Genomic DNA, 112,019 nt, shown 5'->3' with positions numbered 1-112,019 from the left:
GGAGCGGGATAGTTAGACGTACCAAACCACCCCGGGCTCACCAAGCAGCCCGGGGCCTACTTGCTCGGGTCAAGACCACCTGAGACGGTGCTTCTGGTCGCGGCTCACATCGTGCGCTGCACCGTTGCGGCATGCAGGCCTTTCGGTCCTTGCGAGACCTCGAACTGCACCTTCTGCCCCTCCTTCAAGGTCTTGTACCCGTCCATCTCGATCGACGAGAAATGCACGAAGACATCCTCGTCGCGACCATCAGGTTTGACGAAGCCGTAGCCCTTGGCATTGTTAAACCACTTGACGACACCTGTAAGCATCGCAGACTCCTCCACTACTTCAATCGATCTTCGGTTGGTTGTTCAGCTTGTTGTTCTATTCGAGACCCGGCCGCGCTGCCGCGACACTGGGCTGCCGACCCGCCTTCTCCGCCCAGATGAACGGATCGTGACTCCGAAGTATAGTTGTCCATTGCGATCGGTCAATCTTGCCGACCGAACCGCCTGACGCGGGGCAAACAACGAAACTCGATGTCAACCGAGCCCCTAAGGAGTGGCCTGAGACCGAGAGAGGACGATCTCAGAGCAACGTTTGGAGCGTAGACGTCGAGGGCTGGGGGCTGTATTTTTCCTCCATGATCCCTACACATGGTGAAGGTTCGCTCAGCCTGATTGATCATGCTCCTCGTGCCAGACGGATCTGCCGAATGCTACCGAAGCAACGACGCTAATCGAGACCGATGTTCTACCGTTTAGAAAACGCCCGACTCATTGATGCAAGCTACGGCGGCACACGCATCCGCTGCGCCAGCCAAGAGGAAGGCGCAGACGATTCTGGCCTATCGGTCGAAGAGGCCAAACCGGCACTGAAGCGTCCGCCGCTGTTCAAGGTGTTGCTCGTCAACGACGACTACACGCCGATGGAGTTCGTCGTTCATGTCCTGGAGACCTTCTTCGCGATGACACCCGAGAAAGCGACTCAGGTCATGCTGCACGTCCACACGCGTGGGGTCGGCGTCTGTGGCGTCTTCACCCGCGATATCGCCGAAACCAAGGTCTCACAGGTCAACGACTTCTCACGCCAGAACCATCACCCGCTGCTGTGCACGATGGAGGAGGCGTGAGAGAAGACCGTGCCATCAACCGCCAAGGCAGCGGGCTCAGGGACCGGTTGGGTCCCGCTCGCCAGGTCGCACGCTCGAGTCGCAGCGATCGACCGACGCATAGCGAATTCGAACAACCGAGGCCGACCTGCGCGAGCGATCGCACTGGTCTGCCCGCGCTTGACACCTTTGTTATCGATACGTCCCGGGGTCACTATCCATGCTAAGCAAAGAGCTTGAATTCACGCTGAACCAGGCGTTCAAGGAGGCGCGGGCGAAGCGGCACGAGTACATGACGGTTGAGCATCTGCTGCTTTGCCTGATCGACAACCCGACCGCGGCTAAGGTCCTTCGCGCCTGCGCCGCCGACAACGATAAGCTCCGCAGTGACGTCACGACCTTCATCGAGGAGACGACACCGCTGATCGCGGAGAGCGACGAGCGCGAGACCCAGCCCACGCTCGGCTTCCAGCGCGTGCTACAGCGGGCGGTCTTCCACGTGCAGTCCGCCGGGAAGAAGGAGGTCACCGGCGCCAACGTCCTGGTCGCCCTGTTCAGCGAGCAAGACAGCCAAGCGGTCTATCTGCTCAATCAGCAGGATGTCTCCAGGCTCGATGTCGTCAACTACATCTCGCACGGGATCTCCAAGGTGCCGGGCGAAGACCAGGACGATGAGGCCCAGGCCGATCCTGATGAGGCGCGCAGCGAGGAGAAGGAATCGCCCAGCGCCCTCGAGAACTTCGCGACGAACCTCAACGAGATGGCGCGCCAGGGACGAATCGACCCGCTGATCGGCCGCGCCAACGAGGTCGAGCGCACCGCGCAGATCCTCTGTCGCCGACGCAAGAACAACCCGCTGTTGGTCGGCGAGGCCGGCGTCGGCAAGACCGCGATCGCCGAGGGCTTGGCGAAGAAGATCGTCGACGGCGCCGTGCCCGAGATCCTCGGCGAGTCCGTGATCTACGCGCTCGACCTCGGCTCGCTGGTCGCCGGCACCAAGTACCGGGGCGATTTCGAGAAGCGCCTGAAGGCGGTGCTGGCCGAGCTCAAGCGCAAACCGCATGCGATCCTGTTCATCGACGAGATCCATACCATCATCGGTGCCGGCGCGGCCTCGGGCGGCGTGATGGACGCGTCCAACCTGATCAAGCCGGTCCTCGCCTCGGGCGAGCTGCGCTGCATCGGCTCGACCACCTATCAGGAGTTCCGCGGCATCTTCGAGAAGGATCGCGCGCTCGCACGCCGCTTCCAGAAGATCGACATCAACGAGCCGACGGTCGAGGAGACCATCGAGATCCTCAAGGGGCTGAAGGCCAGGTTCGAGGCACACCATCAGGTCAGCTACACCAACCCGGCGCTGCGCGCCGCAGCGGAGCTCTCGGCCAAGTACATCAACGATCGGCATCTACCGGACAAGGCGATCGACGTGATCGACGAGGCCGGCGCCAATGTGCAGCTGCGCCCGGCCGCGAAGCGCAAGAAGCGCATCGACGTCAACGACGTCGAGGCCATCGTCGCCAAGATCGCCCGCATCCCGACCAAGAAGGTCTCGAGCTCGGACACCGAGTCGCTGCGCAACCTCGACCGTGACCTCAAGATGGTCGTCTACGGCCAGGACGAGGCCATCGACGCCCTGACCTCGGCGATCCGGATGAACCGCTCGGGTCTCGGCACCGAGGAGAAGCCGATCGGGTCCTTCCTGTTCACCGGCCCGACCGGCGTCGGCAAGACCGAGGTGACCCGCCAGCTCGCCCGCATTATGGGACTCGAGCTGATCCGCTTCGACATGTCCGAGTACATGGAGCGCCATACCGTCTCGCGGCTGATCGGCGCTCCGCCCGGCTACGTCGGCTTCGATCAGGGCGGCCTGCTGACCGAGGAGGTCACCAAGCATCCGCATTCGGTGCTACTGCTCGACGAGATCGAGAAGGCGCATCCCGATGTCTTCAACCTGCTGCTCCAGGTGATGGACCACGGCAGTCTGACCGACAACAACGGCCGTAAGGCCGACTTCCGCAACGTCGTGCTGGTGATGACCACCAACGCCGGCGCCGAGGAGGCCAGCCGTCGTTCGATCGGCTTCACCGAGCAGGACCACTCGACCGACGCGATGGAGGCGCTGAAGAAATACTTCACGCCCGAGTTCCGCAACCGCCTCGACGCGACCGTCCAGTTCGGGGCGCTCGACAGCAAGACGATCACCAGCGTGGTCGATAAGTTCCTGTTCGAGCTCGAAGCCCAGCTCGCGGACAAGAAGGTCGCCCTGGTGGTCGAGCCCGATGCACGCGCCTGGCTCGCCGAGAAGGGCTATGACCCGAAGATGGGCGCGCGGCCGATGGCGCGGGTGGTCAAGGACGCGATCAAGAAGCCGCTCGCCAGTGAGCTGCTATTCGGCGAGCTCAGCGGTGGCGGCACCGTGGTCGTGAAGGTCGGAGAGGATGACGAGCTGACCTTCAGCTTTGAAATCGAGAAGGCCCCTGCCTAGCGGCACACTCGTTGTGTCACGGTAACGATCGTGACACCCCTGACGCGCGGTGCTCAATGGGCTCAGCGGAATGGCAGCCGCTGCAGCCCTCTCCGCCCCCCGGGGCCGACGCCGGAGATCGGAGCTGTCCCGCTCGCACCGTTAAGCTCGGGTTGTCATGACCTGTTAGCCGCGTCTATACGGGCCGAGCGTCAGCGGACGCGATAGGTGATGCGCCCCTTGGTCAGGTCGTAAGGGGTCAGCTCAACGGTAACCTTATCGCCCGTCAGGATACGAATGTAGTGCTTGCGCATCTTGCCCGAGATGTGGGCGGTCACAGTGTGACCATTCTCGAGCTCGACACGGAACACGGTATTCGGCAGGGTCTCAACGACCACGCCTTCCATTTGAATAACGTCTTCTTTTGCCATGAATGTGGTGTCAGGTTAGTCATGTGGCGCGCGGACGCTGCGTTCTACGCACCGACCAGGCCGCTTCGGCGGGTCGCCACGATAAAACCACAGAAGTATATCACAGGCAGCTGCACAGACCGATGGGAGCACAGCCTACTTCAGTCGCTCTCGGCTCACTTGCAGAAGCGAATCGGCTCGCCGCGCTCGAACCGCAGCCAGTCCCGGCCATCCCAAGCCTCGATAGGCCGAAAGCGATCCTTGTAGGCCATCTTCGGACTCTCCTCGATCCAGTAACCGAGGTAGAGGTGGCGCAGTCCGAGCCGCGCCGCCTCGCGCGCCTGGGTCAGCACCGCATAGGTGCCGGGGCCGCGCTCCGAAAGCTCCGGATCGAAAAAGGTGTAGAGTGCCGAGAGCCCATCGGAGAAGATATCCGTGACCGCGACGGACATCAGCCGCTCACCGAGATAGGCCTCGATGAACCAGGTCTGCCCGCCCCACGGGCTTAGTAGGAAACGCATGTAGGTTTCGATCGATACATCCTCTGCCATGTCGCCGTCGCCATGACGCGCGAGGATGTACCGCTCGTACAGCTGATAATGGGCCGGCTGTAGCTGCGCCGGTTTGAACGCGATCCGCACCTCGCCATCGTTACGCGACGCATTGCGCCGTTGCGAGCGGCTCAAGCGCAGGTCGGCTACCGGCACGCGCACCGGGATGCAGCGCTGGCAGCCACGGCAGGCAGGGCGATAGAAATGCATCCCGCTGCGACGAAAACCGATCTGCTGCAGCCATTGTGCGCGCTCGCGGTCGATGCGCGCCATCGGGTCCACGAACAGGGTCCGCGCACGCAGCCCATCGAGATAGGAGCAATCATGCTCTCCGGTCAGGTAGAGCTGCAGATGTCCCGGAAGATTGCGGTTCGCGTTCATAACCGGATCGTCTCCAACCTTAGCTGACGCTCTCGATGACTCGTCTCGCCGAGCATCTGCCGCTAGGCCACTGCGGCCCGCAACCCTGGATAGTGCAATCGTCCGTCGTTCCAGCTGCCGCAACAGAAAGGACGATCGCGTAGTTCCGCGAGACGTGAGAGAAAACGCTCGCGCGGCATCGACTCGGCACCCATGCGCTGCATATGCTCGGTCAGCACCTGGCAATCGATCAACTCGACTCCCAGATCGATCAGATGCTCGCAGAGGTGAACTAGGGCGATCTTGGACGCATTGTCCGTTCGGCTGAACATGGACTCGCCAAAGAATACGCCCCCGATTGCGACGCCATAGAGTCCTCCGACCAAGCGCCCCTGCTGCCAGGCCTCCACCGAGTGCGCGATCCCATGTACGTGCAATGCGCAATAGGCATCGATCATCTCCGGTAGAAGCCAAGTGCCGTCGCCAGATAGCCGCGGACCGGCACAGGCTCGGATCACCGCCGGAAAGTCACGGTCCATGGTCACTGCGAATCGGCGCTGTTTGAGCAGTTTGCGCAGACTGCGTGAGCGGTGCAACCGTTTCGGGATCAGGACAGTCCGCGGATCAGGCGACCACCAGAGGATCGGATCACCTTCACCATACCAGGGGAAGATCCCATTGCGGTACGCATTGATCAAGCGCCCGGTACTCAGATCGCCACCCACTGCCAGCAGCCCGTCCGGCTCGCGCAGGGCCTCAGACGGATCGGGAAAGGCCCCGCTGGGATCATTCGGCGCCAGCAGATAGGGCATCGACATGGCTGACCGAAGCATCATCCCCGAGCGCGCGCGGACGACGCGTCCGAGCGCTCGGCAGCCTTCGATGTCACCGGATCGGCCTGACGGTAGGGACTCCGGGCCGCCATCTCGCCGATGTATTCCTCAACCGCATCGATCTCATGCGCAAGGAAATGGCTGATCGGCTCGCGAAAAGCGGGTTCTGCAAGCCAATGGGTCGACCAGGTGCGGGTCGGCATAAAGCCGCGAGCGACCTTGTGCTCGCCCTGCGCCCCGGGCTCGAAGCGCTGTAGTCCTTGCTCGATGCAGTGCTCGAGACCTTGATAGTAGCAGGCCTCGAAATGCAGGCTATGGAACTCCTTCGAACAGCCCCAGTGACGGCCGTAAAGGCTGCGAGCGCCAACCAGACAGAATGCCGCCGCCACGATCTCGCCCCCGTGCTCAGCCAGCACCAACAATGTGCTCTCGCCCATGGTCTCGCCAATCTCGCGGAAAAACGACAGCGACAGTGTCGGAATGCCGCCGCGCTTATCGAACGTATCCTCGTAGAGCCGGTGAAACACCGCCCACTCGGCATCGCTTGCCGCATTGCCGGGCACCCGCCGGATGCGCACGCCGGCCTCGGTCACACGCCGCCGCTCGCGCTTGATCTTCTTGCGCTTTTCGGCACTGAAGCTCGCCAGCAGTGCATCGAAGTCGGCATACCCCTGGTTGGTCCAATGGAACTGGCAGCCCAGACGGGCCATCAGTCCAGCCTCGCGCATCCAATCGACCTCCTCCTCGCTACTGAACAGCCAGTGCACACCCGAGACGTCGAGCTCATTGGCCACCTTAACCGAGCCGCGCACCAAGGCCGAGGCCAGTTCGGCCCGATTCGGCGCATCGCCGGTCAGGACGCGCTGGCCGGTTGCCGGGGTATAGGGGGAAGCGATCACAAGCTTTGGATAGTAGCGCAGACCAGCGCGCTGATACGCATCGGCCCAAGCCCAATCGAAGACGAATTCCCCATAGGAGTTGAACTTGAGGTACGCGGGCGCAGCGGCAACCAACTGTTCATCTTGATCATAGAGCGCAAGATGGCGCGGCAGCCAGCCGAAACGCTCTCCGACACAGCCGTGCCGTTCCATCGCCAGCAGGAAGGCATGGCATAGATGAGGAAGGTCATCGCCGGCAAGCGCATCCCAGGCCGTGCCAGGGATCTCTGCGATCGACGGATGAACGCGAAGCTGATACATCACTCAGCGAGAAGTCGAATGGGCCTCCCCGAAGCATGGGGGCCACGCAGCCGACCGCCAAGTCAGCCGCTTGAGCACGACATCACTCAGTCCGTGCGATCTCATCCGTTCCACGCACGCTTAGGCGGCGGGCCACTTGATGCACTGTCCACCGCTGGCCCACTGCTGGCCCACTGCTGGCCCACTGCTGGCCCACTGCTGGCCCACTGCTGGACTCAGGGTCCGGCCCCTGAGCGTCGGGCGCAATGGCCGCTCAGATTAAAGCGGCCACCACCGGATCAACTGGAGCAAGAACGCCAGTGCCGCCAAGGCACAGCCAATCGTCATCAGTGCGTGCCGACCAGTCCAGCCCTGACGAAGCCCGTGCAGGACTCCCGCCGCGACGCCGACGCTGTTCAAGATGAGCCCGAACTCACTAAAGATGAGCAGTGCCAGCAGCGGCACCATCAGCGCGGCATCCTGCCCCTCCGCGGCCGGCTTTCCGGCGATCCAGAGCACACCGAGCAGCGGTACCGAAAGGGTCAGAGCAAGCGCTGGAACCTGATGTCGCTTCATCGGCACTGCCCACACGGGCGATGTCGGCCGCGCCACATTCCGAGGCAATACCTCTGGATAGCCCCTGCATAGGCCACCGGGACCGCCTCAGGCATCAAGGCCGTCGAGATACTTTTCGGCATCCAGCGCCGCCATGCAGCCGCTCCCAGCCGAAGTGATGGCCTGCCGGTAGACATGATCCATCACGTCTCCCGCCGCAAAGACACCCGGCACCGATGCGGCGGTGGCATTGCCTTCGGTACCCGACTGGACTCTGATATAGCCGTTGGACATCTCGAGCTGACCCTCGAAGATACCGGTATTCGGCTTATGGCCGATCGCGATGAAAACACCCTGGAGCTCGACCTCCTCGGTGGTACCGTCCTGCACGTTCTTGATCCGCATTCCGGTGACGCCGGTCGCGTCCCCAAGCACCTCGTCGAGCACGTGATTCCACGCAATCCGGACGTTGCCCGACTCGGCCTTCTCAAACAAGCGATCCTGCAGGATCTTCTCGGCACGCAGCGCATCACGGCGGTGCACCAGCGTGACCTCGGAGGCGATGTTCGACAGGTAGAGCGCCTCCTCGACCGCGGTGTTGCCGCCACCGATCACGGCGACCTTCTGGTTCTTGTAGAAGAATCCGTCGCAGGTCGCGCAGGCCGAGACGCCGCGCCCCCGGAAAGTCTGCTCCGACTCCAGCCCGAGATACTGCGCGCTGGCACCCGTCGCGATCACCAGGGCATCGCAGGTGTAGGTGGCCGAATCCCCATTCAGGACAAAGGGGCGCTGATCCAACGCGACCTTGTTGACGTGATCGAACAGGACCTCGGCTCCGACCTGTTCGGCGTGCCGCCGCATCCGATCCATCAGGTCCGGCCCCTGCAGATTGTCTGGATCGCCAGGCCAGTTTTCGACATCAGTCGTCGTCATCAACTGCCCGCCCTGCTCGAGTCCGGTCACCAGAACCGGCGCCAGGTTGGCCCGCGCCGCGTAGACCGCGGCCGTGTAGCCGGCTGGCCCCGAGCCCAGGATCAGCAGCCGGCAGTGCTTCGTATCACCCATCAGAAACCACTCCAATCATCGGGATGAGGCCGCGTCAACTCACCGAGCGAGGCGTGCCCATCGAAAACCTGATGGTACGCAGACGCCCGAATCGGGTAAAGCCGCATCGGCGCCCATCAACCATCGAAACACGACGAAGTTCCGCCGCTAAGGCTATAATCTTCCAAACCTTCGGAGGAACCTATGGAACAAGCGACTCGACTCGGCCATCCCCGTCTCAGCGACTATCTGGAGCGCGCTTGGCGCGAGGGAGCTCTCTGGGCATTGGTCATCGTCGCGCTCTACCTGGTGCTAGCGTTGGCCAGTTATTCCCCGGATGATCCTGGCTGGTCCTTCGCGGCTCAGGATACCGCGGTTCAGAATGCGGGCGGGCGGCTCGGCGCCTGGTTCGCCGATCTCGCTCTGTTCTTGGTCGGTGGCTTCGCCTATCTGATCCCGATCGCATTGGTCTGGAGTGCCTACCTCCTCTTTCGTGAGCATGAGTCCGAGCCCGAGACCAAACTCTACTGGCTGGTGCTGCGCTGGATCGGGCTCGCCTTCACGATCGTGGCGGGGGCCGGTCTGGCCAGTCTGCAATTCGCCGGCAGCTTCGGTGAGCTGCCGAACGGGCTCGGAGGCGGTCTCGGTCTGTTGGTCGCGACGCTCGTCGATCACGCCTTTGGGCTTGCCGGTGGCTCCCTGGTGCTGCTCGGCGTCCTGCTGATCGGGCTGTCGCTGTTTACCGGCCTCTCACCACTGCTGATCGTCGACGGCATCGGCGACCTCACGCTCATGCTACTGCGACTACCGCCCCGCCTGATCCACCATCTCAAGGCCCAATACCTCCAACGCGATAGAGGATTTGACGACCAGGATTGGGAATACCCGCAAGATCGATCTCAAGGACGAGCGCAGAGCTCCTCGGAACCGGATCAAGAGGTGGGAGACTGGCTCACATACGATGATATCGGTCTGCCTGAAACCCCGAGGACGCACGATCTGAGCGCTTGGACGCCAAGCCACGTCGACTCCGGCGTCAACGCTGTCTCGGCCGGCAATTATCTTGAAGCGCCTGCCCCTGGCGAGCTCGACCCAAGACGGCTCGGCATCGAGTCGGACCCGGCCGCTACGCCCGAGCCTGGCCACGCGGCATCCTTCAGCACCTCTCCGGCCGTGCCCAATCCGACCGCGCCCAATCCGACCGCGCCCGATCCGACCGCGCCCGATCCGGGCGAGTCCGAACAGCCACCGGTAGCGCACGAGCAGAACGCAGCCCATCAGGCTACGGCACGCACCGAAGGACCATCTCCAGCCGCCGTCGAGCCGGTCTGGGCCGATGCCCCCGCCGCGGCGCGGACCAAGCCAACATCCGCGCATCCGGCAACAACAACCGCTCATCGGTCCACCGCAGGCACGGCGCCGAGCGAACGCCCACCGCTCGATCTGCTCGACCCGCCGCGGCGCAGCGGCAATGCGGTCACCCCCGAGCAGCTCGAGACCATGTCGCGCGAGCTCGAGGCACGCCTAGCCGAGTTCGGTGTCGTCGCCGAGGTGGTCGAGGTCCATCCCGGGCCGGTCGTCGCCCTGTTCGAGCTCGAGCTTGCTCCGGGTGTGAAGGTCAGCAAGATCACTGGACTCAGCAAAGATATCGCCCGCGCCCTTTCGAAGATCAGCGTGCGCGTGGTCGAGGTGATCCCGGGCAAGTCGGTGATCGGCCTCGAGGTCCCGAACAATCAGCGCGAGATGGTCACCCTGAGCGAGATCCTCGGCTCGCGTACCTATCAGGAGGCGAAATCGCCGCTGACCATCGGCATGGGCACCAACATCTCCGGCGAGCCGGTGGTGGCCGATCTCGCCCGGATGCCGCATGCGCTGATCGCCGGCACCACCGGCTCGGGCAAGTCGGTCGCGATCAACGCGATGATCCTCAGCCTGGTCTACAAGGCGCCGCCGGAGGATGTGCGTCTGATCATGGTCGACCCGAAGATGCTTGAGCTCTCGGTCTACGAGGGTATCCCGCATCTGCTCACCCCGGTGGTCACCGACATGAAGGAGGCGGCCAACGCGCTGCGCTGGTGCGTCGGCGAGATGGAGCGCCGCTACAAGCTGATGGCCTCGCTCGGGGTGCGCAACCTCGCCGGCTACAACCGCAAGGTCCAGGACGCGATCGCTGCCGGCCAGCCGATCACGGACCCGAGCTATGCCGCCATCGTCAATGCCGCGATCGCCGAGGGTGAAGAACCGCCCGAGGTCCCGATCCTCGAGAAGCTGCCGACCATCGTCGTCATCATCGACGAGCTCGCCGACATGATGATGGTGGTCGGCAAGAAGGTCGAGGAGCTGATCGCCCGGCTGGCGCAGAAGGCGCGCGCGTCGGGCATCCATCTGCTGCTCGCGACCCAGCGCCCCTCGGTGGATGTGCTCACCGGCCTGATCAAGGCCAATATCCCGACGCGGATGGCGTTCAAGGTCTCGGCCCGGGTCGACTCGCGCACCGTGCTCGACCAGATGGGCGCCGAGCACCTGCTCGGCCACGGCGACATGCTCTACCTGCCGCCCGGCGGCAGCATCTCGCAGCGGGTGCATGGCGCCTTCGTCGACGATCACGAGGTCCATCGCGTAGTCGACTTCCTGAAGCAGCAGGGCGAGCCGGACTACATCGAGACCATCCTGCAGGAGCCATCCGAGCACCTGCCGGGGATCGATCCGGAACCAAAAGGCGGCGGCGATGTCGAGGATCAGGACCCACTGTTCGACGAGGCCGTCCAGATCGTCGTCGAGAGTCGACGCGCCTCGATCTCAGGCGTCCAGCGGCGCCTCAAGATCGGCTACAACCGCGCTGCCCGGATGATCGAGGAAATGGAGCGAATCGGTATCGTCGGCTCCGCCGAGAGCAATGGCAACCGCGAGGTGCTCGCCCCTCCGCCACCGCAGGATTGATCAACGCATGAACACCCCCAGCAAACGCTGTCGCCTCAGCCGCCCACACCTCGCCGTCCCAACAACCGCGAGCGCCACCTCATCGCCCGTTCTGGCGCCGGCCTCGGATCAGCTCGCGATCGGCCCGGAGGATGCCCCCGCTGCGCCCGCCGCCAGGGTTGCCAGTCGCCCTCGAACTGCGGACAAGCAGCCGCCAACGCGGCGCCAGAGCTGGGGGAGCTATGCCCTTATCGCATTGGTCACCCTTTGTCTCTGGACACCGCTCGCGCTCGCCGACGGCATCGCCGAGCTCAAGGACTATCTGAGCGGCCTTAACAGCCTCAGCGCCGACTTTCGGCAGATCACATTGAGCAATGACGGCAGCCAGATGCTGGAATCCACCGGCACCTTCTACCTGCTGCGGCCAGACCGGTTCCGTTGGGACTACGACAGCCCGACCGAGCAGGAGATCGTCGCCGACGGCCAACGCATCTATGTCCATGACAAGGAGCTCGAGCAGGTTACCCACAGCAGCCAGAAGAAGATCCTCGATGGCACCCCGGCCCAGCTCCTAGCGAGCGAGCAGCCGGTCGAGGACTATTTCGAGCTGCGCAACCTCGACGAGGGCGACGACCGCACCTGGGTCGAGCTGATCCCGAAGACCGAAGACACTGAGGTCGCCAAGCTGCGCATCGCGTTCATCGACGACCAGCTCGACACCCTGCTGATGGAAGACCGCTTCGGCCAGCTCACCCGCTTCATCTTCACCAATCTTGAGCGCAACCCGCAGCTCGACTATGCGATGTTCCGCTTCGAGCAGCCGGCCGGCAGCGACTTCTTGCAGGTGGACTGATACCGGATACGCCAACGCGATTCCGGACGAAGGATAGTCAGTTTTCCAATAGTCAGAGGCGTATTGGTCTGCGGATTTCGCAGGAAGTGGGTGCGATCGGCTGATCAGATCGACGGCGCCACGTTGCGTGTGGCCATCTGCTGCACCTGCTGGGTCAAACGCGCCACCTCACCCTGATCGAAGCCGAGGCGCTTGGCCGCGTGCTGAATGGACCGCAGCTCCGAGCGCGACAGGTCGCCGTCGGCCAGCGCGAGGCGGATCAGGTTCTCGAGCTGCTCTTCGGTGGCATTGAGGCTCGGCGGGCCACCGGCCCCGAGCGCCTTCGCCCTGCCCAACATCTCGCGGAAACGGGCATCGTTCCAACCCTGCTGACGCGACCAGCGGCGCAGGAAGTCCTCTTCCTTGGGGTCGAGGTGATCATCGGAGAAGACCAGCTTGGCCAGCTCGATGAACTCCAGCTCTTTCATCGAGAGCGTTTGCAGCTTCGGGCCGTACTGGGTTTCCAGGTCCCGGTAGACCGCCTTTTGGGTCTTCTGCTTGCGCTTGTTCAGCGCGAACAGGCCAGCGACGATCAGCACGGCGATCGCCGCGAGGACGAGCGGATTGGCGTAGAGGTAACCACCCAGCATCGTCACCAGGATCAGCGGCAGCGCAAACACCAGTGAGAGCAAGAACGAGCCTGATCGGGCCAGACCGCCAATCAGGGGCACCGAGTACAGGAACCCGAGCATCGCGCTAAAGAGCAGATTGAAGCCGATGATGACGGCGCCAGAAGCCGCGGCGCGCACGATCCACTTCAGCCGGCTGATATGGGCAGCCATGGTGGCGAGCGCCGTCTCCCGCTCGCCGGCCACGATGTGGTGCAGCACCCCGGTGTCCTGGATAAGGGTGTTGAGCATGCCCGTGCGAGCCTGCGAGGTATCTGCCACACCGCGGCCCGACTCCGCCTTGCCGAAATAGGTCGCGGTCGATGGCACTGGAATCCCGGTGTAACGGACCCGTTCATCGCCAAGGTTGTCGGATTCGCCTTTCGATAGGTAGAGGTAATCGTCTCGGCGCTGCAGTGCCGCCTCGGTGATCTGCAAGTCGGCGGTGGGTATCCTGACTGCATCGTCGACGAGCTCGATCTGAGACCCGTCGACAGTCAGCCCGCCGACCTGATACCGGGCAGGACTAAAGGTGCGCGACGAGAGCTGCTGCGTGATGCCACTGTTGCGGGAATTGCTCTCGAGACGACTCATCCAGCGCCGCGACCAGGTCACGCGATCATCGGAGTCCGTGTCCTTCTCCCAGGCATCGATCTCGGCGCTACGCTGCACCTCCAGGTAACCGGTGAAGGCGTCGACGTATTGGCCGGGCAGCGTCAGCTGCGGGTCCATACCGCCGGTGTAGGAGAAACGCTGCCCTGGCACCAGCGCTTGCACCGACTCGACGGGCTGCGTCTTCTTCGCCGCTTGGTGATAGTCGAAGCGGTTCTCGTTCTTCCAGATCGCCCCCAGGGCGATGAACACGATGGCCGGACCGACAACGAAGCCGGCCCAGCGGTTCTTGCGCTCGCTTTCCATTGCTTGATGATACTCGCTAGGCGGGTATCGCGGGAGACGCGCGTCGACCGGATCGACCGGCCGCGCGCATCCTCAATCGGCTCAGCCGAAATCGTGCTCGATGATCGCCATCACGCGACGGCAGATCTCGCGGCCGTAATCGGTCCAGAGCCCCTGCCCCTATGCACACCTCTCTCGCTTGCCAGACGTAACGTCACAAGCCACACTCTGCCGCGTGATCCAGAGTTTCAGGCACAAGGGCCTCGAGCGCTTCTTCAGCACGGGGAAGCAGTCAGGCATTCAAGCCCAGCATGCCAAGCGGCTGCGCTTGATTCTTGGCCGGCTGAATGCCTCCGCCAGCCCCTCTGATATGGACCTGCCGGGCTTGCACCTACACCAGCTCTCAGGCGACCGACAAGGAACCTGGTCGGTCAAGGTGAGCGGCAACTGGCGGGTCACATTCAGGTTTTCCGGAACGCACGCCGAAGTGGTCGATTACGAAGACTATCACTGAGCGAAGATCATGCAGATGCACAACCCGCCGCATCCGGGTGAAATCCTCCGAGAACTCTGTCTCGACCCGCTCGGCCTATCCGTCACCGATACGGCCAAGGCCCTCGGTGTCAGTCGCAAGACACTCTCCGGCATTCTTGACGGCAAGGCCGGCATCAGCCCCGAGATGGCTGTCCGCCTATCGATCGCTTTCGACACCTCTGCAGAAAGCTGGTTGAACCAGCAAATGCAATACGACCTTTGGCAGGCAGAGCAACACCGCAACGAATTGAAGGTCGAGCGGCTTTCGGCGGCATAATCAATAGACCTGCATCAGCCGAGCGATATCGTAACCAGCAGTGAGCGCGCTCGGCTCATGCCGACGTAGGTATTGGTAATACATCTTCGGCGTAGCGATAACGCCGCGCGAGCTGCGGCCAGCCGGCGCGGCCCTCGGATGCTGACCCGGCTCAGCCGAAATCGTGCTCGATGATCGCCATCACGCGACGGCAGATCTCGCGGCCGTAATCGGTCCAGAGCCCCTGCCCCCAATAGCGATAGCAGCTCGTCTGCGAGGCCATCAGATGGAACAGCGCATTGCGATAGCGCGGATCATCGCTCGCCGTGCCCGGCTTCAGCACCTGCTCGTAGAACGCCGAGCTCGCCTCCTCCATCGGGCCGAGGACGTTGTCATAGCCCTTGACCCAGGACAGGTCGTTGGTCCAGCTGGCACCGTCGACATGGAACTGATGGTCGGACTGCTTGAGCTCCTCGATCACCTTGGTCAGCTTCTCGGGCCCGTCGCCCGGCTGCATCTGCTCCCAGATCTTGCCCTGCTGAACGGGACGGATCTCGGTGAATTCGCTCGCCTTGATCCCCATCGCGAATAGCTGTTCGAGATACTCGCTGCCGTTCATCAGCGGGGTGTCCGAGCCCGAGGCGCCGCGCACCGCCTCGAAGAACTTGTCCGGGAACTCGTTCATCATCACGCCGCCGTTCTCGCCGTCGGCGATCTGGGTCACCAGCGGCGGCACCTGCTTGCCGGCGAGCTCCCAGCGCTGCAGGCCCTGCGCCTCGTACCAGGGCTGCATCTGCGCCACCAGCTTGGTGTCCGAGCCCTGGGTCTTGACCAGCGCGATGATGCTCGCGGTCTCGCCCTTGGAGTTGGTGCAGACGAGGCGGTGCGGCAGGTGCGGACGCTGTGGATGCCAGCCGTTCTCGGTCTGCTCGACGCTATGCTCCTGTACCAGCACCCATTGATAGCCGCAGTCGTTGAGGGTCTTGACGAACTCGTAGGCGACGTCCGGATGGTTCGGCAGCGCCATCTCCGACGGCGAGAAGCCGCGCACGCGCTCGAGCGCCTCGGTCCCGAACAGGGCCGCGAAGTGGTGTTGGAAGGCCTGGACGTGGAGCCGATAGTCTTGGACCGGCGTCGAGGGCGCGACCGCATGGCCCCAGGGCATCCCGAGCCATTCGACGGCCCAGTTGTAGTCGGGGTTCATCGTCATGTCCTGGAGCGCGTCGAGCACATGGCCCTCGCCCATCTGGCGCAAACCATAGAGCAGCGTGCCTGAGTACTCGAGCATCACCCGCGGCGACTTGCCCTCGTGGATCAGCTGCGGGATGAACTCACCCATGCGCTTGTAGCACCAGACAAAGGCCGGCGCATTGTGGTTATCGCCGATGTCCTGGTGCTCCATCATGTACTGCAGGTTGCTGATGATCGCGGCGGTCTGCAGGTCGTCGCCGCCGGCCGGGATCAGCGGTTGGTGCTGGTGCAGCGCGACCGCGCAGGCGGCGCGGATGTTGTTGAAGTCGACGGCGCCTGGGGATTGGGCGAGCGGCTTCGCTTTGCCTGACTGGATGGCTTGGTCGATCGTCGCTTCACTGCCGCAGATGTTCGGGAGTCCGTCGGTGAGTTCTGGGAGGTTGGCCATGGGTTGATCTCCTGCGAGATTGTCAGTGTCTTGGTTGGGTGGAACGGGAGGCTTCGGGTCGAGACTGAAAAGCATGATCCGTACCGCGCAAGCGGTGAGTGCCGGGCAGCGCCGGTTGTGCGCTGGGCTCGGTCAGCTGGCGTCAACCGCATCCTTCATCTGGAATGCGTCATTCAGCCGGATAATGGTGACAGGGGCATGACGCTTTTCGCTCTGGTCAGGGTTGCGTGGTCTCTGGGCATGGTGCGGGAAAGCGGCTGCTCGTGCTCGGCTCTAGTGGGCAAGTTCGGCTCTGGAAGGCGAAACAAATCGGAGTGGCACCGAAGGTCAAGCGCTCGTGCTGGGTTCCGGGGGTCGTGCAGCGCCCGCCGGGGGACGCCATGAATACGATCCCTGTAGGCTCGGCGATCGCCGTCCTGGCGATCGACGCCCCCGGCGGGCGCTGCACGACCCCCTTGCGTCGGTGGCACATCGGATGCTCCCGTTGGCGTGTTATTCGATGCGGCGCCATGGCTAAGGGTGCGCCATCCGAGTGCAATCGAGCGGAAATCCCGAGACCGACGGTCGCTGCCCCCAATGGCCGTCGGGTAGGAGCCCGCTTGCGGGCGACGGTATCCCGGCAGGCGGCTTTGACTCGGGATGGCGCCAATGGCCGTCGGGTATGAGCCTGCTTGTGGGCGATCTTCGCAGCCGCAAGCGCGACCGGGTCGCCCGCAAGCGGGCTCCTACCGAGAGCACGGTTGCGCAACCAAGCAGAAAACGCTCGAGTCCAGCTGAAACGATTCACGCTGCTCGCTGCATTGCTGAAACGGTTCACGCTGCTCGCTGCATTCTAGTCGCGAGCCTTTGATGACTGGCTCGATGGCGGTGGCGGGTTGCGCATCAGGTCAGCGTCGAGTTGGTCGAGGACCCCCTCGGCGCGGTCGAGATCGGCATCGGCACGATGACACCAGGCCTCGCCCCAGAAGATATTGCAGCTGGTCTCGGCCCGAAGCAGATGCCAATGTGCGTCCTCGAGCCGAGGCTCGAGTGATTCCGGCAGGGGCCGATCCAAGACCTCAGTGGTTCCCGCTTCCGTGTCCCCGGAATTGTCGGCCCCGATTGCGGCAACGGCAGCAGCGGCGACACCGGCATCCGTTTCGGCGTCCGGCCGTTCGGGCACAGTCTGGGCGGCGTCGCCGACACTGGCATCAGGATTCGGGATGCGGGACGCCGCTGCGGTATACGAAGACGGCTTATCCGCCGGCAGCGCCCGCGGTCGTGGAACCGCTGTTGAGTCGGCCGTGCCAGGATGGCGCTCGGCCTGTTCGAGGCGCTCCAGCCATTGGAGCAGACGCGCGCTGACGGCCCCGTAGCGCGCGATGACCTCGCGCTGGGTATTGGAGCCGGTCCACTGCGTGAAGCCCGTACCATGATGCCAACCGGTATTCCAGGCGCCGGTCGCGACCCGCACCTCGCCGCGCGCGCCGTAGGTGTTCAGGTAGTCGTGGATGAAGGTGGGCCGCAGCTCGGCATCGCCGGCGCGAATGCGCTCCAGCAACGGCAGGTAGAAGGCCGACCAGTAATTGGCCCCTGCGGTGACGTTGCGAAACCAGCCGCCGTTCTCGCCGTCGGTCGCGGTGGTGACCAGCGGCGGGAAGTCGCACCAGCGGGTGCGCTCGGCGACCTCGTTGACGAACCAGTCCACGTCCATCCCGGACTCCTGCGCGTCGGAGAGCTCGCGGTCGCGGACCACGACGATGATCTCGTCGTCGCCGTAGCGGGCGATATGCGGCCGGTAGCGTAGCTCTTGCCAGCTCATCGCGTCGACGGGCTCGATGTGCTCGCTGTCGACCAGGACATAGCGATAGCCGAAGCGCCGCAGCAGCGGGATCAGCTCCATCGCGAAGCCCATCTCGGGCGGCCAGAACCCCTCGAAGCGCGAGCGCCAGAATAGATGGCGGGCGATGCCCTGCCAGCGCCGCAGATGCTCGGGCCTGTCCGCGGCCGGGATCAGCGGTAGAACGGGATGATAATAGCCGGTCCCCAGTACCTCGAACAGCCGCTGATTCTGTAGGAACCAGAGCAGCTTGCCGCAATCGACGATGCCATAGACCCGGGCCTGGAAATCGGGGTTCGAGAGGGTCTCGAGCAGGGTACCGGAGAGCGAGAGATGCACCCGCGCCAGGTCCTCCTGGCCCCAGAGGCTGCGCGGCATCCGGTCGAGCGCGAACAGGATCTCCTTCGCCTCCCAGCTCTGCTCGCTGAGCAGTTGCTCGAGGTTGCCGGGCGGCTGATGAAGGTTCAGGACCAGGGCGTGATGGGCATGCATCGACAGATCATTCTCCGGCGTGGCAGGACAGCCCCTCGATCATAGCGGATCGGGCACCGGGTTCACTGTCTCGGGTTACCTGGGTGGCTTGATCTTCGCTGGCAGACACGCGACATTGAGGCTGATCGAGCGCGCAGTGTCCGCGCATCTTTGACAGGCGGCTCAACGCCTGACCGCCACTGGTGCCTACAGCCTGTCCGCATTCCAACACTGCTGTTGAGCAGATCGTCCTAAGGATACAGTCACAACAGGACCTGATCGCCCCCATGCCGCATGTCATCGTCGACCCCGAGTCCAAGTCGCTCGCCGAGCGCTTTGCACTGATCAAGGCCCCGAGCCAACGCCGCGCCCGGTTCCCAGAGGGCTGCGTCACCGTGGTCGAGAGCGAGGAGCAGGCGCGCGCCGGACGCGACGAGCAGAAGAAGCTGCAGCCAGCCATCGTCTACGGGCCCTCTTCCTCGTCGGAAGGTCAACGCCTCTACTACCTGGTCCGCTGGCTCTGACCCCGATGGTTGATACTGGATCAGCGAACCGGCGCGATGACCGGACACCGGTGCTCGCGGTCGCCGGCATTGGCAAGTCCTACGCCGAAGGCAAACAGCGGCGGACCGTGCTGGCCGATATCGGCTTCGAGGTCGCGCGCGGCGAATGCGTGGCGCTGGTCGGCCAGAGCGGCTCGGGCAAGTCGACCTTGCTCAACCTGCTCGCCGGCATCGACAAGCCCGATACCGGCGATGTCGAGATCATGGGCCGCAGCATCGCCGCGATGGGCGAGCCCGAGCTGACCCTGCTGCGGCGCGAGCACATCGGCTTCATCTACCAGTTCTTCAACCTGATCCCGACCCTGACCGTGGCCGAGAACCTGGCGCTGCCGCTCGAGCTGAACCGCATCCCGAGCGCGGTGCGCCGCCAGCGCATCGGCGACTGGCTGGCGAAGGTCGGGCTCGACGGCCGTGAGGGCGCCTTTCCGGACGAGCTCTCCGGTGGCGAGCAGCAGCGGGTCGCAATCGCCCGCGCGATCATCCACGAGCCGGCGTTGGTGCTGGCCGACGAGCCGACCGGCAACCTCGACGGGCGCACCGGCAACGTGGTGCTGCAGTTGCTCGCGCACCTGTTCCGCGACCAGGGTCGCACGCTGATCCTGGTCACCCACAGCCGCGCGGTCTCCGAGGTCGCCGACCGCATCCTCGCGCTCGACAACGGCCGCCTGACGCACGACACCGAAGCATTGTCGTGGTGATCTCCTTGACCAGCGAGCGCCCGACGAAGAACCGCGCAGATCGCCTTGTCGAGCCCGCCGTGACCGGGTGGCTCGCGAACAGGGCCGGACGCGCCGCAAACGGCATCGCCCGATCCCGGGAATCAGCCGCAGGCCGCGGCAGACCGCTGAGGCGCAAAGGCCATCCGCCGTTCGCATCCGCTCCGTATCCTGACGGCCGAGGCGACGCATGCTGACCGCCGCGCTGATCAACGCCAGCCGGCGCTACCTCGCGCGCCATCGCTGGCAGACCTGGCTGTCGGTCGCCGGGATCGCGCTCGGCGTCGCGGTGGTGATCGCGGTCGACCTCGCCAATGAGAGCGCCAAGCGCGGCTTTCGGCTCTCGGTCGAGCAGGTCACCGGCACCGCCACCCACCAGATCGTCGCCGCCAGCGGCAGTATCCCCGAGCAGCTCTATGCAACCCTGCGCCTGGAGCAGCGCCTGAATGCCGCCTCCCCGGCGATCGACGCGCCGGTGCGCATCGGCGGGCGCAGCTTCACCTTGCTCGGGCTCGACCCGCTCGCCGCCGCGCCCTTGCGCCCCGACCTGGGCCGCAGCCTCATCAGTGCCGCTGAGGCGGGCATCGCCGCGCCGGACCCTTCCGTGTCGGACCCTGCCGCAGCGGACGCCGCCCGCGCCGCCGATGCGAGCATGCACGCGGACGCCGCCGATCCGGGCATGAACGCGAGCGCCGCCGCGCGTGGGCTGCTGCGCCTGCTGCGCGACCCGGCCAGCTTCGCCCTCAGCGCCGACGACGCCAACGTCCTAGGGCTCACCGTGGGCGATCCGGTCGAGGTCGACCTCGGCGCCGACAGCGCCCGCATGACCCTGGTCGCGCTGATCCCGGAGCAGGTCGGGCTCAGCGGGCTCGCGCTGACCGATATCGCGACCGCGCAGGAGGTCCTCGGCCGCCTCGGCGAGATCGAGCGCATTGACCTGATCCTGACCGACGCCGAGGCCGCGCGCGTCGCCGCCGCGCTACCGCCCGGTCTGCGGCTCGAGCCCTCGGCCCAGCGCACCAACGCGTTGACCCAGATGACCCGCGCCTTCCATACCAATCTCACCGCGATGAGTCTGCTCGCGATGCTGGTCGGCGCCTTCATCGTCTACAACACCATGACCTTCGCGGTGCTCCAGCGCCGCCCGCTGCTCGGCACGCTGCGCATGCTCGGCACCACCCGCAGTCAGCTGTTCGCACTGATCCTCACCGAGACCCTGGCGCTGGCGGCGATCGGCGCCCTGCTCGGCGTCCTGCTCGGCATCGCCGTCGGTGCCGGCCTGGTGCAACTGGTCACCCGCACCATCAACGACATCTACTTTCAGCTCAACGTGCGCACGCTGCACCTGGATCCCTGGTCGCTCAGCAAAGGGATCGGGCTCGGCCTCGGCGTCACCCTGCTCGCGGCCCTCGGCCCGGCGCTCGAGGCTGCCCGCTCGCAGCCGCGAGACGTCGTCCGCCGCACCCGGATCGAAGGCCAAACCCGCCGGCTGCTGCCCTGGCTCGCGAGCGCCGGCGTCCTGCTGATCGTCATCGGCATGGGCCTGATCGCGCTCTCGGCCCGTTCGATGAGCATCGGCTTCCTGGCCCTGTTCCTAGTCATCCTCGGCACCGCGCTGCTGATGCCGCTTGGCGTCCATGGCTTCGCAACCCTGACCACCCCGCTGTTCGGCCGCCTGTTCGGCATCCAGGGCCGGCTCGCCGCGCGCGGTATCACCGCCTCGATCACCCGCTCCGGTCTCGCCGTCGCCGCCCTCGCGGTCGCGGTCTCGGCCACGATGGGCGTCAGCATCATGATCGGCAGCTTCCGCACCAGTGTCTCGGACTGGCTCGCGAACACCCTGACCAGCGACCTCTACATCTCCGGCGAGGCCAGCGGCAGCGCCGGCCGCGGCCAGACCTTGCCGCCTGGGCTGGCCGATGACCTGCTCGCGCTCCCCGAGGTCGTTGCCGTCAGCCAGGGCCGCAGGAGCCGCGTCCAGGCCCGCGGCGGCACGACCCATGTCCTCGCGCTCGAGTCCAGCACCGGCCAGCCGCGCGGCTTCGACTTCGCAGGCCCCACCGCCGACGACCTCTGGCCGCGCTGGCACGCCGGCGAGCTGGTCCTGGTCTCGCAGCCCTATGCCTACCGCCAGCAGCTCGCGGTCGGCGACCGCATCGCATTGTTCACCACCGACGGCTGGCAAGACTTCGAGGTTGGCGGCATCTTTCGGGACTACGGCAGTGACAGCGGCACTTTGATCCTGCCGCGCCCGCTCTACGCCGAGCGCTGGGACGACCCCGCCATCTCCTCGTTGGGCCTGGTCCTGACCGAGGCCGCCGAGATCGACAGCGTCCGGCAGCAGGTCGACGCCCTGCTCGCCGCCCACGACATCGCCGCCAGCGTCCAGACCAACCGCGCCATCCGCGAGCTGTCGCTGACCATCTTCGACCGCACCTTCACCATCACCAAGGTGCTGCGCCTGCTCGCCATCGGCGTCGCCTTCGTCGGCATCCTCAGCGCCCTGATGGCGCTCGAGCTCGAGCGCGCCCGCGACTACGCCGTGCTGCGCGCCACCGGCATGACCCGCGGCCAGCTGCGTGCGCTGATCCTGATCCAGACCTCGGCGATGGGCATCGCCGCCGGCCTGCTCGCGATCCCGCTCGGCCTGGCCATGGGCGACCTGCTGATCAGCGTCATCAACCTGCGCTCGTTCGGCTGGACCATGCCGATGCAGGTCGAGGCCCAGACCTTGGTCTCCGGCGTCCTCCTCGCCTGGCTCGCCGCCGTCCTCGCCGGCCTCTACCCGGCCATGCGCGCCGCCAGAGCCGTCCCAGCCCGGGCCCTCAGGGAGGAATAGCTCAATAAGGTTCGATTGACCAGAAAGGTCGTGTATTCTGTGAGCCAAACGGGGCCGCAACTCCAACGACACCAACACCGCATCAGGCCCTTTTGATCGACTGACACTCAGCAGTATCGGAGGCGAAAGCAACCATGGCTGAAGACAAAAGGGTCGTCACCAAGAAGACCAAGGCAAAGGCCGAAGCGGCTGACGCCAAACCGGTCACCAAGAAGACCAGCAGCAAGAAGACCGCGGCCAAGAAGACCAGCACCAAGACCGCGAGCGCCGCGCCGGCGAGCAAGAAGAAGGTGACCAAGAAGGCCACAGCGACCGGTGCAGCGGCAGCGGCGAGCACGACTGCTAGCTCCGCCCCTGTTACCAAGAAGACCGCCACGAAAAAGGCAGCGGCCGCCAAGACGACAGCAGCCAAGGCCCCAGCCGCCGCCAAGGCCCCAGAGCCGCCCTTGGCAGCCGATGCCCCAGCCACGCCGCCGACCAAGCCGCTCGAGGAGCGCCCGGTCAGCCTGGCGCCAGTGACCGAGGTCACGCCCGAAGAGCGGCTGCGGATGATCGAAGAGGCCGCCTTCTACCGCGCCGAGAAACGCGGCTTCGCGCCCGGCCACGAAGCCGAGGACTGGGCTGCAGCCGAGGCCGAGATCGACGCGCACCTGCGCACGCGCTAGCGCTATTAGCGACGATGGATTACCTCAGCACACCGGATCAGACCAACGCGGACCCGGCCAGCTTTCGCGTCCGCGCAATGGATGAGGGCCTGGACCGAGACCAGCTCCATCCCGACCCCATCCTGCAGTTCCAGCGCTGGTACGAGGAGACCATCGCGACCCGGCTGCCCGAGCCGAATGCGATGGCGCTGTCGACCGTCGACGCCGCGGGTCAGCCGTCGCTGCGCACCGTGCTGCTCAAGCTCTACGACGCGCATGGCTTCGTCTTCTTCACCAACTATCAGAGCACCAAGGCGCGTCAGATCGAGGCCAACAACCGCGTCGCCCTGCTCTTCCCCTGGGTCGCGCTCGCCCGCCAGGTGACCGTTCTCGGCACCGCCGAGCGCATCCCGACCGCCGAATCCCTGCGCTACTTCATCACCCGCGGCCGCGGCAGCCAGCTCGGCGCCTGGACCTCGCCGCAGAGTCAAGTGATCCGCTCGCGCTCGCTGCTGGAGCAGAAGTTCGCCGAGATCAAGCAACGCTTCGGCAGCGGCGAGATCCCATTGCCCGACTTCTGGGGCGGCTACCGGGTGATTCCGAGCAGCATCGAGTTCTGGCAAGGCCGCGACAATCGCCTGCATGATCGCTTCGTCTATCGTCGCGAGGCGCCTGAGGCGGACTGGACGATCGAGCGCCTCGCGCCCTGATCGGCAGGTTCGAGAAGCCAGGCCCCGTCATGACCATGAGACGCCGAAGCGCGCGCCATGCAGGGGCATGACGATCACCCCCGAGCCGACGCCGGAGCAGATCACTGGCCTCATCTTGGCCGGTGGCGCCGGGCGCCGCATGGGGGGAGCCGACAAGGGGCTGATCGAGATCGCCGGCAAACCGCTGGTGCAATGGGTCGCCGACGCGCTGCGGCCACAGACCACATCATTGCTGATCAGCGCCAATCGCAACCTGGAACACTACCGCGCCCTCGGCTACCCGCTCGTCACCGATCGGCTCGCCGATTTCCAAGGACCGCTCGCCGGCATCGCCGCCGCCCTCGAGCGCGCGCCGACGCCCTGGCTCTTGTGCTCGCCCTGCGACACGCCGCTGCTACCGAGTGATCTCGGCGCCCGCCTGGCGACGGCCGTCATCGAGCAGCAGACGCAGATCGCCATCGCCGCCGACGCGCACCGCCGGCATCCGCTGCATGCGCTGATCCCATGCGCCGCGCGCGACGAGCTCCAAGACTATCTCGCCCGGGGCGGCCGCAGCGTCTTCGGCTGGCTCGAGCACCATACGGTTGCGATCACGCGCTGCGACGACCCTCCGAGCGCCTTCAGCAACCTCAACCGGCCCGAGCAGGCCGCAACGATTCGTTCGCAGTTACAGCGGCGCAGCGCGCGCCGGTAATGCGCCCGCATTGGGGGCGTATACTATCTGCTGTAGTTTGCCCGGTACCGGCGATGCCTGGGTTGGGAGCTACAACCTCGGGCCCATCCACGATACCGATAGGCGCATCGTCGGCGCCGTCGTGACCGCTCGTGACATCACCGAGCGGCGGCCCGCCGAGGAGCAACCGCAGGAGCGCAATCTCGACGAGGACACGAGAGACACCGGCAGCGCGGCCGATCGGCCCCTGGGCACGGCAGGCTAATCCGCTTCCTCTCGGCAGGCGATCCGCCCGGACTCCTCGCCGAGCTTCTCCAGCGAGAAGAACGGGCTCATCTCTCGCGCCCAGTCGGCAGCGAGCTTGCTCGATGCCTTGGCCTGCTCAGCAGAATCGAACACGCTCACGGTTACGATACCCGGTAGTCCGTCGCCACCGAGCCCGGTGACGATTACGGAATAGCTGACGAAGCCGTCGAGGGTTTTGATGCGCGGCATGAAGGTGGTACTCACCTTCTCGCGTACGACGTCTGGCGTTCCCTTGACGAGCTGATAGCGGCGAATCGAGCCGTACAAGTCTGGACGCTCCTGGGCAAGGTTCTGGGGACATTCAAATAAAGATAGTCGATTCCTCGCCGGCCACAAGGCAGTCGGCAGCCGTAGGAGCGACTCCCCTGACCCGCCGGTGAGATGCTGAGCCCAGCCTCTAGGAAGCGGCGCACGATCGGTCGCATACCCGGCTTGGGGACTGGTACTGGTAGCCGAGGTCCTCGCTGGACCAGGCCGGCGGTGCGAACGCACTCAGCAGCGCTGCGATCAACAGGACCCGGGCGAAGGCGGCAGGTGCGGGGGACTCGCAAGCGCGAGCGCTTTCGCGCCTCGAAACCGGACGCTGACGCAGAAGTGGTTCTCGCAGGTATCCTTGTTGCTGATCCGGCATGTCATGGAGCCCAAGCCTTGACTGATCTCGTCGCCGACGCACGGCGTTTTGCCACCGAGGCCCATCAGCGCATCGATCAACGCCGCAAGTACAGCAACCAGCCCTATCAAGAGCACCTCAAGGCAGTCGCCGAGCAGGTCGCGAGCGTCACTGACGACGCCGAGATGATCGCTGCGGCCTGGCTGCATGACACCGTCGAGGACACACCCGCCACCTTCGGTGATATCGAGCGCGCCTTCGGGCGCAGCGTCCGCGATCTGGTCGCGCAGCTCACCGACGTCAGCAAGCCAAGTGACGGCAACCGCAGCGAGCGCAAGGCCATCGACCGGCATCACCTCGCACAGGCCTCGGCGCGCGCCAAGACCGTCAAGCTCGCCGACCTGATCGATAACTGCACCGACATCTGTCGCCACGATCCCGGCTTCGCGCGCGTCTACCTGCGCGAGGCCGCCGCGCTGCTCGATGTGCTGGGCGAGGGCGACGAACGGCTGTTCCGGCGGGCACAGCAGGCGTTGGCCAACTGCGCCCGTCGGCTCGGCCTGCCAGCACCGCCGCAGAGCGTCGCCGAGGACGCGCGTCAACCCCTGCGCAGCGAGCTCAGTCTGTCGCAGCGCCGAGCGCTGCGCCTCTTCACCGAGGCTTTCACCGCCAGCGAGATCGCCCAGCCACTGCGTTCGTTCGACATCGAACGCGGCATGGACGTGCTGCAGACCCTTGCGAGCGCCGATGACCTCGAGGTCGCCGGCCTGCGCCGCGATGGTGTCTGCATCGGCTATCTGAGCGCGGGCCAGCAGGCGCATCGCGCTCCTGAAGACCTGCTACGCGCCTTCGCGCCGGCGCAACGCGTGCGCCGCGACGCGCCACTGTCCGAGGTCGTGCACGTGCTCACCCACTACGATTTCTGCTTCGTCACCGCCATGGGCGACGTCGCCGGTGTCATCACCCGCGGCGACATGCAGCAACCGGTGGTACGGATGTGGCTGTTCGGCATCGTCACGCTGATGGAGATCGAGTTGCTGGAGCGCATCCGCTCGCGCTGGCCTGATGGCAGCTGGACCGAACGCCTTCCCGCCGGACGGCTGGACAAGGCCCAGGCCCTGCTCGCCGAGCGCCGGCGACGTGGTCAGCACGTGGACCTGGCCGACTGTCTTCAGTTTGGCGACAAGGCCCGTGTCCTGCTGAGCGACGAAGAACAACGCCTCGCCTTCGGGTTGCCCACCAAAGGCGCGGCCAAGCGGGTGATGAGTGATCTCGAATCGCTGCGCAACAACCTCGCCCATGCCCAGGATATCGTCACTTACGACTGGCCGCAGATCGCGCGCCTGGCACGCAATATCGAAGAGCGGCTCAAGCAGCAGGAAAGGGACTGATGGCCCAGAGTTGCCAGTCGAGATCTTGGTTGCGGAAGGACAGGTGCTCGCATTCCACCTTTTCTGTCTCAGCATCCTCGCGCTGCTGCTCTGCGGCTGCGGCGAGCCGGAGGCCGCCACGCCATTGCTGCGTTGGTATGTGTTCGATGAACCCTCAGGCGCGTTCGAACAGGCCGTCGCCGACTGCTCCGCAGCTGCCGAGGGCCGCTATCAGATTACGCTCGTCCCAGCCATCGCCCTGCTCTACCTCAGAGGCTTCGGCGTGACGATCCTGCACCGGGAAGACCGCTGATGACCCGCGGCCAGCACAGCGACCGACTCGAGCAACTGGTCTGGGGCGCCGGCAGCGTCCTGGTCATCGGCTACGCGCTGGTGCCGGTAGGGTGAAGGGTGAAGGGTGAAGGGTGAAGGGTGAAGGGTGAAGGGTGAAGGCTAGCGAGAGTGTTACCGATTATTGACGAGCCAACAACGCCGACGTTTGAGGGGCGGGGTCGGGTGATGCCCGGCGGGGGCGTCGATCGCCAGGACGGCGATCGCCGAGCCTACAGGGACCGTATTCACGGCGTCCCCCGCCGGGCATTGCGCGACCCCGCCCCAACGACGCCCTATCGCCTCCTACCGGCCCCCAAGCAACGCAATCGGATTCATCGGGTGAGGCAGGCAAAACCCTATAGCGATACCGAGGCCGAGCGGATCACCGGCAGGAATACATCGATGCGGTGGGTCGTGCCACAAACCGTGACAGAAATGAAAAGGCCGGCATAGAGCCGGCCTAAATCTTTGATTTGGAGCGGGAAACGAGACTCGAACTCGCGACCCCAACCTTGGCAAGGATTCTCGGTCACAGCAGCGCACAGTGATACACCGAGAACAGTAGCACAACATTACACGGATTTGTTCAGAACCTCACCCAGGAACGGGTCGAAGACAGCGCGATGACCAGCACCTCCCTGTCGAGACGACCATCACCTTCATCTCGAAGAGCACCTCCCTGTCGAGACGACCATCTCCTTCGGCAGCCCTTCACTCCGCAGCCGTGCGGAAAGACCCAAGTCTATGATTTACAAGATAACGCAGATTTGCGTTACCCCTCGCGCGCGCGGAGAGACCTCCATGCCGGTAAGAATGGAACCGAAAGTTCCGCGCGACCCCTCGCGCGCGCGGAGAGACCTTACCGAGTCCTGTCCGTGGGACATGTGTCCCCCGCGACCCCTCGCGCGCGCGGAGAGACCGGGGTTATCGAATTACCTCCAACGGATAAAATCCGCGACCCCTCGCGCGCGCGGAGAGACCGTTGGCGCGGGCTTGGTCGTGCCCGATGTCGGGCGCGACCCCTCGCGCGCGCGGAGAGACCTCGAGATAGGGGGTCTACTGGACCTCCCCCTTTAGGTCGCCGCTCGCGCTGCGCCCTAAGCAACATCGGGGCCATGCCGGGACGATCGGGCCTGCCTATGGGTACGTTTCATGCTTTGGATTCTCTAACCCATTGACGAAGCTAACCCGCCAAAATCCATGCCCGATAGGTGCTGCCTATCATTCTGGTCGGTCCCGCGGTGGTTGACATCAGCGAGGGGTAGCAGGGGCGCGACCAGGGCGGGGGTGATAAGACATCGGCTTGATTTCTAGCCGATCGTTGCCCCTTCGCGCGGGCGGTGGTGCGTTCTGGTGGCTCAAGTGTGAGCCGCGAAATGTCCGTTACCGGGTAACAGCCCATCATCGCCATCGTTACGCGGTAACGGGCAAAGCTAGCACTAGAGTGCTAAAGGGTCGCATTTGAAACGCGACCCCTCGCGCGCGCGGAGAAACCATGGTCCAAATCTGGACCATGCTGATTTGCAGGGCGCCCCTCACTCCGCGCGCATGCGGAGTGACCCGATTCAAAATCGGGATTCGAATCCCGAATTGCCCTCACTCCGCGCGCATGCGGAGTGACCAGGATTCTCGGTATTCACCAGCCGCCAGCGCGCCAGGCCCGTAGCGCTTTGCTGAGGTTGCGGCTCGATGGCGCCCGGCCGCAGGTGTCCATCAGGGCTTGCCTGATGGCCTTGTTCGGCTTGCCCTCATCGGCCATCCGGACGGCCATCTGTCGCGCCTCGCTCGGGTAGTCAGGACGCGGTACGGTCGCGTTACCGGGTAACGGTCTCTTGCCTTCGCTGTTACGCGGTAACAGCCCGTCATCCTCATCGTTACGCGGTAACGGACTGTCATCGTTGTTACCGGGTAACGCTTCGGCCGTCAAGGTCTGGTCGTGATACTGGTCTTGCTGCTCAGGCGTCAGCCCACGGGTGATGTGGGCCTGTGCATCCAGGATCAGCCGCTCGAGGGTCGCGCGCTGGCTGGTGCCGTGGAAGGACGCCAGCCGCCCGAGGGCCGTCTTGGCTTGCAGGGAGAGGATGATGCTCAGCCGCTCGCCTGATCCGTCAACGGCCTTCAGGTGCCGCTGTCGGTAGTGCCGCTGCCGTTCTGCGTTGGTCATGGCCATGATAGGGCCTCACTTCGTTACCGAGTAACGGTCAGTGTAGGCCGTTACACGGTAACGGGCAAGGCCAATTCAAATCTGAATCGGCCTCTCGCCGTAACAGCCCATCATCGCCATCGTTACGCGGTAACGGTCAATAAGTGAGGATTTCTCACTTGTGGCCGTTCGGTCGCACACGAAAAAGCCCACCAGGGCGAACCGTGGCGGGCGTGGGGTCCCGGCTGCTTACTTACCCTCGGCCGGGGCGGGGGATGACCTGCGGTAAGCTCGCGTCAGTTGCTGGATTCGACCGGACTGACAGCTCGGTTGAAACCCCTAGCCCAGCTCAGGTGCACGCGCGGCGCGCGTATTCGGTCTAGTACTTGAACGCGGCGGCCCAGTCGACGCTGGCGGGCTCGTTGTCGCCGTCGCCGTCGGGGGTGATGGGCGGGTTGCCGAGGGCGGCCATGTGCTTCTCGAACTCGCTCGGGCCGCGTGGGCGGTCGGACGGTGCGCCCGGTGCCGGCAGACGGGCGAGGATGCGCGCGGCGCTCTCGACGCTGATATGCGGGTCGGCGATCAGCTCCAAGGCGGTCTGGGTGCGCGGGTCGCTGGCCTCGAGGGCGGCAAGGATGCCAAGGATGCGCTCGCGCTCGGCTTGAGCGCTGGGCTCGGGTTGCGGCGCAGGCGGCGGGGTCTGCCGGGTCGCGCTCGGGGCGATCAGGGCGGCGATGCGCTCAGGATGCAAGGGCTCGCCCTGGGTGCGCAGCTGCGCCTGGGCATCAGCGAGGGCACCCTTCGCGAACGCGAGCGCCTGGGCCTGTCCCTCGGGGAGGCGTTCCAAGGTCGGGGTCAGGTGATCGGCATAGCCCGCGTCGATGATCTGCTGGCCGTACAAGTAGGTCTCGGCGGCCACCTCGGTGGCGATGGCCTCGGGCGGGCGGCCGGTGCGCTGGCTGTAGGCGTCGACCATCATGGCCTCGACGGCCTCCAGGTGTGAGGCGGCATCACTGAAGGCGCGCGCGTCGCCGATCATCATCGCGGCCGGGCTGTGGACCATCCAGACGCCGTTGGCGGGAACATGCATCTCGTGGGCAACGCAGGCGATGTAGGTCGCAGCCGAGGCGCAGAGTCCATCCACGCGGGCGGTGATGCGATGGCCCGCGCGGCGGTGGGCGGCGAGCAGGTTGTGAATACCCAGGGCCTCGTAGACCGAGCCGCCGGGCGAGTGGATGTGCAGTTCCACATCCTCGGCGCCAGCCAGGGCGCTGCGCACGCTGGCGGTGGTGACCTCCAGGCCGATGACGCCATCAATCGGGATCGTCTTCATGGGTCAACCTCAGTCTGGGAGTACCTTGGCGCTCAGGCTGGCATTCGGGACCACAGGCACGATCAGCGGCGCGCTCTGGGTCATCAGGTAGCGCACGCTCGGGTCATGATCCGTCCAGCTCTTGGCGGCGAACGGTTGCGCGATGAAGCTCAGGTCATGATCGCGGATGGCCCCGAACGCGCGCGTGCCGTTCAGCGCCGGGGCGGCGAGAATGACGTGGTTGGTCGGGACGATCAGCGATTCCTCGCCGGTGTCGGGGTCGACGTACCAGTCGACATGCACGTAGATCGGCAGGCCGTCGAGCTCGCCCATGTAACTGGCGCCCGGCGCGGCGAGATCGGGGCCGCCTTGCAGGCGGGTTCCCTCCAAGCGGCGGGTCTCCAGGCGCTCTTTCACGTCATCATGCTTGATCAATGCCTGATACGCGGCAAGGCCCATAACCGCGTCGCTGGGGCGCTGCCCGCAGGCTTGCAGGAGGCGCATGCTCCAGTCGGTGAGATCGTTGGTCGGGGTGCTGCTGAGCCAATCGCCGGTAGCGCTGATGTCGATGCTGTGCTCGGCTTTGCGGCCGAAGTCCACCACATGGGTCGGGTACTGATCGCCGGAGACGGTCACTTGCCCGTCGAGCAGGGCCTCGGCGGCCATCAGCTCCAGGCGCTGGTGCAGCATGTCGACATGTTCGGCCGCCAGCGCAGCGACCAGATCGCGGGCGCGGGTGCCAGGGTGGAAGCCTCCGCCGATGGTCTCGCCGGCCTGACGCTTGAGCGGGCGTTTCGGGTCGATGGGGGTCTTGATCTTGATGTAGGCCGGCGAGAAGGTGTTGGTGCGAAAGCCTTGATCGGTGACCACCTTACCGGCGACCAGTGGCGAGACGAACGGGGCGACCTTGCGCGCGCCGTCGCGGATGTCGAAGACAATCTCCTCGGCGGGGCTGGTCTGGACGCTCGGGAACCAGAGATCGAGCAGGAAACTCGAGGGGCGCGGGATGTTCTCGATCAGCCGCGCCAGGGATTGGGTGTCGTACATGATGGGGCTCCTTACGCGGCGGCGATCAATTGGATGCTGAGATCGCGCAGCGCGGCGGTGACGGTGGCGGCGTCAAGGCTGTCATCGTGATAGCAGGCGCCGGCGATGAAGTCGCCACGGGTGTACGTCATGGCCTCCTGATCGGCAGCGCTGGCGTCGATGTCCTGGGCCAGGATGGCGACCGGGTTGGCGCGGCCGTCGCTGATCGGGCTGCCGGCCAGATCGTTGGCGCTGGCGAGGTAGTGCTTGCCGTTGCTCGATTTGCCGAGGATGGCGCCGGCGGTGAGGGTCTGCCCGCTGGCGATGGTGACCTTCTCGGAGAGCAACAGATGGGCGTTGCCGTGTACCAGGTGCTGCGGCACGAAGGTGGTGCTCGTGATGGCGGCGTGATCGCTCATGTGGGGGTTCCATCGATAAAGAGGTTACGGATGCGCGCGAGTTCGTCCTCGAGCTCGGGGATGGTCTTGTCCAGTTCCTCGAGGCGACGCTCGCGGTCGACGGGGGTGGATGGCCAGTCGCGCGCGTTCTTGCCGAGCGCTTGTTTGATCTGGTCTCCCAGCAGGAAGCAGAGGGCATCGGCATCCGGCCCCGCGAACAGACGCAGCGCGGGCGCATGGGGCGCGCCAAAGGCTTGGAGCTTGTCGGCGAGACGGCGGCGGTAGCGCGCGGCGGCGTCGTCGACCAGGGCGCGCGCGTCGCGCAGGACGGCCTCGCGCGGGCGGTGGGCGCGGCGCAGTAGCTCGCGCTCTTGCATCCGGTCGACCAGCTCAGCGGAGAGCCGGGCGACGCGGGCGGCGATGTCGTCGGTGGGGTCGGTGGGGTCGGTGGTGTCCATGCTGGGCTCTCGGTGGGGTGATGGCGATCAGCATGGGCGCGCGCATCAAGCGTCGATAGGGGGTATTTCACGCGGCGGGCGGCCGCAGGATGCGCGCGAGCTGGTCGGTCGACTCCGGCAGCGGCGCAAAGGTCGCGGCGGCATCAACCGCGCAATCGAGCGGCGTTTGCGCGGCGCGGCCTGGGACACGGCGACGGCGGCGCCGGACGGCGGCACGCACCTCGGCGGTGGTGAAGCCGTGACGCTGGGCCTGCTCGCGCAGCGTCTTGTCGCGCTGCGCGAGGCGCCAATCGCGGGCGGGATGGGGGCGGCCTCGGGCGCGCAGCCCAAGCGCCTGGTCGAGCGTGAGGGTCGCGCTGTCGAGGTAGACCTTCTGCCCGGCGAGCAGCCAGTCGCGGACGGGCGCGGGCAGCGGCTCAGAGGGGGCGGCGAGGAGATGGCGGAACAGCGCGAACAGGTGTTGGCGGGCGGTGTCGGTGTCGGTGTCGGTGGTCATGGGGCGGGCTTGCGATTGGCGGCGATGATCTGGCGGATTCGGCTTTCGGAGAGATCGAAGTCTCGCGCGATCTCGGCGAGGAATCGGCCGCCGCGCCAAGCGGCGACGATGGCCGCGTTGCGCTCGGCTTTGGGCGCGGCGTGGATATAGACGGTCTCCCCGCCGAGGCGGGCCTGTATGGCTGCCCAGACCGCGGCAACCAGCGCGTCGATCTGCTCGGGCGCGAGGCCCTGGGCCTCCGCGGCGGTGCGGAGAGCCGTATCGATCACCGAGCGAAGGTCGCTCATTATCAATAGGCGGTCGGGACGGGGGACTCGTCGCCGCAGTTCATCGCGTCCATGACCCGCTGACATTCTGCCGCCGCGGCAGGGTCGCCAGCGCGGGCGCGGTCGATCAGGGCCAGGAGCTCGGCGTCGCCGGCCTCGCTCGCGTCATCGGCCATGAAGTCGAGTCGGGTGGTGGTGGGGCTATTGGCCTGACTCATAGATAAAACTCTATTGACTAACCGTAATCGATAGATCGTGTATACAGGCAAAAAACGCGGTGCGAACTACCCGCGTCGTCGAGCGCGAAGAAGGACCCGTAATCAATGACTTAGGGATCAACGGCGGGCGAAGAATCACCCTCCGCCGCGGCCAAAGCGTTGGCGACGGCCCGCATGTCATCGACCGTCGCGGCCGGGTGATATCGGATCGCCAGACGGCCGTCGATCAGGTCGAGCTCTCGAACAGCCCACTCGAGCCCGCATGCGCGCAGACGTTTTGTCGCGAGAGCGATATCGGTCACGAAGCGGCGCGGGGGCGCCGGAGCTCCAAGCGGGTCGGAGTGCTTGCGGCGGGGCTTGAAGCGCTGGCACGTCGTTGTTCGGCCCGGCTCGGTGACCGGTCGCTTTCGGGCGACCGGACAGAGCACGTCGGCTGGGTCATGGAATCGGCAATCCCGGCAGTTCACCCGCGGGCGGCCTTGGTCGCGGCGTGTCTTCATGCTTCGGCAACCTCCGCTGATGAGCGCAGCCAGGCGACGCGCTGCACGGGATCTTGATCGGCGAGCTCGAGCACTTCGGCGCGCACTGCCAGGTCACGCTCGCCGATGCGATCCAGCCAAGCCGTGATCCGCTGCACCTCGTGGGGGTGCAGCGGCCGGTGCTCAGGAATGGCCGCAAGGAGATCGGCCTTGTGCTCGCGGATAAACGCGAGCTGGTCATCGCTCAGCGGCCGCTCGGACTCGACCACCAGGCGGCCGGTGCGGTGGACGAGCTGGACGCCCGCGCGGCGCATGCGCTCAAGCATCGCATCCAAATCACATGACATAGCGGTGGGTCTCCTCGGTGTGATCCGGATCGTCGGGATTTTTTTCTGACGAAACTTCGTCGCAACCCATTCGGTTCATTCTTTTCAATGGCTTATCCCACTCGAGCCCACTCGCAACCCGCTCGGTTACGAATGGGTTGGCGGCCAGGCGGATACCGCGAAGCATCATCGATCGGTGGACAGGGTGTCGCTGCTCAGTGACAGGGCGGCCAAGCTCCTGAGCAATGTCCTTGACGGTCTCGCGGAACTTCACGATGGAGACAGGGCGATCTCGGCCTGTCTCGATGCAATAGGCACGGTAGTTCGGGTAGGCCCAGTCGTGAGCGTGCTTGAACGTGGGGCGGCCTTGCTCGTCTTGTCCGAGCGAACCGATCTGCAAGTAGGCGTCAGGATCGGCAACCGTGCAGTTGATCAGCCAATCCGCAACGGGATTGCCGGCAGCCATACCGAGGAGGTTCTCCTTGCGCACCGACTCGGGTAGCTGCTCGAAGCGCTGGCGGATCGCGCGCTCGTCGAGCTGCAACAGCCAGTTGATCAGCCCGGGGATCTCCGCATGCAGGACACCAGCCTCGCCGCCGCGGGCTTGCCAGTCCGCGCGCTCGGCTTCGGTGGCGGTGGTTGGGAAGCGCACGGTCACGCGGCGGCGCTCGAGCCCGGAGGTCGCATCGGTCGATTGCACATCCTCGTTGGTCGCGAGCAGCGTCAGCCCGTCGAAGACGAAGGTTCCGGTCTGCTGCTGATGCTTGCGCTCGAGAGGCAGCGCGTCGCCGCCAGTCATGCTCTTGAGCATGTTCAACGCACCACCATGGCGCCCGGCCTCATTGATCATGCACAGCCGTTTGCCGTAGAGCTTGGCGGTCTCGAAGCGGTTGCCCTCGAGGTCGCGCAGCGTCGAGATCGCCACGTTCGCATCGCCAACCAGCGCGGCAGCGAGCCGCTGAAAGGTGCCCTTGCCAGTGCCGCCGCGGCCGATCAGGACCAGGAACTTCTGTAGCGGAATCCCACGCACCAGGGCAGCGAGCCAGGCGCGCAGTAACTCGACCGTCTCGCCATCGTGGTCGGTCGCGCGCAGCAGCCAGGCGTGGATGCTGGGACAGGTGGCCTTGGGGTCGTAGTCGTGCGGCAAGCACCAGTCGAGCGCGTGGCTCGGGGTTGGCGCGTAGAGCTCACCGGTCGCCAGGTCGAGCAGCCCATTGCGGAACGGGACGACACCCTCGGGGCGCGCAGGGCGTGCGAGCAGATCGAGACGCTGCACGAGCTGGGTGATGCCGGACAGGTAGCTGAGTCGATAACCGTGCTCGCCGCAACCGATGCGTACCGCATGCGCGAGCAGGGTATCGGCCGGAGACGGCTGAATGTGCGTCTGCCAGTGCGATTCCTGCCAGGTCAGCCAGCAGCCCGCATCAGCATCCCAGGCGAGCTCATCGCGCAAGGCATCGGCCACGACGACGGCCGCGAGGCTATCGATCTTGCGGCGTTGCTTGGTCTGGCCCTTGTCGTCTACGAACTCATCGACCAGCGAACCCCACTCCATCCGAGCGGGTTGCGAGTGGGTTTCGAGCGGGTTTCGAGTGGGTTGAACCCCCGTAGCGAATGAACCGAATGGGTTGCTAGCACTATTATTCTGAAATTCTTCCTGGTGCAATCCGGAAGCCTTCCGTTTTGCCCCAGGATCATCGGTTCCATCCTCGCGGAGGAAGCGGCGCAGATCGGCGATCGTGCGGTCTCGGCAGTGGGCGTGCTGGCACACATAGGCGCCGCCGGAATAGCCGCCGGTATGCGGTGGGTAGTAGATCGAGCTGGTCGGGGTCGAGGGTGTCGTGTGCTCATCAGACCAGGGGCAGCGCACGAACAGGCCGCCGTCGGGCTTCCAGTCCAGCGCCAGGCCGCGGTCTCCCAGGGCGCGCGCGATCGGATCTGAGCCGAGATCGGGCTTGTCCCGTGCTTCACGTGAAGCCCCCTGAGGGGGGAAGGCGGCCGCGATCTGCTCGGGGGTGTACGGAAGACGCGGGTCTTCGTCGATGATCCGGACCAGGTGCGGCGCCGCCGGGTCCTTGACGTGCCAGAAGCCCGGCAGGCGCATCACCCGCGCGGGATCAGTGGGGGCTGGGTCGCTGCCGAGCGCGGCCACGATCGCTTGTTGCTGAGGGGAGAAGGCGGCGACGGGGAGACCGTCCACGGTCCAGTAGACGTGCCGACGGCCCGGTGAGGTCTCGACCGTGATGACGGGATCGAGGGGGAAGCGGGCCGGCGCGGGCTCGGTCTTCGGGGGGTCAAAATCCGCGAAGCAAGCACGAATACGCTGGACGTTGCGATTGGTGCGGCGGGCGCCGAGTACCGCGTTGATCGTCACGAAGACACCCGCGCCCCGGTTGTTCAGGCGCGTCAGGGTTTCGGTGTGCTCCTCGAGCGATCCGTGCAGGGCGCGCGCGAGCCCCTTACGCTGGGCTTCGTTGTCGAAGGTCTCGGGCTTGGGGTCGGCAAAGGTCTGGAAGTGGAAGGTCTCCGCCTCGGGGTCGAGCAGCTCGAGGAAGCGGCGGGCTTGGGCGAGATCGGGCTCGCGTTTGGGCGTGGTGGGTCGGGTCAAGATGGTCGATCTCCGGTTGATCGACCGCCAGGTCGGGCGGCGCTGGCACGCGCGGCTTGGTGCAAAAGGAAGGGGTTTCCTTTTGCACCAAGCATGATCCACGATGCGGTATCATTGCAGGTGCCGGTGCCGAGACCGTGAGGCGGTCAAGGCTTTACCGATGCGGTGCGGTCAACACCGCATCGGACGGTTGGTTATCCATTTCAGCCCGGTCGATCTCATCCATCGGCCGGGCTTTCCTTTTCTGGGGGCCGTGCCAGCGCTCGCGCTGGCGGGCTTCGCGGCGGTCGCGGCGGCGGTGGCTCATTGGGCATCGCCCTCTGGGGCAACACGATTCGCGGCGCGCCGGATGCGCTCGCGGATCAGCTGCGCCAAGAGCTCCTCGGGGGTCTGCTGCGCCGCCGCGGCGGCGTGGTCGAGGATGGTGTACTCGTCGCGCGTGAGCGGCACGGTCACGCGGTGTACCCCGGCGGGACCGTCATCGACCAGGTCGTCATCAACAGATTCGATGATGGACCAAGTGATGCGCTTCAGCTCCGAGGTCAGGTGCTCAAGGGCCGCGAGTAGTCCATAGCGCTGGTCGAGGTCGTCCTCGGCTTGGGCCGCGAAGGCGGCGGCATGGGCGCCGGAAGCGAGGTCATAGAGGGTCTGCGCCTGAAGTGGGGTCATGACTGGGCCTCCTATGCCGCCGCGCGGCGCGCTTCATCGCGCAGGATCTCGAGCACCACGGCCCCGAGATGCGGCCCGGCGAGACTCCCGGCGGGGCCGCGGCGCGGGATGAACTGACCGCTGTCGACAAGGCGATCGTGATGCTTCCGAACAAACCACTCGAAGGCCGCGAAGGTCGGGAAGACGCTCCCGGCGTCGTCGGCGACCCAAGCACGCCAGGGCTTGAAGTCTTCGATGCGGTCGGTGGGATGGGGATGGTCGGACATGGATGTACCCTCGTCGTCGTTACCGGTTATCGCCGCCACGGCGATAAGGGAACGATAACGGGCGCGCGCCAAGCGCGAAGGAGCAGACCGGGAGCGATGGGTCATCCCTCCCGCTTGGCTATTCACCCCTGCCCTTTCGGCGCTTGGCGAGGTAGTGCCGCGCGGCGGTCTCGGTGATCTGCTCCCGTTGCACGTCCGTGTACCCCAGGCGCCCGGCGACCGACCAGGCGGTTTTGTGCAGCAGGCGCCGGCCGCAGCGCTGCCCTTGGGTGCGCAGCTCTTCCTCGGCGAGCGCGAACACGTCATCGGTCGCTATTTGGCGCTTGACGATGAACGTGACGCGGCGCTCGAGATCGGCCCGCTGGCGCCGCCGCAGCGCGTGCGCCTGGTTGAGTCGTTCCGCGGTGGCCTCCGCCGTGCGCGCGACCAGTTCGACGTTCAGCCAGAGGGCCGCCAATGGGGCGGTCTGCGGGTCGCCGGCGAGCAGGCGCGCTTGAAGCGCGGGCGGCGCGGCGGCGAAGGCGCGTCGCAGCCGATCAGCCAGGCGTCGCGTCCAGCGCAGCGTTCGGCGCGTGGCAGCGCGCCGCTTGGCGAGGTGGATCTTCACGCGCACGACGGTGCGCTGGCAGGGGGTGAGCGCGTCCAGCGGCCCGGGGGTCTCCATCAGCCGAACACCTTTTCGACGACCGCGCGCTTATCCTCGGTGCTGTGGTGCATGTAGCGCCCGCTTGCGCTGAGGGTCTGATGCCCGAGGATGGCCATGATCTGCGCCTGTCCGATGCCCGCTTGCGCGAGCGCCGAGCCGCAGCCGTGGCGCAGTTGGTGGAAGTTGCGTCCGGGCAGCCCGGCCTCGGTGCAGACGCGATCCCACAGGCGGCGGAAGTGGTACGCGCGTCCGGTGCGCCCGGCGAACACCAGCTCATCGGGCTTGCCGCGCGGCAGTTGCTCGAGCTCGGCGACGGCGCGCGCCGAGAGGGCCGCGACCAGCGGGCGGCCGTTCTTGGTCTTGGTCACCGTGGCGGTTGCCTGCTCGAGGTCGAGATCACGCCAGCGCAGTGCCATCAGGTTGCCGGCGCGAAACCCGGTGTGGAAGGCGAGGATGATCAGCGCCGGCAACCGTTGCCAACGCTTGTCGAGCACGCGCGCGACCTTGACCAGGCGCTCGACTTCTTCCGGGCGCAGATAGCGCTCCGGGTTCGGCGGCTCGGGGCTTTTCTCGATGCCCTTGGTGGGCGGCACATGCGCGCGCGGCAGCAGGCGCAACCGCCGCGCATAGCGATAGAGGCTGCCGAGCTGGGTGATGTAGCGGTTGAGGGTCGCGCCCGAGAGGGGCTGACCGGCGGCTTCGGTGGGATGGCCGCGGCGCGGGCGCAGCCGGCCGCGCTCGGCGAGCCCGATCACGGCGCGGTCCACGTCATCGGGGGAGATATCGGCCAGCTCGATCGGGCCGAATTGCTCGCGCCAGAACGCGAGCCGCGCGAGGGTGGCCTTGTCGAACTCGCGCGACGCCACATAGGCGTCGATCAGGGCGTCAAGGGTCGCCATCGGGATTTGCCTCCGGGTGCAAAATGATCAGAACCGTTGCTGATCACCGTGGCGGCGCATAACCGGAGTCAAATCAAGAATTTGGAGCGGGAAACGAGACTCGAACTCGCGACCCCAACCTTGGCAAGGTTGTGCTCTACCAACTGAGCTATTCCCGCTAAGAGCTAATTAGTGTACCAGCCCGGTTCCTGATGTCAACCCTGCGTAACGCGCCAGACGCCATGCTTGAAGAGACCCTATCGGTAGGCCGATTGACGCGCGCAAGGTTCTGATCGAATGCCCGTCGAAGCCATTCTGTTAGGGCTCTCAAGTACTGCCAGGCGGCCGAGTACAGCGTGGCGCGCCCAGATGCCATCCGTACCCCCCCGGTCAGAGCCGACCGTCCACATCGGCTTTCGGTAGCGCCGATTTGACGTCGTAGAGCAGCGCATCAGGCGTTCCCCACTCACGCAGCACCGCCGCACCCTGATCGATGAACTCGCGATGGGCGACTGCGAGGATAAGTCCTTGATAGGTCCCGGCCGCCGGCGGCTCGGCAAGTAGCTCAAGGCCGTATTCCTCAAGGGCCTCGGACCGATCGACCCAGGGGTCGTAGCAGTCGACCTCGAGACTGTAGGCACGCAACGCGGCGATGATGTCGACGACACGGGTGTTGCGCAGGTCTGGGCAGTTCTCTTTGAAGCTCAGGCCAAGCACCAGGATTCGGCTCTGAGGAATCGGATGACCTTTGGCCAGCAGCTGTTTCACGAAGGACTCGGCGACGTGGTCACCCATACAGTCGTTGATGCGCCGCCCGGCGAGGATCACCTCGGGGTGGTGGCCGATCGCAGCCGCCTTATGGGTCAGGTAGTAAGGGTCGACGCTGATGCAGTGGCCGCCGACCAGGCCGGGGCGAAACGGCAGGAAGTTCCACTTGCTGCCGGCCGCCTCCAACACCTCCAGCGTATCAATGCCGAGCCGGTTGAAGATCAACGCCAGCTCGTTGACCAGAGCGATGTTGAGATCGCGCTGGGTGTTCTCGATGACCTTGGCGGCTTCGGCAACCCGGATGCTGCTCGCCTGATGGGTGCCGGCGGTGATGATGCTGCGATAGAGGCTGTCCACGAACTCGGCCACCTCGGGCGTCGAGCCGCTGGTGACCTTCTTGATGCTCGGGAGCCGATGCGCTTTATCGCCGGGGTTGATCCGCTCCGGCGAGTAGCCGCAATAGAAGCCCTCCGATGCCTCAGACGAGTGGGAACCGTTGAGATAGCACAGACCGGATTCGCGCTCGAGGACCGGAACGCAGTCCTCCTCCGTGCAGCCTGGGTAGACGGTCGACTCATAGATCACGAGATCGCCAGGCGCAAGGGCCTTGCCGACGGTCTCTGAGGCCTTGAGCAAGGGCGTCAGATCAGGACGCTTATGGACATCGACCGGCGTCGGCACCGTGACGATAAAGATGCGACAGGCGGCAAGCGCCTCGGGATCGCTGGAGAACCGAAGCTGCGAGGCAGCCTTGAGCTCCTCGGGCTCGACCTCGCGCGTACTGTCTCGCCCAGCCTCGAGCTCCGCGATACGTCGGGGATTGATGTCGAAGCCGAGCACTGGCCGATGGCGACCGAATTCAACTGCGAGCGGTAAGCCAACGTAACCAAGACCGATGACGCCAATCAGCGCATCGGGAGCCGTCAGATGGGTAATGGACATGTGTAGCGATCCCAGGCCGGTCCCAAGCGGGTCGTTTTCAAGACAACGTTCTCAAAATAGGGCGCCCGCACTCACCGAGTGGCTTCGAGGCGCATCTCACACCCAGGATTCTACCTTAGCTTGATACAGGCAATGGCATGCGTGCATGGTCGCTGACCGGACCTCAAGCGAGCTGGCAATCTCTACCCAAGGCGCTTGAATGATCAATCAACAAGCGCCCGCGCAATGCGCTCCTGCTCGGCCAAGCCAAGATGCGGGTGCATCGGCAAGCTCATGATATGAGCGGAAACGGCCGCTGCGATCGGTGTGCACTCGGGGCAGCAGTGGTGCGCATAGGCCGGCTGCTGATTCATCGGCATCGGATAGTGGACAGCTGTCGGGATACCTTCAGCCTTGAGCCTAGCCTGCATCGCATCGCGGTCCTCGACGAGCAGACTGTATTGAGCAAAGACGCTCGTGCGATCTTCGCCCGGCCAAGGCAGCAGCCGATAGGCGCGATCGAAAGGCGCCAGCGGATCGCCGGTGAGCACTGCGTTGCTGGGGCTGCCTTGCCTGCTTGCCAATGGCCCCGCTTCCGGTCGAGACCCTTGCCGGCCGTTCGGCGACTGCGGCCGTGAGCCGTCGTCAACGCTGGAGGTTTGAGTGCCGACTCTCTGCTGCGCCGCCGCGGCTCGCGAACGCGACGGACCCGTCTCGGAGCTCAAGAGCTGATGGTAGCGCCAAGCGACGGCCTGGCGTTGAGCGATATCCTGGTCGAACCGCTCGAGATTGGCCAGCACCACGGCGCACTGCAGGCTATCCATCCGGCCGCCGATGCCGACGCGCCCATGCACATAGCGCGCGCTCTGGCCATGGACGCGGATCTCGCGGCAGGCCTGGGCGATGGCGTCGTCACTGGTAAAGATCGCCCCGCCATCACCGTAGCCGCCCAGCGGCTTGCTTGGGAAGAAGCTCGTGCAGCCGATCATGCTCAAGGCGCCGCTCTTGCGGCCTTTGTATTCGGCGCCGAAGCTTTGGGCAGCGTCTTCGATGACCGGAATGTTGCCGTGCCGCGCGGCGACCGCATTGATCGCATCCATCTCCGCCGGCTGACCATAGAGGCTCACTGGCATGATCGCCTTGGTGTTGTCGGTGATCTTGGCCTCGAGCAGGCGGACGTCCAGGTTGCAGGTATCGGGTTCGATATCGACGAAGACCGGCGTGGCCCCAACCAGCACGATGACCTCGACCGTGGCGACAAAGGTGAACGGCGTTGTGATGACCTCGTCGCCAGGGCCGATGCCGAGCGCCATCAGGCTGATCAGCAGCGCATCGGTGCCGCTGGCGGCGGTGACGCAGTGCCTGGCGCCGGTATAGGTTGCGAGGCGCTCCTCGAGCTCGCGTACCTCGGGGCCGAGGATGTATTGACCGTGGCGCAGGACACTTTCGAGATTGCGCTCGAGCTGCGGACGCAACAGGGCCTGTTGCGTAGCCAGATCGATGAACGGGATCGCTGCGCCGCGCTCGGCAGGCGAACGCTCCTCCTGTTGCAGCCATTGCAGCGCTTGGGCGGGCGTCTTACAGGTGACCTCGTCGACGGCGTCGAAACGCCTGTCCTCGGTGACGATGCAGGCCGCCTGACCGCCCAAGCTCCGCGCGGCGGCGGCGATCTGGGCATCCTCGAAATCGCGCGCGCGCGCGTACAGCTCGGCCTGCTCGAAGCCATGCGCCGTCAGCACCGAGACGCGCTGCAGCAGCAGCGTCATGAGTCGCGACACGACAGCGGCAGCATCCTCCGGCTTCAAGCCCCGGCGCTTGAAGGCCTGACGGGCGACAGAGTCAAGCGTTGCCAGCGAGGTCGCTGCGACCCAAAGCGCGGCGCGACCGCTTTGCTCGGCAGCGAATAGTGCCTCGGTGCTCGCTGCGGACCCCGTGTTCAGCCACAGATCAACGACGCTGTTGACGTCCAGGATCAGATGCTTAGCCACGGTCGAGATGCTTCGCTTCGAGGTGCGCATGCCACACTGCCTTGGCCTCTGGCGCCGAGAGCGGCTCGCGAGGCGTGAGCTGGTCCGCATAGGGCGCGAGGATGGCATCGATCGCCTCCCGCAGCGATCCTGGTGAAGCCGCAGCCGCGGGCCTCACCGTCGAGGCGGCTGGTCGCTGCTCGGCTGGCGGCGGCTCGGCTGGCGGCGACGCGAAGGCGCGCGACGCCGGCGCCGAGGCGACGAGCTGATCGTCGGGGATCTCGATGATCACGCGCACCGGCCCCGGCTTGAGCTGAACGGGCTGGGCGAATTCCAGTCTTCCGTCTTCGTAGAAGGCTTCGATTTGCATCGTGTCTGCAACCGGTTGAATCAGGGAAAGAGGCGCTCGAGACCAGCGACGACGGACCCGGTGCGGTCAGACACAGCGCCACCGGGATCGCCCCGCGTTCGAGATCAGCCTGAGCTGCCACGCAGGCTCGGCCAGGCCGCGCGCAGGTAGAGGATCATCGACCAGAGCGTGAGCAAGGCGGCGAGGTAGAGCAGCACCAAGGCGAGCCACTCGATCGGCACGCCGAGGAGCGGACCGCCCAGGATGAGCATCACGATCGAGGTCATCTGCAATGCCGTCTTGACCTTGCCCGTCATCGAGACCGCCACCTTGGCGCGGGCGCCGATCTCGGCCATCCATTCGCGCAACGCCGAGACGGTGATCTCGCGGCCGATGATCACTGCCGCAGGCAACGCCAGCAGCACGCTCGCTTCGGCCTGGACCAACAGCACCAGCGCGATCGCGACCATCAGCTTGTCGGCGACCGGATCGAGGAAGGCTCCGAGCGGCGAGGTCTGTTCCCAGCGCCGAGCGAGGTAGCCATCGAGCCAATCGGTCAGCGCGGCCAGGGTGAAGATCAGCGCGCAGACCAGCCGTGCCCAGGGCACCGGCAGGTAGAAGATCACCACGAACACCGGGATCAGGATGATCCGGACGAACGTCAAGATGTTCGGGATGTTCCACATCGGTGTCTGACTGCTCACTGACTTCCACCACAGACTCGCTCGATTAAGACGCGCCGCGTCAGGGTGACTTGATCAACGACCCTTGTCACCGCGATTTGTCGGTCACCGGCTCGCATCGCGCCCTCACACCTCCGCCATCAAAGCCCCGATCTTATCGGCATCGGGCTGCTCGATCACGCCGCGCTCGGTGACGATCACATCGACGAGCTCGGCTGGGGTGACATCGAAGACCGGGTTGTGCGCTTCAACCGCATCCGGGCCGACGCGGTTCCCCCCACAGCTCAAGACCTCGTCAGCGCCACGCTCCTCGATCGGGATATCGGCGCCTTGACCGACCTTCAGATCGATCGTCGAGGTGGGCGCCGCGACCATGAAGCGCACGCCGTGGTGACGCGCAAGCACCGCTAGCATGTAGGTGCCGATCTTATTGCAGACGTCGCCATTGGCGGCGATCCGATCCGAGCCGACGATGACCCAGCCGATGCCCCCGCGCGCCATCAGGCTGGCGGCGACATTGTCCGCCTGCACCGTCACCGGGATATCCGATTGCTGCAGCTCCCATGCGGTCAGGCGCGAGCCCTGCAGCCAGGGCCGGGTCTCGTCGGCATAGACGCGGCCGATCTTGCCGGCGGCATGGGCGCTGCGCACGACGCCGAGCGCGGTGCCATAGCCTCCGGTGGCCAGCGCACCGGCGTTGCAATGCGTGATCACGTCGGTGGGTGTCTCGATCAATGCCGCCCCTAGCTCGCCCATGCGCTGATTCGCCGCCACATCGTCGCGGTGGATGCGCTGGGCTTCGGTCAGCAACGCCGGTACCGGGTCCAGCTGATCGAGCACGGCAAGCCGTCTCCGCATCCGCTCGAGCGCCCAGAACAGATTGATCGCGGTCGGCCGCGCGGCAGCGAGCAGCTCGAGGTCCTGATCAACCCCTGCCCGCCAGTTGGTGGGCTCCTGCTGAAAGTGGTCGCGCGCCGAGAGCACGACACCGTAGGCTGCGGTCACCCCGATGGCTGGCGCCCCACGCACGACCATGTCCTTGATCGCGCGCGCCGTTTCGGCAGCGCTCGCGCAGAGAAGAAAGCGCGTCTCCGCCGGGAGCGCGCGCTGATCGAGCAAGAAGAGATTGTCATCGTGCCAGACGATGGCGTTGTCCGGATGCGCGACGAGTGAGGCTGACGTTTCCATGGCGCGGACCCTTGTGGCAAAGTTAGGCCGCATTCTTGGCCTTTTTATCCCCCGGCTCAAGGGGTATCGGCCGAACCGGCAGAGGATGATCGTCGATGCACACTGAACTGCTCATTCACGCCGACTGGGTCCTACCGGTCGATACCGCGGACAGCACCCTAGAGCATCACAGTCTGTGCGTGGACCGCGGACGCATCAGCGCCCTGATGCCGCGTGCCGAGGCCGAGCAGCAGGTCGAGGCGCTGCGCATCGTCGACCTACCCGGCCATGCGCTGATCCCAGGGCTGATCAACGCGCACACCCACGCGGCGATGACGTTGCTGCGCGGGCTCGCCGACGACCTGCCGCTGATGACCTGGCTGCACGAGCACATCTGGCCGGCCGAGGGGCGCTGGGTCGATACCGAGTTCGTCGCCGACGGCACCCGCCTAGCGGTGCTCGAGATGCTGCGCGGTGGCATCACTTGCTTCAACGATATGTACTTCTATCCGGAGGTGACCGCTCGGATTACCGCCGAGGCCGGGATGCGTGCGCTTGCCGGGATGATCGTGGTCGACTTCCCGACCCGCTACGCGCAGGACGCCGACGACTATTTTCGCCGTGGACTTGAGCTGAATCAGCAGTATCGCGACCATCCGCTGGTGCGCACCGGGTTCGCACCGCATTCGACCTACGCCGTCTCCGAGGAGCCCCTGGCGCGGGTGCGCACGCTGAGCGACGAGCTCGAGGTGCAGGTCCACACCCACCTCCACGAGACCCGTGATGAGGTCGTGCAATCGTTGCGGACGCACGGCGAGCGGCCGCTCGCGCGGTTGGATCGGCTCGGGCTGCTCGGACCGAGCCTGATCGCGGTGCACATGACCCAACTCGAGGACGACGAGATCGCACGCGTCGCCGAGACCGGGACCCACGTGATCCACTGCCCGGAGTCGAACATGAAGCTCGCCAGCGGCTTCTGCCCTGTCGCGCGGTTGCTCGACGCCGGCGTCAATGTTGCGCTTGGCACCGACGGGGCTGCCAGCAACAACGACCTCAACCTGCTCGCCGAGATGCGCACCGCGGCGCTGCTCGCGAAGGGTGTCGCCGGCTCGGCGGCCGCGGTTCCCGCCGAGACCGCGCTGCGCATGGCCACGCTGAACGGCGCCAAGGCGCTCGGGATCGATGACGAGACCGGCTCGCTCGAGCTCGGCAAGGCCGCCGATATTGTCGCGTTGGATCTGCGCAATCCGCATACGCAGCCGCTCTACCATGCCTGCTCGCAGATGGTCTACGCGGCCAGCAGCAATCAGGTTTCGCAGGTCTGGATCGCCGGCCAGCAGGTAATCCGCGACCACGAGCCGGTCACGCTATCGGCGCCCGCCATCCTCGAGGCCGCGCAAGGCTGGCGCTGGCGCATCGACCAATGACGAACATCGTCCCGTGACGACGATCAACGCGCGCCGTATCCACCCCTGTCCGCCCTGTCGTCACCGCGAATCAAGCAGGATGCATCGTCCGGGGCGGCACCTTGCCATCAGCGCTTGCCATGAGCGTTAGAGCACTCAACGACCTTCAGCGACACCCAACGGCCGCATGAGCAATCCCAACCACGCCCTATTCTGGATGGCGGTCTATCTAGCGGTGGTCGCCGGCGTCGTGGCCTTGTTGTTCGCGCCCTTGCAGGAGGCCTTTCTGGCCAACTGGGGCTTCAACAGCCTGATCCTCGGCGTGCTCGGCATCGGGCTTCTGATCAACGTGCGTCATGTGATGGTGCTGCACCCGGAGATCGCCTGGATCAAGCACTTCCGCACCGGCAACATCGAGCTGCTCGAGAAGCACCCGCGCCTGATGAAGCCGCTCGCGCGCCATCTGCACGGCCGGCGCAAGGACCGCTTCCGGCTCTCGGCACTCTCGCTGCGCACGGTGCTAGACGGCATCCGCGCGCGGCTGGACGAGTCGCGCGAGATCTCGCGCTACGTGATCGGGCTGCTGATCTTTCTCGGCCTGCTCGGGACCTTTTGGGGGCTGCTCGACACCGTCGGTTCGGTCGGGCAGGTGATTGCCGGGCTGGATGTTTCCGGCGGCGCGGTCGACGAGGTCTTCACGACGCTCAAGACCGGACTCGAGGCCCCGTTGGCCGGCATGGGAACCGCGTTCAGCTCGTCGCTGTTCGGGCTCGGCGGCTCACTGGTGCTCGGCTTTCTGGACCTGCAGGCGGCGCATGCACAGAACCGCTTCTTCAACGATCTCGAGGAGTGGCTCTCGGGGCTGACCCAGTTGATCGATGAGCCCGAGATCGGTGCAGGTCGTGCGCGCAGCGCCGCAGTCAGCACCGCCGGCGGGATGAGCGAGGCGACAGAGACGGCCCTGCTCGACGAACTGCGCGCACAACGCGAGGTGCTCGAAGCCCTGCTCGCGGCACAAGAAGGCGCAAACCCAGCGCCCTCCTCCGCAGGGCCCTCCTCTACAGGGCCCTCATCCACCAACCGGGATCGTTAGGTCCCGCGCCATGTTCTCCGGTCTCCGCCGCAGCCGGCGCACCGTCAACGTCTGGCCGGGCTACGTCGACGCCTTGTCGGCGCTGCTGATGGTCGTGATCTTCGTGCTGCTGATCTTCACGCTAGCGCAGTTCCTGCTGCGCCAAGTGGTCTCGGATCAGGAGTTCGCGTTGGACCTGCTCAGCAATCGCCTCGCCGAGGTCAGCGAGGCGCTCGGGATCAGCGAGCAACGCGCCGAGGCGCTGAATGAGCAGGTCGTGCTGTTCTCGGATCGACTGGGCGCCATGACCGATGAACGGGACAGGCTTGCCGCAGCCCGCGATCGCGACCAACTCCGCATCCAAGCACTGGATGCGTTGGTTGCCTCGCGGGAAGAGGCACTTGAACAACAGCAAGAGCTCACGGCGCAGCAGCGCGACGAGCTCGCGTTGCTCAATCTTCAGATCGCCGCGCTACGCTCCCAGCTCGACGAGGTCGCCACCGCGCTGATGGCCGCCGAGCAGGACAAGGCCGAGCAGGCCGCCGAGATCGCCGATCTGGGCGAGCGGCTCAATCTGGCGCTGGCGCGGCAGGTCAACGAGCTCGAGCGCTATCGGTCGGAATTCTTCGGCCGCGTGAAGGCGGCATTGGGCGAGAACCCCGATGTGCGCGTCACTGGAGATCGTTTCGTCTTCCAGTCCGAGCTGCTGTTTGCATCCGGTGAGGCCGAGCTCAATCCGGCCGGTAAAGCGCAGCTCGCCGAGCTCGCCGGAACGTTGAAGCAGGTCGCCGAGCAGATCCCGGACGAGATCGACTGGGTGCTGCGCATCGACGGCCATACCGATCCGCAGCCGCTGCCCGAGGGGCATCGCTACGCATCCAACTGGGAACTCTCGACCGCACGGGCGCTGTCGGTCGTCGAGTTCCTCGTCAGCCGCGGCCTGCCGCCGGAGCGCTTGGTGGCCGCTGGCTTCGGCGCCCACCGCCCCGCCGTGCCAGGGCAGGATGCCGAGGCCAACCGCCGCAACCGCCGCATCGAGATCAAGCTGACCAGCCCTTAGGCGATTGCCGAACCAGCTCGGACTGAACTGCCCAGCATGTTCATTTGCTTTCAAGCAGCGTCGTCGGGAGCATCGCGGGCTATGTCACTCGCGATGCGAAGCGGACCAAGCGAAGGCAACGGTCCTGCCGAGCCGCCGCTGACGCCAACCGTCGTCGATTGTTCCCAAACGAGCCACTTGAATCGCCCCGAGCAGACGACTACGCCGCGCTGATCTGTCACCTCGACCTCGACCTCGATCGTGGCGCGCCCTTTCCTCGCGAAGCGCTGCTCGAACGTACGGATTGCGTCATCGCTGATCGCTGGAAACGCAGTGACCGCACTGGTTGCCGGCTGCCGGTAGGTGATCTCAGCATCCCGGATCACGGGGACGACCTGATCGGCAAGCGCCGAGAAACGCACTCGCAACGCCTCACCGCTGGCCGCCTCCGCCAAGGTGAAGAGCGCCCCGGAATGGATGGTCTGGACGTGGCTCTTGACCGAATCGTCGCAGTCGAGCGTCAACCGCCCTGCGCGGTCCTTCGTGATTCCGACCTGCGCGATAAAGGCGACTGAAGTGATCTCCATCGACACCCTCACGAGCTGTAGTGGCTGTAGTGGCGGGGCCATTCATGATCAGCGGTGTGCTGTCGAGCCCAACGGCTCCCGCGAACGGCGCCGGTCATCGGCCGTGCGCGCCATGCAGCTTCGCGGCCAGTTCGTTTCGAGAGCGCACGCCGACCTTGCGATAGATGGACTGCGCCTGATTGGCGACCGTGCGCTCGGATGAACGTCGACGACGGGCGATGTCCGCGTTGGTGCTCCCTGCCAATAACGCCGCCAGAACGTCCCGCTCGGCCTCGGTCAAGCCCCGCAACGCGTGCTCGGGGATGCGCGGATAGGAGCCAAAGAGCAGCTGGTTGCCGCTCAGGGAGCACTCGGCTAGCCGCGCACGCGGCCCATTGCGGGCAAAGAAGGTTGCGAGCTCCGTCCAGGACGATAGGCCGAGCTTGCGTTGCGCGCGCAGGCTGCAGTCGGTCACGCTGGAAGGCGCAAGCCCGAGCGTATAGCCGATCTCGCCGCTCGAGCGCCCCATGCCGACATACTCGGCAACCTGCCGTTCGCGTTGCGTCAGTCCCCGCGGGTCCGGGTGGTGAGGATCGTTGCGGACTGCGATGATGAAGCGCCGATCGTCGCTGTCGAGGTGTTCGACCAGCGACCAACGGCCTGCGACCAACGCCTCCCAGGCCGCGAGCGCTTCGTCAGTCTGCAACCGTCTGCTCGCGCAGCGCGTTCGGTCCATCACCCGCACGGCATGGGCCAACCGCTCGCGCGCATTGCGGTCACGCCCGACATTGCGCGCGTCCTGCACCCGGCCGTCCGGGTCGCAGATGGCTTCAACAGGGAATTCGTCCAGGCTCAGCGAACGGCAGGCCGCGCGTAGTCGAAGTGCAGCGCCCAAGTGGGCGCCGAGCCATCGCCAGCGCTTGTGGTGTTGGCGCGTGACCGAGATTTCTGTCTTCGAATAGGCCGCAAAGGCCACGGCGTCGCCCGTTCCCGTGTGCCCCGCCGCGAGCAGAAGGTCCTCAGCGGCCCCCGCTGTCACGGTGCGGAACTTCGGCTCCTCGTCCGGAAGCCTGGGGAACATGTCGCGCACGATGGTGCCGAGACAACGCCCTTCGCCATAGAGAAGTTCATGAAGCCTCGGATCGCGGCCGGCATGGGCCAGCTTGACCCAGCGCCGGCCTTCGGAAACGGCGCTGCGCGCAAAGACGAGATCCCGCCGACTTCGCGAGTGACGATAGACCCAAGCGACAGGAGGGATCCCATGGTCGATCAGCGGGCCGGCTTGCTCGAGCAACCGATCCAGCCACAGATCATCGTCGTTCTCCAGCCGATACGCCGACTCGATGATGGCGATCCAGTCTTGGCTCATGGTGGTGTCGCTCGAAAGGCCCAGCGATCCGGGAATCGTACCCCCGGAGCGGAAAGCCAGCCCTAAATCCCATAAAAACGCCGCGACTATTCGCGACAAACCGACGAAGCGACCCCCGATTCAGCTGCGCCGTCGCGGCGCACCGCCTTTCCCCGTCGCTGATACGCGCGCTGGGCATTGCTCATGCCATCGCTCCGCCTTTGGTCCCCGCTTCATCCTCTCGGGGTACGCAATCAGCGCATCACGAAGCACAAGAAGCTGACCTTTGGCCGGTACGTGTCATTGACTATGGCGCGACCCCAGCCATGCGCCTAAGTTGCTGCGGGGCCATGACGATGGCAGGCAACGCGAATTCCGCAGCCTCCCCAGCCGCGCTGACAAGCGCAATTGACCAGAGGAGAACGCACATGAAACAACCTGCACTCACCCTGCTCTTCGGATTGACACTCGCCGCAGGCGGGCCGCCCGTCAACGCCGAGGACGCGGCTTCGCCGTCGGGCGAGGACCTGTTCAAATTCCACGGCTGCGTCAACTGTCATGGCGTCGACGGAAAGGAGCCCGTCAGCAAGATGGTCCCTGAGCTGGCCGGCCAGCCAGCGTCCGAGATCTACGCGAACGCCTCGAAGATCCTGGGCGGCAAAGGCACAACCGAAGAATCAAAGCTGATGCATGCGGCCTTCTACTCGCCAGCAAGCTGCGACGCACCGCCAAGCTCGGAGCACCTACGCAGCATTGCGCGCTGGCTATCGTCGCGGTAGCCACTCAGCGCCGACCCATTGCACCCCGCTTGACGCCCGCCGTGTTGCCGTTGCGCAGCGACACGGCGGGCCTTGACCGGAGGCCGAGACTGCATTCGGCCCCCGTATAGCCATTCCGCCTGATCACCCGACAGAAAGCGCCGGGACATTCAGCACCGATGGGCTCAGCCTGTCCGGAAACCAAGGCGAGTGACGATATCCGTCGGGCGTGCGAGCCCATCTCGACCACCAATCTACCTTGCTCATACCTCGCAATGAGCTCGCACGTTGATATCAGGGTTCGGTGGCGCTGGCGGTGGCCATGTCGGTCTCAATGCCGTCAAGGAAATCCGCAAGTAGAGGCATCCTACGGTGTTCGTCGCCCTGCCCCATCGCGGAGGCGTCCTTCCTGCACGAGTCCCGGGACCGGATTCTCGGGACCATCCTGCTCCCGGCCCGGACCAAGGCGACCGCCGGATGGGCTTGGGATCCAGCGAACAGCCATCTTCGCGCTTCGGCGGCTGAGCAGCGACGCACATGGAGGCTTGGAGATCCCAGTGCGCAGCGATCTGGCAACTATTGCCAATCTTTGCCATGATGTACGCATGAACCGAAACGGAGCGCCAACATGCAGACGATGAACATTTCGCTGCCCGACCCCCTGAAGGAGTTCGTGGACGGACAGATCGCAGAAGGCCGCTACAGCAGCGCGAGCGAGTATGTTCGTGAGCTCATCCGCGCCGACGAGCAGCGGAAGGCCCAGCAGGCATTAGAGTCGGCGCTGCTCGAGGGGCTCAGCAGTACCGAGACTGTGCTCTCCGACGACGACTGGAAGGCGATCCGCGCCGAGGCCATGACCCGACTGGCCGCTCGAAGGCAAGCGTCCTGATGGCGCGTGTCTATCAGCGCGCGACCGCCCGGCGAGATCTGATCCAACACGTCGTCCACTTGGCGGAAACGGCCGGCGACGAGACCGCTGATCGCTTCCTGACCAATGCCCGCTCCACCTTTGCGGACTTGGCCGAGCAACCGCAAATCGGCGCTTATCTCAACCTCAGCAATCCGGCTCTGAAGCACATGCGCAAATGGCGCGTTCGCGGCTTCGAGAAGTACCTGGTGTTCTACCTTCCTCGGCCGGACGGCATGTCGGTCATCCGCGTCCTTCATGCCTCGCGTGATTGGTGGGGCCTGTTTGGAATCGAGACCGACTGACCACGGGTTCGGGCTCAATCTTTCGCGTTGAGTTGGCTCCACCCAGTGGCTGGTGGAGCAAGGGCGATCGATACCGATACGCTGAACCCGACCCTGCTCCAGTACGCGCCGCTGAAGGCGACGCATCTGAACCTGTCCCAAAGCACTCTGAGAGTCACCATGTGGATCGACCCGCGAGCCTTGGACACCCTGGTGGGGATCGTCGCCGAGGCGCCGGACGACGGCCAGGTCGTGGTCGACGTCGGCAGCAACGGCTTCGAGACGCTTAGGCCCGCGAGGTGGAGAACGGGGTCTTCGCCCTGCTCCAGGAGCTGGGCCACCGGGTCGTGGTGCAGACGCTGATCGCCGGCGGGCCGGATGCCGAGGAGACGGTGAAGGGGACCATGGCGCTGCTGGCGGCGACGGATGTACCGGTGATCCTATGGCTGAACGAGCATCTGGGTCCGCTAGAGATTCGGTCCCAGAATTGGGAGCCGCCATGACCGGTACCGTTTTGCTCTATCTCGGATAACCCCGAGGACCGCCCGCAAAGACGGTCAACCCGCGACCCGTGACCACACTCAACACGTGTTGTCCCGTGCATATAGCCGTCGCCCCGCCACCTTCGGGAGCGCCCAACGTCAGCCCCAATCCCCGCGTATTGGTATCCGTTATCCGTCGATGACGGGCTTCAGGTCTTGCATTCTGCATCGCGTGCTCTTTTGGCGATACGGCCGACCTGCGCATAGTGCAGTCCGAAGAAAAGAGCAGGATCAAGAAAGAGCAGGGTCTCACATGTAACATCCGGCGCGCGGGGGGCGTTCTCACCAGGAGAGTATTCCGGGACAGACTACGAATACGGCCTCTGACTATCCGCTCAGGTCCAAGAGATTGTCGAATGGTTCGCGATGCTTCCAGCGGTATGCATTGAAGTCGCGCTGATCGGTAGAGACGATACGGCCGCTGCCCAATTCTTCCGCTAGAAGAACCAGCGATGCATCGGCGAGATCCATCGGGAGATCCCGATAACGATGCATCAAATTCGAGACCCGGCCGAGGTGTGATGCCTCAAGCGAGATCGGCTCTTCAGGATCTCAGTAGAGTATAATACACTTACTATACAGCAAGTTACAGCGACACAGGCGTCAAGATGGGGACCAACAACGAGCCGCTTCGCCAAGCCATGGCGTTACTGTTAGAGCTGCCGCAAACCCGCATTGAAGCGGCGTTTGAGGACCGGGATGGACAGCTCATAGTCACGTTGAGCAGCACCCAAGAGGGAACGACGTGCCACCGCTGTGGCGAGTGGATCACCACGCGCAATGGCTGGAGTGAATGGAAGACGGTGCGCCATTTGGACCTATTGGGCAAGCCGGTTTACCTTCGGTTTCGCCTCCCGCGCGATCGCTGCGACTGTGACGACGGGCCGACCACGACCCAGCAAGTCCCCTGGTTCAACCGTCGTAGTCGCATGAGCAAGGCGTACGAGGAGCACCTGCTGCGCGCCTGTATCAATAGCACCTTGAGTGATGTTGCGCACAAGGAAGGGGTCTCGATCGAGACCCTCCAAGGCCTGCTCGATCGTCACATCGCCACGACCCCCGACTGGGAGGCGTTGCCATCGCTCGAGTTCATCGGCATCGATGAGATTGCCCTGAAGAAAGGCCACCGTGATTTTGTTGCCATCGTCACCGGACAGAGCGGCGATCAGACTCACATCCTCGGCGTGCTCGAAGACCGCCAGAAAGCGACCGTCATCGGCTTTTTATCAAGCATGCCCAAGCGCTTACGCCAAACGGTCCAGGTCCTCTGCAGCGATCTCTACGAGGGCTTCATCAACGCGGCCAAGGCCGTCTTTGGACGCCGAATTCGGGTCGTTGCCGATCGCTTCCATGTCGCCAAGCTATATCGCGAAGCGGTTGAGACCTTGCGCAAGCGAGAACTGAAGCGGTTGCAGAAAACCTTGCCGAAGGCGACCTATCGCCAACTCAAAGGCGCGATGTGGGCCTTGCGTAAAGCCCCCGATGCCTTGACCGATGAGGAGGCCAACGTCTTGGCCCTGTTGTTCACGCACTCCCCGCGCTTGCGTGAGGCCGTCGACTTGCGCGATGAGCTGACCACGCTCTTTAACCAACCCCTCACCCGCAAGCAAGCCAAATTGCGGCTCAGCGGATGGGCCGCCCGCGTGAGGCGCAGCTCGGTGCGTTGCTTCGATGGCTTTCTCAAGACATTGAATCTGCACAAAGAGGAGATCAGCAACTATTTCCCGCAGCGGCACAACAGCGGCTTTGTCGAGGGACTGAACAACAAGATCAAAGTCATTAAACGCCGCTGCTATGGCCTGCTCAACCGTGAGCATCTCTTTCAACGGCTCTATTTGGACCTCTTCGGCTATGCCCTGTACGGACGGAGAAACAACGGCTTGGCGCCGAGAGCCCTCTGATCGTTGGCACGATTACCCTTCAAGCTCTCGATGTTAACGCACTGAAATAGAAAGATTATCTTTCCACAGGAAATCCTGAAGAGCCGCGAGATCACGCGAACGCCCTGTCTCTGCATGGTTTCGAACCAGGCCAAGGTCATATCCACGCCGACACGGTTGTACAACAGATGGACGCTCTCGACCAGCACCGGGACTGTCGTCACCAAGGGCTCGCGGTTCGTCCGAAAAAAGCGACGGCAAGCCTCATGGTCGGTGTCCCGCCGATTGGCAAGCCCAACCCAAGCGCCAGTGTCGACGATGATCAAGCCTTGACGCCAGACTTGGCGGAGAAGTCGACGCGGGTCTTGTAGGTCGCTGAGAGATCAGGATCATCGTCGACGCAGCCGACGAAGCCGATCGATTCCAAGGCTTCAAAAAGCGCTGAGTCTTCCGTTGCTCCCTCGGGTGCAAGCTCGCCGTAGGCGGCATCGATGGCAACGGCCAAGACCTCTGGCAAAGGACGCTTCAAGCGTTCCATCAAGGTCTTGAGCCGCTCGCTGTGAATCGGGTCAAGCTCGGCATCGATGCGCATCGCTCAGTCTCTCCACGGGTAGCGAAGGATCCGGATGACCGTTGTCCGCGCTGGGATACAAGTCTTGAAAAAGGATAGCGAATCGGCGCAGCCAATGCAGCAGCAAGGGATTGCTGCCGGCGCTCTTGGGCGCACTGGTGGCTTAGCTAACTGGAACACATAAAGAGCGTTCGAGGATTGCCTGATGCTTGGCGATCTTCTTGCGCAGGGAAACCCAGGCGGCGGTCTTGCCGAGCATGTCCGCGACTTCCTTTGGCTTGCGGCCGAAGTCGAGCAGTCGCACCACGGCCAGGGCCTCCTCCATGACCGAGAGCTCCTCGCGGTCGATGTTCTCGACCAGCTGGACCGCCAGACCGTGATCGCCGGTCAGTTCACGGATGACCACCGGAAGCAGGGTCAGGCCGGCCTTGCCAGCAGCGCGCCAGCGGCGCTCCCCGGCGATCAGCATGTAGCGTCCGGCGGTCTCGGGATGATGGGAGACGATCAGCGGCGGCCCAATGCGCCGACGGATCGGGCGCATACCGTCGAAGGTCGCGATCCATCTCGGGTGCGGGGTCGGATCGCGAAGCCGGCGCCGATCGGTCGGCGATTGGCTAGACGCCCCGTTCGATCTCGCCGCTACGGCGCAGCTCCCGCTTCAGGATCTTACCTGCCGCATTGCGCGGCAGCGCCGTGACGACCTCGATGCGCCGCGGTATCTCATGCCGGCCGAGCTGCTCGCGGCACCAATGCTTCAGCGACGCGGCATCGACCGGCTGATCCGGAAGCAGCGTGACATGGGCGACCGGGATCTCGCCATGCACTGGATGCGGCTCGCCGACTACCGCCGCCTCGGCGACCGCCGGATGGCGCACCAGGGCCTCCTCGACGACCCGCGGGTAGACGTTCATCCCATTGCAGATGATCAGGTCCTTGATCCGGTCGACGAGATAGAACCAGCCGTCGGCGTCGCGATAGCCGAGATCGCCGGTGCGAAACCAGGGGCCGGTCGGATCGGCATGGAAGCTCGCGGCGGTCTCCTCGGGCAGATTCCAATAGCCCCGCATCACGCTCGGCCCGCGCACGCAGACCTCGCCATGCGCGCCGTCCTCCAGCGTTCTGCCTTCGGCATCGGCGATCCGCATCGCGACACCAGGGATCGGTGGACCGACCGAGCCTGGCTTGCGCGGTCCTGTCGGAGGATTCACGCAGGTGACCGGACCGCATTCAGTGGGGCCGTCCCCCTCGAGGATCGGGATGCCGAAGCGCCTCTCGAACTCCCGCAGGGTCGCCAGCGGCAGCGCAGCGCCACCGGAGATGCACAGGCGCACGCTGCGCCAACGCGCGATCGCGGCATCGTCGAGCCGCAGCAGCACTGTGTAGAGGCTCGGTACGCCAAGAAAGACTGTCGCACCCTGGTCGCCGATTCCCTTCGTGATCACCTGCGGGTCGAAGCGGGTCACCGGGATCAGCGCCGCACCGCAGAGCAGCGGCGTCAGGATGCCGACGGTGCCGGCGAAGGCGTGGAACATCGGCAGCACCACCAGCACCCGGTCGCTGGCAGGATCGAACGCGAGTACCTCGGCGACGGCGCGGGCGTTGGCGGCGAGGTTCCGATGGGTGAGCACGGCGCCCTTCGGCCGTCCGGTGGTGCCGGAGGTGTAGAGGATGACGGCATCGGCGTCCGCGCCGGGCGCTTCGGGCAACGCCGCCGCAGGCTCCAACATCGTTTCCAGATGCGCGTCGACCGGGTCGCTGTCGGGCAGGCCGATGCCGATGCGCAGCCGGACCGTCGGCGCTTGCGCGCATGCTGCTGCGGCAGCGTCTGCTACCTGCGCGTGCTGGAATAGGACGGTCACACCACAGTCCTCGAGCATGAACGCCACCGCGGGCGGACTCTGCAACAGGTTGATCGGCACGACGACGGCGCCACACTTCAGGACCGCCAGATAGCAGATGACGAACTCGGCGCCATTCGGGCAGTAGAGGGCGACGCGCTCGCCCGGTGCGACGCCCCGCTCCGCAAGCCCGGCGGCAACGCCGTCGCTCGCGCGGTCAAGCTCCCGATAGGTCCAGACTCTGGGAGCGTCCAGCACCGCCCGCGCCTCCGGCCAACGCGCGGCAACGGCGCGGAACAGCGATGGGATCGGGTCGCTCATCACGAGGGCCTCGCCGAAGCCCGCAGGCTGCCCGAAGCCCTGCCCGGAGCCCTGAGCTCGGGTGTGGCGACGAAGTGACGCATGAGCCCGCTCGCCTTGTAGCATGCATGCTCGATATGGAACCCGGCACCTTCGACCCTTGTCTCGGTATCCCGGTTCGGGTGACAACCACCGGTCAATCGCGTCCAGGGGGGCTGCAGGGTATCGAGCACCCAGCGCCCGATGTGGTTTTGGGCGTGGACGTGCTCCAGCATCAGCAGACGGCCTTGCGGTTTCAGCACCCGACGGATCTCCGCCAGCCCTCGGTCGGGGTCCGCCACGCTGCAGAAGACCAGGCTCGATACCAGCGTATCGAAGAACTGGTCGGGAAACGGCAGGTGCTCAGCTGTGGCGCACAAGAGCTTCGCCCCGGGTGCACGCCGCTGGGCGCGAAGCAGGGCATCGACGTTGGGGTCGAGTCCGTACAGTTCGACGCTGTCGGGGTAGAGCGGCAGCATCTGCCCAGTGCCGCAGCCCACCTCCAGCACCCGGCCGCGCGCCAGTCGCGCCAGCGATCGTCGCCAGCGCTGCAGACCCGGCATCAGCAGCATCGACAGGTCGTACAACCAGGGGATTTGCTCGATTCCGCGCATTGGATCGATCCTATTGGCTGACCCTTACGCAGGGTCGGCGAGCGTCGATCAAACCGCGGAGCAGCAGGTAGAGCAGCAGCGCGTTGAGCAGGTGCCAGAGGAAGTGCAAGCCGATTGGCAGCGTCCCGCAGGCCGCGATATCGAGGGTGCGGAAGGTCAGCGAGCTGACGAACAAGAGACACGCTGTCAACAGCATCGGTGCAAGTGGATCAGCGCGCCGGCGCAAGACCCACCAGAACCCGACCAGGAACGCGAGCGCCGGCACATAGCCGATCGAGCCATTGAGCAATCCGGGGCCGGTAAGGGCCACCAGACCGACACTCAGCACCTGATACCCGAGCCAGAGTCCGGCCAGCGCCAGCGGCCGCAGCCTGAGCACCCGCCAGCCGAAGCTGAGGAGGTAGAGGTTGATGAAGAGCGTGATCGGAATGACGTCGGCGAGCACCGCCCAGCCGGTCGCGAAGCTGTGCCAGAGGGCGCTGCCGACGCCGATCGCGGCGAGCAGCAGCACCAGCAAGCCGAGATCCCAGGCGTTGCGCAGTCCGAGATCGGGCTCGATGGCGAGGCGCCGAGCGGCAAAGACCGCGGCGACGACGAAGGCCGCATTCGTGATCAGATTGATCGGCTCGGCAAGGAGTCCGGCCGCGCCGGCGCGCTCGCAGTAGGAATCCAGCATCGTTATTCGCCGAGGAGGAGATGCTTGGCGGCGTTGATCTGAGCCGCCAAATAGTCGGAGCCGCCGCGATCCGGGTGCAGCTTCTGCATCAGCCGGCGATGCGCGGCGCGGATCTGATCAGGATCGACGCCCGCTTCGAGCCCGAGGATTGCGAGCGCATCGTCGCGGGTCATGGTCGCGCGTGCACGCTCGGCGCCCCGTTGCCCGGCGTCTCCGCCACCGCCCGACCGAGCCCCTGCCCCGCGCTGGCCATCGCCAGACCAATCGCCAGTACCCTGCGATGCCTGCTCGCGCCAAGCCGGGTGCTCGCGCTCGAGGTACGCGGTGAGGACCGCGGCGGACTGCTCGTCGCTGTCCTGGTAGAGCTCCAACATGCGCAGCAGCTGCTCCAGCTCGAGCTCCGATAGCCGCTGCCCCTGAAATGGCCCTTCGCGGACCTCGCCGTCCATCGCGCCGCTCGCGTGATCGAGGCTCATCGCGAGGTAGCGGGTGCGGATCGCGGAGCGCCGCCCGCCACTGCCGCCGCTAAGCCCGCCGCCGGGAATGCTCGCCGCGAGGCCGCCGAGGCCGAGCGACTGCAGGACTCGCTGCAGCATCGGCAGCATGTGCAGCAGGTTCAGGATACGGATGCCGACCGGGATCGCGGCGGCGACCGCGGCAAAGATCGGATTTAGGCGACCGCTGAGGGTCGCAAGCAGCAGCAGCCCGATACCACCCCAGAGCGCGACCCGTCGCAGCACCCGAGCAACCTGCGGGGCGGGTGTGCGACTGAACCAGTATAGGAACCCGATCAGCCCGCCGACGATGATCAATAGAACGAGTAAGCGACCCACAGGTTAGTCCTTAGTGATTTGCCAGGTGAGCTGCAAGACCGCGCCGCCTCGACGCTTGCTGAAATCCGCCAGCGCCTTGCGGCCGCCTGCTGCGTAGACCGCAACGGCACTGAGAAGCTCCTTCAGGGTGCGCGGGCTCGAGGCATCGAACGGGCACCAGGCACCGCCGCTGAGGCGCGCGATCTCCTTCAACGCGCGCTCGGCGATCGGCTCGCGCCCCTCCTGGAACACGAAGACCGGGACACCGAGCAGGCCGAGCCGGCCGGCCCGGTCGGCGAGACCATCGAGCGGTTCCTCGACGCAATCGCCGACGAAGACCAGCGCGTTGACGCGCTTGCGCTCCGCCTCGACCAGTGCGTGGTCGAGCACGCGACCGATCTGGGTGATCCCAGCGGCGCAGCGCACCGCGGTCATCCGCGGCAACAATGCATCGGCGCTACTGCACCAGGGCGAGTGATGCAGCTCCTGGAAGCCGCGATAGTGGACGAGCTGGACATCGAGTCCGCCGAGGTCGCGCGTCTCCTGGAACATCGCCGCCTGGATGCTGGCCGCGCGGTCCCAGGTCGGCTCACGGCTGGCGGTCGCATCCATCGCGAAGATCAGTCGGCCGCGCTCACCGGTCGGCGTTGGCTTCGGTGCCGCCGCGACCTGCTGTAGGAAGGCGTCCACGTCATCGCGGCTCGACGTACTCTGCAAATCTTTCTTCGATCGACTCATAGTTCTGGGAGAGGTGACCAGTCATTCTCATCGGGCCATCTTGGCAAGCGGCGACGATCGCAGGCGCTGTACTGGCATAGCGGAGCATAACAGCCCAACTGCCGAGGTTAGATTGCCAATAGTCCGACGACTGCGCAGCCCGCTGATTGTTCCTCGGCCACGGCAATACGGGTGTTGCACCAGCGCCGAAGGTGGGGGCCATCTCCCAGACCCACCTTCTACCGTTCAGCGACAATCACCTACCATCTGCCAATACCGACTGGCCGCCGAGCAGTAGGCTCAGCGTCAATTTGATGGCATCCTGCCTCCCCGAGATCAGCTAATCAGCACACCATGGCACGCATCCGATTCGACTTCGACAACCCTGATGGCCACCGGTTGGCGGGATTGCTGGAGACGCCACCGCCAGGCGTCGAGACCCAGCGTTATGCGCTCTTCGCGCATTGTTTCACCTGTGGCAAAGACCTGGCGGCCGCGACCCGGATCGCACGCGCGCTCGCGGCCCGCGGCATCGCGGTGCTGCGGTTCGATTTCACCGGGCTCGGCAACAGCGATGGCGATTTCGCCAATACGAGCTTCTCGTCGAACGTGCAGGATCTGCTCGCTGCCGCGGCCGCGCTCGAGCGTGATCACGCCGCCCCAGCCCTGTTGATCGGCCACAGCCTCGGCGGCGCAGCGGTGCTCGCCGCCGCCGGGAAGCTGCCATCGGTCCAGGCGGTGGTCACCATCGCAGCGCCGGCGACACCCGGCCATATACAGCATCTGTTCACCGGCGTGCGGGGCGAGCTCGAGGCCACCGGCGAGGCCGAGGTCAAGATCGGCCGGCGGCACTTTCGCATCCGCCGCCAGTTCCTCGACGACCTTGAGCAATATGCTGACGCCGAGCATATCCGCCGGCTCAAGCGCCCGCTGCTCGTGTTCCATTCGCCGGTCGACGAGATCGTCGAGGTCGAGGAAGCGGCCAAGATCTACTGGGCCGCGCTGCACCCGAAGAGCTTCATCTCGCTCGACCGTGCCGACCACCTGCTGACCAACCGGGAGGATTCGGAGTACGTCGCCGAGACCTTGGTGGCCTGGGCGAGCCGCTACCTCGGCCTGTTCAGCCATCGCGAAGAGACCAGCGGCGGCACCGCGCCGACCGTTGCGACTGGCGAGGTCTTGGTCACCGAGCGCGACCAAGCCTTCCTGCGCGGTCTCTATGCCGCGCGGCATCAGCTGCTCGCCGATGAGCCGACCTCGGCCGGCGGAACGGACCTGGGGCCCAACCCCTACGAGCTGCTGTTGATGGCGCTCGGCGCCTGCACCTCGATCACGGTGCGGATGGTCGCCAACCGCAAGCAGATGCCCCTCGATGACATCGAGGTGCGATTGCGTCACGAGCAGCTCCCGGTCCCGGACAATGAAAGGCATGGCCCGCAGCAGATCGTCCAGCGCATCGCACTGACCGGCGCGCTTAGCGAGCAGGAGCATGCGTACCTGCTCAAGATCGCCGAGCGCTGCCCGGTGCATCGGACACTGGTGCACTCCGATCTGCGGGTCCTGACGGAAGCAGACGAGCGATCGGGAACGGATTAGACAGGGCCCTACCGACCCACCTTGCCCAGATGCTCGCTCGATCCGGCTCAGCTCACAAGCCCCCATCTGGGCAATTTCCGCGTCTCGCGATGGCAGGAATCGCAACATGGCGAATAGAGAAGGCGACCCTTGGGTGGCCGCGGGCCGGTCCGCCCAGGAGTTCGACATTGAGCGGAAAGAAGGCTCACTTCAACCCTCCGCAGCGCTGGCGGTCACCCAAAGAAAGCGCTCCCCGCCGATCTCCGGGCGCTCTTCAGACTCGATCTGCAGGCCTGCCGAGGCAAGCTGCTGCCGCAACCGCGCCTCCGTGCTATGGCTGTAGAAGAGGCGCTCGCCCATGAAGTCGATCCAACCTTCGAACTCCGGCTCACCGGTGTAGTCGGCAGTCGCGTAGGTGAAGAACAGGCGACCGTTCGGCCGCAGCCAACCGGCAATCCGCTGAAACAGCGCGCCATGCTCACGCCAGGGGAGATGGAATAGGCTGTAGACACAGGTCACCGCATCGACGCTCTTGGGCGCAAGCGCCAGCCGGCGCATGTCGCCGCAGACCCTGCGCATCGCTGGCACATGCTGTGCTGCGAGCGCTAACATCTCCGGGCAGAAATCGACGCCCACCACCTCCCAGCCGTTCGCCAGAAAGGTCTGGGCGACTGGTACGCCGGCGCCACAGCCGAGATCGAGGAGGACGCCCTGGTCGGGCAAGCGGTCTTGGAGCCCATCAAGCAAGCGAGCGATATCGAATTGATCGCGGTTGGCGTCGTACTGTGCCGCGAGATGTCTGTAGGCGGTTTGGAGATCAGTCTCGGTGCTCATCGGAACCCGTTTGCTGTTGGCCAGGATTGCCCTTGAACCGGATGAAACGACGCAGGCCGATCTGCTGGAAGCGCTGCCAGCGGACGAACGCGCGCGCATCAGCCGATTCCGCCAGATGGCCGACCAGATGCGGGCCATCACAGCGGCCATCTTGCCACGGTTGGCGATCCATCGGCTGCACGGGGTCCCGCTCGATCAGATCGCCCTGCCCCGCAGCAGCGCCGGCAAGCCCTGCTATCCGGATGATCCGGACTTCCACTTCAACCTCTCGCATTCGGGCGAGTACGTCGGTCTTGGGATCGGAGGGGCGCCCCTGGGCGTGGACTGCGAGCAGATCCGCGCAGATCGGGATCAGGACGCCATCGCGCGCCGCTTCTTTACGCCTGATGAGCAGCGATGGCTGGCCGAATTCAGCTCGGCGGAGCGCGCACAACGCTTCTTCGAGCTCTGGAGCCGCAAGGAGAGCCTGCTCAAGGCAACCGGAGTCGGCTTGAGTGGCTCCCTGGCCTCATTCGACGCGCGGCCGTCCCGGGATCGAGGCACCGAGGTCAGAGTCAACGGCCAGCGATGGTTCATCTGCTCCTACTCGGCTCTCCAGGGTTACAGTGTCGCCCTATGCTCGGCCCAGCCCGACCTACCCTCGGGTCCCCAGGTGATCGATGCCCGCTCTGATCCGCTCGATAGGCTGGCCGCCAGCATCGAGATCTTGCTGGCAAGCGATTGCGCAGCCGCCACGAAAGGGCTTAGGGTCCGCGCATGATCGTGCAGAGCTCTCGCCATCGAGCCGACCCGCCTATTTCGACAACGAGGCATGCCGACCATGAAGCTCGAATTGGAGCTCGAGGCGAACGCTGCCTACTTCGAGATGACTGATGCAGAAGCGGCAAGCACCCAAGCAATCGAATCCGGACGCCTCGCAGACTGCGATGCAGAGGGGCCCCTGATTGGCATCGAGGTCCTGTCGGCAGCAAGTGCCGGCTTGAGCAGCATCTGGATCACGTCGCTTAGCAAGACCCAAACCCGGGGCCGGGCACCATCAATGCGCTGAGGGCCTTGTCATGATCACCAATACCTGCGGGCATCCGAAATCGCCGAGAGGAGGCAGCAATGACGAACAGCACGCCGCGCGAGCGGTTGACCCTGCCGCCACTGACGACGACCGCTGCCGGCCAACCGCGCCGCGTCGGGGTCGAGATCGAGCTGGCCGGCCTAACCGTTGATGAGGCCGCTCAGCTGGTCCGGGAGGAGCTGTTCGGCGCAGAGGGCGGCGCGCTCAGCCGTCCCGGCCGCTATGAGGTCGCATTACAGGGCGATCCGGCCGGCGCGTGGCAGATCGAACTCGACTTCACCTTTCTGAAGACGATGGGACGTCGCGAGCGGGTTGAGGATGACCTCAGCGAGGCAGTCGAGGGGCTGGCCGAGGACCTGCTGCGGCTGGTGGCCGAGCGCATCGTGCCAGTCGAGGTGATCAGTCCGCCGCTGCCACTCGCACGCCTCGGCGAATTCAACCGGATCATCGAGCGCCTGCGCGCAGCCGGCGCCAAAGGCACCGCCGATGATCCGACCTTTGCCTTCGGCATGCAGCTGAACCCGGAGATCCCCGCCACCGATGCCGATACCATTAGGCAGTACCTGCAGGCGTTCCTATGCATCGAGGACTGGCTGCGCGAGCGCGCCCGAGTGGACCTGACCCGACGTCTGACCTTCTTCGCAGACCCCTTCCCGAAGGGCTATGTGCGGACCGCAGTCGCGCCCGATTACTCGCCGAATCTTGGCCGACTGATCGACGACTATCTGGATGCCAACCCGACGCGCAACCGGGCCTTGGATATGCTCCCGTTGTTCACCCATGTCGACGAACAGCGGGTGCGGGCACGGATCGACGATGAGCGGGTCAAGCCACGGCCAACCCTGCACTATCGGCTCCCGAACAGCGAGATCGCCCGATCGGGCTGGAACCTGGCGCAGCCTTGGAACGATTGGCTGGTGGTCGAACGCCTGGCCGCCGATCCGGCCCACCTCGAGGCCCTGTGCCGCGACTACTGGGCCTACCTGAATGCCCCGCTGGAACGTCTGACCAGCGATTGGAAACAGCAGAGTGACCGATGGCTGCACGAGCACCGATTCCTCTGATCGCGATCACCGGCCCGACACGCGGCTCTCACGCGCCCAAGCTACTGGTCAGGCTCGCGCTGCGCCTGGCCGGAGCGCGGGCGGAACTGATCACGCCCGCCGATCCCAAACCCGCGATCCAAGAACAGGCCCACGGCGTCGTCATCACCGGCGGACATGACATCGACCCGGTGCTCTATGCGGACGCACCCGAGGTCTCACCGAAGTACGACCCGGAGCGCGATGCGCTGGAGTCGGCCGTGATCGATCGGGCGCTTGCACGCGGCTTGCCGCTGCTCGGCATCTGCCGCGGCGCGCAACTCCTGAACGTCCGGCTCGGCGGCAATCTCTTCCAAGAGTTGCGCTCACGCCGGAAGCAGACCTCGAATCGCTGGACCATCTTCCCACTGAAGACGCTCTGTATCGAGCCCGGCACCGAACTGGAGCAGCTGCTCGGGGCGCCGCGCGCGCGGATCAACAGCCTCCACAATCAGGGGATCGACCGGTTGGGTGATGGGCTTGTGGTCGCCGGCCGTGACCTCGACGGAATCGTACAAGCGATCGAGGCCCCTGAGCATTGTTGTCTGCGCGGCGTGCAATGGCACCCCGAGTTCCTGCTCTACAGCCATGGCCAGCGTCGTCTGTTCGCCGAGCTGGTCGAGGCCGCGCGGCGGCGAATCAGTGCTCGCGACACCGGCACGGACTCAGGGGCCTGATCAGGGGCCTGATCAACAGATCGCACCAGTCGTGCTGCCTGCCGGACAGGCTGGCCCACAGGTGCTGAATCCTGCGAATGCCTCCTTCCGGCGATCAGGCGGAATGGCCATCATTGTGAGCCTGGAACCGGCGGCTGGCGGAACCATACACCCAGCGAGCGCTTGCAGCACAGTCGGCGGGGACAACCTAGAGGCGCGACCCGAGCCCGCTCTGAATGGCAATTTCACTGCGTCCAGTTTGGGATGTGCAATTTTGGCCGCGCCTGTTGCGGAAAAATGACGTTTCTGTCTCTGGACGCGGTTTAGCACAGTGAGCCCGATCTATTGGAAGCCTATCTCGGCCTGTTCTCGGCCGCCTTCATCGCCGCGACCCTGCTGCCGTTCTACTCGGAAGCGTTGCTGGTCGGTCTGCAGGCTGGCGGCTACGACCCGTGGGCGCTCTGGCTCTGGGCCACAGCCGGCAACACGCTGGGCGCAGCCGTGAACTGGGCGCTGGGACGTTGGCTGCTGCACTATCAGGACCGGCGCTGGTTCCCGTTCAAGCCCGGCACGCTCGGCCCGGCGCAGCGCTGGTATCAGCGCTGGGGCGTCTGGTCACTGCTGATGGCCTGGCTGCCCGTCGGCGGCGATGCGCTCACCTTCATCGCCGGGGTGATGCGAGTGCGCTTCGACCTGTTCTTCGCCTTGACCTGGATCGGCAAAGGCGCGCGGTACGCGGCGCTGCTCGGGCTGTTCGGTCTAGCCGAGATTTGAATCGGAGACTGACCTAAGAAACTGTCCATCAACTTCTTCCCGATTTGCGGGCCAGCGTTGAGCGATCATCGGGAAGTAGAAAATGGACAGCCACTAAACCTGTCGGTCTGCCCCTGACCGTGAAACAACAGGGGTGGTCGGCCCGTTATCGGGGGTGGCTGGCCGCCATGATCGTTAGCGCCGCAGCACCGATGCGACTCAAGGCCGATGGCCAGCTGCCGCTCGACGCCCTTCAGGTGCCGGGCGTCTACCGCCGCCTGATCAGGCCCGCGCCCAGTTCACCAGATCGCCGCCCGAATGCAGGGACAAGACCAGGCCGCTGCCCCACCGGGTCAGTCTTCACCGAAGCCACTCGCGGCAGACGGGTCCTGCCGCATGCGCCGGATGAGGCCACTGGTGCTGCGTTCCTCGAGCAACGGGACCAAGACGAGCTCTCCCCCCCAGGAGCGGACCTGCTCGGCGCCGACGACCTGCTCGGGGCGATAGTCCGCCCCCTTGGCAAGCACCTCCGGGCGCAGCACCTCGATCAGTCGCAACGGTGTCTCCTCATCGAAGAGCACCACGGCGTCGACAGCCGCCAGCGCGGCCAGTACGCGGGCGCGGTCGGCCTCGCCGATCAGCGGCCGCTCCGAGCCCTTGAGCGCACGCACCGACCGATCGGTATTGAGCCCGACGACGAGGCGCTGACCGTAACGCCGGGCACGCTCGAGGTAGCTGACATGCCCGGCATGCAGGAGGTCGAAGCAGCCATTGGTGAAGACCACGCGCTCGCCGGCTGCTTGCCAGGCCCTTACATGCCGCCGCACCTCGTCAAGACGGCCGATCTTGGCCACCTGCTCGAGCGCGGCCTCCTCGCTGAGCGCATGCTCGAGCTCGCTGCAGGAGACCGTGGCCGTCCCGACCTTGGCGACGACGACCCCGGCGGCCAGGTTCGCCAGATGGGCCGCGTCCAGCGGTTCGAACCCAGCGGCGAGCGTGGCCGCGAGCGTGGCGATGACCGTGTCACCGGCGCCGGAGACATCGAAGACCTCGCGCGCGACCGCCGGGATGCGCGTCTGGGCCTCGGCCTCGATCACCGCCAGCCCCAGCTCGCCCAGCGTCAATACCAGCCGCTCGAGCCCAAGCCTGCCCTGCAGCCGCACGGCTGCGGCGAGCAGTCCGTCAAGATCGCTGATCTCGGTCTCGGCGACCGCAGCCAGCTCAGCCCGGTTCGGGGTGATCAAGGTGGCGCCCTGATAGCGCTCGAAATCGCGGCCCTTGGGATCGACGAGCACCGGTATCCCGCGCGCGCGCGCCGCCGCGATCAGACGCTGGCAGAGCGACCCGGTGAGCACGCCCTTGGCATAGTCCGAGAGCACCAGCACCGCAACCTCCGCAAGCTCGGCCTCGACCGCCACGAACAACCGCGCCTCGAGCTCGGCGCTCAGCGTTGCGGTCCGCTCGGCATCGATGCGCAGCATCTGCTGATGATCGCCGACGACCCGCGTCTTGGTCGTGGTCGGCCGCGCCGGATCGGCGACCACAGCCGCGGTGCCGGTGCCCTGCTCGGCCAGCAACTGCAGCAGCCGCTCGCGCGCCGGGTCATCGCCGGTGACGCCGGCGATGCGCGCATCGAGTCCCAGTGCACGCAGGTTGCGCGCGACATTGGCCGCACCGCCGCCGGTCTCGGTCTCTTGCGTGAGCTGCAGCACCGGCACTGGGGCCTCCGGTGAGATCCGGCTCACCTGGCCCCAGAGGTAGCGGTCAAGCATCAGGTCGCCGACCACCAGGATGGGCGCGCCGCCAAAGCCGGAGCGCAGCGCGGCGGTCACCTGCTGCGGCGCGACGAAGGGGATACCGAGCATGGATCAGAAGCCGAGTAAGGGGTCAAGCGGCAACCGCAGCGCGCCGTTCGACCAGGTCGCAGAGGATGTGGCCGACCAGCATATGGGCCTCCTGGATGCGCGCAGTGCGGCACGAAGGCACCCCGAGCCAGAGCTCGCAGCAGTGGCGCAGTTCGCCGCCATCGGCGCCGGTCAGCCCGACCCGATACAGGCCGAGCTCGCCGGCGCGTGCCATCGCCTGCAGCACGTTCGGGCTCTTGCCCGAGGTCGAGAGCCCGATCAGGACATCGCCGGGACGCCCCAGGGCCTCGACCTGGCGGGCGAAGATCGACTCGAAGCCGTAGTCGTTGGCGACCGAGGTCAGCACCGCCGTGTCGGTGGTCAACGCGATCGCCGGCAGCCCGGAGCGCTCGCGCTCGAAGCGCCCGACCAGCTCCGCGGCCAGATGCTGACAATCGGCGGCGCTGCCGCCGTTGCCGATCCAGAGCACCCGGCCGCCGCGCGCGATCGCATCCGACACCTTGGCCGCGAAGCGCTCGATCTCGGGTCGCAGGTCCTGGAGGCCCTGCACCAGCTCATGATGCGCGGCGAGCGCAGCGGTGATCGGGTCAAGCTCATTCACGTGCTGATCTTACCTTTGGATGACAATGTTATGACGATACTGCGGTAGCGACCGGCGCACTGGGTTCTATATGCTCCGCGGCGCATGACGTTACCACCTTCTTTCGACGCGCGGCCACGGCCGTCGCAACTGTTGAGGACGATCCATGAAATGGTCTCGCTCGAATCTGGTCCAGCGCCTGACGGCAGCGGTATTGACCGCGCTCTTGCTGACGCCGGCAATGCTGATTGCAGGCGACAAGCCTTTGCGTCTCTATGGGACCGGGGGCACCTTTCCGGAACCGCTCTACCTGAGCTGGATGCACAGCTTCACCGCCGAGCACCCGCAGATCCAGCCGGATTATCAAGGGCTCAGCAGTGCCCGCGGCCTCAATGATCTCGCCGCCGGCCGCGTCGACTACGCCAGCGCCGATTTCAAGGTCTCCGCCGAGGACGCCAAGACGATGGCAGACGGCATCATCCAACTGCCAATGGCGGCAGCCGGTATCGTGCTGATCTATAACCTGCCGGAGGTCGGCCAGCTGGAGCTCTCGCGCGAGGCGATGGCCGGCCTCTTCAGCGGCACCATCAGTCGCTGGAATGACCCGATCTTGACCAAGGCAAACCCGAACGCACGTCTTCCTGATCTCCCGATCACCCTAGTGGCCCGTTCCGGCGCCAGCGGTACCAGCTACAATCTGACCGCGCATCTGAGCGCGATCAGTCCGGATCTTGCCTCGCGTGTTGGCACCACGTTGACGCCCAACTGGGCAACAGTGATCGATCGCCCGGGCGGACTGGTGCGCGGCAGCGGCAACGATGGCGTCACGGCCCTGGTTCGGTCGATACCAGGTGCCATCGGCTATGTCGCCTACCCCTATGCCGACTTCACGAACACCCCGATGGCCGCCATCGAGAACCGCAATGGGCGCATGGTCGCACCGAACCCGATCAGCTTCGCTGCCGCGATGAACGCCATCACCGACACAACAACCGGTGCGGCCGACATCGTTACGCTCGTCGATCCGCCCGGCGCCGAGGCCTACCCAATCATCGCTGTCTCGTACCTGATGCTGCGCTCGCACTACGCGAGTACCGCGAAGCAAGAGGCGATCCTGGACATCGTCGAGTACGCGCTCGGCCCGGGCCAGTCAATCGCCGAGCGGATCGGTTACATCCCTTTCTCGCCGGCAGCGGTGGAGTTGGTCCGGGAGGGGCTCAGTCCGTTGAAGGCGAACGCAGCCGGTGAGCAGTAGACCACAGCCAGCCTGCGTTAGAATCGCCGTCGCGGCGTCAGCGTCGAGATCCGACCGCCGGCACCAAGATCCCCCGGCGACCCGGTCGCCGATCCGCGATGGAGCGAACCAATGCCTCAATTGTTGACGAAGCCTGTTGTGCGCAATACCGCGATCGGGGTAGGCGTAGCCATTGCCGTTCCGGTCGCGGTCGCGGTGCTAGCCCCCTATCTGCGTCCTGCGGCCCGCTCGCTGGTGAAAGCGGGCCTGATGGTCGCCGAGCGGGGGCGCGAGGTGACGGCCGAGCTAGGCGAGGCCATGGACGACCTCGTGGCCGAGGTGCGCGAAGAGCTCCGCGACGAGCGCGCCGCGAACGCAACGGTTGCCGGCACCGGCGAGCCGGCGGCTGAGACGGCCGGGAACCGAGATGTGGACGCCAGCTGATGCCCGCTGACGCCGCACCCGGCGCAGCGGCTACTCCCGAGGTTCCCGAAGCCCGGCCGGGCGCGGGTCCCGCCGCAGCCCAGATCGTCCATCGAACCCGCGAGCGCTGGCGGCTGCGCGTGCCGGAGCGCCGCTACGACCTCGCCTACTTCATCAGCCTGTACGAGGCACTGCGCAAACAACCCGAGATTCGAGAGGTCACCGTCAACCCAGCGACCGCTAGCGCATTGGTCTGGTTTTCAGAGCGGGACGTCGACCATCTCCACGAAGCGCTGACCCGGGATGGATTGCTGTCGCTCCCAAGCCCCTCGATGCCACCGGACAGCGGCGCCGAACCGCTGCAAGCGGCCGCAGGACGCGTGGTCTCCGCCGAAATGCCTGGCGATCACGACGATCCCGACGCCCAACATCCGAGCGTCCATCACGCCTTTCATATGTCGGTCAACGACACCCGCATCCTGGTCTTCCTGATCATGCTCGGCCTCTCGGTCTATCAACTGAGCAAGAAGCAGTTCCTCGCCCCGGCATTGACCATCGCATTGTATGTGATCGAGCTCCTCGCAGGACTCAGACTCGAGCGCGACGCCGCCGTGCGCGTCCATCAGCGGGTTACGGAGACCTCCCCGACCGATCGCGATTCTCCTGAAGACCGTGATATCGGCGCTTAGGCGATTGCCGGAAAAGCTCGTACCGAATTGCGCAGGATTGTCGTTTGCCTTCGAGGAGCGTCGCCGGGAGCATAGCCGGGCTATGTGACCGGCGGCGCGACGAAGAAGGCGAGCGAAAAGACCAGCAAGGCGGTATGAGCTTTGACAGAAATCGCCTTAGGCTTCCGGTCCAGAGCCCACACCGCTGTGCTACCTTTTCAGGTACCGATCGCTCAGAACACCCACGGGGTCAACATTGGGAAACATCGTCGTCACCGGCATCACCTTCGGTGTCTTTATGACCGAGGCGCTGATCCACTACAACATGGGGCAAGCAAAGTCTCGGGGCGGCTTCAAGCTGACGGTCCCGCCACCGAATGAGCTGGCCAAGATCGCCGCCGTCACAATGACCTTCTCGATCGCTACCGGCCTGCTGGTCAAGGCACTCCCGAAGGGACTGCAGTCGAAGATCTAGGCGACGACCACCGGGTGCCGTCCCTCAGCGCACGCGAATGTGCTCATAGATGCTCAGATAGTCCTGGGCCGGACGCGCCCAGGAATTGTCCATGCGCATCCCATTGAGCCTCAGCTGCCGGAAATAGTCCGGATATTCCCACCAAAGGCCGATCGCGCGTTTCATTGCCGATTCAAGGCCGTCGAAGCTGAGCTCGTCGAAGACATAGCCGTTGCGCTCCTCGAAGGGCCGATCATTGTAGTTGGCATCAAATACGGTGTCAGCGAGCCCGCCGACGCGGCGGACGATCGGCACGCAGCCGTAGCGCATCGCGATCATCTGGGTCAGCCCGCAGGGCTCGTAGACACTCGGGATCAGGATCATGTCGGCGCCCGCATAGATCAGATGCGAGAGCTCCTCGTCGTAGCCGAGCTCGAGGTGGGCGTCGGCACTCTCCTGAAGCACCTTCTTCGCCTCCCAGAACTGGGCGTTCACGGCGGGGTCCTGTGCGCTGCCGAGCAGCACGAACTGAGCGCCCTGTTCCAGAGAGAAGTCGATCCCGTGGCGGATCAGCTCGATCCCCTTTTGCCGATCGAGACGGCTGATCACCGCGACGATCGGCTTGGCCGCATCGACGAGCCCGAGTCGGTTGCGGAGCGCAGTCTTATTGGCGCCTTTGTCAGCCAAGTGATTGGCGTCATAAGGCACTGGGATGAAGGCATCCGTTGCTGGATTCCAGGTGTTGGTATCGATCCCGTTCAGGACGCCGCCGAACTTCCGGTCGTGGGTGCGCAAAACACCTTGCAAGCCCATCCCTTGCTCGGTGTGCTGGATCTCCCAGGCATAGCGCGGCGACACCGTCGTGACGAAGTTCGAGAACACGATGCCGCCCTTCATCAGGTTGACCGCGCCCGGGTTACCGGGGTCCTGGAGGCGGTCGGGAACCATGAGCCGGCCAGCATCGAGCCCGTTCATGTGCAGCACATGCGGGGTCGTCCAGCCCTGGTGACCGAGGTTGTGCAGGGAATAGCAGACCCGCGTGCGGTCAAGCCCCATGGCTGCATAGCGCTCGAACAGCAGTACCGGGACCAAACCGGTCTGCCATTCATTGCAGTGAATGATGTCCGGCCGCTTGCCGGCGGCGAGCAGGAAGCTGAGGATCGCGTGGGAGAAGAAGGTGAAGCGATCCGGATCATCGGCGTCGCCATAGATTGCGCCGCGATTGAAGAACCCGTGCTCGGAATGGGCGTCGACGAAGAAGCATTGCAGACCGTCGACCTCGCCACGCTCGACATCACAGTGCACCGCGCGGTCATAGAACGGGACCCAGAGGTCGCTGTGGTAGGTCTCCATGTCCTGGACCCGGTCATACCGCAGGCAATCATACTTCGGCAGGATGATATCGACCTGATGGCCATGACTCGCGAGCTCACGGGAGAGCCCGTGGACGAAGTCGCCCAAGCCCCCGGCCTTAGCGACGGGCGCACACTCCGGCGTGGCCATCACGATATACATAGATCGCCCTCAAACAGCAGGTGTAGGTTTATCAGTCGGCAAACCGGCACATCCGACGCGCCAATCAGGGGTCACGCTCAGCGACGGGTAGCCGTGGCAGGCGGCCAAGCAAGGACGCGAGCAGCTCCGGGTCATCAAGATCGACCGTGAACGCAAAACGCCCTCCTGGACCGACCCGGAATCGATGGCCACCGAGGTCGAGGACGCTGCCCGGGGGAGCACTGCCAAACACGCGCAACTGACCCCGGATACAGGCGGCCTCCTGCGCCGGATAAGGTGCCAAGGGACCGCTGGCGTGGGGCACGCTCGGCTGCCGTTCGTGGGGATCTTGCCGCGTTGCGAGTCCCCGGTCCATCTTAGCGTGGTTCGATAACGTTCCCAGGCTGGCCGTTGTGGAGCCTGTTTCAGGCTCGGGCATCAGCGCCGCGCTGATTCTGACACGAGGGGCCACTCTGGTGGCGACACTGGCAGCAACACTGGCAGCAACACTGGCAGCAATCGGGAAGACCCGACCATGCGACAGCGGCCCCGGCGCCGCCGTCGCCAGCGATGGATCGGGAAACTGGGTCGGATTCGGTGGCATCTTGCGCCGAGGCGCCAGCGTCGCATGTTCCCCGGCCAAGGCAGTCGCCGGCTGCACGGCTGGCGTTGAAACGACATCATTCTCGGCGCCGCGCCCCGCTGGCCGCCCGACGCCCTGCTCAGTTGCCCTAGCGACCTCTCCTCCCGCCGCAGATTCGGACGCAGATTCCGGCTCAGGGTCGGCGGGCGCTGGCTGCTGAACCGCAGGCGTCCTGCGCAGGGCCAAGGGCAATGATGCTCGTGACGGCACCGTTGCTGGCGCGCGGACTGGCTCGCAGACTGGCTCGCGCGCCAGCAAGGAATCGATGGGCAAGGACCCGGCACGAAGGCGGGGCTCGGAACGCAGAGGCTCGGTGGGTTGAGGCGTTGTGGGCCGCGCGGGCGCCGAGACCTCGGACACCGAAGCTGCTGGGCGTTCCAGCCGCTCCCCACTGGCGGTCACCTGGGCGTTGCGCTCGGGCTGAGCTGCCACATCGAGCACGGTCTCGACAGGGATACGGGTCGTCTGCGGAACCGAGTCGAGCCGATTCGAGCGCGCAAGCAGTAGCCAAGCGCCACTATCCCGCCCTTCCAAGCCGAGCTCGGCCTGCAATGAACCCACAACGGGAGGCTCGAATCGGGCCGATCCAGCAGCACTGATCGCCGTGCAATCACCCAAAACCGCCTCTGCGGCAGTGGCGCCAGAGCCGTCGAGCCGGCGAAGGTAGGCCTTGGCGACCGCCTGATCGGCGGGAAACGCACCCAGCGCAGACTCGATCACCGTCGAGTTGAGTCGCCATTCCAGAGCGACCCCACCCGCCGCAAGCGGGAAGAGCACGGCGCGCGGAGCCTGATCCGGATTCGGAAAGGGCGACCCAAGGTCAGCGGCCATCGCAGCATCTCAGTGCCGGGTGACCGCTCAAGAAAACGCCTGAATGAGCGCAACGCGTCTCATTCATTCGGCCGATCGAGCACTTCGGGGATCGGCCCGAGGTCAGGTCGAGCAATCACGTCGGGCCCGGGCCCGCGCTACCGCGGCAAGCACCTGAGAGGGTGCCGTGCCGCCGATGTGATCCCGCGCTGCGACTGATCCATCCAGCCTCAGCACCTCGAACACGTCCGGGCCGATCGCCGGTGAGAACCGCCGCAGCTCGTCGAGCGTCAGCTCCGCGAGATCCCGATGCTGTTGGATCGCGTAGGCGACCGCGCGACCCACCACCTCATGCGCATCCCGGAACGCGATGCCCTTGTGCACGAGGTAGTCGGCAAGATCGGTCGCGGTCGCAAAGCCCTGCGTTGCGGCGGCGCGCATCCGTTCCGGCTTGCAGCGCAGCCTGGCCATCATCTCGGCAAAGACCTTGAGCGAGCCGCGGAGAGTATCGGCAGTATCGAAAAGGGGCTCCTTGTCTTCTTGATTGTCTTTGTTGTACGCGAGCGGCTGCCCCTTCATCAGGGTCAGCAATGCCATCAGGTGACCGAAGATGCGCCCGGTCTTGCCGCGGATCAGTTCCGGCACATCGGGGTTCTTCTTCTGCGGCATGATCGACGAGCCGGTGCAGAAGCTGTCTGCGAGCTCGATGAAGTCGAATTGGGCCGACGACCAGAGGATCAGCTCCTCGGCGAAGCGCGACAGGTGCATCATCAGGATCGAGGCCGCCGAGACGAACTCGATCGCGAAGTCACGGTCTGATACCGCATCGAGCGAGTTCTCGCAGGGGGCGTCGAAGCCCAGCAGCTCGGCCGTATAGTCGCGGTCGATCGAATAGCTGGTGCCGGCCAGCGCCGCAGCACCCAACGGCATCTGGTTGAGCCGTCGGCGACAATCGATGAAGCGCCCAGTGTCGCGCTCGAGCATCGCGTGCCAGGCCATCATGTGGTGGCCAAAGGTGACCGGTTGTGCCACCTGCAGATGGGTGAAGCCAGGCAGAATGGTCGCTGCCTCGCGCTCGGCAAGTCCGAGCAGCGCCTCGCGCAGCTTCTGCAGGGCGACCTGGATCGCATCGATCTCGCCGCGCAGCCAGAGCCGGATATCGGTGGCGACCTGATCGTTACGCGAGCGGCCCGTGTGCAAGCGTTTGCCAGCCTCGCCGATATCGGCGGTCAGCGCCGCCTCGATGTTCATGTGGACGTCCTCGAGAGGAACCGACCAGCTGAAGTCACCGGCCTCGATGCGCTCGGCGATCCGCTCGAGCCCCGCGACGATGGACGCGCACTCATCGGCGCTCAGAATCCCTTGCCGCGCGAGCATGCGCGCATGGGCGGTCGAGCCGGCGATGTCCTCCCGATAGAGACGCTGGTCGAACCCGACCGAGGCCGTGAAGCCCTCGACGAAGGCGTCGGTCGGCTCGGCAAAACGGCCGGCCCAGGGTTTCGAAGCAGCGTTCTCGGACATCGCGGATTCTTGCTCGCTGACTGGTGTTGCCAGGATCGGACAGTATCGCCAGCACCGGCGGCACTGCGTCGGCAGCGGCGGCATCGGCACGTCAACCTTGCACGATAGTACAGATTCGTGTCTGACGACAGCCTGAGATAGCGATTCGGGCCGCCAGCGCGGCTGTCTGAGCGGACCGACCCAACAGGAGAGCGGCCCGAACGGCAAGCCCCCATGCCATCCTGATCGGTACGCCGCGATTGACCGCTGCCATCGTCGCGGAAGAAAACTTCGGTTAGGTTAGGCTATTGCCTAAGACCACTATGACAAGCTGGACCCGCCTCCATGCCAGAGACCATTCGCATTGCCACCCGAAAATCCGCACTCGCCATGTGGCAAGCGGAGCATGTCGCCGACGCCCTCCGCCGTCTGCACCCGGCCCTCACCGTCGAGATCATCGGCATGACCACGCGTGGCGACAAGATCCTCGACGCCCCGCTGGCCAAGGTCGGTGGCAAAGGCCTGTTCGTCAAAGAGCTCGAGCAAGGGATGCTCGACGGTGATGCCGATATCGCGGTCCATTCGATGAAAGACGTTCCGGTCGATTTCCCGGACGGGCTGCACCTGGCCTGCATCCTCGAGCGCGAGGACCCGCGGGATGCGTTCGTCTCGAATCGGTTCGAGACCCTGGATGCGCTGCCACAGGGCGCCTGCGTCGGCACCTCGAGCCTGCGACGCCAATGCCAGCTCGCGGTGCTGCGGCCCGACCTGCGCATCGAGCCGCTGCGCGGCAACGTGAACACGCGGCTGCGCAAGCTCGACGAGGGCGTCTACGACGCGATCATCCTCGCCGCCGCCGGCCTGATTCGGCTCGAGTTCGGCGAGCATATCCGTTCGTGCATCCCGACCGAGCAGAGCCTCCCAGCGATCGGCCAGGGCGCGATCGGTATCGAATGCCGCACCAACGACGCCCGTGTCCACGAGCTCATCGCCCCGCTGCATCACGGCCCGACGGCCGAGCGCGTCACCGCCGAGCGGGCGCTGAACGCGCGCCTCAACGGCGGCTGTCAGGTTCCGATCGCCGGCCATGCCGAGCATCACGACGGCGTCCTTCAGCTGCGCGGTCTGGTCGGGATGCCGGATGGCTCGCAGCTGATGCGCGGTGAGGCCAGCGGCCCAACCGATGAAGCCGATCGGATCGGCAAGCAGGTTGGCGATGCGCTCTTGGCTCAGGGCGCGGACCGCGTACTAGCGGCCCTGGCCGAGCAATGACCGGGCCTTGCCGGCTCGACGGCTGCCAGGTGCTGGTGACCCGCCCCGCTGGTCAGGCGGCGCAGCTTTGTGAGCTGATCCGGGCCACCGGCGCCGAGCCAGTCGCGTTTCCAACCCTCGAGATACGCGGCTCTGAGCCCAACGATGATGCGCGCTCGCTGCTGGCGGAGCCCTGGGACATCATCCTCTTCGTCAGCCGCAACGCGGTCGATTACGGGCTGCCGCTGCTGCCGCGCACGCCGACCACAGCTGCAGGCGGCAGCCGGCCGTTGATCGGGGCGGTTGGCCGCGCGACCGCGGCGGCGCTGCGCGAGCATGGAATGGCACCTGATCTGGTCCCAGAGCGCGGCTACGACAGCGAGGCATTGCTGGCGCTGCCAACCTTGACCGAGGTCCAAGGACGTCGGGTACTGATCGTCCGCGGGGTGGGTGGGCGCGCCAAGCTCGGCGAAAGCCTGAGCCAGCGCGGTGCCGAGGTCGCCTATGCCGAGGTCTACCGCCGATGCCTTCCTGAGACCGGAATCGACGCCCAAATCCCGGATTGGCAGCAGCGGCTCAGCTTCATTACGGCGACCAGCGACGAGGTCTTGCAGAACCTCTGCCAGCTGGTCAGAAGCGCCGATCAGGCCTCGCTGCGCTCGCTCCCGTTGGTGGTGATCAGCGATCGCGGCGGCGCCACCGCGATGCAGCTTGGCTTTCGCACCGTCGCGGTCGCCGAAGAGACCAGCGATGAAGGCATCGTCGATGCGCTTTGCCGTTTGGCCCTGTCCCTCGGTCGCGCCCACTGATCGAGATGGGCGTGCGTCGGCGTCGGCCGTATCGCCGCTGGCCGATCTGGCTGCTGCTCGCAGCGCTGCTGCTGCTCGTGCTCGGGGTCCTGCTGATGCACCGCAGCTACCGGGCGCAGCTCGATGCGAGCATGGCTCGGCTACAGCAAAGCGTCGCCGCGGCGCAGGCGCAGCAGGCCCGCCTGGCGGCATCGATACGCGCGGCCCGTGCCGCCGTTGCCGTACAGCATGATGACCAGACCGACCTCCTGGCTCGCCCTCTCAGCAACGGCCTGACCAGCGCGGACACATCCCGCATCGCCACGCGGCTGCAGTCAATCGCCAACGAGCTCGATCAGCTTGCCCTGTCGGCAGTGCCGGGTCGAGCTCAGGTCCGTGGCGATCACCAACAAGGTCCAGGGTCCTGGCTCGACTGGCGGCAGGTTCGAAAGGCGGTGCGCGAGCTGGCGCACGCGGTCCGCCAACACTGGCTGATCAGCTCGCATCGATCAGGCCCGCTCAGCAATGCCCAACAGCAAGCCGTACGGGGCTGGCTCCAGCGCACCCGCATTGCGACCGGCCAGGCGGACGCGCCAGCGCTCGCCCAAGCGCTCGCGGCGATCGAGCAGCTGCTTACCGCCGACGCGCGCGATGATCCAGCGGCGGGTCAGCTGGCGCGGCGGGCGACGCTGCTGCGCTCGGTGCTGAGCGCAAGCCCGCTCTCCGAGCGGGAACGTCGAAGATTGGCGCGACTTGCCGAACAGATCAGCGTGATCGCCAGGCAGCTCGAGCCGGGTCCTGGACCCAGCCTGCCATCTGTTTCAGAGGACCGACGCTGAGCCGGTCGCCGAGTACTCGAAGGCATCCGAAAACAGGTGATCCACCCTGAGCCCCGCGGCCTCGAACGCGGCCCGACCCGCCTCGACCATCGGCGGCGGACCGCTCAAATAGACGTCATGATCGGCCAGTGCCGGTTGGTCTGCCAGCACGGCCTCATGGACCCAACCGGTGCGGCCAGTCCAGTCGGCGTCCGGCTCGGAAAGCACTGGCACCCAATGAAACTGCGGGTGCTGTTCGGCCCAGCGCGCCGGGAGCTCCGGCAGATAGAGATCAGACCGCGAGCGCACGCCCCAGTAGAGCGTGATCGGCCGCTCGATACCGCAGTGGAACGCCTGCTCGAGCATCGCCTTGAGCGGCGCAAAGCCGGTGCCGCCGCCGATCAGCAGAAGCGGTCGCAACGATTCCTCCCGCAGGACAAAGGTCCCGAGCGGTCCCCGAATGCGCAGAATCGATCGTTCGGCGAGGGATTCAAAGACCTCTTCGCTGAAGCGCCCGCCCGGTACCCGTCGAATATGCAGCTCGAGCAGTTCGTCGTCGTGAGGCGGATTGGCGATCGAGAACGCCCGACGCGACCCATCGCGCAGCATGAACTCGATGTATTGACCGGCACGGTAAGGCAGCCGTTGGCCCTCGGGCAGCTTCAGCCTCAGGCGCATCACATCGTGGTTCAATCTCGTCTTCTCGGCGACCCGGCATGGCAGGGTGCGCACCTCGACGTCGGCGAGCCGGTCGAGCTCCGCGACGCGCAGCACCAGGTCCGAGGCGGCCACCGCCCGACAGGTCAGGCAGCTATCCGGTGGTTGCCCCTCCAGCGCCGGCGGCCTCCCTTGCGGATAGCGCACCTCGCCGGCAAGCAACTGGGCGGTGCAGCTTCCGCAAGTACCCTGGCGGCAACCGTAAGGCAGACCGATGCGCTGTTGGAGCCCGGCCTCGAGTAGGGTCTGATCCGGCGCGACCTCGAAATGCTTCCCAGCCGGCTCGGTACGCACTGAAAAGTTCATTGGCAGATTCGATTTCATTGGCTTTTGGCTGTACGGCATCAACCCAATACCATGGGGCACGATAGCCATGAAGCGAAGGTGTGAGGAGCGATGCGATGATCATATTGGGCTGCGGATATGTTGGACAGGCACTAGCGCGGCGTTATCGCCAACGCGGCGAGCCCGTCACCGGCGTGGTGCGCAGCGACGAGAGCGCAGCAGCCGTCGCGGCAGCGGGTGCTGAGCCGCTGCAGCTGGACCTCACCCAGGATGATCTGACATCGCTCGCCTTGGCCGGAGAGCGCGTCTTTCACCTCGCCCCTCCACCCAACGAGGGTGATGGCGACGCGCTGACCTCGCACCTGATCGATACCTTCGACCGAACCGGACCTCCGCGTCGCCTCGTCTACATCGGCACCACCGGTGTCTATGGCGACTGCGGCGGTGCCTGGGTCGATGAGTCGCGGGAACCGAAGCCGACGGCCGGCCGAGCGCTGCGCCGCTGGGACGCCGAGGAGCGCTTGCGTCAATGGAGCCGCAGGAGCGGCGCCGAACTCGTCATCCTGCGCGTTGCGGGTATCTACGCCTGCGACCGTCTGCCGCTCGCGCGCATTCGCAGCGGCCAACCGGTCGTGCGTGCCGATGAGGCGCCTTGGTCGAACCGGATTCACGCCGAGGATCTGGTGAGTGTGTGCGAGCGCGCAATGGACCAGGGCCCGGCAGCTGCCCTTTACAACGTCTGCGACGGTCATCCCAGCACGATGACCGATTACTTCTGCCAGGTCGCGGACGCGGCCGGGTTGCCTCGTCCGCCCCAGATCCCGCTCGCGGAGGCCGACGGTCGGGTCTCGGCCGGGATGCTCTCGTACCTGAAGGAGTCCCGACGGCTCAGTAATCGACGGATGGTCGACGAGCTTGGACTGAGGCTGCGCTATCCAACCCTCGAGGAGGGTCTGGCCCACTGTTTCGAGCGCAATGAGGGTTGAAACGAGACGAGAGCCTTGGTCCCTGATCGCGATATGACAGCCTTGACTTGGCCGCACCGCGGCATGAATTCGAGAAGGCCAAGGAGATAGGAGCGGACAGGAGCGCTCGTCCTAACCAGCGTGCTGAGGAGGTTGGTCTGTGGCACGATGATCGCCGAACGCGCCGAAAGCGGTGTACTGATGGATCAGCGAGGAGCAAAGGTACCGACCGCTTGCCGCGGGCTGGGGGGCCGCAGTTGGAGGGCGCAGTACCGACGTCGATGGCGGCGCCTTAGGCGATTGCCGGAAAAGCTCGTACCGAATTGCGCAGGATTTTCGTTTGCCTTCGAGGAGCGTCGCCGGGAGCATAGCCGGGCTATGTGACCGGCGGCGCGACGAAGAAGGCGAGCGAAAAGACCAGCAAGGCGGTATGAGCCTTGACAGAAATCGCCTTAAGCGATCCGCCCCCCTGATTGGCGCCGAGGCTCGCACGCTCGGCGGTTTACCCGTCGACCGGCATGATGCAGCCGAGATCGACTGACGGGACACAACGCCTCCGAACCACTACTGAAACGGGAGAATCCGCCATGAAACCCATCCATCTCACTCTCTTGCTTGCGATCGTGCTGGCAGTGACAGGCTGCGGCGGCACGACTGCCTCGCGGACCACCTCCGGCGCCGCTGCTGGTGCCGCGACAGGTGCTGCGATCGGCTCGCTGAGCGCAGATGCCGGAAAAGGGGCAGCGATCGGCGCCGCCGCCGGCGCACTCGGTGGCTACATCTACGATCAGAACGAGAAGGAAAAGGAGCGGCAGCGGCGTTATCGTTATCGCGAGCAATAGGCCGACCGAACCTGCTAACGATCATCTCTGAGCACCCGCTGAAGCGCCCCACGATCGAGAGACCTCCATGGACATGCTGACAACCTTTCCGGTCGAGCTCTGGCGCATCCTGCTCGAGCTTGCCCCATCACTGCTGGTGGGGCTGTTCATCGCCGGTCTGATCCATGCCTTCGTGCCACCGGATCTGATCCGGCGCGGTCTGAGCCGGCCGGATTGGCAGTCTGTCTTCCGTGCATCGATCGTTGGGGTCCCGCTTCCGCTCTGCTCCTGTGGTGTGATCCCGACCGCGCTGGGTCTGCGACGCGAAGGCGCATCGTCGGGCGCCGCGACCTCATTCATGATCAGTACCCCGCAAACGGGGGTTGACTCGATCCTGGTCACGGCGGCCTTCCTCGGCTGGCCCTTTGCGATCTTCAAGCTCGTCGCCGCCTTTGTGACCGGCGTGGTCGGGGGGGTGCTGGTGAACCGGGTCGTGCCTGAGACACCGACGACAGCCGAGACCGGCGCCAGCAGCCTGGAGGCAGAGAACCGCCCTGACGGGCCCCTAGACGGGCCCCTAGACGGGCCCCTAGATGGACTCTGGGCGCGGATCGCCGAGGCGGTGCGCTACGCGATATTCGACCTGCTCGGCGCGATCCATCTGTGGCTCGTCATCGGCGTGCTCGCCGCGGCCCTGGTCACGACCGTCACACCCCCGGATTTCTTCGCCGGGCAGGAATGGTCCAACGGCTTGCTCGGGATGCTGGTGATGCTTGCGATCGCGCTGCCACTCTATGTCTGCACGACCGCCTCGGTGCCGATCGCAGCATCACTGATCGTAGCGGGGCTACCGGCGGGCTCCGCATTGGTCTTCTTGATGGCTGGTCCGGCAACGAATCTGGCGACGATCGGCGCCGTGTATCGCACCCTCGGCGGTGCTGTGCTCTCGGTCTACCTTGGCACCGTCGTCGTGATGAGTCTTGGTTTTGGCCTGATGTTCGACCAGCTCTTGTCAGCCGCGCCGACCCAGGTCATGGCTCATACGCATGAACCGGGGTGGCTTGCGGTTGTCTCCGCGCTGCTGCTGCTGGTGCTGATGGCGATACTTGCAGCGCGCCAATACCAAGCAGGCGCGAAGGCACGTCTCGATGCGGCGCTCGGCGGCGATGTCGCGGCGCCGGACGAGACCGTCCTGCAGGTCAAGGGGATGACCTGCGGCCATTGTGTCGCGACCGTGAAGAAGGCGCTGGAATCGATCGATGAGGTCAGCGAAGCCACACCGGACCTGGCCAAGGGCGAGGTCCGGGTCCGCGGTGGCTTTGTGGAAACGCCAAGGCTCTCGCAGGCCATCGAGGGCGCCGGTTTCCAAGTGGTCACCCCCGGGAAGACCAACTGAACCGAACAATCATGACGGCGCGCCACGCCGGAGAATGAAACGGTCGCATCCGTTGTTTCAGGGTAAATGGGCCAGGAATCCTGCCCGGCGAGATCAATCCTTAACGCGTTAGACAATTGACGGCGCCTAAGCCATCGACTAGATTCCAAATCGATTGCAGCGCTTTTTGCCCCGGGGTTCCATCTCACCCGATAGTCTCGACACCCGCCATCGATGCTCCGGAGTGCGGTCCGGGGCCGCCCGCAGGGCCTCGACCCCCGGAATGGGGTCACGGCTCGCGTACTAAACGGCTCGGCTGTCCAATGCCGTCGCGCCTTGTTGCCGCCCCTCAAGACCCACTCCCTCGTCGCTTGGCCCAGAACCGCCGCGGCTCGATGCGAGTCTGCACAGTAACGGCGGCCCGGGATGACAAGGCAATGCCTGGGTAGACAGAGGCGCAACGGACCACCAGCGATCGTTTGCGGACGCTCGTGGCCGCGTGTGAACACTGATCACCGGCACACAGGTCGGGATCAGCAGGGGAGGCGCCACAGCGGCCGCGCTCCCAACGAGATACGGCACCCGGCTGCCGTGTCGCCGTCCGTCGAGTTGTGCGTTGATCGACTGGCGGTGTGCGCGTGCTCAATGCACGTCCGTTGCGAGAGTGAGCGATGAGGATCTACGTAGGCAATTTGAAATATTCGGTCAATGACGACGCCCTGCGCGACATGTTCAGCGAATTCGGCAATGTCGCGAGCGCTGACGTGATCAAGGACAAGTTCTCCGGTCAATCAAAGGGATTCGGCTTCGTCGACATGCCGAATCAATCCGAGGCCGAGGACGCGATCCAAGCCCTGAACGATAGCATGCAGGATGGCCGCAAGCTGACGGTCAATGAGGCGAGGCCTCGAAGCGAACGTCCGCAGCGACGCTTCTAGGCAATGCTGATGGCCGCGCGACGTCCGGAGGATTGGCCGGTCGTCGCGGCGCCGACGCGGCCGTTGGCCGAAGCGCACTAGCGCTTGTGGCCAAAGCGCACTAGCGCTTGATGTCGCGGGCGTCGGCATCGAGGCCAAGCTGCGGCCAGAGCCGATCGACCTTTGCCTTGACCGCCTCGTCCATCCGGATCGGGCGTCCCCACTCGCGCTCGGTCTCGCCCTGCCATTTGCTGGTCGCATCGAAGCCGATCTTCGAGCCCAGCCCGGAGACGGGCGAGGCGAAATCGAGATAGTCGATCGGGGTGTTCTCGACCATCACCGTATCGCGCGCCGGGTCCATGCGCGTGGTCATCGCCCAGATCACGTCCTTCCAATCGCGCGCTGAGACATCGTCATCGACGACGATCACGAACTTGGTGTACATGAACTGGCGCAGGAACGACCAGACCCCGAGCATCACCCGCTTGGCGTGCCCGGGATACTGCTTCTTCATCGCCACCACCGCGAGCCGATAGGAGCAGCCCTCGGGCGGCAGATAGAAGTCGGCGATCTCCGGGAACTGCTTCTGCAGGATCGGCACGAAGACCTCGTTGAGCGCCACACCGAGGATGGCCGGCTCATCGGGCGGCCGGCCGGTGTAGGTGCTGTGATAGATCGGCTCGGGGCGTTGGGTGATCCGGTCAATGGTGAAGACCGGGAAACGGTCGACCTCGTTGTAGTAGCCGGTGTGGTCGCCGAACGGGCCCTCGGGGGCCATATCATCGGGGTGGAGATGCCCCTCGAGCACGATCTCGGCGCTGGCCGGGACCTGCAGGTCCGACCCCTGGCAGGCCGCGAGCTCGGTGCGGCTGCCGCGCAGCAGGCCGGCGAAGGCGTATTCCGAGAGCGTATCCGGCACCGGGGTCACGGCGCCGAGGATGGTCGCCGGGTCGGCGCCGAGCGCGACCGCGACCGGGAACGGCTTGCCGGGATGCGCCCGCTGCCAGTCGCGGAAGTCCAGCGCGCCGCCGCGATGGGCCAGCCAGCGCATGATGACCCGGTTGCGGCCGATCACCTGCATCCGATAGATGCCCAGGTTCTGGCGCGTCTTCTCCGGACCGCGCGTGATCACCAGCCCCCAGGTGATCAGCGGGCCGGCATCCTCGGGCCAGCAGTGCTGGATCGGCAGGCGCGCCAGATTGACCGCCTCGCCCTCGAAGACCTGTTCCTGGCACGGCGGCTGGCGTCGGACCTTGGGCGCCATGTCCAGCACCTTCTTGAAGATCGGCAGGCTTTGCCAGGCCTCCTTCATCCCCTTCGGTGGGTCCGGCTCCTTCAGGAACGCGAGCAATCGGCCGACCTCGCGCAGGGCATCAACCGATTCCTCCCCCATCCCGAGCGCGACCCGCTGCGGCGTGCCGAACAGGTTACCGAGCAGCGGGATCGCCGAGCCCTTGGGCCGCTCGAACAGGATGGCCGGGCCGCCGGCACGCAAGGTGCGGTCGCAGATCTCGGTCACCTCCAGATAGGAGTCGACCTCGACGCGGACGCGCTTCAGCTCGCCGCGCCGCTCGAGCTGGTCGATGAAATCGCGCAGATCCTGGTACTTCAATGGCTGACCTTCGCCGGTTGCTTGGTGCAGAGTGGTGGGTGCGAATGGATGGGCGCCAATGGGCATCGCCGGTCGAGGCAGGCTGCGAGCCGAGGGTCGCGGCGATGCGCCGACTCGGCCGCCTGTGACCGGTTTTCAGGCCTCAGCTCCGAGAGACCAGGCAATGCACGCTGAACAGCTGCTCGGGATCGGTCCAGACCTGCTCGGGCTCGAACCCAGCCCGCCTTGCCAACGCATGGAATCCGTCGATGCTGTACTTGTGCGAGCATTCGGTATGGATGGTCTCGCCTTCCTCGAACGCGAAGCGCGCGCCGGCGACCTCGACCTGCTGCTCGCAGGTGCTGAGCAGGTGCATCTCGATCCGGCTCTGCTCGGCGTTGAAGAAGGCCTCATGGCGGAAGCGGGTCGTGTCGAAGCCCCCATCGAGCTCGCGATTGATGCGGTGGAGCAGGTTCATGTTGAAGGCCGCGGTCACGCCGGCGGCATCGTTGTAGGCGCGCTCGAGGCGCTCACGTTCCTTGATCAGGTCGACCCCGATCAACAGCCGCCCGTCCGGGCCGAGGATGGCCGCGACCCGCCGCAACAGCTGCTCGGCATCGACCGGCTCGAAATTGCCGATCGACGAGCCCGGAAAGAAGGCCGCGCGCGGATGCTCATGATCCTCGACCGGCAGCGCGAACGGCGCCGAATAATCCGCGCAGACGGCGTGGACCTGCAGCCCGGGGAAGGTCGCTGCCAGCGCCTGCGCGGACTCGCGCAGATGCGCACTCGAGATGTCGACCGGCATATAGACCGCCGGGCGCAGCGCCTCGAGCAGCACCCGGATCTTCAGACTGCTGCCGCTGCCGAGCTCGACCAGCAGCGCCTCGCGCCCGAGCCGCTTGGCCATCTCGGCGCCGGACTCGCGCAGGATCGCGATCTCGGTGCGGGTCGGGTAATACTCGGGCAGCTCGCAGATGGCGTCGAATAGCTTCGAGCCCTCGGCATCGTAGAACAGCTTCGGCGAGAGCCGCTTGCGCGGCTTTGCCAACCCTTCCAGGACCTCGGCGCGCAGATCGGCCGGGGCCGGATGATAGTCATGGAACGCGATCGGATTGACCACCGCGCTCGGATCGCTCAATGGGCTCATGCGATGTCCTCTGCCAGCCGGATGCCTTTGAACTGCCAGCGTTCGTGGGGATAGAAGAAGTTGCGGTAGGTGGCGCGGGCATGGCTGGCCGAGGTCGCGCAGGAACCGCCGCGCAGGACCATCTGGCCGCTCATGAACTTGCCGTTGTACTCGCCCAGCGCGCCATCGACGGCCCGATAACGCGGATACGGGAGGTAGGCCGAGGCCGTCCACTCCCAGCAATCGCCGAACAGCTGCTCCAATGGCTCGCCGCCCGCAGCCGGCTGCGGATGGAAGCGCCCGGCATCGGCGAACTGGCCGCTGACCGGCCGGCCCGCCGCCGCGTGTTCCCACTCGAACTCGCTCGGCAGTCGGCGCCCGGCCCAGCGCGCATAGGCGTCGGCCTCGAAATAGCTGACGTGACAGACCGGCTCCGCCGGATTCAACGGCCGGCGCCCGGCGAGCGTGGTCTCGTGCCACTGTCCATCGAGCTGCTCCCAGTAGAGCGGCGCCTGCCAGCCCTGGGATTGGATCTGGGCCCAGCCGTCGGAGAGCCAGAGCGCCGGATCGCGATAACCGCCGGCATCGACGAAGGCCTGATACTCAGCATTGGTGACCAGGCGATCGGCAAGCTGGAACGGCTCCAGGAAGCGTTGATGGCGCGGCGACTCGTTGTCGTAGGCGAAGCCGTCGCCTTCGGCCCCGAACCAGTGCAGTCCGCCCTCGAACCGGCTGAAGGTCAGCGGCGCTGGCTCGCGCTGCGGGGTCGCCGGGAGATCGGCGCGGTAGGCGGGACGCAACGGATTGTAGGCGAGGTTGTACTTGATATCGGTGATCAAGAGCTCTTGATGCTGTTGCTCATGATTGAGGCCGATCTCGATGCGCGCCCGCACGGTCGCCTCATGCTCCGGCGGACACGCGTTCAACAATCGCATCATCGCCTCATCGACATGACGCCGATAATCGTAGACCTCGGCGACGGTCGGCCGCGACAGCAAGCCGCGCTCCGGGCGCGGCCAGAAGCCGGCCTCGGTCTGCTCGTAGTAGGAGTTGAACAGATGGGCATAGGCGGGATTGAACGCCTGGTAGCCTGGCAGGAAGGGCCTTAGCAAGAAGGTCTCGAAGAACCAAGAGACATGCGCGAGATGCCATTTCGGCGGACTCGCCTCGACGGCCGTCTGCAGCACGTAATCTTCGATCTCGAGCGGCTCGCAGAGCTGCTCGGTAAAGGCCCTGACACGGCTGTAGGCCGCGGTGAGATTCACAAAATGCTGGTAGGATGAACGGGTCGTTTCGTCCTGTGGTGGCATCAGGCTCTCCTGGTCTCCGGTCGGATGAGGTTTGGCGCTCGCGGGTGCGGCACCGCACAGCGCATACGGTGGCTTGACGCGCGCGCAGACGGTCGCTGAAGTAGGACGTCTCGCCAATGAGGCAATGATCGCGGCTGTTCGATGCAGGTCTGTGGTGAGACGCGCCAAGGTCTGTGCAGAGCGATGCCCCGTTACCGCCGGCAGAGTTGGCGGTTTCGAGGGCGAATTTCTAGTCGGGTCCGCGTTGGAGCGGGCCGGCGAGCTGGATGACCGCGCTCGGTCGCGTCCCGGCAACGGGCCTCGGGCACAGCTCGCCTGGGCGGCGCTCGGGGGCAGTCGTGACTGCGGCGCGTCGCGATTCGAGCAGGTTAACGAGCCGTTCTCGATGCCTCATCGTTTGATCGCAGCGCCACCGCGGCATGCATGATACCGGCTGCGGGCCGTCGCAGCTATCCGCGCTAACGTTCATGGCACGGCGCCACCCCGGACGATGTATTCCGCGTGATTCACGGTAACCGCCAACCCGGAGCGATCGATTGAAGGCCGTCTGGCTCGAGCCCACCGCTTCCACACCACTGCGCTTGCGCACCGACCTGCCGATACCTGTGCCCGGCACGGGCGAGGCATTGGTCCGTGTCCGAATGGCCGGCGTCTGCTCGACCGATCTGGCACTGCTGAACGGCTATTATCCATTCACCGGCGTGCTCGGCCACGAGTTCGTCGGCGAGATCGCCGCGGCAGCGGATGCGCCTGAGCGGATCGGCGAGCGGGTCGTCGGTTCGATCAACCTCAGCTGCGGCCAGTGCCGCGAATGCCGTGCCTGCCGACCGAGCCATTGCCTCGAGCGTCGGGTCCTCGGGATCAAGGGGCACAATGGCGCCTTCGCCGAGTACCTGTGCCTGCCGCTCACCAACCTGCATCGGGTCCCAGAGCAGGTAACCGACAGTTGCGCGGTCTTCGCAGAGCCCCTGGCAGCGGCCCTCGAGGTGCCGGAACGGGTCCATATCAACCCATCGGACCGCGTGTTGATCGTCGGCGCCGGCCGCCTCGGCCAAGTGATCGCGCGGGTGGTCGCGCTGACCGGCGCAGCACTCGCCGTCGTCGCACGACACGCGCATCAGCGCCAGCGGCTGGCGAAGGCCGGGATCGCCTCGCTCGATGAACAGCAGGTCGAGCCCGCCAGCTATGATCTCGTCATCGAGGCCAGCGGCGCGCCCAGCGGCTTTCAGCTGGCGCGCACCGCCGTGCGGCCGCGCGGCACGCTCTGTCTCAAGAGCACCTATCGCGGTGCGATCCCGGTCGAGCTCTCAGCGCTGGTCGTCGATGAGATCCAGCTGATCGGCTCGCGCTGCGGCCCCTTCCCTGCGGCGCTGCGGCTGCTTGCTGATCAGCGCCTGGCTCTGCCCCCTCTGATCGACGTGCGTGAACCGCTCGACAACGCCGTGCAGGCACTACGGCGCGCTGCCGAGCCGGACGTGCTCAAGGCCGTGATCGATTGCACCTGACCGGGCGTCTTCCAGTCTCCGTCGCTTCACCGAGCTGTCCGCAACGCGGATCAGCAGGCTATAGATCACGGCGGCGTGCCAGCCTCGAGCATGGAACGCTCGGGCCCCTCGTTACAGCCATTCCGCCTGATCGCCGGACAGAAAGCGCCGGAACAGTCAGCAACCGATGGGCTCAGCTCGTCCAGAAACCAGGGCGAGTGACGATAACGCCAAGAGCGCGCTTGTGCCCTCGTGCATGCTGGCCGGTTGGCGTCCTGATGCTCAATCCGCAGCCCAACTCAGTGTCACCACCAGATCGTCCCAATCTCCCGGAAAATCACCCCCGTCCTCGCAGCGGATGCTGATCCGGCATTCGCCGTCGACCAGCTCGGATCGAACGTTGAGGTCGTTCACGATCCAGGTCTCGTCTTGATAGGACAGACAGCCGAGCAACAAGGGCGGATGCTCGAACGTACGCGAGCCGACGCCGATGGTGCGCCCAAGCCCGCGCCCCTGCCACTCGAAATGCATGTGGCCGCGGTCGTCGAAGACCCGCACCTGTTGCAAGAGCTTCGCATTGACCCGCGCATGAACCGTCACCGGCCGATCACTCGGCGCTTCGACCCGCACCATTCGGGTCCCGGTCTTCATGTCGGTCTGGGCATGCAGCGCCTCGTCGACCTCGATTATCGTCACATCGGTCATCGGATCATGCTCCTCGGTCAGTGATGGATTCGAGCGGCAGCATAGACCGATCTCCCTGCGTTTTCAGGACCGGGTGCGCCCGCGTTGGCGAAACAGGCTCGTTCGCGCTCCAACAACGCGGCATAATGCGCCCAGCCTCAGCCACCTCTCGGCAGACGTTCGCTGCGCACAGGCGGTCGCTATGCAACTGTTCAACATCATCGCGGTTCTCATCACACTGTCGGCCGTCTTCGCTTGGTTCAACCACCGCTTCCTGAAGATGCCCACCGCGATCGGCCTGATGCTGATCGCATTGCTGATGTCATTGGCGCTGCTGCTGCCGCTGCCAGGGACCGATGCGCTCGAGCAGGATATCCGGCTGATGGTCAACAGCATCGACTTCGATGCGACGCTGCTGCACGGGATGCTGAGCTTCCTGCTGTTTGCGGGCGCGCTGCATGTCAATCTGCACGACCTCGCGAGTCAGAAGTGGGTCATCGCGATCCTCGCCAGCTTCAGCGTGATCGTCTCGACCTTTCTCGTCGGCGGTGTCGCCTGGTTGCTGTTCGCGCTGCTCGGTCTCGATATCCCGCTGATCTACTGCCTGCTGTTCGGCGCGCTGATCTCGCCGACCGATCCGATCGCGGTCCTCGGCATCCTGAAGAGCGCCGGGGCGCCGCCGAGCCTCGAGATCAAGATCACCGGCGAGTCGCTATTCAACGACGGGGTCGCCGTGGTCGTCTTCATGGTGCTGTTCGAGATCGCGGTCGGCGGCGAGCCTGTCACCCTCGGGAACGCCTTCGAGATGTTCGTCGAAGAGGCGCTCGGCGGCCTGCTGCTTGGGCTCGTCAGCGGCGGTATCGCCTATATGATGCTGCGCCGAGCCGATGACTACCAGGTCGAGGTGCTCATTACGCTTGCGGTCGCCGCCGGCGCCTATGCGCTCGCCGAGCATCTGCATGTCTCGGCACCGATCACCGTGGTGGTCGCCGGGCTATTGCTCGGCAACCAGGGCCGCAACGGCGCAATGTCAACGAAGACCCAGGGCCATCTTGACAACTTCTGGGAGTTGGTCGACGAGATCCTCAACGCGGTCCTGTTCGTGCTGATCGGTCTCGAGGTGCTCGTGATCAGCGTGACCCCGGCCACGCTCGCCGCCGGTCTCTTCGCGATCCCACTGGTACTGGGTGCCCGTGCGATCAGCGCCGGTGCGCCAGTGGCCTTGATGCGGCGCTTTCGCAGCTTCTCCCCGGGCGTGGTGACCATCCTCACCTGGGGTGCGCTGCGCGGCGGTATCTCGGTCGCGTTGGCGTTGTCGCTTCCCGATTCCGAGGTCCGAGACATCCTGGTCACCGTCACCTATGTCGTCGTGGTCTTCTCGATCCTGGTTCAGGGCCTCACCCTCGGTCCGGTGGTGAGGCGCTTCGGAGAGCGTGCCGAGATCGAGATGGACCGCACCGAGCTTCCCGGCGCTCGGCCTCACCAAGCCGAGGCGCACTGACTCGCCGCACGGGACAGGGGCAGCAATGCAGGAAACAGACAGCGATATGGCCGGGGAAGCGGCCGGTCCGCGGCGACCCTATGCGGACCTGACACCCGATTGCGTCTTGGACGCGGTGGAGTCGCTTGGCTTCATCGTCGATGGACGGCTGCTGGCGCTGAATAGCTACGAGAATCGGGTCTATCAGGTCGGACTGGATGCTACCGCGCCGGTGATCGCCAAGTTCTACCGGCCTGGACGCTGGTCCGACGAGGCGATCACCGAGGAGCATGCCTTCATGCTGGCGCTCAGCGAGCGCGAGATCCCGGCGGTCGCACCGCTGGTGATCGACGGTCACAGCCTGCATCGGCACCGTGGTTATCGGTTCTCGCTCACGCCTCGCTGCGGCGGACGCGACCCCGAGCTCGAGCAGTCCGAGACCCTGATCCGAATCGGCCGGTTCATCGCCCGCATCCATGCGCTCGGTGCGAGTCAGCCGTTCCGACACCGACCAACGCTGACGCGCCACCACTTCGGCGTCGAGCCGAGTCAATACCTGATCGAACAGGGCTGGATCCCGGCCGAGCTGACAGCCCCCTACACCAGTGTGCTCGAGCAAGCACTGACCGAGGTCGCAGCCTGCTTTGAGCGCGCCGGTCCCATTCAATCGCGACGGCTGCATGGCGATTGCCATCGCGGCAATCTGCTCTGGACCGAGCAGGGGCCGCACTTCGTCGACTTCGACGATGCGCGGATGGGGCCAGCGATCCAAGACCTCTGGATGCTCCTCTCCGGCGACCGAACGCAGATGCGGCTGCAGCTCGACGCAATCCTGGAGGGTTATCAGGATTTCTGCGATTTCGATCCGCGCGAGCTGCATCTGATCGAGGCCCTACGGACACTTCGGTTGATCCACTATGCCGCCTGGCTGGCGCGACGCTGGGACGATCCAGCCTTTCCGGATGCCTTTCCCTGGTTCGACTCGCCGCGCTTCTGGGAGGAGCAGATCCTGATCCTGCGCGAGCAGATCGCGGCGATGCAGGAAGGCCCGCTGAGCCTGCTCTGAGCCCCTCAGTCCGCGTCCAGTATGCGCCGCCCGCTCGCCCGCTCTCACCACGGAGGCTCCCCAGTCATCCCCTGCCGAGGCCCGCGCTTGGCGAGGCGATCCATCCGAATCCCTCCTGCACTCGCCGCGATCAGTGGCATCCTGCTCTTGAGCTGCAGCGCGTCCGCCCCCTTACCAAACGCCGACCACCGTCGCCCATTGCCACCTTCACTTAAGACGATCCACGCGCGCATGCCGGACGGCTATCGCCTCCCGATCCGCCGCTGGCACGGCGCGACTGACCCGGACGTGGTGGCCCTTGGTCTGCATGGATTCAACGATTACAGCCGCGCCTTTGCGCCGCTCGGGGAGGACCTCGCCGCAGCCGGAATCACCACCTATGCGGTCGATCAGCGCGGCTTTGGTGACACAAGGCAGGCTGGCCGGTGGCATGGCAGCGCACGACTGCAGGCCGACCTCCGCACGCTGATCCGTTTACTGCGCGCGCGATATCCCCAGGCCCGGCTCGCCGTGATCGGCGAAAGCATGGGGGCCGCCGTCGCCCTCGCCGCCAGCGCACAGTCCCCGCTGGACATCGATGCGCTGGTATTGATCGCGCCGGCTGTGTGGTCGCGCGCAACCATGCCCTGGTACCAACGCCTCGCCCTGGATGTCACGGCCCGGACCCTGCCAGCGCTGAAGCTCACCGGCAACGGGATTCCGATCGCCCCATCGGATAACAAGTCGATGCTCAGGATGATGAGCCGTGATCCGCTGGTGATCAAGGCCACCCGAGTCGACGCGCTTTGGGGCGTCACCAACCTGATGGATCAGGCCGCCACCTGGCCCGATATCCGCCACAACCCTGAGCAGCCACCGCTGCTGATCCTCTACGGCGAGCGAGACAGCATCATCCCGCCACGCGCCTTCTGCCGCTTCATCGCCCGCGTTCCACTCGACGGCCGGACGCGGCTCGGGCTCTATGCCGATGGCTGGCATATGCTGCCGCGCGATCTCCAGGGTGCCGCTGTGCGCCAGGATATCTTGAGCTGGCTCCAGGACCCGAACGCCCCCCTGCCCTCTGGCGAGGAGATCGGGCCCGATCGTGCTCGGCTACAGCGGTTCTGCCAGGCCGCATCGCCGTCCCTCGCAGCCCCCCGCTGTCCGATAGAAGGCGAACCCGATCACGTGCCGGATGACATACCGGCTGCGAGTCGGCCATGCTCCAGAGTGGCGAGCCGGTATGACCGTTGGCCCGGAAGGGGCCGGCAAGGACTCGCCAACGGGAGGGCCGGAGCCTGATGATCGGTTGACGGCTGAGCCCACACGGACTGAGGATTACCGGCTATCATCGGCACCGCATCGAACCCGCAGAAGCGAATGATTTCAAACCATGTCTAAGCTCCCAGACCCGAACCGCCGCGGCATCACCGAACGGGTCAGCGTCGCAGGCAGCGAGCTCGTCGACTACGTCAAGCAGTTGATCGCCGAGGGCAACGTACGACGGCTCATCATCCGCAAACCCGGCGGTGAGATCCTGATGGAGATCCCGCTGACCGCCGGTGTCGCCGTCGGGGGCGCATTGACCATCCTTGCGCCCATCCTCGCTGCGCTTGGCGCCATGGCGGCCTGGATTACCAAGTTCGAGATCGATATCGTGCGCAAGGACGACCACGACGATGGTCCGCCGGCGCCGCCCTCGGAATGACCGCATCGATTCAGCCTGAGTGATCCGTTCAGCCCAATCGTTTTGGAGCTGTTGAGACGATCGCGTTCCAACCCCTGTCCCAGAGATTCGACGAAGAAACCGGATGAAGAAGATCAAGTCCACCGCCACACACACCATCTACGAGAAGCGCTCCGGCCGCCACGCGGTCAAGGATCGGCGCAAGCGCTGGGTCCTCGGCGATGACAAGGTCGCAGTGCTCAAGGCCGAAGGGCTGATGAAGGCGCCGGAGCCAAAGGCGAAACCCGCTGAACCGGAGCCGACCGCTGAGGCCGAGTCCGACGCCGAGACGGCCGGTTGAGGCCCAAGCTCACTTCCCGACGAGGCGGCGCCGAAGTGGCCAGATCAGGTACTGAAGCGTCGCGATGATCAAGGCAACACCGCCAAGCAGCTGCAGCACCCGAGTAGCAGCAGGATAACCGCCGTCGTCGAAGAGCAGACCGATCGCCGCAAAGCCGGCGAGCACGACGAAGGCTCGATGCACGCCCTCGTCGTAGATGCCCCAAGGGCTGCGCCGCGCCAGCGCCCCACCGGCCAGCGCGGCGACGCCGCCGCCGGCCAGGCCGGCCATCACGTCAACGGGCCAGTGCACACCGACCGCAACCCGGCTCAGCCCGGCCAGCGTGGCCAGGACCAGCAGTGAGCAGCGCAACGACGAGCGCCGTGCATAATAGGCCAGCACCCCAAAGAAGACGCCGGCGGTGACACTGTGTCCGGACGGGAAGCTCTGGCTGCGATGGGCATCGCCGATCACCTCGAAGCTGCCAGCCGCTAGCACCGCTGGCGGGCGCGGCGCATCGATCAGCGGTTTGAGTCCTCGGGAATAGGCGATCGCGACGAGCGCGGCGCAGATCAGCGTCCAGAACACCCGCGGATGCCGATAGGAGAGCAACAACCCCAGCGTGAGCGCGACCCGCTCATCGCCGAGCACGGTCAGCCATTGCCACAGGCTCGAGGGAAGCAACGCGAACAGCGTATTCAAGGTCAGGAAGCCGCTGTGATAGCCGGTGGCACCGAACTGCCACAGCGCGCCGGCGATGACCGAGCAGATCAAGGCCCAGCCGAGCAGCCAGCCTGCCCCGCCTGGAGGATGGACCGGATCGCGGTCAGCGCCGAGCGCAAGTGCTTGGCGCAGCGCGGAGGTAGACGCGGATCGCATCGACTGGAACGCCTCAGGGCCGGGCCGTCGGCCGCGCGCTGCTGTCGCCCCCGGCCCCGGGTCGCGCTTCAGCCGAGCCTGCTGACGGCGGCGCGATCAGAACCAACGCAACCGGCCCCTTGCGGTAGCGCCGCTCAAGGCGATTCGGCGCGACCACCTGCGCCAAACGAGCGAGCTTGTCGACGCGCAGAAACACCAGCTGACCGACCTGCGGTTGATCGGTTTCCGGCGTGATCGCATCCCGATAGACGCTGAAGCTCGGCATGCTGGTCCGGTAGACGACGGTCGGCCGATCGAGCTGACGCGCCAGCAGGCCGGCCTGCTTCACCGGCTCTTGCATCACCGCGAACACGGCCGGGACCAACAGACCGAACACCAACAAGGTCTGCACGACACCGACCAGCACGAGACGCTGCCAAAGCGCGATCGGCGGCCAGCGCAGCAGCGCGAGGATCACTAGCAATCCAACCCAGGTACCAAACCGATACCCCAGATCCAGCACCTCGCGCCCCTGTTCAAACATCGCCTGCTCGTGCGCGCGTTCCGCCCGCGCTGCGAACAGACCGAGCAGCTCCGGCAGCGCGACTATGACCGTCACGAACAGCAGCGGCGGCAGGAATGCGAGCCAACGATTGGTCAGCGCATCGCGATGGCGCGCCATCAGGATGAACAGCGGCGTGATCCCGTAGACCAGGTAGTGCGGCAGCTTGGTGCCCGAGAACGAGAACACCACGAACACGGTCACGAACCAGAGCAGTAGGAACCGATCCAGGTCATCGGCCCAGAGCCGGCGCAGCCGCGGCAGCAGGCTCAGGAACCAGCCGGTGAACGGCAGCAGCACCAGCGGCAGCATCACGAAGTAGTAACCGGGGAAACCATCGTGCCCGTGCTTGACGCCGCCATAACGGCCGAGATTGTGACCGAGGAAGAAACTCTCGAAAAACCCCGATCCGTCATCGAGATAGATCGCCAGATACCAGGGAGCCGCGACGGCGAGGAAGACCAGCCAGCCGCGCCAGTCGAGCACCGCCGTCAGCCAGGCCCGCCAGGCGCGCAATGAGCTGAAATAGAGCAGGCTGACGACGAATGGGAAGAAGACCGCGACCGGCCCCTTGGTCAGGAAGCCGAGGCCGAGCCATAGATAGACCCGCAGCAGGGTCCCGGTTCGCGGTCGCAGGCGCCAGCGATCGATATCGAAGAACGCGAGCGCGATGAACAGGTTCAACAGCGCATCGGCCACCGCGGCCTTGCCGATGATCGCCACCTGCAGCCCGAGCGCCATCACCAGCCCGGCAATCGTCGCGGTGTTCGCATCGAGCCGCGCCCGGACGAACCACCAGAGTGCCAGCAGCCAGAGACCGGCCGCCAGTGCCGACGGCAGCCGCAACGCGAACTCGCTCCAGCCGAGCGCCGAGACCGACGCCGCCTGCAGCCAATAGATCAGCACCGGCTTGTCGTAACGCGGCTCGCCATCGCGGTGCGGGGTAATGAAATTGCCGCTCGCGAGCATCTCGCGGGTCGCCTCGGTGAAGGCACCCTCATCAAGATCGTACAGCGGCACCGCGCCGAGCTGCCAGAAGAACGCCAGCCAAACGACCAGCGCCAGGAACCAGGGCGAGACCAGCGTCCGACCCAGCAGGCGGCTCAGATCGACCTGATCAGTCATGCTCGCTTCCAGGCGATCGGTACACCTCGAGATCATTCCGCCCATTGCAGCACCGGCCGCCGCTTACCGGCGCTGCTTCCAACCCGCGTTATCCGGATCGGTCTGCGCGCTAATGCAATGATCGGTGCGCTCGCCCGAGGCGAACAGGGTTCGCGTCATGATCTCGGCGAGGACGCCCGTCGTCAGGAATTGAATCGAAGCGACCAGCAGCAGGATCGCGACGAACAGCATCGGACGGTCACCGATATCCTGTTCGAGCCCGAACTTGACCCAGGCGAGCCAACCCATCATCAGCCCCCCGAGCAAGCCGAACGAGAGACCGATCGCACCGAAGAAATGGCCAGGACGGGCCCCGAAACGCAAGAAGAAGAACGCAACCAGGAGATCGAGCAAGACCCGAAAGGTGCGAGACAGTCCGTACTTGGACTGGCCATGTGTCCGCGCCTGATGCCGCACATCGGTCTCGCCGATCCGCTCCGGCGCCGTCACACCGGCAATCCAGACCGGGATAAAGCGATGCATCTCCCCGAACAGCCGGATCTCCCTGACGACCTCGGCACGATAGACCTTGAGGCTGCAGCCGTAGTCATGCAGCCGGACACCAGTCACCCAGGCGATCAGGCTATTGGCAATGCGCGACGGGACCTTACGCAGCAGCAAGGCGTCCTGGCGCTCACGACGCCAACCTTGGAGCAGATCGAGATCACGCGCGAGCAACTCATCGACCAGGCGCGGGATATCGGCCGGATCATTCTGCAGGTCACCGTCGAGGGTCGCGATCAAGCGCCCGCGCGCGGCATCGAAGCCCGCCTGCATCGCTGCGGTCTGGCCGAAGTTGCGGCGGAAGCACAGCACGCGGACGTGCGCCCCGTAGCGCCGCCCCAGCTCCATTAGGGCTTGGCCAGTGCCGTCCCGACTACCGTCATCGATCAGGATCAGTTCCCAGGGGTCTTCATAAGACTCCAACCCTTCATGGACACGCGCGAGCAGCGGCTCGACATTCTCGCGTTCCTGATAGAGCGGCACGACCACCGACAGGCTGCGGGTCTCGTGAGAGGCCGAATCCATCGTCAGAAATCCATCATTGAAGCCGCCAGCTCGACGGCCGTGCTGGCCTTCGGCTTGCGTGCCGGCGCCATGGCCCACAGCCGGACTGATCCCCAATCCGGCCACGAAGCGAAGTTGAAGGCCGTGCTGGCGGGATCTCAGTCCGCGCTGTGATAACCCTGGATGCGCTCAACCTCATTGCGCGAGCCGAGGATCACCGGGACGCGCTGATGCAGCGACTCCGGCTGCAGCTCCATGATGCGCTGGGCGCCGGTGATCGAGCCACCGCCTGCCTGCTCGACGATGAACGACATCGGGTTGGCCTCATAGAGCAGACGCAGCTTGCCGCCCTGCCCCTTCGCGCTCATCTTCGAGTCCATCGGGTACATGAAGACCCCGCCGCGCGTCAGGATGCGGTGCACCTCAGCAACCATCGAGGCGATCCAGCGCATGTTGAAGTCCTTCTCGCGCGGACCCTCTTTGCCGGCGAGACATTCATCGACATAGCGCTTCACTGGAGCCTCCCAGAAGCGGCTATTGGATGCGTTGATCGCGAACTCGGCGGTATCGGCCGGAATGGTCATGTTCGGATGGGTCAGGATGAACTCGCCGATGTTCTGATCCAGTGTGAAGCCGTTGACACCCTGGCCGGTCGTCAACACCAGCATCGTCGACGGGCCATAGAGCGCATAACCCGCCGCAACCTGCTGCGTGCCGGCCTGCAGGAAGTCATTCGCGATCGGCTTCTCGTTGCCGGCGACGCGCAGGATACTGAAGATGGTGCCGACCGAGACATTGACATCGATGTTCGACGAGCCATCGAGTGGGTCGAAGGTCAGCAGATACTTGCCCCGCGGGTACTCGGCCGGGATGTCGTAGATGTCGTCCATCTCCTCCGAGGCCAGAGCGCCGACATGACCCGACCACTCGGTGCACTGGATGAACATCTGGTTCGAGAGGACATCCAGCTTCTTCTGGGTCTCGCCCTGAATGTTCTCGCTGTCAGCGCTGCCGAGCGCGCCGACCAGTGCGCCGTGATTGACCTGGTTCGAGATCATCTTGCACGCGGTCACGATGTCATTGAGCAAGGCCGTGAAATCGCCGGTAGCGCCGGGGATGTGGCGCTGCTCTTCCGCGATGAACTGGGTAATGGTCGTGCCGTGATGCATGGGGCAATCCTCTCGACTTTGGTTAGGCTGTGGAACGAGCGCACAGACGGTGGGGCCGAATCTCTCACTCCGGCCACGCATCGAAGCGCACGAAAAGAATCAGGTAATCGCGCAGTATAACGACCAGCACCCGCTGAAGCATCCTCAACGCAGGATCCATCACAGGGCTAGGCAGCCATCAGGCCTTGATCATTTCCTGGCTCAACACCTGGCTTAGCGGTCAACAATGAACCACTTAAGGCTTTAAAATCAACCGCTTGCGTTGTGCTGCTGCCGTGCTGCTCATGGCCCATCCGCTGCAGCTGACCAAGGCGTGATGAAGGCCACACACCCTGAGCGCCAGCAGTATCGGTGCTGAAGCACTGCAGCGGCCCTGGCCTCGGCTCGAGAGAGCCGCCATATCGAGCCGAGATGTCCATGCCAGTGCCCGCGGAGCGCCCCCGATCGCCAGCCTGCCGGCCGGCTAAGACCAACGCGTCTCCGGTCACGCAGTCTAAATAGTCAAACGCAATCTGTACACGTAACATGACGAGACGATGACGCCTTGATGAAAAGGATGTCGCAACCGAAGTCCGGCCCTCGCCCGCCGGTATACCCCGACCTGACTTCGACACCTTCCGCTTTTCCCAAGGAGCCGCGACCGATGCCCCAGACGCCGACTAACGGATTGCAAGCCCTACGCCGCCTCGCAGGTGGGCTGATCCGTAAGACGCAGCGCTTCACGACCTCGCTGCTACCGGTCGACGCCGGCCGCCGCGGCGATTGCAACCGCTGCGGCGAATGTTGCAAGTTGCCATTTCCGTGCCCGTTCTTAAGATACGATCACCAAGGCCTGAGCAGCTGCGCCGTCTACTACGCCCGTCCACCGAGCTGCCGAAAATACCCGCGCACAGCGAGCGAGAACATCACACCGGCAACCTGCGGCTACTACTTCGTTGACGTCAGCGACATCCGCAGAGCCACACCTGCCACCGAGCAAGCGGGCGGTTGATGACCTCAGACGAACAGTCCCGCTACAGCCGACAGGTCCTGCTGCCAGGCTTTGGCGAGCAGGCCCAGCGGCGGCTGATCGAATCCCGGGTGCTGATCGTCGGGCTTGGTGGGCTCGGCTCACCCGTCGCGATGTATCTGGCAGCCGCCGGCGTCGGGCGTCTGCTGCTGGCCGACTTCGATGCCGTCGACCTCTCCAACCTGCAGCGGCAGATCCTGCATACGAGCGAGCGCATCGGTTGGACCAAGGTCGATTCGGCCATAGCGTCACTCGAGGCGCTCAATCCACATTGCGAGCTAGTCCCGATCAAGCGCAGCCTGACCCCGACGCAGCTCGCCGCGCTGACCGCCGAGGTCGATCTAGTCGTCGACGCCAGCGACAATTTCCAGACGCGCTACGCGGTCAACGCCGCCTGCGTCACCTCCGGCATCCCGCTCGTCTCCGGTGCCGCAATCCGGGCCGAGGGTCAGGTCGCGGTCTTCTCCGGGCGCCCTGAAGACCCCTGCTACCAGTGCCTCTACCCCGATGACGGACAGGAAGGCGAGCGTTGCGCCCGCGAAGGCGTGCTCGCGCCACTCGTCGGTATCATCGGCAGCATCCAAGCGACCGAGACCATCAAGGTCCTCACGGGCTATGGCCAACCGCTGTATTCCAGGCTCCTGCTGCTCGATGCGCAAACGATGGCCGTCCGCACGCTGGCGATACCGGCCGATCCAGCCTGCCCAAGTTGCGGTAATCGCAATGCGCAGCAAGGTCCGCATTGCTTCCATTCAGCTCCGCTCTGAGCAGGCAGCCTGAAAGATGGTCCGCCGGAAGCATTGGCAAGGCGGCATTGAGACAACCTCTTAGGCTTTAGCTCTCTATAAGGGTGTCGTCGGCGAACACCGGCTCCTGGGCGAGCGCCCGGGCGATGCAGTTGACGATCTCCTTCTCGCCACGGTATTCCGTCTCAACGCGCCCTTCCTGGCTCCTTATCTTCAAGGACCGGTCATGGCGATTGATCTGCGGGTCGCGCTCGAACGTCGCGGTGATCTCATTGAGCAGGTCATTCGGTGCCTCTCAGGCAGAATGCGGGCCTATCGATCGGCGGACCGCGCCGGGAAAGCCCCGACGTGAATTAGCAGCCGCCTTCTATTTTGGGCACATATCTTGCTTAAAAGACCCCATCAAAATGCCCGGCCAGCCTACACAAGCTGCGGATTTATTGAACCTTAGAGGGCATTCTGTTAGGGCTTCTAAAGCCGGTACGCGCTGCCGAGGAGATCGCTATGCCCGACATTCAGATCAGCCCCTGGGACCTGGCCATCGTTGCTGTCTATGTGATCGGCACGCGCCTCCTGTTCGGTTGGTGGGCGGCTCGCACTGCGCGCAAAGGCGCCGAGGGCTATTTTCTCGGTGGCCGAGCGCTGCGCTGGCCGATCATCGGTCTGTCCTTCTATGTCGCCAACATGAGCGGCGGCAGCTTCGTCGGCCTGCCCGGCAGCGGCTACAACGACGGCATCGCCGTCTACCACTACGAATGGCTGCCGGCGGTGATCCTGGTGCTGTTCGTGCTATTCCTGCTGCCGCTCTATCTGCGCGCGCGCATCTACACGGCCCCGCAGTTCCTGGAGTCCCGCTTCGGCCGCGAGCCGCGGCTGGCATTCTCGGGCTTCTTGCTGGTTGCCGTGACGCTGATCGATGCCCCGGCGTCGCTTTACGCCGGCGCCATGGTCGGCCAAGCCCTGTTCCCGTCGGTGCCGATGTGGCCGCTGCTCGCCGCTGGCGCGCTGATCGCCGGGGTCTATATCTTCTTCGGCGGTCTCGGCGCCGTCGTCATCAACGATGCGCTGCAGGCCGCCATGATCATGATCGGCGGCACACTAGTGCTGGTGCTGGCCTGGCAGGCGGTGCCGTCCTGGGATGCCGTCGTACAGGCGGCGCCACCCGATGCGCTGCATCTGATCCGACCCGCGGACGACGAGCTCCTGCCCTGGCCCGGCATCTTCACCGGCGTGCTCGTTATCGGCGTCTACTTCTGGTGCACCAATCAGTTCGTCGTCCAGCGCGCACTGGGCGCCCACAACCTCGATCACGGCCGCTGGGGCGCGCTGTTCGCCGGGCTGCTGAAGCTGCCGAACCTGTTCATCCTGGTCATGCCCGGGGTGCTGGCGGTCGCCCTCTACCCAGACCTCGAGCGCCCGGATCTGGTGTTTCCGACCATGATCGTCGACCTGCTGCCGGTCGGCCTGCGCGGTCTGCTGCTGGCTGCCTTCGTCGCCGCAATCCTGTCCAGCCTGGAGGCGATCTTCAACTCTTCGGCAACGCTGTTCACGATGGACTTCGTGCGCACCTTCCGCCCGCAGACCAGTGACCAAGGGCTGACCCGCTGGGGCCGGTGGTCAACGGTCGGTTTCATGATCGCGGCGATCCTGTGGTCCCCGATCGTGCTGCAGTTTCCGACCCTCTGGCAGTACCTGCAGTCGTTCATGTCCTATATCACGCCGCCGGTGACGGCCGTGTTCGTCATCGGCATCTTCTGGCCGCGGGCGAACAATGCCGGTGCCTTGGCGACGCTGGTGATCGGCGTGCCCCTGGGTATCCTCAGCTGGGCTGCCAACGAGCTGCTCGACTGGCTGCCGCTCCAGTACCTCTATGCGGCCGGGATCATGTTCGCGCTGAGCGCGTTGATCCTGGTTACCGTGAGTCTGGCAACAGCGCCGCCGGACCCGGAGAAGGTCCAGCGCTGCACCTGGCGTCCAGCGCTCTGGCGGCAGGAGAGCCAAGAGCTAGCTGGCACGCCCTGGTATCTGAACTATCGTTACATGGCACTCGGGTTGACGTTGCTGGCAGCGGCGGTTGTGGTCTGGTGGTGGTAAATTGATCATCGTCGGCATCACCATCCTCGTCATCGGACTGCTGTGGCCCTGGCTCTCGAAGCTTCCGCGCCGCACCCGGCGAGCACCTAGCGCAAGACGGCGGAAATCCCGAGGCCGATTGTCGCTGCCCTCAAGGGCGTGAGGTAGGAGCCCGCTTGCGGGCGATCTTCGCGGCCGCGAGCGCGGCGTGGTCGCCCGCAAGCGGGCCCCTACAGGGCCGAGAGCCAGGTGGCAGGAAAAGGATCTCGGTATTTCTGACGCGATGCCCTAGCCGGCATCCACGGCATCATGATCTTCCGCTCGGCGAGCGTTGTCCGCCGCTCGGCTCCTTCACGGGTGTCCAGATTGCTCCAGTCCGGGACTGTCGGGGACCTGATTGGACAGGAGTCGTGACGCACTTCACAATTGGCGGGGTCATGACCAAGAGTACGGACTGACTGTCCCCATCGGGATCGCTCGCGCATAGGCTGCGATTCATGCGAGCACTGGTCAGTGTCGTCTTGAAGGCCCAAGCGCTACGGCCTCGCCGGCTCGGGAAGCGAGAACGAACGGCTGTTGAGAGCTGTTGAGATACCGCCGTATGGATGATTCGCAGAAGAGCCAACAGGCCCTCGATTTCTACCGCCAGCAGTACAATGAACTCGGGGTGCGTCTGCTCCAAGCGCACCACGAGCTGAGGGCGGCACGCCGCGACGCGTATCGTCAGCGGGCCATCGCGCGCATCATCCAACGCCTCTACCTGCTCGTCAATCGCGAGCCGACCCATCGGCAAACTGAGGAGCGCCTCGGCGAGCATCTCGTGGCGCTGCTGGTGGAGTCTCTGCAAATCGACTGTGCCGCAGTGCTCAAGCAGACCTCCCCCGAGACGCTTACGGTCGAGCATGCATTGGGCCTGGATCGGGCCTTTCAGCTGACCCTCGCAGCACCGCTTTCGGAACAGCCCTCCAGCCTGCTCACGGAACAGGCGCCGCCTGAGGTGCGCGAGGCGTTGCGGGCGCAAGGCTTGCGGCACTGGCTCTGGACAGCCTCCGCCGGCAGCCGCATCGTATTGCTGCTCGGGCATCGGTTCGAGCGAGTGGAGGGGATCTCTCTGCGCTTCGAGGAAGACAATCTGGCGATCGCCGAGGCGGCGCTGTGCTTGTACGAGGCGACCAAACTGTCGATGACGGACCATTTGACGGAGTTGGCCAACCGCGCTCGGCTCAATCACCTATTGGAAGAGAACCTGATGCGATCCAGGAGGTATGCGACGCCGTTTTCGGTGATCATGGTGGATATGGACCACTTCAAGCTGATCAACGACCAGCATGGCCATCAGGTCGGGGATCAGGTGCTCATCTACCTGGCGAAGGTGTTGATGAGTAATACGCGCGCGGTGGATGTGGTGGGACGCTGGGGCGGTGAGGAGTTCTTGGTCATCGCGCCGAACACGGATCTCGCGCAGGCGGCCCGTCTGGCGGAAAAACTGCGCGCGGCGATTGCTGCAAGCGAGCTTCCCACGGTGGGTTCCAAGACCGCGAGCCTGGGCGTGGCCAGTTACAACGCCGGAGACGATCAGGAATCGATCATCGGGCGCGGCGATGCGGCCTTGTACAAGGCGAAAAGGAACGGTCGCAATCAGGTTTCGTTCTGAGGCGATTTCTGTCAAGGCTCATACCGCCTTGCTGGTCTTTTCGCTCGCCTTCTTCGTCGCGCCGCCGGTCACATAGCCCGGCTATGCTCCCGGCGACGCTCCTCGAAGGCAAACGAACATCCTGCGCAATTCGGTACGAGCTTTTCCGGCAATCGCCTGAGCAGGTCACAGCCACATCCTTTCTAGCGATCGCCGCGTCCCGGAAGGCAGCACGAACGGGACCAGCCCTTTATCGGAGTGGTGATCCCCGTCGAGCTCTTGAGCCATTGTCTCGATGCGCCAGCGGCTGCGGTAGAGCTCGACTACCGTGGCGGCAACTGCCTCGGCGGGCAGGTTGGTCAAGACGATAAGTTGCTGATCGCCGTTGCGGGTTGGGCGCTATGCGCAAGGCAGCCGTTGCTGATTGACGAATCCCATTGACGATGCTCGCCGCGAGATGATCTTCAGGCCATGCAATCAATAATAGCTATGAATTGATATTACTCAATTTGCAAGACCAATCAGAACGATCTATTCAAACAATTTTTCGGCCGCTTTCGATTGCTTTAGATTATCACTCGTCCACTTGATGTGGCCCTGGCCACAGCCTATTGATATCACTGGAGACAATCGATGGAAACCGTGACCCAAACGCCTAGCATGCCCCGCCTGAACGAGCCGGCCCCGGCCTTCGACGCCCCGACGACCCATGGCCGCAAGACCCTCGAGGACTACCGCGGCAAGTGGCTGGTGCTGTTCTCGCACCCGGCCGACTTCACGCCGGTCTGCACCACCGAGTTCATCGCCTTCGCCAAGCGCCATGCCGACTTCCAGGCCCTCGGCTGCGAATTGCTCGGGCTGTCGATCGACAGCAACTTCTCGCACATCGCCTGGGAACGGAACATCAAGGAGAAATTCGGCGTCGAGATCGGTTTTCCGATCATCGCCGACCTGTCGATGCAGGTGGCCAGGGCCTACGGGATGATCCAGCCCGGTGCCAGCGACACCTCGGCGGTGCGCGCCACCTTCGTCATCGACCCCGAGGGTGTGCTGCGCGCGATGGTCTACTACCCGATGAGCAACGGCCGCTCGATCGACGAGTTCGTCCGGCTGGTCAAGGCGCTGCAGACCAGTGACGCCAATGGTGTCGCGACCCCCGAGGGCTGGCAGCCCGGCGACAAGGTCATCGTGCCACCGCCGGCCACGGCCGAAGAGGCCGAGGCCCGGATGGACGCCGGCTACGAGTGCTCGGACTGGTATTTCTGTAAGAAGGAGCTCTAGCCCTTGCGCGGCCTATAGCGCCGCGCTGCAGGCAAACCGAGCTGGAGTCGACAAGACTCCGGCTCGACTTCAATTGCGGCAGACCTCAGAACCCCCGGCTCTTGCCGACACCCACCAGATCGATCCAGCAACCAGGCTTCGGTATCTCCGATTAAAGGGCGAAGAACGCCTCCATGAGGTCAATACGCACCAGCATCGTTCCCCGATGCTGGAGGCGTCCATATCGCCGTAAACGATACCCCGATTCCCTACGCCAAGCGCAACACCATCAACGCGGAGGCCAGACCTCAACCGTCTAGACGAGGCTGGTGCGGCCGGCCGATCGTAACAGTTCCGTCACAAGACGGCGATCGATCCAAGCCGCTCGATCAAACGAGCGGCGTTCACAAAACCGTCGCGCAACGGACATTTCAGCGTCACTGGCTGTGGCTAAACTGAGCGCGCTGCAGGGTTATTTTCCTGATCCCTTAGCATCAAACCCGCCCCGCAGGTCACCCCGCCAACCAAGACGAGGAATGTTCGATGTGCGCCCGAAGCCCCATCGTGATCCTGTTATTGGCCGCAGCCGGTCTGCTGTTCACCGGCAGCGTCGCCGCTCAGCTAGACGACCTGAGTCAATATCGCAACACCAACATCACCGCCCAGCTCGGCCCTCGGCCAGGGTTCCTAACCGATCAGCTCGCGGACGGCGACCTAAAAGAAAGTCTTCAGTCCTGCCGTACGCGCGTCTTTCGCAAGAGCAAGTTCTCCATTGGCCACCGGGGAGCCTGCATGCAGTTCCCGGAGCACACGCTCGAATCCTACCTCGCTGCGGCCCGCCAAGGCGCCGGCATCATCGAATGCGACGTCACCTTCACGAAAGACGGCGAGCTAGTGTGCCGACACTCGCAGTGCGATCTGCACACAACCACCGACATCGTCATCAGGCCTGATCTCAACGCCAAGTGCACCCAGCCCTTCCAGCCAGCCACCTATGACGCGAACGGTAATCTATTGACGCCGGCCAGCGCCCGTTGCTGTACCAGCGATATCACACTCGCCGAGTATCGGACGCTCAACGGCAAGATGGACGCCGCTGACACCACGGCCACGACTCCAGAAGCCTATCTCGGCGGCACCGCAGGTTGGCGCACCGACCTCTATGCCGGCCCCACCAGCGGCACGCTGATGACCCACGCCGAGAGCTTAGCGCTGTTCAGGACCCTGCGGGTCGGTCTCACACCCGAATTGAAGTCGCCTAGCGTCGAGATGCCGTTCGAGCTGCACGACGGAACCCTATTCACCTACGACGACTACCGCCAGAAGCTCATCGACGAGCTGAAAGCCGGAGGTATCCGCCCGCGCGATGCCTGGGTGCAATCCTTTGTTTACGACGACATATTGTATTGGATCAACAACGAGCCCGAGTTCGGCGCCCAATCCGTCTATCTCGACGATGCTGGTGATCCTAGCCAGCTACCGGACGCGGCGACGCTAGCCGGTTACAAGGCCGCCGGAATCAACATTGTCGCACCACCGCTGTGGGCGCTGGTCACCGCCGACGGCGGCCAAATCGTTCCCTCTCAGTATGCCCTCGACGCCAAGGCGGCCGAACTCGACATCATTACCTGGACCCTAGAGCGCTCCGGCATTCTCGCCGACGGTGACGGCGGATGGTACTACCAGACCGTCAACGACACGCTGAGCACCGAGGGTGACATGCTGAGGTTGGTCGACGTCCTAGCCCGGCAGGTCGGTGTCATCGGAATCTTCTCCGACTGGCCGGCTACCGTGACCTTCTACGCCAACTGCATGGATCTATAGCCGCTAGTCAACTCGTTTCCGCTACCGCACCACCCGGCAACTGCGTTCCGCACTAACCGCGTTGTTGCTCGCCTTCATCTTCCATTTGAAGACTTACGACGAGAGAGGTTTCACCCTGATGATGACTCCAGCACGCACGCACCTAAGCCGGCTACTCGCAAGCCTCGCCTTGGCCGGCACAGTCCTTGTAACACCTACCGTTCAAGCCGGTGTTTTCAATAGCTCGACCGTTGCCGACCTGCTCCTGACTGGTATCACCACAACAGACCCGAACGGCGACTTCACCGGCCTCACGATCGATGGTTTTCCCGATTTTGAAACCGACACCTTCGGGACGGGAACGGCCAACGTCGACGCAAACGTCGAGTTTTTCGATGATCCGTTTGGTGTCGGTGTCGGTATTGATGCCGTTCTCAACGCTAGCTCAAATGCCCAGGCAGGAAAAGGTGAAATCGTCGACGCTCTCGCTGACAGCTTCGCCTTCATCGATATCTTCAATGGGACAGACGATGAGATCACGATCGACTTTTTCTTGAATTGGGACTTAGAAGCCGCGGCCTCTGCTCCCGCAAACGGCGACGCCTATGCCGAGGCGTTCTTTGCATTCGAGGCCATCGGCAATGTCGTTGGTGGGAACGACTTTATCTCTGAGCTGATAATCGCTGATGCCCTTTTTGGTCCTCCCGATGCAATGACATCAGGCGACAATCCATTCACGCTGTTGCTGGAGCCCGATGGGCTTGCCACCATTGACATCGCGACCGGCACAATCGGGTTTGCCGACGGTATTCCTGTCCCTGTTCCACCCGTGTCGATGCTGATGGCGCTTGGCTTTGTCACCCTCATCGGGGCACGCCTAGGAGTCACCGCCAGGCGAGCAAAGAGCTAGCACTGCGGAACACCCAGCCCTAACCGCTTCGAGGACCAAAACACCAGGGCGCCGCACTGGCGCCCTGCCCGTTCGAGTCCGCACGACGCAACACAATGAACAAACAGTCTCTTGGACAACTCTGATCGAGGAAACGCCCATGCTCAATCATTCTAGCAATCAACTTATGTCACACCGTAGATTTATGCGAAAACTAGCCCTCATCGCTTTTGGCGCGGGGGCTTACACGCTTGCGAGCACTACTGCTGCGGACAGCTTTCGCCATATCGCCACCTTCGATGTGACCAGCAACGGAACCGACGTTGCAGAAATTGTCGATGCAACGCCGAGTGGTCGTTCCCTGCTCTACACGGACAGCGACAACGCCGTGATCGGCTTCGTCGACATCCGTGATCCCGAGAACCCCTTGCCTGACGGCACCATCGCCCTCAGCGGCGAACCGACCAGTGTTGCAGTTCGCGACCGTCGCTATGCACTCGTCGGCATCAACACCTCACCTGGAGACGAGGAAGGCGAGCCTTCGGTGCGCACGGGCGAGCTCGCGATCATCGATCTGTTGCGCCGCTCGATCGAGCGAACCATCGATCTCGGTGGTCAGCCGGATTCCATCGCTATCGCCTCTAATCGCCGCTATGCCGCAGTGGCCGTCGAGAACGAACGGAACGAAGACTTCAACGACGGACTGCTCCCGCAGGCCCCGCCCGGAAAACTCGTTGTGGTGCGGATGTTCGGTCCACCTTCGCGCTGGACTACACGTGATGTCGATCTGACCGGACTCGCCGACGTGGCACCAGAGGACCCCGAGCCCGAGTTTGTTGACATCAATCGCCGCAACGAGGCGATCGTCACGTTGCAGGAGAACAACCACATCGTCGTGGTCGATCTGCGCACTGCTTCGGTCACGAATCATTTTGCCGCAGGCGAAACCACCGTCCAAAACGTCGATGCGACTGAGGAAGAGCTCGGACCACAGGAACAGGGCCTGATCACCTTTGTTGAGACCCTAACGAAGCGCCGCGAGCCCGACACCATCACCTGGATCGGCGACCATCTGGCCGCAACGGCTAACGAAGGGGATTATGAAGACGCATTCGGCGAGGAAGGGGGCAGTCGCGGGTTCACGGTCTTCGATACCGCAACCGGCGCCGTCGTCTATGAGTCTGCAGAGTCGTTTGAGCACGCATCCGCGCGCGCTGGGCATTACAACGAGGGTCGTTCCGCGAACAAGGGCGGAGAGCCCGAGGCTGCTGAGTACGGTGAGTTCCGCGGCGAAGAACTCCTCTTCATTGGTTCGGAACGGGCAAACGTCGTCGGCGTGTACGATGCAAGCGAACCGTCGGCCCCTGTGCTGAATCAGCTCTTGGCCAGTGGTAGCGGTCCGGAGGGCATCAAGGCACTCAGACGCCAAAACCTCCTCGCGATCGCTGCCGAGAACAGCGAGGACAACTTTCCGTCCATGATCACGCTGTATCGCTACGGCACCGGTGCACCGACATACCCGCAGATCGAGAGCCTCGACGACCCCGATTCTTCAACGGCCGGCGTACCGATCCCCTGGGTGGCGCAGTCGGGGTTGACTGCCGATCCAAATGATCCCCTCACGCTCTACTCCGTTAGCGATTCGTTCCTCGCCCAAAGCTATTTCTATACGATCGACATCAGTGCTGAGCCGGCCGCCATCGTAAGTCGCACCGCCGTTGGCGGCCCGGACGGTGCCTTTGATCTGGAAGGCATTGCTGCGGCGCCCGAAGGCGGCTTCTGGCTGGCGTCCGAGGGCCGCAACGGTGCGCGACCGAACCAGATTATCAAGGTCAGCACAGAAGGCACTATCGAAAGCCAGGTCGAACTGCCGGATGGTCTGGTTGCAAACGCCACCAACAGCGGCCTCGAGGGCATCGCCGTCACCGGCGATAGCACGACCGAGCTGGTCTATGTCGTGGTGCAACGTGAATGGGACGATGATCCTGACGGCGAGGTGAAGATAGGCCGTTATGACGCGGGCGCAGCCGAGTGGACCTTCGTCCGCTATCGGCTCGACGGGCTCGAATCGCCAGCGCCGGAAGGCGCTTGGGTTGGACTCTCTGAGATCGCCCTGCTCCCCAATGGCACCTTTGCAATCATCGAGCGCGATAACCTGCTCGGGACAGACGCTCAGGTGAAACGCATCTACCGTGTCGATCTCGCCTCTGCCGATTTCCGCCCGTGGGATGATCCTAGCGGTCTCGCGACCATTGACAAGACGCTGCTGCGGGATGTCCTCGGTGTTCTCGAGACAAATAGTGTCTGGACGCCCGATAAGCTCGAAGGACTCGCCATCTCTCCCGTGAACGGTGCTGCGTTCATCATCACCGATAATGACGGGTTAGACGACGCCATCGGGCAGACGGTCTTCGTCGAGATTGGCGCACTGCCGTAACGAACACCAAGGCAGATCTGGCCACAAGGATTCTAGTGGCCATCGTGGTATTTTTGCCAGGGACGGCTGCGACCAGAGACTAATCTCGCCCTTCAAACGGCGAAACATCGTACTCTCTGCGATCCGAGACAGGGATTGAGTCATTCGCCTATTCAACTGCGCGCTGCGATTCGTTCGTAGAGGCCCTCACAGAATGCCCCTGTAGCCAGATCGATCAGGAGGTTGCGCGAGTCAAGCCGCTGTCTTGATAGCGCCCCTTAATAGTGCGCAAACTCGTTACTACTCAGGCTCCCCCAAATCGCGCTAAGCTGAGGCCATGACGCTGCACCGTCCCACCCAAGCCGAACTCGACCGCATGAGCCATGCGGAGAAGGATGCGTTGATCATGACGCTCTTCGACGG

At 65.0% G+C, this 112,019-nt stretch carries 112 protein-coding genes, 1 tRNA gene and 1 CRISPR repeat array; of the genes, 52 read left to right on the top strand and 61 right to left on the bottom strand.

What is annotated here, in order from left to right:
- Nucleotides 1-104: 104 nt before the first annotated feature.
- Entirely contained in the window at nt 105-311 is a 207-nt protein-coding gene (gene cspD / locus CKO40_RS11530; protein ID WP_200346356.1) for a cold shock domain-containing protein CspD, read from the bottom strand.
- A gap of 419 nt (nt 312-730) precedes the next feature.
- Between cspD and clpS the strand changes: the two genes are divergently transcribed.
- Both clpS and clpA read left to right on the top strand, forming a co-directional pair.
- Complete coding sequence (gene clpS, locus CKO40_RS11525; RefSeq protein ID WP_200346355.1) at nt 731-1,114, top strand: ATP-dependent Clp protease adapter ClpS; 384 nt, start codon at nt 731-733, stop codon at nt 1,112-1,114.
- Nucleotides 1,115-1,313: 199 nt separating this feature from the next.
- A complete protein-coding gene (gene clpA, locus CKO40_RS11520; protein WP_200346354.1) occupies nt 1,314-3,578 on the top strand; it encodes an ATP-dependent Clp protease ATP-binding subunit ClpA in 2,265 nt (754 codons plus the stop codon).
- A gap of 191 nt (nt 3,579-3,769) precedes the next feature.
- On the opposite strand, the gene infA is transcribed toward clpA, so the two are convergent.
- The 6 genes from infA to trxB all read right to left on the bottom strand — a co-directional run bounded on the left by infA (nt 3,770) and on the right by trxB (nt 8,509).
- A complete protein-coding gene (gene infA / locus CKO40_RS11515; RefSeq protein WP_200346353.1) occupies nt 3,770-3,988 on the bottom strand; it encodes a translation initiation factor IF-1 in 219 nt (72 codons plus the stop codon).
- A 155-nt stretch (nt 3,989-4,143) separates the two neighbouring features.
- Nucleotides 4,144-4,899 (bottom strand): arginyltransferase, encoded by a 756-nt coding sequence (locus CKO40_RS11510; protein ID WP_200346352.1) that lies wholly within the window; start codon nt 4,897-4,899, stop codon nt 4,144-4,146.
- 62 nt (nt 4,900-4,961) lie between these two features.
- Nucleotides 4,962-5,690, bottom strand: coding sequence for a leucyl/phenylalanyl-tRNA--protein transferase (gene aat, locus CKO40_RS11505; RefSeq protein WP_200346368.1), 729 nt, complete (start codon nt 5,688-5,690; stop codon nt 4,962-4,964).
- A gap of 20 nt (nt 5,691-5,710) precedes the next feature.
- A complete protein-coding gene (locus CKO40_RS11500; RefSeq protein WP_200346351.1) occupies nt 5,711-6,910 on the bottom strand; it encodes a GNAT family N-acetyltransferase in 1,200 nt (399 codons plus the stop codon).
- Nucleotides 6,911-7,168: 258 nt separating this feature from the next.
- Nucleotides 7,169-7,465, bottom strand: a complete 297-nt coding sequence (locus tag CKO40_RS11495) for a hypothetical protein (protein ID WP_200346350.1) — start codon at nt 7,463-7,465, stop codon at nt 7,169-7,171.
- An 87-nt stretch (nt 7,466-7,552) separates the two neighbouring features.
- Nucleotides 7,553-8,509 (bottom strand): thioredoxin-disulfide reductase, encoded by a 957-nt coding sequence (trxB, locus tag CKO40_RS11490; protein WP_200346349.1) that lies wholly within the window; start codon nt 8,507-8,509, stop codon nt 7,553-7,555.
- Between the two features lie 183 nt (nt 8,510-8,692).
- Here trxB and CKO40_RS24935 point away from each other — a divergent pair, with 183 nt between their 5' ends.
- Nucleotides 8,693-11,428, top strand: coding sequence for a DNA translocase FtsK (locus CKO40_RS24935; RefSeq protein ID WP_200346348.1), 2,736 nt, complete (start codon nt 8,693-8,695; stop codon nt 11,426-11,428).
- A gap of 7 nt (nt 11,429-11,435) precedes the next feature.
- Nucleotides 11,436-12,260: an outer membrane lipoprotein periplasmic chaperone LolA gene (gene lolA, locus CKO40_RS11480; RefSeq protein WP_200346347.1), complete on the top strand. Its 825-nt coding sequence runs from the start codon at nt 11,436-11,438 to the stop codon at nt 12,258-12,260.
- Nucleotides 12,261-12,364: 104 nt separating this feature from the next.
- Here the strand turns inward: lolA and CKO40_RS11475 are convergent, their stop codons facing one another.
- Nucleotides 12,365-13,825 carry a TMEM43 family protein gene (locus CKO40_RS11475; protein ID WP_200346346.1) on the bottom strand — a complete coding sequence of 487 codons (1,461 nt, stop codon included), beginning with the start codon at nt 13,823-13,825 and terminating at the stop codon, nt 12,365-12,367.
- Nucleotides 13,826-14,039: 214 nt separating this feature from the next.
- On the opposite strand from CKO40_RS11475, the gene CKO40_RS11470 reads away from it, so the two are divergent.
- The gene (locus CKO40_RS11470; RefSeq protein ID WP_200346345.1) at nt 14,040-14,318 is read left to right on the top strand and encodes a type II toxin-antitoxin system RelE/ParE family toxin; all 279 of its coding nucleotides are present in this window, start codon (nt 14,040-14,042) and stop codon (nt 14,316-14,318) included.
- 9 nt (nt 14,319-14,327) lie between these two features.
- The gene (locus tag CKO40_RS11465) at nt 14,328-14,615 is read left to right on the top strand and encodes a HigA family addiction module antitoxin (protein WP_200346344.1); all 288 of its coding nucleotides are present in this window, start codon (nt 14,328-14,330) and stop codon (nt 14,613-14,615) included.
- A gap of 151 nt (nt 14,616-14,766) precedes the next feature.
- Here CKO40_RS11465 and CKO40_RS11460 read toward each other — a convergent pair whose 3' ends face one another.
- Together CKO40_RS11460 and CKO40_RS11455 are read right to left on the bottom strand one after the other, a co-directional pair.
- Nucleotides 14,767-16,233: a glycosyl hydrolase family 57 gene (locus CKO40_RS11460; RefSeq protein ID WP_200346343.1), complete on the bottom strand. Its 1,467-nt coding sequence runs from the start codon at nt 16,231-16,233 to the stop codon at nt 14,767-14,769.
- A gap of 832 nt (nt 16,234-17,065) precedes the next feature.
- Nucleotides 17,066-18,544: a polysaccharide deacetylase family protein gene (locus CKO40_RS11455; RefSeq protein ID WP_242476988.1), complete on the bottom strand. Its 1,479-nt coding sequence runs from the start codon at nt 18,542-18,544 to the stop codon at nt 17,066-17,068.
- Between the two features lie 266 nt (nt 18,545-18,810).
- Between CKO40_RS11455 and CKO40_RS11450 the strand changes: the two genes are divergently transcribed.
- From CKO40_RS11450 to CKO40_RS11420, 7 genes are all read left to right on the top strand, one after another.
- Nucleotides 18,811-19,047: a hypothetical protein gene (locus CKO40_RS11450; RefSeq protein ID WP_200346342.1), complete on the top strand. Its 237-nt coding sequence runs from the start codon at nt 18,811-18,813 to the stop codon at nt 19,045-19,047.
- 5 nt (nt 19,048-19,052) lie between these two features.
- Nucleotides 19,053-19,784: an ABC transporter ATP-binding protein gene (locus CKO40_RS11445; protein WP_200346341.1), complete on the top strand. Its 732-nt coding sequence runs from the start codon at nt 19,053-19,055 to the stop codon at nt 19,782-19,784.
- A 208-nt stretch (nt 19,785-19,992) separates the two neighbouring features.
- Entirely contained in the window at nt 19,993-22,641 is a 2,649-nt protein-coding gene (locus tag CKO40_RS11440) for an FtsX-like permease family protein (protein ID WP_200346340.1), read from the top strand.
- A gap of 134 nt (nt 22,642-22,775) precedes the next feature.
- Complete coding sequence (locus tag CKO40_RS24345; RefSeq protein ID WP_242476987.1) at nt 22,776-23,306, top strand: DUF2934 domain-containing protein; 531 nt, start codon at nt 22,776-22,778, stop codon at nt 23,304-23,306.
- Between the two features lie 14 nt (nt 23,307-23,320).
- Entirely contained in the window at nt 23,321-23,995 is a 675-nt protein-coding gene (pdxH, locus tag CKO40_RS11430; protein ID WP_200346339.1) for a pyridoxamine 5'-phosphate oxidase, read from the top strand.
- Nucleotides 23,996-24,062: 67 nt separating this feature from the next.
- Nucleotides 24,063-24,689: a molybdenum cofactor guanylyltransferase MobA gene (gene mobA, locus CKO40_RS11425; RefSeq protein ID WP_200346338.1), complete on the top strand. Its 627-nt coding sequence runs from the start codon at nt 24,063-24,065 to the stop codon at nt 24,687-24,689.
- 37 nt (nt 24,690-24,726) lie between these two features.
- Nucleotides 24,727-24,933 (top strand): hypothetical protein, encoded by a 207-nt coding sequence (locus CKO40_RS11420; protein ID WP_200346337.1) that lies wholly within the window; start codon nt 24,727-24,729, stop codon nt 24,931-24,933.
- Here the strand turns inward: CKO40_RS11420 and CKO40_RS11415 are convergent.
- The gene (locus tag CKO40_RS11415; RefSeq protein WP_200346336.1) at nt 24,930-25,241 is read right to left on the bottom strand and encodes a hypothetical protein; all 312 of its coding nucleotides are present in this window, start codon (nt 25,239-25,241) and stop codon (nt 24,930-24,932) included. The genes CKO40_RS11420 and CKO40_RS11415 overlap by 4 nt on opposite strands.
- A 381-nt stretch (nt 25,242-25,622) precedes the next feature.
- On the opposite strand from CKO40_RS11415, the gene CKO40_RS11410 reads away from it, so the two are divergent.
- The gene (locus CKO40_RS11410; protein ID WP_242476986.1) at nt 25,623-26,975 is read left to right on the top strand and encodes an HD domain-containing protein; all 1,353 of its coding nucleotides are present in this window, start codon (nt 25,623-25,625) and stop codon (nt 26,973-26,975) included.
- Here CKO40_RS11410 and CKO40_RS25355 read toward each other — a convergent pair.
- The 23 genes from CKO40_RS25355 to mtnA all read right to left on the bottom strand — a co-directional run bounded on the left by CKO40_RS25355 (nt 26,953) and on the right by mtnA (nt 45,352).
- On the bottom strand, nt 26,953-27,033 hold the full coding sequence (locus CKO40_RS25355) for a hypothetical protein (protein WP_420827377.1): 81 nt from the start codon (nt 27,031-27,033) through the stop codon (nt 26,953-26,955). The two genes, CKO40_RS11410 and CKO40_RS25355, sit on opposite strands and share 23 nt — an antisense overlap.
- A 1,024-nt stretch (nt 27,034-28,057) precedes the next feature.
- Nucleotides 28,058-28,329: a CRISPR direct-repeat array (repeat unit 28 nt; unit sequence CGCGACCCCTCGCGCGCGCGGAGAGACC).
- 594 nt (nt 28,330-28,923) lie between these two features.
- Nucleotides 28,924-29,457: a hypothetical protein gene (locus CKO40_RS11400; RefSeq protein ID WP_200346334.1), complete on the bottom strand. Its 534-nt coding sequence runs from the start codon at nt 29,455-29,457 to the stop codon at nt 28,924-28,926.
- 352 nt (nt 29,458-29,809) lie between these two features.
- Nucleotides 29,810-30,763, bottom strand: coding sequence for a head maturation protease, ClpP-related (locus tag CKO40_RS11395; RefSeq protein ID WP_200346333.1), 954 nt, complete (start codon nt 30,761-30,763; stop codon nt 29,810-29,812).
- A 9-nt stretch (nt 30,764-30,772) separates the two neighbouring features.
- Nucleotides 30,773-31,789: a major capsid protein gene (locus CKO40_RS11390; RefSeq protein ID WP_200346332.1), complete on the bottom strand. Its 1,017-nt coding sequence runs from the start codon at nt 31,787-31,789 to the stop codon at nt 30,773-30,775.
- 11 nt (nt 31,790-31,800) lie between these two features.
- Nucleotides 31,801-32,187 (bottom strand): head decoration protein, encoded by a 387-nt coding sequence (locus tag CKO40_RS11385; protein WP_200346331.1) that lies wholly within the window; start codon nt 32,185-32,187, stop codon nt 31,801-31,803.
- Nucleotides 32,184-32,624 carry a hypothetical protein gene (locus tag CKO40_RS11380; protein WP_200346330.1) on the bottom strand — a complete coding sequence of 147 codons (441 nt, stop codon included), beginning with the start codon at nt 32,622-32,624 and terminating at the stop codon, nt 32,184-32,186. The genes CKO40_RS11385 and CKO40_RS11380 overlap by 4 nt, the downstream gene beginning before the upstream one ends.
- Nucleotides 32,625-32,691: 67 nt before the next feature.
- Nucleotides 32,692-33,120, bottom strand: a complete 429-nt coding sequence (locus CKO40_RS11375; RefSeq protein ID WP_200346329.1) for a hypothetical protein — start codon at nt 33,118-33,120, stop codon at nt 32,692-32,694.
- On the bottom strand, nt 33,117-33,407 hold the full coding sequence (locus tag CKO40_RS11370) for a Mor transcription activator family protein (RefSeq protein ID WP_200346328.1): 291 nt from the start codon (nt 33,405-33,407) through the stop codon (nt 33,117-33,119). Before CKO40_RS11370 ends, CKO40_RS11375 begins: the two co-directional genes overlap by 4 nt.
- A gap of 2 nt (nt 33,408-33,409) precedes the next feature.
- On the bottom strand, nt 33,410-33,604 hold the full coding sequence (locus CKO40_RS11365) for a hypothetical protein (protein ID WP_200346327.1): 195 nt from the start codon (nt 33,602-33,604) through the stop codon (nt 33,410-33,412).
- A 110-nt stretch (nt 33,605-33,714) separates the two neighbouring features.
- A complete protein-coding gene (locus CKO40_RS11360) occupies nt 33,715-34,104 on the bottom strand; it encodes a hypothetical protein (RefSeq protein WP_200346326.1) in 390 nt (129 codons plus the stop codon).
- A complete protein-coding gene (locus tag CKO40_RS11355) occupies nt 34,101-34,430 on the bottom strand; it encodes a hypothetical protein (protein ID WP_200346325.1) in 330 nt (109 codons plus the stop codon). The genes CKO40_RS11360 and CKO40_RS11355 overlap by 4 nt, the downstream gene beginning before the upstream one ends.
- Complete coding sequence (locus CKO40_RS11350) at nt 34,420-37,017, bottom strand: phage/plasmid primase, P4 family (RefSeq protein ID WP_200346324.1); 2,598 nt, start codon at nt 37,015-37,017, stop codon at nt 34,420-34,422. Before CKO40_RS11350 ends, CKO40_RS11355 begins: the two co-directional genes overlap by 11 nt.
- Nucleotides 37,018-37,171: 154 nt before the next feature.
- Nucleotides 37,172-37,324, bottom strand: a complete 153-nt coding sequence (locus CKO40_RS11345) for a hypothetical protein (RefSeq protein ID WP_200346323.1) — start codon at nt 37,322-37,324, stop codon at nt 37,172-37,174.
- A complete protein-coding gene (locus CKO40_RS11340; protein WP_200346322.1) occupies nt 37,321-37,686 on the bottom strand; it encodes a hypothetical protein in 366 nt (121 codons plus the stop codon). The genes CKO40_RS11345 and CKO40_RS11340 overlap by 4 nt, the downstream gene beginning before the upstream one ends.
- A gap of 11 nt (nt 37,687-37,697) precedes the next feature.
- Nucleotides 37,698-37,952: a hypothetical protein gene (locus CKO40_RS11335; RefSeq protein ID WP_200346321.1), complete on the bottom strand. Its 255-nt coding sequence runs from the start codon at nt 37,950-37,952 to the stop codon at nt 37,698-37,700.
- A gap of 118 nt (nt 37,953-38,070) precedes the next feature.
- The gene (locus CKO40_RS11330; RefSeq protein ID WP_200346320.1) at nt 38,071-38,616 is read right to left on the bottom strand and encodes a hypothetical protein; all 546 of its coding nucleotides are present in this window, start codon (nt 38,614-38,616) and stop codon (nt 38,071-38,073) included.
- Complete coding sequence (locus CKO40_RS11325; protein ID WP_200346319.1) at nt 38,616-39,497, bottom strand: tyrosine-type recombinase/integrase; 882 nt, start codon at nt 39,495-39,497, stop codon at nt 38,616-38,618. Before CKO40_RS11325 ends, CKO40_RS11330 begins: the two co-directional genes overlap by 1 nt.
- Before the next feature lie 82 nt (nt 39,498-39,579).
- A tRNA-Gly gene (locus CKO40_RS11320) sits at nt 39,580-39,655 on the bottom strand.
- 211 nt (nt 39,656-39,866) lie between these two features.
- The gene (locus tag CKO40_RS11315; protein WP_200346318.1) at nt 39,867-41,186 is read right to left on the bottom strand and encodes a nucleotide sugar dehydrogenase; all 1,320 of its coding nucleotides are present in this window, start codon (nt 41,184-41,186) and stop codon (nt 39,867-39,869) included.
- 203 nt (nt 41,187-41,389) lie between these two features.
- Nucleotides 41,390-43,153: an aminotransferase class I/II-fold pyridoxal phosphate-dependent enzyme gene (locus CKO40_RS24930; RefSeq protein ID WP_338074164.1), complete on the bottom strand. Its 1,764-nt coding sequence runs from the start codon at nt 43,151-43,153 to the stop codon at nt 41,390-41,392.
- Complete coding sequence (locus CKO40_RS11305; RefSeq protein ID WP_200346316.1) at nt 43,146-43,502, bottom strand: hypothetical protein; 357 nt, start codon at nt 43,500-43,502, stop codon at nt 43,146-43,148. Before CKO40_RS11305 ends, CKO40_RS24930 begins: the two co-directional genes overlap by 8 nt.
- Nucleotides 43,503-43,606: 104 nt before the next feature.
- Nucleotides 43,607-44,167 carry a CDP-diacylglycerol--glycerol-3-phosphate 3-phosphatidyltransferase gene (gene pgsA, locus CKO40_RS11300; protein WP_200346365.1) on the bottom strand — a complete coding sequence of 187 codons (561 nt, stop codon included), beginning with the start codon at nt 44,165-44,167 and terminating at the stop codon, nt 43,607-43,609.
- A 123-nt stretch (nt 44,168-44,290) separates the two neighbouring features.
- Nucleotides 44,291-45,352, bottom strand: coding sequence for an S-methyl-5-thioribose-1-phosphate isomerase (gene mtnA, locus CKO40_RS11295; protein ID WP_200346315.1), 1,062 nt, complete (start codon nt 45,350-45,352; stop codon nt 44,291-44,293).
- Between the two features lie 95 nt (nt 45,353-45,447).
- Between mtnA and CKO40_RS11290 the strand changes: the two genes are divergently transcribed.
- From CKO40_RS11290 to CKO40_RS11280, 3 genes are all read left to right on the top strand, one after another.
- Complete coding sequence (locus CKO40_RS11290) at nt 45,448-46,758, top strand: TRZ/ATZ family hydrolase (protein WP_200346314.1); 1,311 nt, start codon at nt 45,448-45,450, stop codon at nt 46,756-46,758.
- Between the two features lie 166 nt (nt 46,759-46,924).
- A complete protein-coding gene (locus CKO40_RS11285; RefSeq protein WP_242476984.1) occupies nt 46,925-47,830 on the top strand; it encodes a flagellar motor protein MotA in 906 nt (301 codons plus the stop codon).
- A 10-nt stretch (nt 47,831-47,840) separates the two neighbouring features.
- On the top strand, nt 47,841-48,869 hold the full coding sequence (locus CKO40_RS11280) for a peptidoglycan -binding protein (RefSeq protein ID WP_200346313.1): 1,029 nt from the start codon (nt 47,841-47,843) through the stop codon (nt 48,867-48,869).
- Nucleotides 48,870-48,919: 50 nt separating this feature from the next.
- Here the strand turns inward: CKO40_RS11280 and CKO40_RS11275 are convergent, their stop codons facing one another.
- Together CKO40_RS11275 and CKO40_RS11270 are read right to left on the bottom strand one after the other, a co-directional pair.
- On the bottom strand, nt 48,920-49,435 hold the full coding sequence (locus CKO40_RS11275) for a PaaI family thioesterase (protein WP_200346312.1): 516 nt from the start codon (nt 49,433-49,435) through the stop codon (nt 48,920-48,922).
- A 94-nt stretch (nt 49,436-49,529) separates the two neighbouring features.
- Nucleotides 49,530-50,783, bottom strand: coding sequence for a LuxR C-terminal-related transcriptional regulator (locus CKO40_RS11270; RefSeq protein ID WP_200346311.1), 1,254 nt, complete (start codon nt 50,781-50,783; stop codon nt 49,530-49,532).
- Nucleotides 50,784-51,190: 407 nt separating this feature from the next.
- Here CKO40_RS11270 and CKO40_RS11265 point away from each other — a divergent pair, with 407 nt between their 5' ends.
- From CKO40_RS11265 to CKO40_RS11250, 4 genes are all read left to right on the top strand, one after another.
- Nucleotides 51,191-51,541 (top strand): c-type cytochrome, encoded by a 351-nt coding sequence (locus CKO40_RS11265; protein WP_200346310.1) that lies wholly within the window; start codon nt 51,191-51,193, stop codon nt 51,539-51,541.
- 607 nt (nt 51,542-52,148) lie between these two features.
- A complete protein-coding gene (locus CKO40_RS11260; protein ID WP_200346309.1) occupies nt 52,149-52,409 on the top strand; it encodes a type II toxin-antitoxin system ParD family antitoxin in 261 nt (86 codons plus the stop codon).
- Entirely contained in the window at nt 52,409-52,732 is a 324-nt protein-coding gene (locus CKO40_RS11255; protein WP_200346308.1) for a type II toxin-antitoxin system RelE/ParE family toxin, read from the top strand. Before CKO40_RS11260 ends, CKO40_RS11255 begins: the two co-directional genes overlap by 1 nt.
- Nucleotides 52,733-53,010: 278 nt before the next feature.
- The gene (locus CKO40_RS11250; RefSeq protein ID WP_200346307.1) at nt 53,011-53,214 is read left to right on the top strand and encodes a P-loop NTPase family protein; all 204 of its coding nucleotides are present in this window, start codon (nt 53,011-53,013) and stop codon (nt 53,212-53,214) included.
- A 366-nt stretch (nt 53,215-53,580) separates the two neighbouring features.
- On the opposite strand, the gene CKO40_RS11245 is transcribed toward CKO40_RS11250, so the two are convergent.
- The gene (locus CKO40_RS11245) at nt 53,581-53,724 is read right to left on the bottom strand and encodes a PIN domain-containing protein (protein WP_200346306.1); all 144 of its coding nucleotides are present in this window, start codon (nt 53,722-53,724) and stop codon (nt 53,581-53,583) included.
- Nucleotides 53,725-53,861: 137 nt separating this feature from the next.
- On the opposite strand from CKO40_RS11245, the gene CKO40_RS11240 reads away from it, so the two are divergent.
- Nucleotides 53,862-55,154: an ISL3 family transposase gene (locus CKO40_RS11240; protein ID WP_200346305.1), complete on the top strand. Its 1,293-nt coding sequence runs from the start codon at nt 53,862-53,864 to the stop codon at nt 55,152-55,154.
- 301 nt (nt 55,155-55,455) lie between these two features.
- On the opposite strand, the gene CKO40_RS11235 is transcribed toward CKO40_RS11240, so the two are convergent.
- The 7 genes from CKO40_RS11235 to CKO40_RS11205 all read right to left on the bottom strand — a co-directional run bounded on the left by CKO40_RS11235 (nt 55,456) and on the right by CKO40_RS11205 (nt 60,721).
- Nucleotides 55,456-55,725 carry a hypothetical protein gene (locus CKO40_RS11235; protein ID WP_200346304.1) on the bottom strand — a complete coding sequence of 90 codons (270 nt, stop codon included), beginning with the start codon at nt 55,723-55,725 and terminating at the stop codon, nt 55,456-55,458.
- A gap of 142 nt (nt 55,726-55,867) precedes the next feature.
- Complete coding sequence (locus tag CKO40_RS11230; RefSeq protein WP_242476983.1) at nt 55,868-56,245, bottom strand: ParB/RepB/Spo0J family partition protein; 378 nt, start codon at nt 56,243-56,245, stop codon at nt 55,868-55,870.
- 73 nt (nt 56,246-56,318) lie between these two features.
- Nucleotides 56,319-57,863 carry a long-chain-fatty-acid--CoA ligase gene (locus tag CKO40_RS11225; RefSeq protein WP_200346303.1) on the bottom strand — a complete coding sequence of 515 codons (1,545 nt, stop codon included), beginning with the start codon at nt 57,861-57,863 and terminating at the stop codon, nt 56,319-56,321.
- On the bottom strand, nt 57,863-58,495 hold the full coding sequence (locus tag CKO40_RS11220) for a class I SAM-dependent methyltransferase (RefSeq protein ID WP_200346302.1): 633 nt from the start codon (nt 58,493-58,495) through the stop codon (nt 57,863-57,865). The genes CKO40_RS11225 and CKO40_RS11220 overlap by 1 nt, the downstream gene beginning before the upstream one ends.
- Nucleotides 58,496-58,505: 10 nt before the next feature.
- Nucleotides 58,506-59,171 (bottom strand): ceramidase domain-containing protein, encoded by a 666-nt coding sequence (locus CKO40_RS11215; RefSeq protein ID WP_200346301.1) that lies wholly within the window; start codon nt 59,169-59,171, stop codon nt 58,506-58,508.
- A gap of 2 nt (nt 59,172-59,173) precedes the next feature.
- Nucleotides 59,174-60,004, bottom strand: a complete 831-nt coding sequence (locus tag CKO40_RS11210; protein WP_200346300.1) for a J domain-containing protein — start codon at nt 60,002-60,004, stop codon at nt 59,174-59,176.
- A gap of 3 nt (nt 60,005-60,007) precedes the next feature.
- The gene (locus tag CKO40_RS11205; protein ID WP_200346299.1) at nt 60,008-60,721 is read right to left on the bottom strand and encodes a vWA domain-containing protein; all 714 of its coding nucleotides are present in this window, start codon (nt 60,719-60,721) and stop codon (nt 60,008-60,010) included.
- Between the two features lie 333 nt (nt 60,722-61,054).
- Here CKO40_RS11205 and CKO40_RS11200 point away from each other — a divergent pair, with 333 nt between their 5' ends.
- Nucleotides 61,055-62,296, top strand: coding sequence for a bifunctional alpha/beta hydrolase/OsmC family protein (locus CKO40_RS11200; protein WP_200346298.1), 1,242 nt, complete (start codon nt 61,055-61,057; stop codon nt 62,294-62,296).
- A gap of 189 nt (nt 62,297-62,485) precedes the next feature.
- Here the strand turns inward: CKO40_RS11200 and CKO40_RS11195 are convergent, their stop codons facing one another.
- Nucleotides 62,486-63,109: a class I SAM-dependent methyltransferase gene (locus tag CKO40_RS11195; protein WP_200346297.1), complete on the bottom strand. Its 624-nt coding sequence runs from the start codon at nt 63,107-63,109 to the stop codon at nt 62,486-62,488.
- On the opposite strand from CKO40_RS11195, the gene CKO40_RS11190 reads away from it, so the two are divergent.
- From CKO40_RS11190 to CKO40_RS11170, 5 genes are all read left to right on the top strand, one after another.
- Nucleotides 63,102-63,869, top strand: coding sequence for a 4'-phosphopantetheinyl transferase superfamily protein (locus CKO40_RS11190; protein WP_200346296.1), 768 nt, complete (start codon nt 63,102-63,104; stop codon nt 63,867-63,869). The two genes, CKO40_RS11195 and CKO40_RS11190, sit on opposite strands and share 8 nt — an antisense overlap.
- Nucleotides 63,870-63,929: 60 nt before the next feature.
- Nucleotides 63,930-64,157, top strand: coding sequence for a DUF2283 domain-containing protein (locus CKO40_RS11185; protein ID WP_200346295.1), 228 nt, complete (start codon nt 63,930-63,932; stop codon nt 64,155-64,157).
- A 59-nt stretch (nt 64,158-64,216) separates the two neighbouring features.
- The gene (locus tag CKO40_RS11180; RefSeq protein WP_200346294.1) at nt 64,217-65,242 is read left to right on the top strand and encodes an amidoligase family protein; all 1,026 of its coding nucleotides are present in this window, start codon (nt 64,217-64,219) and stop codon (nt 65,240-65,242) included.
- On the top strand, nt 65,215-65,937 hold the full coding sequence (locus CKO40_RS11175; RefSeq protein WP_200346293.1) for a gamma-glutamyl-gamma-aminobutyrate hydrolase family protein: 723 nt from the start codon (nt 65,215-65,217) through the stop codon (nt 65,935-65,937). The genes CKO40_RS11180 and CKO40_RS11175 overlap by 28 nt, the downstream gene beginning before the upstream one ends.
- Nucleotides 65,938-66,261: 324 nt before the next feature.
- Nucleotides 66,262-66,690 (top strand): YqaA family protein, encoded by a 429-nt coding sequence (locus CKO40_RS11170; protein ID WP_200346292.1) that lies wholly within the window; start codon nt 66,262-66,264, stop codon nt 66,688-66,690.
- A gap of 332 nt (nt 66,691-67,022) precedes the next feature.
- Here CKO40_RS11170 and rfaE1 read toward each other — a convergent pair whose 3' ends face one another.
- A complete protein-coding gene (rfaE1, locus tag CKO40_RS11165) occupies nt 67,023-68,534 on the bottom strand; it encodes a D-glycero-beta-D-manno-heptose-7-phosphate kinase (protein WP_200346291.1) in 1,512 nt (503 codons plus the stop codon).
- A 22-nt stretch (nt 68,535-68,556) separates the two neighbouring features.
- The gene (locus CKO40_RS11160; RefSeq protein ID WP_200346290.1) at nt 68,557-69,135 is read right to left on the bottom strand and encodes an SIS domain-containing protein; all 579 of its coding nucleotides are present in this window, start codon (nt 69,133-69,135) and stop codon (nt 68,557-68,559) included.
- Nucleotides 69,136-69,280: 145 nt separating this feature from the next.
- Here CKO40_RS11160 and pstS point away from each other — a divergent pair, with 145 nt between their 5' ends.
- From pstS to CKO40_RS11140, 4 genes are all read left to right on the top strand, one after another.
- Entirely contained in the window at nt 69,281-70,369 is a 1,089-nt protein-coding gene (gene pstS, locus CKO40_RS11155; protein WP_200346289.1) for a phosphate ABC transporter substrate-binding protein PstS, read from the top strand.
- 123 nt (nt 70,370-70,492) lie between these two features.
- Nucleotides 70,493-70,792 carry a DUF5132 domain-containing protein gene (locus CKO40_RS11150; RefSeq protein ID WP_207173583.1) on the top strand — a complete coding sequence of 100 codons (300 nt, stop codon included), beginning with the start codon at nt 70,493-70,495 and terminating at the stop codon, nt 70,790-70,792.
- A complete protein-coding gene (locus CKO40_RS11145; RefSeq protein ID WP_200346287.1) occupies nt 70,792-71,460 on the top strand; it encodes a hypothetical protein in 669 nt (222 codons plus the stop codon). The genes CKO40_RS11150 and CKO40_RS11145 overlap by 1 nt, the downstream gene beginning before the upstream one ends.
- A 235-nt stretch (nt 71,461-71,695) precedes the next feature.
- Nucleotides 71,696-71,914, top strand: a complete 219-nt coding sequence (locus CKO40_RS11140; RefSeq protein ID WP_200346286.1) for a hypothetical protein — start codon at nt 71,696-71,698, stop codon at nt 71,912-71,914.
- A gap of 24 nt (nt 71,915-71,938) precedes the next feature.
- Here CKO40_RS11140 and CKO40_RS11135 read toward each other — a convergent pair whose 3' ends face one another.
- From CKO40_RS11135 to argH, 3 genes are all read right to left on the bottom strand, one after another.
- Entirely contained in the window at nt 71,939-73,408 is a 1,470-nt protein-coding gene (locus tag CKO40_RS11135) for a glycogen synthase (RefSeq protein WP_200346285.1), read from the bottom strand.
- Nucleotides 73,409-73,472: 64 nt separating this feature from the next.
- A complete protein-coding gene (locus tag CKO40_RS11130; RefSeq protein WP_200346284.1) occupies nt 73,473-74,861 on the bottom strand; it encodes a hypothetical protein in 1,389 nt (462 codons plus the stop codon).
- A gap of 102 nt (nt 74,862-74,963) precedes the next feature.
- Nucleotides 74,964-76,361, bottom strand: coding sequence for an argininosuccinate lyase (argH, locus tag CKO40_RS11125; protein WP_200346283.1), 1,398 nt, complete (start codon nt 76,359-76,361; stop codon nt 74,964-74,966).
- A 324-nt stretch (nt 76,362-76,685) separates the two neighbouring features.
- Between argH and hemC the strand changes: the two genes are divergently transcribed.
- Genes hemC through CKO40_RS11110 form a run of 3 tightly spaced genes read left to right on the top strand, consistent with a single transcriptional unit; the run spans nt 76,686 to nt 79,218 of the window.
- Entirely contained in the window at nt 76,686-77,612 is a 927-nt protein-coding gene (gene hemC / locus CKO40_RS11120; protein WP_200346282.1) for a hydroxymethylbilane synthase, read from the top strand.
- A complete protein-coding gene (locus CKO40_RS11115) occupies nt 77,609-78,400 on the top strand; it encodes a uroporphyrinogen-III synthase (protein WP_200346281.1) in 792 nt (263 codons plus the stop codon). Before hemC ends, CKO40_RS11115 begins: the two co-directional genes overlap by 4 nt.
- An 11-nt stretch (nt 78,401-78,411) precedes the next feature.
- Complete coding sequence (locus CKO40_RS11110; RefSeq protein WP_200346280.1) at nt 78,412-79,218, top strand: hypothetical protein; 807 nt, start codon at nt 78,412-78,414, stop codon at nt 79,216-79,218.
- Here CKO40_RS11110 and CKO40_RS11105 read toward each other — a convergent pair.
- Nucleotides 79,201-80,220, bottom strand: coding sequence for a CDP-6-deoxy-delta-3,4-glucoseen reductase (locus tag CKO40_RS11105; RefSeq protein ID WP_200346279.1), 1,020 nt, complete (start codon nt 80,218-80,220; stop codon nt 79,201-79,203). The two genes, CKO40_RS11110 and CKO40_RS11105, sit on opposite strands and share 18 nt — an antisense overlap.
- 95 nt (nt 80,221-80,315) lie before the next feature.
- On the opposite strand from CKO40_RS11105, the gene CKO40_RS11100 reads away from it, so the two are divergent.
- From CKO40_RS11100 to CKO40_RS11085, 4 genes are all read left to right on the top strand, one after another.
- Nucleotides 80,316-81,185, top strand: coding sequence for an SDR family oxidoreductase (locus tag CKO40_RS11100; RefSeq protein ID WP_200346278.1), 870 nt, complete (start codon nt 80,316-80,318; stop codon nt 81,183-81,185).
- Between the two features lie 566 nt (nt 81,186-81,751).
- Nucleotides 81,752-82,006: a glycine zipper domain-containing protein gene (locus tag CKO40_RS11095; RefSeq protein WP_200346277.1), complete on the top strand. Its 255-nt coding sequence runs from the start codon at nt 81,752-81,754 to the stop codon at nt 82,004-82,006.
- Between the two features lie 67 nt (nt 82,007-82,073).
- Nucleotides 82,074-83,381: an SO_0444 family Cu/Zn efflux transporter gene (locus CKO40_RS11090; protein ID WP_242476982.1), complete on the top strand. Its 1,308-nt coding sequence runs from the start codon at nt 82,074-82,076 to the stop codon at nt 83,379-83,381.
- 650 nt (nt 83,382-84,031) lie between these two features.
- Nucleotides 84,032-84,298, top strand: coding sequence for an RNA recognition motif domain-containing protein (locus CKO40_RS11085; RefSeq protein ID WP_200346276.1), 267 nt, complete (start codon nt 84,032-84,034; stop codon nt 84,296-84,298).
- A gap of 100 nt (nt 84,299-84,398) precedes the next feature.
- Here the strand turns inward: CKO40_RS11085 and ubiD are convergent, their stop codons facing one another.
- The 3 genes from ubiD to egtB form a co-directional block, all read right to left on the bottom strand.
- Nucleotides 84,399-85,889 carry a 4-hydroxy-3-polyprenylbenzoate decarboxylase gene (gene ubiD / locus CKO40_RS11080; protein ID WP_200346275.1) on the bottom strand — a complete coding sequence of 497 codons (1,491 nt, stop codon included), beginning with the start codon at nt 85,887-85,889 and terminating at the stop codon, nt 84,399-84,401.
- Nucleotides 85,890-86,031: 142 nt separating this feature from the next.
- A complete protein-coding gene (egtD, locus tag CKO40_RS11075; RefSeq protein ID WP_200346274.1) occupies nt 86,032-87,018 on the bottom strand; it encodes an L-histidine N(alpha)-methyltransferase in 987 nt (328 codons plus the stop codon).
- Nucleotides 87,015-88,307, bottom strand: a complete 1,293-nt coding sequence (egtB, locus tag CKO40_RS11070; protein WP_200346273.1) for an ergothioneine biosynthesis protein EgtB — start codon at nt 88,305-88,307, stop codon at nt 87,015-87,017. The genes egtD and egtB overlap by 4 nt, the downstream gene beginning before the upstream one ends.
- Nucleotides 88,308-88,843: 536 nt before the next feature.
- Between egtB and CKO40_RS11065 the strand changes: the two genes are divergently transcribed.
- Nucleotides 88,844-89,812: an MDR/zinc-dependent alcohol dehydrogenase-like family protein gene (locus CKO40_RS11065; protein ID WP_242476981.1), complete on the top strand. Its 969-nt coding sequence runs from the start codon at nt 88,844-88,846 to the stop codon at nt 89,810-89,812.
- A 261-nt stretch (nt 89,813-90,073) separates the two neighbouring features.
- Here CKO40_RS11065 and CKO40_RS11060 read toward each other — a convergent pair whose 3' ends face one another.
- Entirely contained in the window at nt 90,074-90,496 is a 423-nt protein-coding gene (locus CKO40_RS11060) for a hypothetical protein (RefSeq protein ID WP_200346272.1), read from the bottom strand.
- A 181-nt stretch (nt 90,497-90,677) separates the two neighbouring features.
- Between CKO40_RS11060 and CKO40_RS11055 the strand changes: the two genes are divergently transcribed.
- From CKO40_RS11055 to CKO40_RS11035, 5 genes are all read left to right on the top strand, one after another.
- Complete coding sequence (locus tag CKO40_RS11055; protein ID WP_200346271.1) at nt 90,678-91,976, top strand: cation:proton antiporter; 1,299 nt, start codon at nt 90,678-90,680, stop codon at nt 91,974-91,976.
- A gap of 25 nt (nt 91,977-92,001) precedes the next feature.
- Nucleotides 92,002-93,021 carry a serine/threonine protein kinase gene (locus CKO40_RS11050; protein WP_242476980.1) on the top strand — a complete coding sequence of 340 codons (1,020 nt, stop codon included), beginning with the start codon at nt 92,002-92,004 and terminating at the stop codon, nt 93,019-93,021.
- 231 nt (nt 93,022-93,252) lie between these two features.
- Nucleotides 93,253-94,302 carry an alpha/beta fold hydrolase gene (locus tag CKO40_RS11045; protein WP_200346270.1) on the top strand — a complete coding sequence of 350 codons (1,050 nt, stop codon included), beginning with the start codon at nt 93,253-93,255 and terminating at the stop codon, nt 94,300-94,302.
- A gap of 91 nt (nt 94,303-94,393) precedes the next feature.
- A complete protein-coding gene (locus tag CKO40_RS11040; RefSeq protein WP_200346269.1) occupies nt 94,394-94,708 on the top strand; it encodes a DUF4342 domain-containing protein in 315 nt (104 codons plus the stop codon).
- A 103-nt stretch (nt 94,709-94,811) separates the two neighbouring features.
- Nucleotides 94,812-95,027: a hypothetical protein gene (locus CKO40_RS11035; protein ID WP_200346268.1), complete on the top strand. Its 216-nt coding sequence runs from the start codon at nt 94,812-94,814 to the stop codon at nt 95,025-95,027.
- A 9-nt stretch (nt 95,028-95,036) separates the two neighbouring features.
- Here CKO40_RS11035 and CKO40_RS11030 read toward each other — a convergent pair whose 3' ends face one another.
- From CKO40_RS11030 to CKO40_RS11015, 4 genes are all read right to left on the bottom strand, one after another.
- Nucleotides 95,037-95,885, bottom strand: a complete 849-nt coding sequence (locus tag CKO40_RS11030; protein WP_200346267.1) for a phosphatase PAP2 family protein — start codon at nt 95,883-95,885, stop codon at nt 95,037-95,039.
- Between the two features lie 13 nt (nt 95,886-95,898).
- The gene (locus tag CKO40_RS11025; RefSeq protein ID WP_200346266.1) at nt 95,899-97,551 is read right to left on the bottom strand and encodes an ArnT family glycosyltransferase; all 1,653 of its coding nucleotides are present in this window, start codon (nt 97,549-97,551) and stop codon (nt 95,899-95,901) included.
- Nucleotides 97,552-97,614: 63 nt separating this feature from the next.
- Nucleotides 97,615-98,619: a glycosyltransferase family 2 protein gene (locus tag CKO40_RS11020; protein WP_200346265.1), complete on the bottom strand. Its 1,005-nt coding sequence runs from the start codon at nt 98,617-98,619 to the stop codon at nt 97,615-97,617.
- Between the two features lie 137 nt (nt 98,620-98,756).
- A complete protein-coding gene (locus CKO40_RS11015) occupies nt 98,757-99,767 on the bottom strand; it encodes a class 1 fructose-bisphosphatase (protein WP_200346264.1) in 1,011 nt (336 codons plus the stop codon).
- A gap of 990 nt (nt 99,768-100,757) precedes the next feature.
- On the opposite strand from CKO40_RS11015, the gene CKO40_RS11010 reads away from it, so the two are divergent.
- Nucleotides 100,758-101,543 (top strand): HesA/MoeB/ThiF family protein, encoded by a 786-nt coding sequence (locus CKO40_RS11010; RefSeq protein WP_200346263.1) that lies wholly within the window; start codon nt 100,758-100,760, stop codon nt 101,541-101,543.
- A 67-nt stretch (nt 101,544-101,610) separates the two neighbouring features.
- Here CKO40_RS11010 and CKO40_RS24925 read toward each other — a convergent pair whose 3' ends face one another.
- Entirely contained in the window at nt 101,611-101,739 is a 129-nt protein-coding gene (locus tag CKO40_RS24925) for a hypothetical protein (protein WP_276570809.1), read from the bottom strand.
- Nucleotides 101,740-102,026: 287 nt separating this feature from the next.
- Here CKO40_RS24925 and CKO40_RS11005 point away from each other — a divergent pair, with 287 nt between their 5' ends.
- Nucleotides 102,027-103,616: a sodium:solute symporter family transporter gene (locus CKO40_RS11005; protein WP_200346262.1), complete on the top strand. Its 1,590-nt coding sequence runs from the start codon at nt 102,027-102,029 to the stop codon at nt 103,614-103,616.
- Between the two features lie 799 nt (nt 103,617-104,415).
- Nucleotides 104,416-105,249, top strand: coding sequence for a diguanylate cyclase (locus tag CKO40_RS11000; RefSeq protein ID WP_200346261.1), 834 nt, complete (start codon nt 104,416-104,418; stop codon nt 105,247-105,249).
- Between the two features lie 165 nt (nt 105,250-105,414).
- Here the strand turns inward: CKO40_RS11000 and CKO40_RS10995 are convergent, their stop codons facing one another.
- A complete protein-coding gene (locus CKO40_RS10995; protein ID WP_200346260.1) occupies nt 105,415-105,591 on the bottom strand; it encodes a hypothetical protein in 177 nt (58 codons plus the stop codon).
- Between the two features lie 270 nt (nt 105,592-105,861).
- Between CKO40_RS10995 and CKO40_RS10990 the strand changes: the two genes are divergently transcribed.
- The 4 genes from CKO40_RS10990 (at nt 105,862) to CKO40_RS10975 (ending at nt 111,617) form a co-directional block, all read left to right on the top strand.
- On the top strand, nt 105,862-106,509 hold the full coding sequence (locus CKO40_RS10990; protein WP_200346259.1) for a peroxiredoxin: 648 nt from the start codon (nt 105,862-105,864) through the stop codon (nt 106,507-106,509).
- A gap of 522 nt (nt 106,510-107,031) precedes the next feature.
- Nucleotides 107,032-108,312 carry a glycerophosphodiester phosphodiesterase family protein gene (locus tag CKO40_RS10985; protein ID WP_200346258.1) on the top strand — a complete coding sequence of 427 codons (1,281 nt, stop codon included), beginning with the start codon at nt 107,032-107,034 and terminating at the stop codon, nt 108,310-108,312.
- A 64-nt stretch (nt 108,313-108,376) separates the two neighbouring features.
- A complete protein-coding gene (locus CKO40_RS10980) occupies nt 108,377-109,201 on the top strand; it encodes a hypothetical protein (RefSeq protein ID WP_200346257.1) in 825 nt (274 codons plus the stop codon).
- Nucleotides 109,202-109,340: 139 nt separating this feature from the next.
- Complete coding sequence (locus tag CKO40_RS10975; RefSeq protein ID WP_200346256.1) at nt 109,341-111,617, top strand: esterase-like activity of phytase family protein; 2,277 nt, start codon at nt 109,341-109,343, stop codon at nt 111,615-111,617.
- Nucleotides 111,618-112,019 lie beyond the last annotated feature (402 nt).

This window comes from Halochromatium glycolicum (assembly GCF_016584085.1).
Lineage (GTDB): Bacteria > Pseudomonadota > Gammaproteobacteria > Chromatiales > Chromatiaceae > Lamprobacter > Lamprobacter glycolicus.
This window is presented reverse-complemented; position numbering and strand designations above follow the sequence as displayed.

What these genes read in the sequence shown, in the direction of transcription:
- cspD (WP_200346356.1), bottom strand. Translation starts at nt 311, where the DNA reads ATGCTTACAGGTGTCGTCAAGTGGTTTAACAATGCCAAGGGCTACGGC.
- clpS (WP_200346355.1), top strand. Translation starts at nt 731, where the DNA reads ATGTTCTACCGTTTAGAAAACGCCCGACTCATTGATGCAAGCTACGGC.
- clpA (WP_200346354.1), top strand. Translation starts at nt 1,314, where the DNA reads ATGCTAAGCAAAGAGCTTGAATTCACGCTGAACCAGGCGTTCAAGGAG.
- infA (WP_200346353.1), bottom strand. Translation starts at nt 3,988, where the DNA reads ATGGCAAAAGAAGACGTTATTCAAATGGAAGGCGTGGTCGTTGAGACC.
- CKO40_RS11510 (WP_200346352.1), bottom strand. Translation starts at nt 4,899, where the DNA reads ATGAACGCGAACCGCAATCTTCCGGGACATCTGCAGCTCTACCTGACC.
- aat (WP_200346368.1), bottom strand. Translation starts at nt 5,690, where the DNA reads ATGCCCTATCTGCTGGCGCCGAATGATCCCAGCGGGGCCTTTCCCGAT.
- CKO40_RS11500 (WP_200346351.1), bottom strand. Translation starts at nt 6,910, where the DNA reads ATGTATCAGCTTCGCGTTCATCCGTCGATCGCAGAGATCCCTGGCACG.
- CKO40_RS11495 (WP_200346350.1), bottom strand. Translation starts at nt 7,465, where the DNA reads ATGAAGCGACATCAGGTTCCAGCGCTTGCTCTGACCCTTTCGGTACCG.
- trxB (WP_200346349.1), bottom strand. Translation starts at nt 8,509, where the DNA reads ATGGGTGATACGAAGCACTGCCGGCTGCTGATCCTGGGCTCGGGGCCA.
- CKO40_RS24935 (WP_200346348.1), top strand. Translation starts at nt 8,693, where the DNA reads ATGGAACAAGCGACTCGACTCGGCCATCCCCGTCTCAGCGACTATCTG.
- lolA (WP_200346347.1), top strand. Translation starts at nt 11,436, where the DNA reads ATGAACACCCCCAGCAAACGCTGTCGCCTCAGCCGCCCACACCTCGCC.
- CKO40_RS11475 (WP_200346346.1), bottom strand. Translation starts at nt 13,825, where the DNA reads ATGGAAAGCGAGCGCAAGAACCGCTGGGCCGGCTTCGTTGTCGGTCCG.
- CKO40_RS11465 (WP_200346344.1), top strand. Translation starts at nt 14,328, where the DNA reads ATGCAGATGCACAACCCGCCGCATCCGGGTGAAATCCTCCGAGAACTC.
- CKO40_RS11460 (WP_200346343.1), bottom strand. Translation starts at nt 16,233, where the DNA reads ATGGCCAACCTCCCAGAACTCACCGACGGACTCCCGAACATCTGCGGC.
- CKO40_RS11455 (WP_242476988.1), bottom strand. Translation starts at nt 18,544, where the DNA reads ATGCATGCCCATCACGCCCTGGTCCTGAACCTTCATCAGCCGCCCGGC.
- CKO40_RS11450 (WP_200346342.1), top strand. Translation starts at nt 18,811, where the DNA reads ATGCCGCATGTCATCGTCGACCCCGAGTCCAAGTCGCTCGCCGAGCGC.
- CKO40_RS11445 (WP_200346341.1), top strand. Translation starts at nt 19,053, where the DNA reads ATGGTTGATACTGGATCAGCGAACCGGCGCGATGACCGGACACCGGTG.
- CKO40_RS11440 (WP_200346340.1), top strand. Translation starts at nt 19,993, where the DNA reads ATGCTGACCGCCGCGCTGATCAACGCCAGCCGGCGCTACCTCGCGCGC.
- CKO40_RS24345 (WP_242476987.1), top strand. Translation starts at nt 22,776, where the DNA reads ATGGCTGAAGACAAAAGGGTCGTCACCAAGAAGACCAAGGCAAAGGCC.
- pdxH (WP_200346339.1), top strand. Translation starts at nt 23,321, where the DNA reads ATGGATTACCTCAGCACACCGGATCAGACCAACGCGGACCCGGCCAGC.
- mobA (WP_200346338.1), top strand. Translation starts at nt 24,063, where the DNA reads ATGACGATCACCCCCGAGCCGACGCCGGAGCAGATCACTGGCCTCATC.
- CKO40_RS11400 (WP_200346334.1), bottom strand. Translation starts at nt 29,457, where the DNA reads ATGGCCATGACCAACGCAGAACGGCAGCGGCACTACCGACAGCGGCAC.
- CKO40_RS11395 (WP_200346333.1), bottom strand. Translation starts at nt 30,763, where the DNA reads ATGAAGACGATCCCGATTGATGGCGTCATCGGCCTGGAGGTCACCACC.
- CKO40_RS11390 (WP_200346332.1), bottom strand. Translation starts at nt 31,789, where the DNA reads ATGTACGACACCCAATCCCTGGCGCGGCTGATCGAGAACATCCCGCGC.
- CKO40_RS11385 (WP_200346331.1), bottom strand. Translation starts at nt 32,187, where the DNA reads ATGAGCGATCACGCCGCCATCACGAGCACCACCTTCGTGCCGCAGCAC.
- CKO40_RS11380 (WP_200346330.1), bottom strand. Translation starts at nt 32,624, where the DNA reads ATGGACACCACCGACCCCACCGACCCCACCGACGACATCGCCGCCCGC.
- CKO40_RS11375 (WP_200346329.1), bottom strand. Translation starts at nt 33,120, where the DNA reads ATGACCACCGACACCGACACCGACACCGCCCGCCAACACCTGTTCGCG.
- CKO40_RS11370 (WP_200346328.1), bottom strand. Translation starts at nt 33,407, where the DNA reads ATGAGCGACCTTCGCTCGGTGATCGATACGGCTCTCCGCACCGCCGCG.
- CKO40_RS11365 (WP_200346327.1), bottom strand. Translation starts at nt 33,604, where the DNA reads ATGAGTCAGGCCAATAGCCCCACCACCACCCGACTCGACTTCATGGCC.
- CKO40_RS11360 (WP_200346326.1), bottom strand. Translation starts at nt 34,104, where the DNA reads ATGAAGACACGCCGCGACCAAGGCCGCCCGCGGGTGAACTGCCGGGAT.
- CKO40_RS11355 (WP_200346325.1), bottom strand. Translation starts at nt 34,430, where the DNA reads ATGTCATGTGATTTGGATGCGATGCTTGAGCGCATGCGCCGCGCGGGC.
- CKO40_RS11345 (WP_200346323.1), bottom strand. Translation starts at nt 37,324, where the DNA reads ATGAGCCACCGCCGCCGCGACCGCCGCGAAGCCCGCCAGCGCGAGCGC.
- CKO40_RS11340 (WP_200346322.1), bottom strand. Translation starts at nt 37,686, where the DNA reads ATGACCCCACTTCAGGCGCAGACCCTCTATGACCTCGCTTCCGGCGCC.
- CKO40_RS11335 (WP_200346321.1), bottom strand. Translation starts at nt 37,952, where the DNA reads ATGTCCGACCATCCCCATCCCACCGACCGCATCGAAGACTTCAAGCCC.
- CKO40_RS11330 (WP_200346320.1), bottom strand. Translation starts at nt 38,616, where the DNA reads ATGGAGACCCCCGGGCCGCTGGACGCGCTCACCCCCTGCCAGCGCACC.
- CKO40_RS11325 (WP_200346319.1), bottom strand. Translation starts at nt 39,497, where the DNA reads ATGGCGACCCTTGACGCCCTGATCGACGCCTATGTGGCGTCGCGCGAG.
- CKO40_RS11315 (WP_200346318.1), bottom strand. Translation starts at nt 41,186, where the DNA reads ATGTCCATTACCCATCTGACGGCTCCCGATGCGCTGATTGGCGTCATC.
- CKO40_RS11305 (WP_200346316.1), bottom strand. Translation starts at nt 43,502, where the DNA reads ATGCAAATCGAAGCCTTCTACGAAGACGGAAGACTGGAATTCGCCCAG.
- pgsA (WP_200346365.1), bottom strand. Translation starts at nt 44,167, where the DNA reads ATGTGGAACATCCCGAACATCTTGACGTTCGTCCGGATCATCCTGATC.
- mtnA (WP_200346315.1), bottom strand. Translation starts at nt 45,352, where the DNA reads ATGGAAACGTCAGCCTCACTCGTCGCGCATCCGGACAACGCCATCGTC.
- CKO40_RS11290 (WP_200346314.1), top strand. Translation starts at nt 45,448, where the DNA reads ATGCACACTGAACTGCTCATTCACGCCGACTGGGTCCTACCGGTCGAT.
- CKO40_RS11285 (WP_242476984.1), top strand. Translation starts at nt 46,925, where the DNA reads ATGAGCAATCCCAACCACGCCCTATTCTGGATGGCGGTCTATCTAGCG.
- CKO40_RS11280 (WP_200346313.1), top strand. Translation starts at nt 47,841, where the DNA reads ATGTTCTCCGGTCTCCGCCGCAGCCGGCGCACCGTCAACGTCTGGCCG.
- CKO40_RS11275 (WP_200346312.1), bottom strand. Translation starts at nt 49,435, where the DNA reads ATGGAGATCACTTCAGTCGCCTTTATCGCGCAGGTCGGAATCACGAAG.
- CKO40_RS11270 (WP_200346311.1), bottom strand. Translation starts at nt 50,783, where the DNA reads ATGAGCCAAGACTGGATCGCCATCATCGAGTCGGCGTATCGGCTGGAG.
- CKO40_RS11265 (WP_200346310.1), top strand. Translation starts at nt 51,191, where the DNA reads ATGAAACAACCTGCACTCACCCTGCTCTTCGGATTGACACTCGCCGCA.
- CKO40_RS11260 (WP_200346309.1), top strand. Translation starts at nt 52,149, where the DNA reads ATGCAGACGATGAACATTTCGCTGCCCGACCCCCTGAAGGAGTTCGTG.
- CKO40_RS11255 (WP_200346308.1), top strand. Translation starts at nt 52,409, where the DNA reads ATGGCGCGTGTCTATCAGCGCGCGACCGCCCGGCGAGATCTGATCCAA.
- CKO40_RS11245 (WP_200346306.1), bottom strand. Translation starts at nt 53,724, where the DNA reads ATGGATCTCGCCGATGCATCGCTGGTTCTTCTAGCGGAAGAATTGGGC.
- CKO40_RS11240 (WP_200346305.1), top strand. Translation starts at nt 53,862, where the DNA reads ATGGGGACCAACAACGAGCCGCTTCGCCAAGCCATGGCGTTACTGTTA.
- CKO40_RS11235 (WP_200346304.1), bottom strand. Translation starts at nt 55,725, where the DNA reads ATGCGCATCGATGCCGAGCTTGACCCGATTCACAGCGAGCGGCTCAAG.
- CKO40_RS11230 (WP_242476983.1), bottom strand. Translation starts at nt 56,245, where the DNA reads ATGCGCCCGATCCGTCGGCGCATTGGGCCGCCGCTGATCGTCTCCCAT.
- CKO40_RS11225 (WP_200346303.1), bottom strand. Translation starts at nt 57,863, where the DNA reads ATGAGCGACCCGATCCCATCGCTGTTCCGCGCCGTTGCCGCGCGTTGG.
- CKO40_RS11220 (WP_200346302.1), bottom strand. Translation starts at nt 58,495, where the DNA reads ATGCGCGGAATCGAGCAAATCCCCTGGTTGTACGACCTGTCGATGCTG.
- CKO40_RS11215 (WP_200346301.1), bottom strand. Translation starts at nt 59,171, where the DNA reads ATGCTGGATTCCTACTGCGAGCGCGCCGGCGCGGCCGGACTCCTTGCC.
- CKO40_RS11205 (WP_200346299.1), bottom strand. Translation starts at nt 60,721, where the DNA reads ATGAGTCGATCGAAGAAAGATTTGCAGAGTACGTCGAGCCGCGATGAC.
- CKO40_RS11200 (WP_200346298.1), top strand. Translation starts at nt 61,055, where the DNA reads ATGGCACGCATCCGATTCGACTTCGACAACCCTGATGGCCACCGGTTG.
- CKO40_RS11195 (WP_200346297.1), bottom strand. Translation starts at nt 63,109, where the DNA reads ATGAGCACCGAGACTGATCTCCAAACCGCCTACAGACATCTCGCGGCA.
- CKO40_RS11185 (WP_200346295.1), top strand. Translation starts at nt 63,930, where the DNA reads ATGAAGCTCGAATTGGAGCTCGAGGCGAACGCTGCCTACTTCGAGATG.
- CKO40_RS11180 (WP_200346294.1), top strand. Translation starts at nt 64,217, where the DNA reads ATGACGAACAGCACGCCGCGCGAGCGGTTGACCCTGCCGCCACTGACG.
- CKO40_RS11175 (WP_200346293.1), top strand. Translation starts at nt 65,215, where the DNA reads ATGGCTGCACGAGCACCGATTCCTCTGATCGCGATCACCGGCCCGACA.
- rfaE1 (WP_200346291.1), bottom strand. Translation starts at nt 68,534, where the DNA reads ATGCTCGGTATCCCCTTCGTCGCGCCGCAGCAGGTGACCGCCGCGCTG.
- pstS (WP_200346289.1), top strand. Translation starts at nt 69,281, where the DNA reads ATGAAATGGTCTCGCTCGAATCTGGTCCAGCGCCTGACGGCAGCGGTA.
- CKO40_RS11145 (WP_200346287.1), top strand. Translation starts at nt 70,792, where the DNA reads ATGCCCGCTGACGCCGCACCCGGCGCAGCGGCTACTCCCGAGGTTCCC.
- CKO40_RS11135 (WP_200346285.1), bottom strand. Translation starts at nt 73,408, where the DNA reads ATGTATATCGTGATGGCCACGCCGGAGTGTGCGCCCGTCGCTAAGGCC.
- CKO40_RS11130 (WP_200346284.1), bottom strand. Translation starts at nt 74,861, where the DNA reads ATGGCCGCTGACCTTGGGTCGCCCTTTCCGAATCCGGATCAGGCTCCG.
- argH (WP_200346283.1), bottom strand. Translation starts at nt 76,361, where the DNA reads ATGTCCGAGAACGCTGCTTCGAAACCCTGGGCCGGCCGTTTTGCCGAG.
- hemC (WP_200346282.1), top strand. Translation starts at nt 76,686, where the DNA reads ATGCCAGAGACCATTCGCATTGCCACCCGAAAATCCGCACTCGCCATG.
- CKO40_RS11115 (WP_200346281.1), top strand. Translation starts at nt 77,609, where the DNA reads ATGACCGGGCCTTGCCGGCTCGACGGCTGCCAGGTGCTGGTGACCCGC.
- CKO40_RS11105 (WP_200346279.1), bottom strand. Translation starts at nt 80,220, where the DNA reads ATGAACTTTTCAGTGCGTACCGAGCCGGCTGGGAAGCATTTCGAGGTC.
- CKO40_RS11100 (WP_200346278.1), top strand. Translation starts at nt 80,316, where the DNA reads ATGATCATATTGGGCTGCGGATATGTTGGACAGGCACTAGCGCGGCGT.
- CKO40_RS11095 (WP_200346277.1), top strand. Translation starts at nt 81,752, where the DNA reads ATGAAACCCATCCATCTCACTCTCTTGCTTGCGATCGTGCTGGCAGTG.
- CKO40_RS11090 (WP_242476982.1), top strand. Translation starts at nt 82,074, where the DNA reads ATGGACATGCTGACAACCTTTCCGGTCGAGCTCTGGCGCATCCTGCTC.
- CKO40_RS11085 (WP_200346276.1), top strand. Translation starts at nt 84,032, where the DNA reads ATGAGGATCTACGTAGGCAATTTGAAATATTCGGTCAATGACGACGCC.
- egtD (WP_200346274.1), bottom strand. Translation starts at nt 87,018, where the DNA reads ATGAGCCCATTGAGCGATCCGAGCGCGGTGGTCAATCCGATCGCGTTC.
- egtB (WP_200346273.1), bottom strand. Translation starts at nt 88,307, where the DNA reads ATGCCACCACAGGACGAAACGACCCGTTCATCCTACCAGCATTTTGTG.
- CKO40_RS11060 (WP_200346272.1), bottom strand. Translation starts at nt 90,496, where the DNA reads ATGACCGATGTGACGATAATCGAGGTCGACGAGGCGCTGCATGCCCAG.
- CKO40_RS11055 (WP_200346271.1), top strand. Translation starts at nt 90,678, where the DNA reads ATGCAACTGTTCAACATCATCGCGGTTCTCATCACACTGTCGGCCGTC.
- CKO40_RS11050 (WP_242476980.1), top strand. Translation starts at nt 92,002, where the DNA reads ATGCAGGAAACAGACAGCGATATGGCCGGGGAAGCGGCCGGTCCGCGG.
- CKO40_RS11045 (WP_200346270.1), top strand. Translation starts at nt 93,253, where the DNA reads ATGCCGGACGGCTATCGCCTCCCGATCCGCCGCTGGCACGGCGCGACT.
- CKO40_RS11040 (WP_200346269.1), top strand. Translation starts at nt 94,394, where the DNA reads ATGTCTAAGCTCCCAGACCCGAACCGCCGCGGCATCACCGAACGGGTC.
- CKO40_RS11035 (WP_200346268.1), top strand. Translation starts at nt 94,812, where the DNA reads ATGAAGAAGATCAAGTCCACCGCCACACACACCATCTACGAGAAGCGC.
- CKO40_RS11030 (WP_200346267.1), bottom strand. Translation starts at nt 95,885, where the DNA reads ATGCGATCCGCGTCTACCTCCGCGCTGCGCCAAGCACTTGCGCTCGGC.
- CKO40_RS11025 (WP_200346266.1), bottom strand. Translation starts at nt 97,551, where the DNA reads ATGACTGATCAGGTCGATCTGAGCCGCCTGCTGGGTCGGACGCTGGTC.
- CKO40_RS11020 (WP_200346265.1), bottom strand. Translation starts at nt 98,619, where the DNA reads ATGGATTCGGCCTCTCACGAGACCCGCAGCCTGTCGGTGGTCGTGCCG.
- CKO40_RS11015 (WP_200346264.1), bottom strand. Translation starts at nt 99,767, where the DNA reads ATGCATCACGGCACGACCATTACCCAGTTCATCGCGGAAGAGCAGCGC.
- CKO40_RS11010 (WP_200346263.1), top strand. Translation starts at nt 100,758, where the DNA reads ATGACCTCAGACGAACAGTCCCGCTACAGCCGACAGGTCCTGCTGCCA.
- CKO40_RS11005 (WP_200346262.1), top strand. Translation starts at nt 102,027, where the DNA reads ATGCCCGACATTCAGATCAGCCCCTGGGACCTGGCCATCGTTGCTGTC.
- CKO40_RS10990 (WP_200346259.1), top strand. Translation starts at nt 105,862, where the DNA reads ATGGAAACCGTGACCCAAACGCCTAGCATGCCCCGCCTGAACGAGCCG.
- CKO40_RS10985 (WP_200346258.1), top strand. Translation starts at nt 107,032, where the DNA reads ATGTGCGCCCGAAGCCCCATCGTGATCCTGTTATTGGCCGCAGCCGGT.
- CKO40_RS10975 (WP_200346256.1), top strand. Translation starts at nt 109,341, where the DNA reads ATGCTCAATCATTCTAGCAATCAACTTATGTCACACCGTAGATTTATG.